Source organism: Erwinia artemisiae, assembly GCF_051400835.1.
In the GTDB taxonomy this organism is placed as follows: domain Bacteria; phylum Pseudomonadota; class Gammaproteobacteria; order Enterobacterales; family Enterobacteriaceae; genus Erwinia; species Erwinia aeris.
The window spans coordinates 602,627-717,969 of record NZ_JBLFFM010000001.1; the positions used below are offsets into that span (position 1 = coordinate 602,627).

The 115,343-nt window shown below is 56.4% G+C and carries 99 protein-coding genes and 2 pseudogenes (1 of these 101 cut by a window edge); 51 read left to right on the plus strand and 50 right to left on the minus strand.

Translation table 11 applies throughout. From position 1 onward, the window contains the following. Positions 1-397: 397 nt before the first annotated feature. On the minus strand, positions 398-1,468 hold the full coding sequence (locus ACMGEE_RS02880; RefSeq protein WP_436829641.1) for a LacI family DNA-binding transcriptional regulator: 1,071 nt from the start codon (positions 1,466-1,468) through the stop codon (positions 398-400). A 204-nt stretch (positions 1,469-1,672) separates the two neighbouring features. On the opposite strand from ACMGEE_RS02880, the gene ACMGEE_RS02885 reads away from it, so the two are divergent. The 3 genes from ACMGEE_RS02885 (at position 1,673) to ACMGEE_RS02895 (ending at position 7,299) form a co-directional block, all read left to right on the plus strand. After that, positions 1,673-4,780 carry a beta-galactosidase gene (locus ACMGEE_RS02885; RefSeq protein ID WP_436829642.1) on the plus strand — a complete coding sequence of 1,036 codons (3,108 nt, stop codon included), beginning with the start codon at positions 1,673-1,675 and terminating at the stop codon, positions 4,778-4,780. A 54-nt stretch (positions 4,781-4,834) separates the two neighbouring features. Continuing rightward, complete coding sequence (locus tag ACMGEE_RS02890) at positions 4,835-6,100, plus strand: MFS transporter (protein WP_436829643.1); 1,266 nt, start codon at positions 4,835-4,837, stop codon at positions 6,098-6,100. Between the two features lie 200 nt (positions 6,101-6,300). Then, positions 6,301-7,299: an aldo/keto reductase gene (locus ACMGEE_RS02895; RefSeq protein WP_436829644.1), complete on the plus strand. Its 999-nt coding sequence runs from the start codon at positions 6,301-6,303 to the stop codon at positions 7,297-7,299. 209 nt (positions 7,300-7,508) lie between these two features. Here ACMGEE_RS02895 and ACMGEE_RS02900 read toward each other — a convergent pair. The 3 genes and pseudogenes from ACMGEE_RS02900 to ACMGEE_RS02910 form a co-directional block, all read right to left on the minus strand. After that, positions 7,509-7,766, minus strand: a pseudogene (locus ACMGEE_RS02900) (thiolase family protein); the annotation flags it as partial. Continuing rightward, positions 7,763-8,176 (minus strand): carboxymuconolactone decarboxylase family protein, encoded by a 414-nt coding sequence (locus ACMGEE_RS02905; RefSeq protein WP_253454298.1) that lies wholly within the window; start codon positions 8,174-8,176, stop codon positions 7,763-7,765. The gene ACMGEE_RS02905 and the pseudogene ACMGEE_RS02900, both read right to left, overlap by 4 nt. Beyond that, positions 8,173-8,712 carry a hypothetical protein gene (locus ACMGEE_RS02910; protein WP_436829645.1) on the minus strand — a complete coding sequence of 180 codons (540 nt, stop codon included), beginning with the start codon at positions 8,710-8,712 and terminating at the stop codon, positions 8,173-8,175. Before ACMGEE_RS02910 ends, ACMGEE_RS02905 begins: the two co-directional genes overlap by 4 nt. Positions 8,713-8,953: 241 nt before the next feature. Here ACMGEE_RS02910 and ACMGEE_RS02915 point away from each other — a divergent pair, with 241 nt between their 5' ends. From ACMGEE_RS02915 to ACMGEE_RS02930, 4 genes are all read left to right on the plus strand, one after another. After that, entirely contained in the window at positions 8,954-9,880 is a 927-nt protein-coding gene (locus ACMGEE_RS02915) for a LysR family transcriptional regulator (RefSeq protein ID WP_369894774.1), read from the plus strand. Between the two features lie 358 nt (positions 9,881-10,238). Beyond that, positions 10,239-11,129, plus strand: a complete 891-nt coding sequence (locus tag ACMGEE_RS02920) for an oxidoreductase (protein WP_301729591.1) — start codon at positions 10,239-10,241, stop codon at positions 11,127-11,129. 457 nt (positions 11,130-11,586) lie between these two features. Next, entirely contained in the window at positions 11,587-12,519 is a 933-nt protein-coding gene (locus tag ACMGEE_RS02925; RefSeq protein ID WP_394148624.1) for a nucleoside recognition domain-containing protein, read from the plus strand. Positions 12,520-12,713: 194 nt separating this feature from the next. Continuing rightward, on the plus strand, positions 12,714-13,250 hold the full coding sequence (locus ACMGEE_RS02930) for a helix-turn-helix domain-containing protein (protein WP_301250915.1): 537 nt from the start codon (positions 12,714-12,716) through the stop codon (positions 13,248-13,250). Positions 13,251-13,645: 395 nt separating this feature from the next. Here ACMGEE_RS02930 and ACMGEE_RS02935 read toward each other — a convergent pair whose 3' ends face one another. The 3 genes from ACMGEE_RS02935 to ACMGEE_RS02945 all read right to left on the minus strand — a co-directional run bounded on the left by ACMGEE_RS02935 (position 13,646) and on the right by ACMGEE_RS02945 (position 16,233). Then, on the minus strand, positions 13,646-13,885 hold the full coding sequence (locus tag ACMGEE_RS02935) for a YdgH/BhsA/McbA-like domain containing protein (RefSeq protein WP_301729592.1): 240 nt from the start codon (positions 13,883-13,885) through the stop codon (positions 13,646-13,648). A 306-nt stretch (positions 13,886-14,191) separates the two neighbouring features. Then, positions 14,192-15,184 carry a zinc-dependent alcohol dehydrogenase family protein gene (locus ACMGEE_RS02940; RefSeq protein WP_301250919.1) on the minus strand — a complete coding sequence of 331 codons (993 nt, stop codon included), beginning with the start codon at positions 15,182-15,184 and terminating at the stop codon, positions 14,192-14,194. A gap of 128 nt (positions 15,185-15,312) precedes the next feature. Next, positions 15,313-16,233: a LysR family transcriptional regulator gene (locus ACMGEE_RS02945; RefSeq protein WP_301250972.1), complete on the minus strand. Its 921-nt coding sequence runs from the start codon at positions 16,231-16,233 to the stop codon at positions 15,313-15,315. A 326-nt stretch (positions 16,234-16,559) separates the two neighbouring features. On the opposite strand from ACMGEE_RS02945, the gene ACMGEE_RS02950 reads away from it, so the two are divergent. Continuing rightward, positions 16,560-17,537 (plus strand): LLM class oxidoreductase, encoded by a 978-nt coding sequence (locus ACMGEE_RS02950; RefSeq protein ID WP_394148621.1) that lies wholly within the window; start codon positions 16,560-16,562, stop codon positions 17,535-17,537. A 570-nt stretch (positions 17,538-18,107) separates the two neighbouring features. After that, on the plus strand, positions 18,108-19,034 hold the full coding sequence (locus tag ACMGEE_RS02955; protein WP_301250923.1) for an MBL fold metallo-hydrolase: 927 nt from the start codon (positions 18,108-18,110) through the stop codon (positions 19,032-19,034). Positions 19,035-19,455: 421 nt separating this feature from the next. Here the strand turns inward: ACMGEE_RS02955 and eco are convergent, their stop codons facing one another. Next, positions 19,456-19,968, minus strand: a complete 513-nt coding sequence (gene eco / locus ACMGEE_RS02960) for a serine protease inhibitor ecotin (protein WP_436829646.1) — start codon at positions 19,966-19,968, stop codon at positions 19,456-19,458. 324 nt (positions 19,969-20,292) lie between these two features. On the opposite strand from eco, the gene ACMGEE_RS02965 reads away from it, so the two are divergent. Then, entirely contained in the window at positions 20,293-21,189 is an 897-nt protein-coding gene (locus tag ACMGEE_RS02965) for a polysaccharide lyase family 7 protein (protein WP_436829647.1), read from the plus strand. A gap of 260 nt (positions 21,190-21,449) precedes the next feature. Here ACMGEE_RS02965 and ACMGEE_RS02970 read toward each other — a convergent pair whose 3' ends face one another. Then, on the minus strand, positions 21,450-21,845 hold the full coding sequence (locus tag ACMGEE_RS02970) for a YgiW/YdeI family stress tolerance OB fold protein (RefSeq protein WP_301250928.1): 396 nt from the start codon (positions 21,843-21,845) through the stop codon (positions 21,450-21,452). Between the two features lie 453 nt (positions 21,846-22,298). On the opposite strand from ACMGEE_RS02970, the gene ACMGEE_RS02975 reads away from it, so the two are divergent. After that, positions 22,299-22,793 carry a GlcG/HbpS family heme-binding protein gene (locus ACMGEE_RS02975; RefSeq protein ID WP_253454310.1) on the plus strand — a complete coding sequence of 165 codons (495 nt, stop codon included), beginning with the start codon at positions 22,299-22,301 and terminating at the stop codon, positions 22,791-22,793. 191 nt (positions 22,794-22,984) lie between these two features. On the opposite strand, the gene yajD is transcribed toward ACMGEE_RS02975, so the two are convergent. The 3 genes from yajD to ACMGEE_RS02990 form a co-directional block, all read right to left on the minus strand. Continuing rightward, entirely contained in the window at positions 22,985-23,332 is a 348-nt protein-coding gene (gene yajD, locus ACMGEE_RS02980) for an HNH nuclease YajD (RefSeq protein WP_253454311.1), read from the minus strand. A 135-nt stretch (positions 23,333-23,467) separates the two neighbouring features. Next, on the minus strand, positions 23,468-24,028 hold the full coding sequence (locus ACMGEE_RS02985; protein ID WP_369894780.1) for a YtfJ family protein: 561 nt from the start codon (positions 24,026-24,028) through the stop codon (positions 23,468-23,470). Between the two features lie 96 nt (positions 24,029-24,124). Further along, a complete protein-coding gene (locus ACMGEE_RS02990; RefSeq protein WP_369894781.1) occupies positions 24,125-24,997 on the minus strand; it encodes a LysR family transcriptional regulator in 873 nt (290 codons plus the stop codon). Positions 24,998-25,099: 102 nt separating this feature from the next. Here ACMGEE_RS02990 and ACMGEE_RS02995 point away from each other — a divergent pair, with 102 nt between their 5' ends. Both ACMGEE_RS02995 and dsdA read left to right on the plus strand, forming a co-directional pair. Then, positions 25,100-26,188 (plus strand): oxidoreductase, encoded by a 1,089-nt coding sequence (locus tag ACMGEE_RS02995; RefSeq protein ID WP_436829648.1) that lies wholly within the window; start codon positions 25,100-25,102, stop codon positions 26,186-26,188. A 109-nt stretch (positions 26,189-26,297) separates the two neighbouring features. Further along, positions 26,298-27,620 (plus strand): D-serine ammonia-lyase, encoded by a 1,323-nt coding sequence (gene dsdA, locus ACMGEE_RS03000; RefSeq protein ID WP_369894783.1) that lies wholly within the window; start codon positions 26,298-26,300, stop codon positions 27,618-27,620. On the opposite strand, the gene ACMGEE_RS03005 is transcribed toward dsdA, so the two are convergent. After that, the gene (locus ACMGEE_RS03005) at positions 27,607-29,673 is read right to left on the minus strand and encodes an FUSC family protein (RefSeq protein WP_253454316.1); all 2,067 of its coding nucleotides are present in this window, start codon (positions 29,671-29,673) and stop codon (positions 27,607-27,609) included. The genes dsdA and ACMGEE_RS03005 overlap by 14 nt on opposite strands. A gap of 392 nt (positions 29,674-30,065) precedes the next feature. Here ACMGEE_RS03005 and ACMGEE_RS03010 point away from each other — a divergent pair, with 392 nt between their 5' ends. The 3 genes from ACMGEE_RS03010 to ACMGEE_RS03020 all read left to right on the plus strand — a co-directional run bounded on the left by ACMGEE_RS03010 (position 30,066) and on the right by ACMGEE_RS03020 (position 32,396). Continuing rightward, on the plus strand, positions 30,066-30,920 hold the full coding sequence (locus ACMGEE_RS03010; RefSeq protein WP_125290060.1) for an AraC family transcriptional regulator: 855 nt from the start codon (positions 30,066-30,068) through the stop codon (positions 30,918-30,920). Between the two features lie 33 nt (positions 30,921-30,953). Beyond that, complete coding sequence (locus tag ACMGEE_RS03015) at positions 30,954-31,361, plus strand: DUF2000 family protein (RefSeq protein ID WP_125290061.1); 408 nt, start codon at positions 30,954-30,956, stop codon at positions 31,359-31,361. Positions 31,362-31,991: 630 nt separating this feature from the next. Further along, entirely contained in the window at positions 31,992-32,396 is a 405-nt protein-coding gene (locus tag ACMGEE_RS03020; protein ID WP_436829649.1) for a (R)-mandelonitrile lyase, read from the plus strand. Positions 32,397-32,423: 27 nt separating this feature from the next. Here ACMGEE_RS03020 and ACMGEE_RS03025 read toward each other — a convergent pair whose 3' ends face one another. Both ACMGEE_RS03025 and ACMGEE_RS03030 read right to left on the minus strand, forming a co-directional pair. After that, a complete protein-coding gene (locus ACMGEE_RS03025) occupies positions 32,424-33,311 on the minus strand; it encodes a glycosyltransferase family 17 protein (protein WP_301250933.1) in 888 nt (295 codons plus the stop codon). 147 nt (positions 33,312-33,458) lie between these two features. Then, positions 33,459-33,923: a VapA/VapB family virulence-associated protein gene (locus ACMGEE_RS03030; protein WP_301729601.1), complete on the minus strand. Its 465-nt coding sequence runs from the start codon at positions 33,921-33,923 to the stop codon at positions 33,459-33,461. Positions 33,924-34,512: 589 nt separating this feature from the next. On the opposite strand from ACMGEE_RS03030, the gene ACMGEE_RS03035 reads away from it, so the two are divergent. Continuing rightward, the gene (locus ACMGEE_RS03035; protein ID WP_436829650.1) at positions 34,513-35,904 is read left to right on the plus strand and encodes a diaminobutyrate--2-oxoglutarate transaminase; all 1,392 of its coding nucleotides are present in this window, start codon (positions 34,513-34,515) and stop codon (positions 35,902-35,904) included. Between the two features lie 5 nt (positions 35,905-35,909). Continuing rightward, entirely contained in the window at positions 35,910-37,367 is a 1,458-nt protein-coding gene (locus ACMGEE_RS03040; protein ID WP_370734003.1) for a pyridoxal phosphate-dependent decarboxylase family protein, read from the plus strand. Between the two features lie 129 nt (positions 37,368-37,496). Here the strand turns inward: ACMGEE_RS03040 and ACMGEE_RS03045 are convergent, their stop codons facing one another. After that, on the minus strand, positions 37,497-37,748 hold the full coding sequence (locus ACMGEE_RS03045) for a helix-turn-helix domain-containing protein (RefSeq protein ID WP_301250934.1): 252 nt from the start codon (positions 37,746-37,748) through the stop codon (positions 37,497-37,499). Between the two features lie 229 nt (positions 37,749-37,977). Between ACMGEE_RS03045 and ACMGEE_RS03050 the strand changes: the two genes are divergently transcribed. Continuing rightward, positions 37,978-38,661: a helix-turn-helix transcriptional regulator gene (locus tag ACMGEE_RS03050; RefSeq protein WP_436829651.1), complete on the plus strand. Its 684-nt coding sequence runs from the start codon at positions 37,978-37,980 to the stop codon at positions 38,659-38,661. Between the two features lie 5 nt (positions 38,662-38,666). Next, on the plus strand, positions 38,667-39,323 hold the full coding sequence (locus tag ACMGEE_RS03055; RefSeq protein WP_436829652.1) for a helix-turn-helix transcriptional regulator: 657 nt from the start codon (positions 38,667-38,669) through the stop codon (positions 39,321-39,323). Positions 39,324-39,371: 48 nt separating this feature from the next. On the opposite strand, the gene fabV is transcribed toward ACMGEE_RS03055, so the two are convergent. Together fabV and eptB are read right to left on the minus strand one after the other, a co-directional pair. Beyond that, positions 39,372-40,568, minus strand: a complete 1,197-nt coding sequence (gene fabV / locus ACMGEE_RS03060; RefSeq protein ID WP_253454325.1) for an enoyl-ACP reductase FabV — start codon at positions 40,566-40,568, stop codon at positions 39,372-39,374. A 363-nt stretch (positions 40,569-40,931) separates the two neighbouring features. Then, positions 40,932-42,587, minus strand: coding sequence for a kdo(2)-lipid A phosphoethanolamine 7''-transferase (gene eptB / locus ACMGEE_RS03065; RefSeq protein WP_253454326.1), 1,656 nt, complete (start codon positions 42,585-42,587; stop codon positions 40,932-40,934). 489 nt (positions 42,588-43,076) lie between these two features. Here eptB and ACMGEE_RS03070 point away from each other — a divergent pair, with 489 nt between their 5' ends. Continuing rightward, the gene (locus ACMGEE_RS03070; protein WP_253454327.1) at positions 43,077-44,351 is read left to right on the plus strand and encodes a Glu/Leu/Phe/Val family dehydrogenase; all 1,275 of its coding nucleotides are present in this window, start codon (positions 43,077-43,079) and stop codon (positions 44,349-44,351) included. 48 nt (positions 44,352-44,399) lie between these two features. Here the strand turns inward: ACMGEE_RS03070 and ACMGEE_RS03075 are convergent, their stop codons facing one another. The 4 genes from ACMGEE_RS03075 to ACMGEE_RS03090 form a co-directional block, all read right to left on the minus strand. Further along, on the minus strand, positions 44,400-45,692 hold the full coding sequence (locus ACMGEE_RS03075; RefSeq protein ID WP_436829653.1) for a glycoside hydrolase family 10-like protein: 1,293 nt from the start codon (positions 45,690-45,692) through the stop codon (positions 44,400-44,402). Between the two features lie 161 nt (positions 45,693-45,853). Then, the gene (locus ACMGEE_RS03080; RefSeq protein ID WP_301729604.1) at positions 45,854-46,267 is read right to left on the minus strand and encodes a hypothetical protein; all 414 of its coding nucleotides are present in this window, start codon (positions 46,265-46,267) and stop codon (positions 45,854-45,856) included. Positions 46,268-46,327: 60 nt separating this feature from the next. Next, the gene (locus ACMGEE_RS03085) at positions 46,328-46,774 is read right to left on the minus strand and encodes a DUF441 domain-containing protein (RefSeq protein WP_125290076.1); all 447 of its coding nucleotides are present in this window, start codon (positions 46,772-46,774) and stop codon (positions 46,328-46,330) included. 80 nt (positions 46,775-46,854) lie between these two features. Beyond that, on the minus strand, positions 46,855-47,490 hold the full coding sequence (locus ACMGEE_RS03090) for an aspartate/glutamate racemase family protein (RefSeq protein WP_436829654.1): 636 nt from the start codon (positions 47,488-47,490) through the stop codon (positions 46,855-46,857). Between the two features lie 291 nt (positions 47,491-47,781). On the opposite strand from ACMGEE_RS03090, the gene hpxO reads away from it, so the two are divergent. Further along, positions 47,782-48,939 carry an FAD-dependent urate hydroxylase HpxO gene (hpxO, locus tag ACMGEE_RS03095; protein WP_369894789.1) on the plus strand — a complete coding sequence of 386 codons (1,158 nt, stop codon included), beginning with the start codon at positions 47,782-47,784 and terminating at the stop codon, positions 48,937-48,939. 44 nt (positions 48,940-48,983) lie between these two features. On the opposite strand, the gene dcp is transcribed toward hpxO, so the two are convergent. Both dcp and ACMGEE_RS03105 read right to left on the minus strand, forming a co-directional pair. Then, positions 48,984-51,032 (minus strand): peptidyl-dipeptidase Dcp, encoded by a 2,049-nt coding sequence (gene dcp / locus ACMGEE_RS03100; protein WP_436829655.1) that lies wholly within the window; start codon positions 51,030-51,032, stop codon positions 48,984-48,986. A 45-nt stretch (positions 51,033-51,077) separates the two neighbouring features. Beyond that, the gene (locus tag ACMGEE_RS03105) at positions 51,078-51,941 is read right to left on the minus strand and encodes a LysR family transcriptional regulator (protein WP_370734001.1); all 864 of its coding nucleotides are present in this window, start codon (positions 51,939-51,941) and stop codon (positions 51,078-51,080) included. 95 nt (positions 51,942-52,036) lie between these two features. Between ACMGEE_RS03105 and ACMGEE_RS03110 the strand changes: the two genes are divergently transcribed. Continuing rightward, entirely contained in the window at positions 52,037-52,540 is a 504-nt protein-coding gene (locus ACMGEE_RS03110) for a phenolic acid decarboxylase (protein WP_125290081.1), read from the plus strand. Between the two features lie 70 nt (positions 52,541-52,610). Here the strand turns inward: ACMGEE_RS03110 and xdhC are convergent, their stop codons facing one another. Genes xdhC through guaD form a run of 4 tightly spaced genes read right to left on the minus strand, consistent with a single transcriptional unit; the run spans position 52,611 to position 58,485 of the window. Continuing rightward, a complete protein-coding gene (gene xdhC, locus ACMGEE_RS03115; RefSeq protein WP_436829656.1) occupies positions 52,611-53,378 on the minus strand; it encodes a xanthine dehydrogenase accessory protein XdhC in 768 nt (255 codons plus the stop codon). Next, positions 53,368-55,728 carry a xanthine dehydrogenase molybdopterin binding subunit gene (xdhB, locus tag ACMGEE_RS03120; RefSeq protein WP_436829657.1) on the minus strand — a complete coding sequence of 787 codons (2,361 nt, stop codon included), beginning with the start codon at positions 55,726-55,728 and terminating at the stop codon, positions 53,368-53,370. Before xdhB ends, xdhC begins: the two co-directional genes overlap by 11 nt. Continuing rightward, complete coding sequence (xdhA, locus tag ACMGEE_RS03125) at positions 55,718-57,163, minus strand: xanthine dehydrogenase small subunit (protein WP_436829658.1); 1,446 nt, start codon at positions 57,161-57,163, stop codon at positions 55,718-55,720. The genes xdhB and xdhA overlap by 11 nt, the downstream gene beginning before the upstream one ends. Further along, complete coding sequence (gene guaD, locus ACMGEE_RS03130) at positions 57,160-58,485, minus strand: guanine deaminase (protein WP_253454335.1); 1,326 nt, start codon at positions 58,483-58,485, stop codon at positions 57,160-57,162. Before guaD ends, xdhA begins: the two co-directional genes overlap by 4 nt. Positions 58,486-58,861: 376 nt before the next feature. Here guaD and ydfG point away from each other — a divergent pair, with 376 nt between their 5' ends. Further along, a complete protein-coding gene (gene ydfG, locus ACMGEE_RS03135; protein ID WP_253454336.1) occupies positions 58,862-59,608 on the plus strand; it encodes a bifunctional NADP-dependent 3-hydroxy acid dehydrogenase/3-hydroxypropionate dehydrogenase YdfG in 747 nt (248 codons plus the stop codon). 49 nt (positions 59,609-59,657) lie between these two features. Here ydfG and ACMGEE_RS03140 read toward each other — a convergent pair whose 3' ends face one another. Further along, entirely contained in the window at positions 59,658-59,987 is a 330-nt protein-coding gene (locus tag ACMGEE_RS03140; protein WP_301250949.1) for a YnfA family protein, read from the minus strand. A 132-nt stretch (positions 59,988-60,119) separates the two neighbouring features. Between ACMGEE_RS03140 and ACMGEE_RS03145 the strand changes: the two genes are divergently transcribed. Together ACMGEE_RS03145 and ACMGEE_RS03150 are read left to right on the plus strand one after the other, a co-directional pair. After that, positions 60,120-60,467: a DUF1283 family protein gene (locus tag ACMGEE_RS03145; RefSeq protein WP_253460987.1), complete on the plus strand. Its 348-nt coding sequence runs from the start codon at positions 60,120-60,122 to the stop codon at positions 60,465-60,467. A gap of 51 nt (positions 60,468-60,518) precedes the next feature. Continuing rightward, positions 60,519-60,818, plus strand: coding sequence for a DUF1161 domain-containing protein (locus ACMGEE_RS03150; RefSeq protein ID WP_253454338.1), 300 nt, complete (start codon positions 60,519-60,521; stop codon positions 60,816-60,818). 30 nt (positions 60,819-60,848) lie between these two features. Here ACMGEE_RS03150 and ACMGEE_RS03155 read toward each other — a convergent pair whose 3' ends face one another. The 4 genes from ACMGEE_RS03155 to ACMGEE_RS03170 all read right to left on the minus strand — a co-directional run bounded on the left by ACMGEE_RS03155 (position 60,849) and on the right by ACMGEE_RS03170 (position 65,485). Beyond that, complete coding sequence (locus ACMGEE_RS03155; RefSeq protein WP_436829659.1) at positions 60,849-62,303, minus strand: MDR family MFS transporter; 1,455 nt, start codon at positions 62,301-62,303, stop codon at positions 60,849-60,851. A gap of 147 nt (positions 62,304-62,450) precedes the next feature. Beyond that, positions 62,451-63,122, minus strand: coding sequence for a dethiobiotin synthase (bioD, locus tag ACMGEE_RS03160; protein ID WP_253454340.1), 672 nt, complete (start codon positions 63,120-63,122; stop codon positions 62,451-62,453). 131 nt (positions 63,123-63,253) lie between these two features. Beyond that, a complete protein-coding gene (mlc, locus tag ACMGEE_RS03165; RefSeq protein WP_125290144.1) occupies positions 63,254-64,471 on the minus strand; it encodes a sugar metabolism global transcriptional regulator Mlc in 1,218 nt (405 codons plus the stop codon). A gap of 117 nt (positions 64,472-64,588) precedes the next feature. Continuing rightward, positions 64,589-65,485 (minus strand): LysR family transcriptional regulator, encoded by an 897-nt coding sequence (locus tag ACMGEE_RS03170; protein WP_253454341.1) that lies wholly within the window; start codon positions 65,483-65,485, stop codon positions 64,589-64,591. A 96-nt stretch (positions 65,486-65,581) separates the two neighbouring features. Between ACMGEE_RS03170 and ACMGEE_RS03175 the strand changes: the two genes are divergently transcribed. After that, positions 65,582-66,817 (plus strand): MFS transporter, encoded by a 1,236-nt coding sequence (locus tag ACMGEE_RS03175; RefSeq protein ID WP_436829660.1) that lies wholly within the window; start codon positions 65,582-65,584, stop codon positions 66,815-66,817. Positions 66,818-66,855: 38 nt separating this feature from the next. Here the strand turns inward: ACMGEE_RS03175 and msrA are convergent, their stop codons facing one another. Beyond that, positions 66,856-67,386, minus strand: a complete 531-nt coding sequence (msrA, locus tag ACMGEE_RS03180) for a peptide-methionine (S)-S-oxide reductase MsrA (RefSeq protein WP_253454343.1) — start codon at positions 67,384-67,386, stop codon at positions 66,856-66,858. A 393-nt stretch (positions 67,387-67,779) separates the two neighbouring features. On the opposite strand from msrA, the gene ACMGEE_RS03185 reads away from it, so the two are divergent. Next, entirely contained in the window at positions 67,780-69,819 is a 2,040-nt protein-coding gene (locus tag ACMGEE_RS03185) for a choline transporter (RefSeq protein WP_253454344.1), read from the plus strand. Positions 69,820-69,841: 22 nt separating this feature from the next. Here the strand turns inward: ACMGEE_RS03185 and ACMGEE_RS03190 are convergent, their stop codons facing one another. Next, positions 69,842-70,918, minus strand: a complete 1,077-nt coding sequence (locus tag ACMGEE_RS03190; RefSeq protein ID WP_436829661.1) for an AbrB family transcriptional regulator — start codon at positions 70,916-70,918, stop codon at positions 69,842-69,844. 702 nt (positions 70,919-71,620) lie between these two features. On the opposite strand from ACMGEE_RS03190, the gene ACMGEE_RS03195 reads away from it, so the two are divergent. Together ACMGEE_RS03195 and tus are read left to right on the plus strand one after the other, a co-directional pair. Next, positions 71,621-72,022, plus strand: a complete 402-nt coding sequence (locus tag ACMGEE_RS03195) for an H-NS family histone-like protein (protein WP_125290095.1) — start codon at positions 71,621-71,623, stop codon at positions 72,020-72,022. A 132-nt stretch (positions 72,023-72,154) separates the two neighbouring features. Next, positions 72,155-73,084: a DNA replication terminus site-binding protein gene (tus, locus tag ACMGEE_RS03200; protein WP_253454346.1), complete on the plus strand. Its 930-nt coding sequence runs from the start codon at positions 72,155-72,157 to the stop codon at positions 73,082-73,084. A gap of 36 nt (positions 73,085-73,120) precedes the next feature. Here tus and fumC read toward each other — a convergent pair whose 3' ends face one another. After that, on the minus strand, positions 73,121-74,518 hold the full coding sequence (fumC, locus tag ACMGEE_RS03205) for a class II fumarate hydratase (protein ID WP_253454347.1): 1,398 nt from the start codon (positions 74,516-74,518) through the stop codon (positions 73,121-73,123). A gap of 365 nt (positions 74,519-74,883) precedes the next feature. Here fumC and ACMGEE_RS03210 point away from each other — a divergent pair, with 365 nt between their 5' ends. Both ACMGEE_RS03210 and add read left to right on the plus strand, forming a co-directional pair. Beyond that, complete coding sequence (locus ACMGEE_RS03210) at positions 74,884-76,383, plus strand: YdgA family protein (protein ID WP_253454348.1); 1,500 nt, start codon at positions 74,884-74,886, stop codon at positions 76,381-76,383. Positions 76,384-76,552: 169 nt separating this feature from the next. Beyond that, on the plus strand, positions 76,553-77,551 hold the full coding sequence (add, locus tag ACMGEE_RS03215; RefSeq protein WP_301250959.1) for an adenosine deaminase: 999 nt from the start codon (positions 76,553-76,555) through the stop codon (positions 77,549-77,551). A 64-nt stretch (positions 77,552-77,615) separates the two neighbouring features. Here add and ACMGEE_RS03220 read toward each other — a convergent pair whose 3' ends face one another. The 5 genes from ACMGEE_RS03220 to ACMGEE_RS03240 all read right to left on the minus strand — a co-directional run bounded on the left by ACMGEE_RS03220 (position 77,616) and on the right by ACMGEE_RS03240 (position 83,206). Further along, a complete protein-coding gene (locus ACMGEE_RS03220) occupies positions 77,616-78,656 on the minus strand; it encodes an oxidoreductase (protein WP_125290100.1) in 1,041 nt (346 codons plus the stop codon). Positions 78,657-78,743: 87 nt separating this feature from the next. Then, positions 78,744-79,655 carry an arabinose operon transcriptional regulator AraC gene (gene araC, locus ACMGEE_RS03225; protein ID WP_125290101.1) on the minus strand — a complete coding sequence of 304 codons (912 nt, stop codon included), beginning with the start codon at positions 79,653-79,655 and terminating at the stop codon, positions 78,744-78,746. A 9-nt stretch (positions 79,656-79,664) separates the two neighbouring features. Then, a complete protein-coding gene (araH, locus tag ACMGEE_RS03230) occupies positions 79,665-80,645 on the minus strand; it encodes an L-arabinose ABC transporter permease AraH (RefSeq protein WP_253454351.1) in 981 nt (326 codons plus the stop codon). Between the two features lie 15 nt (positions 80,646-80,660). Next, on the minus strand, positions 80,661-82,175 hold the full coding sequence (araG, locus tag ACMGEE_RS03235) for an L-arabinose ABC transporter ATP-binding protein AraG (RefSeq protein WP_125290103.1): 1,515 nt from the start codon (positions 82,173-82,175) through the stop codon (positions 80,661-80,663). 47 nt (positions 82,176-82,222) lie between these two features. Beyond that, a complete protein-coding gene (locus ACMGEE_RS03240; RefSeq protein ID WP_436829662.1) occupies positions 82,223-83,206 on the minus strand; it encodes an arabinose ABC transporter substrate-binding protein in 984 nt (327 codons plus the stop codon). A gap of 345 nt (positions 83,207-83,551) precedes the next feature. Between ACMGEE_RS03240 and ACMGEE_RS03245 the strand changes: the two genes are divergently transcribed. Both ACMGEE_RS03245 and araA read left to right on the plus strand, forming a co-directional pair. Next, a complete protein-coding gene (locus tag ACMGEE_RS03245; protein WP_436829663.1) occupies positions 83,552-85,234 on the plus strand; it encodes a ribulokinase in 1,683 nt (560 codons plus the stop codon). 9 nt (positions 85,235-85,243) lie between these two features. Next, complete coding sequence (gene araA, locus ACMGEE_RS03250) at positions 85,244-86,749, plus strand: L-arabinose isomerase (RefSeq protein ID WP_301250963.1); 1,506 nt, start codon at positions 85,244-85,246, stop codon at positions 86,747-86,749. Between the two features lie 84 nt (positions 86,750-86,833). On the opposite strand, the gene ACMGEE_RS03255 is transcribed toward araA, so the two are convergent. From ACMGEE_RS03255 to ytfQ, 6 genes are all read right to left on the minus strand, one after another. Next, on the minus strand, positions 86,834-88,504 hold the full coding sequence (locus tag ACMGEE_RS03255; RefSeq protein ID WP_436829664.1) for a sulfatase family protein: 1,671 nt from the start codon (positions 88,502-88,504) through the stop codon (positions 86,834-86,836). Between the two features lie 59 nt (positions 88,505-88,563). Next, positions 88,564-89,793: an anaerobic sulfatase maturase gene (locus ACMGEE_RS03260; RefSeq protein ID WP_369894804.1), complete on the minus strand. Its 1,230-nt coding sequence runs from the start codon at positions 89,791-89,793 to the stop codon at positions 88,564-88,566. Between the two features lie 248 nt (positions 89,794-90,041). Next, the gene (yjfF, locus tag ACMGEE_RS03265; RefSeq protein WP_253454356.1) at positions 90,042-91,025 is read right to left on the minus strand and encodes a galactofuranose ABC transporter, permease protein YjfF; all 984 of its coding nucleotides are present in this window, start codon (positions 91,023-91,025) and stop codon (positions 90,042-90,044) included. Next, positions 91,018-92,028, minus strand: coding sequence for a galactofuranose ABC transporter, ATP-binding protein YtfT (ytfT, locus tag ACMGEE_RS03270; protein WP_436829665.1), 1,011 nt, complete (start codon positions 92,026-92,028; stop codon positions 91,018-91,020). The genes yjfF and ytfT overlap by 8 nt, the downstream gene beginning before the upstream one ends. After that, positions 92,021-93,541, minus strand: coding sequence for a galactofuranose ABC transporter, ATP-binding protein YtfR (ytfR, locus tag ACMGEE_RS03275; RefSeq protein WP_253454358.1), 1,521 nt, complete (start codon positions 93,539-93,541; stop codon positions 92,021-92,023). Before ytfR ends, ytfT begins: the two co-directional genes overlap by 8 nt. A gap of 47 nt (positions 93,542-93,588) precedes the next feature. Continuing rightward, complete coding sequence (gene ytfQ, locus ACMGEE_RS03280; RefSeq protein ID WP_253454359.1) at positions 93,589-94,545, minus strand: galactofuranose ABC transporter, galactofuranose-binding protein YtfQ; 957 nt, start codon at positions 94,543-94,545, stop codon at positions 93,589-93,591. Between the two features lie 525 nt (positions 94,546-95,070). On the opposite strand from ytfQ, the gene ydgT reads away from it, so the two are divergent. From ydgT to ACMGEE_RS03355, 15 genes and pseudogenes are all read left to right on the plus strand, one after another. Next, a complete protein-coding gene (gene ydgT / locus ACMGEE_RS03285) occupies positions 95,071-95,286 on the plus strand; it encodes a transcription modulator YdgT (RefSeq protein ID WP_125290112.1) in 216 nt (71 codons plus the stop codon). A gap of 354 nt (positions 95,287-95,640) precedes the next feature. Next, positions 95,641-96,222 (plus strand): electron transport complex subunit RsxA, encoded by a 582-nt coding sequence (gene rsxA / locus ACMGEE_RS03290; protein WP_034914646.1) that lies wholly within the window; start codon positions 95,641-95,643, stop codon positions 96,220-96,222. After that, positions 96,222-96,797 (plus strand): electron transport complex subunit RsxB, encoded by a 576-nt coding sequence (rsxB, locus tag ACMGEE_RS03295; RefSeq protein WP_125290113.1) that lies wholly within the window; start codon positions 96,222-96,224, stop codon positions 96,795-96,797. Before rsxA ends, rsxB begins: the two co-directional genes overlap by 1 nt. Then, on the plus strand, positions 96,790-99,321 hold the full coding sequence (gene rsxC, locus ACMGEE_RS03300) for an electron transport complex subunit RsxC (RefSeq protein WP_436829666.1): 2,532 nt from the start codon (positions 96,790-96,792) through the stop codon (positions 99,319-99,321). The genes rsxB and rsxC overlap by 8 nt, the downstream gene beginning before the upstream one ends. Further along, entirely contained in the window at positions 99,322-100,383 is a 1,062-nt protein-coding gene (gene rsxD / locus ACMGEE_RS03305; protein WP_253454361.1) for an electron transport complex subunit RsxD, read from the plus strand. Continuing rightward, a complete protein-coding gene (rsxG, locus tag ACMGEE_RS03310) occupies positions 100,383-101,012 on the plus strand; it encodes an electron transport complex subunit RsxG (RefSeq protein ID WP_301253434.1) in 630 nt (209 codons plus the stop codon). Before rsxD ends, rsxG begins: the two co-directional genes overlap by 1 nt. Further along, positions 101,005-101,700 (plus strand): electron transport complex subunit E, encoded by a 696-nt coding sequence (locus tag ACMGEE_RS03315; RefSeq protein WP_436829667.1) that lies wholly within the window; start codon positions 101,005-101,007, stop codon positions 101,698-101,700. The genes rsxG and ACMGEE_RS03315 overlap by 8 nt, the downstream gene beginning before the upstream one ends. Beyond that, on the plus strand, positions 101,697-102,332 hold the full coding sequence (gene nth, locus ACMGEE_RS03320) for an endonuclease III (protein WP_253454364.1): 636 nt from the start codon (positions 101,697-101,699) through the stop codon (positions 102,330-102,332). Before ACMGEE_RS03315 ends, nth begins: the two co-directional genes overlap by 4 nt. 54 nt (positions 102,333-102,386) lie before the next feature. Beyond that, entirely contained in the window at positions 102,387-102,677 is a 291-nt protein-coding gene (catC, locus tag ACMGEE_RS03325) for a muconolactone Delta-isomerase (protein WP_369894808.1), read from the plus strand. Positions 102,678-102,959: 282 nt separating this feature from the next. Next, positions 102,960-103,901, plus strand: a complete 942-nt coding sequence (gene cscK / locus ACMGEE_RS03330) for a fructokinase (RefSeq protein ID WP_301253436.1) — start codon at positions 102,960-102,962, stop codon at positions 103,899-103,901. Between the two features lie 90 nt (positions 103,902-103,991). Then, a complete protein-coding gene (locus tag ACMGEE_RS03335; RefSeq protein ID WP_436829668.1) occupies positions 103,992-105,599 on the plus strand; it encodes a carbohydrate porin in 1,608 nt (535 codons plus the stop codon). Between the two features lie 23 nt (positions 105,600-105,622). Continuing rightward, complete coding sequence (locus ACMGEE_RS03340) at positions 105,623-106,996, plus strand: sucrose-specific PTS transporter subunit IIBC (protein WP_436829669.1); 1,374 nt, start codon at positions 105,623-105,625, stop codon at positions 106,994-106,996. Beyond that, the gene (locus ACMGEE_RS03345) at positions 106,993-108,393 is read left to right on the plus strand and encodes a sucrose-6-phosphate hydrolase (RefSeq protein ID WP_436829670.1); all 1,401 of its coding nucleotides are present in this window, start codon (positions 106,993-106,995) and stop codon (positions 108,391-108,393) included. Before ACMGEE_RS03340 ends, ACMGEE_RS03345 begins: the two co-directional genes overlap by 4 nt. A 28-nt stretch (positions 108,394-108,421) precedes the next feature. Further along, entirely contained in the window at positions 108,422-109,426 is a 1,005-nt protein-coding gene (locus tag ACMGEE_RS03350; protein WP_301253439.1) for a LacI family DNA-binding transcriptional regulator, read from the plus strand. Continuing rightward, positions 109,423-109,470 (plus strand): annotated as a pseudogene (locus ACMGEE_RS03355) (hypothetical protein); the annotation flags it as partial. The gene ACMGEE_RS03350 and the pseudogene ACMGEE_RS03355, both read left to right, overlap by 4 nt. On the opposite strand, the gene ACMGEE_RS03360 reads toward ACMGEE_RS03355, so the two are convergent. Further along, on the minus strand, positions 109,452-110,222 hold the full coding sequence (locus ACMGEE_RS03360) for a DeoR/GlpR family DNA-binding transcription regulator (RefSeq protein ID WP_436829671.1): 771 nt from the start codon (positions 110,220-110,222) through the stop codon (positions 109,452-109,454). The pseudogene ACMGEE_RS03355 and the gene ACMGEE_RS03360 sit on opposite strands and share 19 nt — an antisense overlap. A 98-nt stretch (positions 110,223-110,320) precedes the next feature. Between ACMGEE_RS03360 and ACMGEE_RS03365 the strand changes: the two genes are divergently transcribed. Together ACMGEE_RS03365 and ACMGEE_RS03370 are read left to right on the plus strand one after the other, a co-directional pair. Continuing rightward, entirely contained in the window at positions 110,321-111,106 is a 786-nt protein-coding gene (locus tag ACMGEE_RS03365; protein WP_436829672.1) for an inositol monophosphatase family protein, read from the plus strand. A gap of 30 nt (positions 111,107-111,136) precedes the next feature. Next, positions 111,137-112,300, plus strand: a complete 1,164-nt coding sequence (locus ACMGEE_RS03370) for an MFS transporter (protein WP_436829673.1) — start codon at positions 111,137-111,139, stop codon at positions 112,298-112,300. A gap of 112 nt (positions 112,301-112,412) precedes the next feature. Here the strand turns inward: ACMGEE_RS03370 and ACMGEE_RS03375 are convergent, their stop codons facing one another. After that, positions 112,413-113,792, minus strand: a complete 1,380-nt coding sequence (locus ACMGEE_RS03375) for an FAD/NAD(P)-binding protein (RefSeq protein WP_436829674.1) — start codon at positions 113,790-113,792, stop codon at positions 112,413-112,415. A gap of 430 nt (positions 113,793-114,222) precedes the next feature. Next, a protein-coding gene (gene betA / locus ACMGEE_RS03380) for a choline dehydrogenase (protein ID WP_436829675.1) crosses the window boundary here: on the minus strand, positions 114,223-115,343 show its 3' portion. The gene runs 568 nt beyond the window's last position; 1,121 of the gene's 1,689 nt are visible here — the last part of the coding sequence; the start codon falls outside the window, past its right edge; the stop codon is at positions 114,223-114,225.

The following is a 115,343-nucleotide window of genomic DNA, read 5'->3' on the forward strand; positions in this document are numbered from 1 at the left end:
TCTCCCGAATTTCGAGACGATATGGCTGTCCTGAGGGTTTAATAGCGGGCCTTTAAACGTACAAGCCAGATATGCTGTCAGATCAGACGTGGTCAGACAGACTTTATGACCACATTTTATCAGTGATACTGCGACTGATGCTACAACGATAATCTGCCAGCCCATTGTTGGAACAGTTATTATTTATGAGCAGATATGTACCCTCCTCGCTCATAGTGCACTAAGCGTTATGCAATAATGCCTGGCAGCGGGCATTGTTTACGCCGTGCAACGTTAATCTATAAAATCACGACATTACTCACGACGCTATATGAGGTAGTAACCTGGGCAGGCGCTTGTTACTGCCGCAACCGGCCAATACGCTTTTCTGCTGCATTTCCGGGCAGACGCGGAAAATTCACAACTTTTCCACCAGCGTTTTTAATTGGGCAATCACTGCCCCCTTCTCATCCTCGTTTTCTCCGCCGCAGGGCCAGGTTGACTGCCGGACAATCAAACGCGTCGGCAGCAGCTCCCGAATGCGCATCTGCGGTGCGGCCATCTTCTGAACTAACAGCTCAACGGCTTTTTTCCCTAACTTATCGAAATCCTGCGCAACGGTTGTTAACGGCGGCTGGAAATAGAGGCTGTCCGCCGTATCGTCATAGCCGGTAACGGAAACCGCCCGGCTGCCGGTGCGATTAAGCTGTGCCAGCGCGCTCAGCACCCCGAGCGCCATTTGATCGTTCGCGACAACGATCGCGCTAATGCGCGGCTGCTGATGCAACAGCTCAAAGGCTTTGTGCCAGCCGCTGGCCGCACTCCAGTCGCCAAAAACCGTTACCGCGTTGCTCACCCCAAGCCGGTGCAAGGCTTCGCGCCAGCTGCTCAACCGCATCCGCGCCGAGACGGAACTCTCTGGCCCGGCAAGCAGACCGAACTCCCGATGCCCCAGCGTCCAGAGATGGTTGACGCAGGCGCCGCAGCCGTCCAGATGATTAAACCGCACCGAGCAGACATCGGTTTCCGGCGAGATATCTAAAAAGAGACAGCTAATATCCGGGTTCTCACTGACCAACTTTTCCGCCAGGCTGCTTTCCAGGGGAAGATTGATGATGGCGCCACGGATATTCTGTGCGCGAAACTCATGCAAACGTGCCTGAAGAGAAGCGTAATCGGCCGTTACCGGCATCGCGATAGCAACCTCCAGCTGATGCGCGCCCGCGTGACTCTTTATCGCGGCGGCGATTTGCGAAGGAGCATGCAGCGTTAACGACGCGGTAATCAACCCGATCGACGGCGCCGATTTCCCCGCCAGCAACTGTGCCGAACGGTTAGGCACGTAGTGCAACGCCTGCATGGCGTGGATGACTTTGTCACGGGTTCGTTCAGAAACCACATCAGGCCTGTTCAGCACGCGCGAAACCGTCTGTTGTGATACACCGGCCTCACGAGCCACATCTTCCAGAGTTGCCATACGCCGCTGCATCTTCTTTTCCTCTGTCCTCTGCCCTGAATGTCTTACGCTAACATTTACTGTCTAAAATACGACAAAAAATGGCTGTTTCTATCCTGTTTCGTGATCGCCAATGAGTTTCAATCTCAGCAATATTGCGGCTACTAACAAAATATCTGATAACACACTCCATCTTGTCTGGCGAATGACATTTACTTTTAGCTATCAGGTAGACCTATGCGCAATCACGACGGCCATGCCCCCCACAGCGTTTCGTTTCATGACGTGCTTGCACGTGAAGACTGGCAAAACCAGACCATTACGCACCTGAACCGTTTACCGGCCCATGCGCCTTTCTCCAGCTGGCGCGATCTTCGCGCTGCAAGGGAAAATCAGACCTCATCACACCGCCGTCAGCTGGATGGCCAGTGGCAATTCACTTATGCGCGCAGCCCGTTTGAGGTGGACGCCAGCTGGCTGGAAAGCGATCTGGCGGAGAGCCGTCCTACGCCCGTGCCTTCGAACTGGCAAATGGAGGGTTACGACGCGCCAATCTATACCAACGTGCGCTATCCCATCGACACCACGCCGCCGCGCGTGCCGGAAGAGAACCCGACCGGCTGCTACTCGCTGACGTTTATAGTGGAGGAGAGCTGGCGGGACGAAGGTGAAACGCAGATTATCTTCGACGGTGTAAATTCTGCCTTCCATCTTTGGTGCAATGGCAAATGGATCGGTTACTCGCAGGACAGTCGCCTGCCTGCGGCCTTCGATCTCAGCGCCGCGCTTCAGCCGGGCGAGAACCGCCTTTGCGTTATGGTGATGCGCTGGAGCGCGGGCACCTGGCTTGAAGATCAGGATATGTGGCGGATGAGCGGCATCTTCCGTTCAGTATGGTTGCTGAATAAGCCGTCGCTGCACCTGAGCGATGTTCAGCTTACGCCGCAGCTTGATGCGCTTTATCGCGACGCTGAGCTGGAGGTGAATGTCACCGTTGCTGCTCCGGAACGGCTGCTTGAAAAACTGACGGTCAACGTGGAGCTGTGGCATGACGCGCAGCGGGTCGCCAGCCACCAGCAGCAGCCCGGCTCGCCAGCCATTGACGAGCGAGGCAACTATGCGGAACGCGCCATGATGCGCGTTCCCGTGGAGCGTCCGGCCCTGTGGAGCGCGGAAACGCCGAACTGCTATCGGGCCGTCGTCTCGCTGTGGCACGGCGATAAGCTGATCGAGGCCGAGGCCTGGGATATTGGTTTTCGCCGGGTTGAAATCGACAATGGCCTGCTGAAGCTGAACGGTAAACCGCTGTTGATCCGTGGCGTTAACCGTCACGAGCATCACCCTCAGCGCGGCCAGGTCGTTACAGAAGAGGATATGGTGCAGGACATTCTGCTGATGAAGCAGAACAATTTTAACGCCGTTCGCTGCTCGCACTATCCCAACGCGCCGCACTGGTATGAACTCTGTAATCGCTATGGCCTGTATGTGGTCGACGAGGCCAATATCGAAACCCACGGCATGGTGCCGATGAATCGTCTTTCCGACGATCCGGCCTGGCTGCCGGCCTGGAGCGCCCGCGTCACGCGGATGGTGCAAAGCAATCGCCACCACCCGTCGATCGTTATCTGGTCACTGGGCAACGAATCCGGCGGCGGCGGCAATCACGAAGCCATGTATCACTGGCTCAAGCGTAACGATCCGTCACGCCCGGTGCAGTATGAAGGCGGCGGCGCGGACAGCACGACCACCGATATTATCTGCCCGATGTACGCCCGCGTGGAAAACGATCAGCTCATTCCGGCCGTGCCGAAATGGGGCATTAAAAAGTGGATCGGTCTGCCCGGCGAGCAGCGCCCGCTAATCCTTTGTGAATACGCTCATGCCATGGGCAACAGCCTGGGCAACTATGCCGACTACTGGCAGGCGTTTCGTGATTACCCACGCCTGCAGGGCGGCTTTGTCTGGGACTGGGCCGATCAGGCGATTAGCAAAAGCTTTGACGACGGCAGCATCGGCTTGGCCTACGGCGGTGATTTTGGCGATAAGCCCAACGATCGCCAGTTCTGCATGAACGGGCTGGTGTTCCCTGACCGCCGCCCTCACCCGTCATTAATTGAGGCTAAACACGCGCAGCAATACTTCCAGTTTGCCCTGCTGTCGCAACATCCGCTGCGCATCAGCATTGTCAGCGAGTATCTGTTCCGTCCGACGGATAACGAGGAGCTGCACTGGCAGGTTCAGGCAGCCGGTGAAACCATTAGCAAAGGCAGCACAACGCTTGCACTGCGGCCTGAAGGCCAGAGCGAGCTGACGCTGCTGGAGGAACTGACGTTGCCCGCCGGGGCCGAAGAGGTCTGGCTGACGCTGGAGGTTATCCAGCCGCAGGCCACCGCCTGGTCCGCTGCCGGGCATCGCGTTGCCTGGCAGCAGTTTGCGCTCGCCGCCCCGCTGGTGTTGCGTACGCCTCAGCCAGCAGGCGATGCGCCTGAACTTGAGCGCAGTGACAGCGCCTGGACGGTGCGCAGCGGCTTACAGCAGTGGGTGATTGACCGTCAAAGCGGACTGTTGACGCACTGGCAGATGGATGGCGTGGAGCAGCTATTGACCCCGCTGCGTGACCAGTTCGTGCGCGCGCCGTTGGATAACGATATTGGCGTAAGCGAAGTGGAGCGTATCGATCCCAACGCCTGGGTTGAACGCTGGAAGAGCGCTGGCCTGTACGACCTCACCGCTCGCTGCGTACAGTGTGACGCGCAGCGTCTGGCCCATGAGGTGGTGATCGACAGCTGCTGGCACTACCTGAGCGGGGACGAGGTGGTGATTATCAGCCACTGGCGGATGACCTTTGATGCGCAGGGCAAGCTGCATCTGGCTATTGACGGCGAGCGCGCCGCCACCCTGCCGCCGCTACCGCGCGTCGGGCTGACTTTTCAGGTGTCGGATCAGAATAAACCGGTTTCATGGCTGGGATTCGGCCCGCATGAAAACTACCCGGATCGTCGTACCAGCGCCTGCTTCTCTCGCTGGGAACTGCCGCTGGAGGAGATGAGCACGCCATACATTTTCCCGACCGAAAACGGACTGCGCTGCGACACCCAAGCCCTGGACTGGGGGCGCTGGCATGTGGCGGGCGATTTTCACTTCTCCGTACAGCCCTACAGCACCGCGCAATTAATGAAGACCGATCACTGGCACCGGATGCAGTCGGAAAACGGCGTCTGGATAACCCTTGACGGCCAGCATATGGGCGTTGGCGGCGATGACTCCTGGACGCCCAGCGTATTGCAGCAGTGGCTGTTGCTTGAAACGAAATGGCACTACCAGTTAACGATGCATTTCCAATAATAATCGGGGGCGCAGGCCCCCGGCTTATCGGCATAACCAGATGGAAAAGTCGCCATGAAACTCTCTGCACTCGCCCCAAGAGAACGTCATAATTTTATTTACTTTATGCTGTTCTTTTTCTTTTACTATTTCATTATGTCCGCGTATTTCCCGTTTTTTCCGGTCTGGCTGGCGGAAGTTAACCATCTGACCAAAACAGAAACGGGGATTGTTTTTTCCTCTATTTCACTGTTTTCGATTGTCTTCCAACCGGTATTTGGGCTGATTTCCGATAAGCTGGGGTTACGTAAACACCTGTTGTGGACAATCACGGTCTTACTGGTGTTGTTTGCGCCCTTCTTTATTTTTGTTTTGTCGCCTCTGCTGCAAATGAATATTTTCGTTGGCGCGCTGGCTGGCGGTATCTATTTGGGGGCCGTTTTCTCCAGTGGCTCCGGAGCGGTAGAAGCCTATATTGAACGCGTCAGCCGCGCTAACCGTTTCGAGTATGGCAAAGTTCGCGTTTCCGGCTGTATCGGCTGGGCGCTGTGTGCCTCCATCACCGGCATTCTTTTTGGCATAGATCCTAATATTACTTTCTGGATCGCCTCCGGTTTTGCCCTGGTGCTTGGCGTACTGCTCTGGGTGTCACGCCCGGAAGGCAGTAACAGCGAGCGGGTTATCGAGGCACTGGGCGCCAACCGCCAGGCCTTCTCGCTGCGCACCGCCGCCGAGCTGCTGCGGATGCCGCGCTTCTGGGGTTTTATTGTTTACGTGGTTGGCGTCGCCAGCGTCTATGACGTTTTCGACCAGCAGTTCGCCAATTTTTTCAAAGGCTTTTTCTCCAGCCTACAACGCGGCACCGAAGTGTTTGGCTTCGTGACTACCGGTGGAGAATTGCTCAACGCCTTGATTATGTTCTTCGCCCCCGCCATTGTGAACCGCATTGGCGCGAAGAATGCCCTGCTGATCGCAGGCGTTATTATGTCGGCACGTATTCTGGGGTCGTCTTTTGCTTCATCGGCCGTGGAAGTTGTTATCTTAAAAATGCTGCATATGTTTGAACTGCCGTTCCTGCTGGTGGGCACTTTTAAATATATTTCCTCCGCATTTAACCCAAAGCTTTCGGCAACGTTGTTCCTGATAGGCTTTAATTTATCGAAACAGCTCTCGGGCGTGGTGCTGTCGGCATGGGTAGGCCGGATGTATGACACCGTTGGTTTCCATCAGGCTTACCTTGTGCTGGGCTGTCTCACCTTAAGCTTTACCGTCCTTTCCCTGTTTACGCTGAAAGGAAGTAAAACCCTGCTCCCCTCCACCAGCTATAACAGCGCCGCCTGATAATAAACGCCCGTGTTGTTTAACGGGCTTTTAACTTGTCGATCCGAATAAAGACAGAATCAGATTATGAGAATTTAACTGCAGTGGCTAACCCGCCATGTGGTTCTTCTGACCTGATACTTTTTTTGTATAACCAAAATAACAATTCATTAACCGCAATCAAGGTGGAACAATTAAAAAATTCAGAAAAAGGAGAGATTATGTATACCCGAAATTTATCCCAGGATTTTACAGTCAGCGCTGTCGGCTATGGGGCCATGGGCCTGAGCGAATTTTATGGTCAGACAGATGACAAGGCTTCTCTACAGCTGCTCTATAACCTTATTGACCTGAATATTACGTTAATTGATACCGCTAACCTGTACGGGCGAGGCCACAATGAACGACTTATTGGTCACTTTCTTGCCGGGCTCGATAAGGCCACACGCCAGCAGTTTAAAATTGCCACAAAGTGCGGGATCGATCGCTCCCCTGACGAATCTTATGCCCGCACCATTAACAATCAACCCAATTATATTACCCGCTGCTGTAATGAATCCCTTAAAAGACTTGGCATTGAGCGGATCGATCTGTTTTATCTTCACAGGGTCAGTCAGGCTACACCTGTTGAAGAGAGCATGGAATGCCTGAGCCGTCTCGTCAAAGAAGGTAAGATCAACCATATTGGACTCTGCGAGGTTTCCGCTTTAACCCTGCGCCGCGCCCATGCTGTACATCCTCTCACAGCCCTGCAGACGGAATATTCATTGTGGACACGCGATATTGAAGATGAAATTCTCCCGACAGTGAAAGAGCTGGGTATTGGTCTGGTTCCTTATTCTCCGCTGGGCAGAGGCTTTCTGACCGGGAAATACCGTAAAAACAGCGATTTTGCGGAAGGTGATTTCCGTAAAAATAATGCGCGATTTATTCAGTCCAGCCTCGATCATAACGCCCAGCTTCTTGACGTTATGCAGCCGCTTGCTGAAAAATACAGCTGCACCACAGGTCAGATTGCGCTAGCCTGGCTGCTCGCGCAGTACGATAAGCTGGTACCGATTCCCGGCACCAGGCACATCAATTATCTGACCGAAAATGCGCTCGCGGCCGACATCGTTCTGGACAACTCAGATATTGCCTTGCTGAACAATATTCACCAGCGTATTGAGATCAAAGGCGAACGGTATTCAGAGGAAGGCATGAAAGGCGTTAACGCCTGAAATCAGCCCTTATAATCAAAAAACCGGATCATGCCGGTTTTTTGTTCTTAACCAGCGCAGCTGCTGTAGAGCTGATATTTTTAGCGATAAACGCTCAGCGCTATGCCTTCACCACCATAAATGCCGTTTTAATTTCTGAGTTAGCAAACACGCCCTGTGAGGCCAGAACCGGCAGTCCTCTTGCCGTAGCAGTAGATCCACAGACCTTCTTTATTAATGGTCAGGCATTGCGTTGTAACAGGCAGTCCGGCATTCAGTGCGGCCTGACGTGCTGGATTCTGGCCGCAGCCAGCCGTCAGGGCCTGCCCCATAATGACCTGAGAAATTTCACCAATTTTCACGTCCAGGTCTTCAAGAAGCGCACGAATGATGCGGCTTCCAGGTTCGGCGGCGGAATGATCCGACAGGGAGCCCAGGAACGTGCCCGTTGCCGTGCGTTTTGCAGAAACAATGACAACTTCGCTCATGAGTTTTCCTCTTTCAGGCCGGGCAAAGTATGGCCTGTCGCCGCCATAGCAGCGCGGTAGGCCGTCAGACCGTTCATACAGGCCGGTACGCCGGCATAGACGGCCATCTGTATCACAATTTCGAGTAGCTCTTCAGGGCTGACGCCAGTGTTAAGCGCGGCTCTCATGTGTAACTCAAGCTGCGGCATAGCGTTACCCAGCGTCACAAGCGATGCAACGGTCAGCATTTCCCTTGTTCTAAGTTCCAGACCGGGGCGGCCAACCACAGCGCCAAAAGCGTAATCGGTGATCAAAGCCGGTAAGGTGGCGTCAAGTTCATTCAGTCGTCCGGTGACTTTATCGGCAAGACCGGGCTCAAGGCGGTTCATAATATCTCTGCCATAATGTGTCAGATTACTTATTTGACTCATAAGGTTTCTCCATGATGGTTAGTACTGACGTAGCGCGCGTTGGGATTGCGGCTACGAGCAAAACAGAAAGCCCGATAGCTGCACCTGCTACGATACAAAGTAGCTGGATTGAAAAAGCGGATACCATCCAGGCACTGGCAGACGCTCCGACACCAATGGCGATATTGAAAAATGATACGTAAATTATCTTTATTATCCCTTACGACATTAAAAATGGTTTCATCACGCCACTGCCGATATTTTTGATAATTATGCGCAGGAACTTCAACATGGCGCAGCTGAATATATTTTGTTTCGGGGAGGTCTTTTTTATTATCGAAAGGAGATTCAACAAACTTGAGAAGCTCCCTACAAATATCTGCAGAAAGAACGTCAGCAAAGCGATAAAACATTGACTCCATTTCTTCTTCTGTCCATAAGATTTCTTTAATATCGTTAAACGAACGGAGTTCCAATAGTTCATTCACACCCTGCTCTTCACAAAGAAAATAGCGCGTACTTTTAGTGCTTTTTAATGATGAGAAAAAAATCAGCATAAATATTATTTTTTAACGGGAAGCGCGACACCAGCACATAGTTAGATGACATTCTTATCTCCCTGATGATTTTGATTAATTTAGAGAGGAATCTAACAGCCTTTGACACAAATGGAATTGTTAAATGTGTAATATAGTTTTTGTATTGCTGTAAGGCGCGTTTTTGTGATATGAATTTCGTTTTATATCTGGCTGTATCAAAAGGGTGTAGAATAATTTTTTGACTGACAGGATGGAATCTATGGCCACTGCAGGACACCTAATCAACAACAACCTCCCCAGCGTTAAACAGCTCCAGTGCTTTCTTGCTGTCGCTCATGAGCTGAACTTTCGCAGGGCTGCCGAACGGCTCAGAATGACCCAGCCGCCGTTAACCCGACAGATCAAGCGCCTTGAAGCCGTACTGGACAGGCAGCTATTCAGCCGCAGTACACATGATGTCAGCCTGACGGAAGCTGGCCGTGCATTGGTAATAAAAGCAGAAAGGATCCTTCAGGAACTTAATGAACTGAAAACACATTCACCTTCTTCGAAGGAAAGCCTGCGCATTGGCCTTACCCGAACGCTCAATTTTGAATTAATTGATCCCGTCAGCAAGCAGCTTATTAAACTGCATGCTAAAGACGACGTTGAAACGCCTAATCTGACATCTGCGCAGCTGCTTCAGTGCCTGTCGAAAAATACGCTTGACCTCGTGCTTACGGGCGAAAAAGGTATCGGTCATGAAGATACCGTCCAGTATCTCTGGGTTTGCCGTGAACCCCTGCTGATAGCTATGCCAGCCATGCACCCAGCCAGTATGAAACAAAAAGTATCACTCGAAGACGTCAGTGATTTACCGCTCTTCTGGTTTGCAAGAAGCGCGAACCCATCATTTTACGACAAATGTGAAAGTTATTTTGATCTACTGAAAACTCCATTAAAAAGAGTGAAAGAGCCGGACGATTCACTCGTTATGCTCACTCACATCGCAAGGGGGAAAGGGTTTGCTCTGATGCCGCAGTCCAAATGCACCTTTAATCAGGAAGGGCTTTGCTACCGGGCGCTAACAGACTATGAATCGCAGAAACTGAACATCGATATTTATGCTGCAACCAGGCTAAACGATAAGCGGGAGACCGTACTAAATGCCCAGGATATACTATGTGATAATAATCTTGCCGACTGAAATAATATTCGGCCACCCCGAATTGAAGTCACAGGTAAGTTATTTCAAATAAAGCTTAGTTTATCGCGACTGCTCATATTGCGTACTCAACCATAACGGTTAAGTCATGGGGTAATCACCTTAAGCTTTACCGTCCTTTCCCTGTTTACGCTAAAAGGAAGTAAAACCCTGCTCCCCTCCACCAGCTATAACAGCGCCGCCTGATAATAAACGCCCGTGTTGTTTAACGGGCTTTTATTGGTTTGGCGCTGGCTCGGGCGATCCATTTTCCGACAAAGCGCGTATGCTGAGAAAACCCTGGCGTGCGTAGCGATGGTAATCGGCGCGCCGATCGTTGACGAACAAGGGAGAAGATAAAATGGCTGACCGTCCTGGCATTGCCCTGCTTGGCCCTGGCGCTATCGGTACGACCCTCGCAGCGGTACTACATGAGGCAAACCGCACGCCAGTACTTTGCGGGCGCAGCGCGCATGCGCAATTAATTCTTCGTGATGATGAAAGAGAGACTGTCGTACCGGGGCCGGTATTAACTGATAGCGCCTCCGTCCATCAGCCGTTCGATTTGGTGTTCGTGGCGGTAAAAACTACCCAGGTAGCCGACTGTGCGGACTGGCTGGCCGCACTCTGTGATGAAAACACGGTGGTGTGCGCATTGCAAAACGGCGTGGAACAGAAAACCCTTCTGGAGCCCTGGGTCAACGGTGCCACTGTAGTGCCTGCGGTAGTATGGTTCCCGGCCCAGCGAGAGCCGGATTTCTCCGTCTGGCTGCGAGCCAAACCGCGCCTGACGCTGCCGGATAGCCCACAGGCAAAAAGAGTAGCGGCCAGCCTGAGCGCAACCCGCTGCGTCGTTGATCTGTCGAGCGATTTTATTTCCATCGCCTGGCGTAAGCTGCTACAGAACGCGGTAGCCGGTCTGATGGTGCTTGCTAATCGTCGTGCCGGGATGTTCTCGCGCAAAGATATCACCGAACTGGCGCTGGCTTATCTGCGTGAATGTCTGAAGGTAGCTCGCGCGGAAGGAGCTATTCTGAACGACAGCGTTCCCCAGGAAATTGTGGACGGTTTTCATCATGCTCCTGCAGATTTAGGCACCTCAATCCTTGCGGACCGACAGGCTAACCGCCCGCTGGAATGGGAAATCCGCAACGGCGTGATAATGCGCTATGGCCGCACCCATGGTATTCCTACGCCCATCAGCGACGTGCTGGTGCCGCTATTGGCAGCGGGAAGTGAGGGGCCGGGTTGATTCAGGAACAAGCGCAAGTTTCACGCCTGTTGATATCAGGTAGTCTTTGACGTGAGCTAAAGTGCTTCCTGCACGAGGTGGAGCCCGGAACCAGTATTATGACAAGCTGAAATTATGCTTTCGAAAAGCAGGCTATCGTTGGTTTCCATACGGGGAGGCCTGGAGCATGCCTGAGGGCATTCACTTCACGCAGAACAACCTCCTTTTGAACCATCCGCGTTTAACAGAGTTATTAGCCGGATAAAGGCTCTGAATGCTCATCTCTTTACTCATTGATCGGTTCAGGGGATTATTAACAAATGAATAAAAGACAAGTCCCCTGCCTTTAATAATAAAAATCACCAGATAATTATTTTACGTAAAAATATCGAGGTGTTTTTAAAAGCGCAGCACACTATGAAATATGCATCACTGTAAGTTGAGGTAAGGTTCCTTTATTATTTTATCGGAGCCAGTTATGGACATCATCGGAATCATCATGTCAGCGGGAAGAACTTCCGTTGACGTCGCTTTATATACGTTAATACCTGTCATGGTGGTGATGCTTATCATCATGAAGTATCTGGAGCAGAAGGGAGTACTGGACGCAATTGTTCGCCTGATGACTCCCATACTTAAGCCATTTGGTGTAACAGGGCTGGCAATCTTTGCGCTTATTCAGCTTAACTTTGTGAGTTTCGCTGCCCCTCTGGCCGCCCTGGCTATCATGGAAAAACGCGGTACTTCCGACAGGCATCTTGCTGCCACGCTGGCTATGCTTTTTGCTATGGGACAGGGCAACGTATTTTATCCTCTTATCCCGGCAGGATTACACTGGGGTCAAGCACTGATTATTTCGGTAGTCGGGGGCCTTGCTGCTGCTGCCTTTACCTGGCATCTGACTGCCCGCAGGCTATCAGATAAGGAGGTGAAAGGTGAAGATGCTGAAACTCAGCATAGAAAATCATCTCAGGGTTTGATTGGCGTGATTAACAGCGCAGGATCAGATGCTATCAGATTGGCACTGGGCTCTGTACCTATGCTTATTCTTTCTTTGACTGTCGTCGGCATACTGAAAGCAAGTGGTGCTATTGAAGGGTTAACTACGCTGGTAGCGCCGGTACTGGCACTTTTCAACATATCTGACATTTATGTTATGCCTGTGCTAACGAAATTCCTTGCTGGCGGAACGGCGTATTACGGTGTAATGACTGACATTATCCATAAGGGGCTGATGACCACACAGCAAATTAATGCTTCTGCCGGATTTCTTATCCAGACATTTGATTTACCGGGTATCGGTATTTTCCTGGGGATTGCCAGCCGGTTTGTGCGGTTATTCCGCTACGCCTTGCCAGGCGCACTGATTGGCATCATGATCCGTGGTGTGATCCATGTAAGCATCAGTTAAACTCTGTTGCCGGGGCGGAAAACCTGTACGCCTGCCCTGGCGTTTATTGGTACCAGAATGATAATAAAGTGGTTCCTTTAAAGGCATATTTCTGTCCCGCCTGAATCAATAGAATAAAAATCAAACTGCCCGTTGCTCAGAAAGGCACAGTGGCAGGTAAACCTGATTTACTGCTAATTTCAGACGGTGATTAAATGTCCTTACATACTGCAGCTCATTCTGTTAACTACTCATCCTGCATAGGTTCTGACCTTCTGTATTGTGACCCTGACGCATTTTGTACCACGGGTGGCAGAGAGGGCTTAAAGCCCACCGCCAATCCTCACTCCCTTCGTTCCTCTGCCATAATGCGCGGTGTTGTCTGCGATACGCTGAACTGGATTGAAGCCAATCTTGATAATGACCTTCATATAGTTCAGCTGGCCGATCGCTCGGGCTACACCCGCTGGCATTTTCAGCGTCAGTTTAAAGAGATAACAGGACGCTCTATATCAGAGCATGTCAGGATCCGTCGTTTGGTCCGGGCCGCTGAGGCTATTATGTATACCGCTGGGCGCTTAATGGATATTGCCTGTGACTATGGATATACCAGTCAGCAGGCTATGTCTCGTGTTATACGTTCGGCATTTGGTATGACGCCAACAGAGCTGAGGAACCGCGCTAATGCACATCACTGTACTGAAGAAATCAAAAGCGACCTGGATGCACTGAAGCTCCGGGGCTTACAATAAATTTTAACAGGGAGTCGCAAAGACTCCCTCTGTACTACTCAGTCCTGATCCCTCTGCGCGCGACTTTATATCCATTACTCGTCCCTTTGCCTGTTAATTTTACCTGGCAATGTCAGTTGCTTTTGATTGACAACTGAGGGTATTCCCTTACCAGCCTTTTATCCTGCGGATAAATCATCAGATATTCAGAAAGTCCGTGCCAGGGGAAACCAGCCCTGCCAAAAAGTCATTGCGGTGGTTTACTGAGGGATTAATAAAATAAAACTTTAATAAAATACCCGTACTCTGCCAAGAGCAGGTTAAGGAGCATTAACTTTCGCCCAGCTAAATATAGCGGAATTATGTAAAGCGCTTACATTATTAAAAAGCCCGGCAGTTGTGCCGGGCCGGAGATGCTATTTGTAAATTATCGCCGTTCCATAATAACGATTTCCGCCGTATGCAGAAGTGACTTTAAGACCCTTAGCGCCTGCTTTCGTCGCTGCCGTTTCAAGGGCGCCAGTCATTTCATCAAGGGTGGTACCCCACGCAGATACATGACCAGCAGGTGAAGTTTTAATGTTTTCTGCTGCATTAGCAGTAGCAAATGCAGATGAGACCAGCAGTGATACAAGTACTGAATTACGGAGTTTCATGGTATTACCTCAATTATTTTTGTTGTTATAATTTTATGAGGTAATGCATATGAGATAAACAAGTAAAAAAGAAATTCATAGTTATGGGTTTCAGAAACAATGAATGAGGATAACGGCATTTATAGGATTTTAAAATTCTTACGGATTGTGTTATTTATATCCTGGTGTTGATTTGAATGATTTCTGGCGCGAATTTTGATCGATTTTAATATTAAAAAAAAGCCCGTGAGACCTTCTGTCTCCGGGCAATTTATCGCTTGCTTTACTTGTTATAATACGCTTCTTTTTTATGCAGGATGGAGGAAGTTAATTAACAGTTACTACAATTTTGCCTACCTGACCATTTGCTTCCATATAACGCTGTGCATCGGCAATATCTTCAAGAGTAAAAGTTTTATCGATGACAGGTTTAAGTTTGCCTGAGCGCAAACCTTCAGTGACAAATGCTTTAGCACGAGCCATTTTTTCAGGGTTTGTGGTGATCTCAAAGAGTTCGTAACCACGGAGGGTGAGATGTTTGCCCAGAATATCGAAAACAGGTACAAGCATGTCACGGCTATCAAGTGCGCCATACTGGAAGAACATCCCCAATGGTGCCATCACCTGGGTCAGCTTAGCGACGTCCGGGCCACCAACGGGGTCGAAGACGATGTGAGCACCAACGTTATTTGTCTCACGATTAATCTCAGCGACCATATCCTGTTCAGCCGTCGCAATGACGGCTGCAGCGCCCGCCTTAAGAAGCAGATCGCGTTTTTCGCTGGTGCGGGTCAGTGCAATGGGTTTAGCGCCCAACATATTGGCAATCTGAATGGCTGCAAGGCCAACGCTGCTGGAAGCAGCACGAATGATCACGTTTTGACCAGCCTGAAGGTTGCCATATTCTACCAGCGCGCCAAACGCTGTGACATACATCATCCAGCTTGCAGCAGCTTGTTCAAATGACAAATTTTCTGGGTGCTTAACAACCGCATGAACAGGCGCATTTACGATCTCGCCATACATACCGTATTCGTTAAACATAAAGGATGGGATCACGCTGACAGGATCGCCTTTGGCAAAGTCTTTCACATTTTCACCTACGGCCTCAACGGTACCAGCTGCTTCATAACCGAGTCGTGCTGGAAACACGGGTTCGATAACATACTGACCATTGCGATACATGATCTCAGCCCGGTTCAGGCCAATAGCCTTAACGCGGATCTGGACTTCATTGGCTGAAGGAGCCGGAACCTGAACATCGACAACTTCCAGAACTTCCGGTCCACCTGTACGGTTAAACGTTACTACTTTTGACATAATCAGGCCTCGTGAGTGGGGGGCGGCTTCAGAAATGTGTGGTAAAGCACGCCCGTTTCATCTGCCGATAATTTACGCGCTTATAAAACGTATAAAAATAGGTATTCAGGAACTTCAGTATTATCCAATCAGTAACAATCAACCATTGACCTGGCCTGTTGAGAAAACAGTTCGCTGAACCAATCGATGAAGACCCTGACCTTCGGAGAGAGATATTCCCTGTCCGGATACATGACTGAGACAGGCTTGGAGACGGGTGGATACTGAGTCAGTATTTCGACCAACTCACCCGCATCGATATGAGGTTTAAGCGCAGGATAAGTCGCCTGAATGATACCCAGGCCGGACAGGCCACAGCTCAGTAATATGTCTGAGTTGTCTACAAGCATACTGCTGGCAGAACGTTGCGAAACGACGATATTTTTATCGATGAATTTCCACTCCATAACCTCACGGCTATGGTCACTGAAGAAATTTACTGCCTTATGGTTTTGCAGATCGTCTAATGACTCAGGGTTGCCATGGGCCTCAAGGTAAGCCGGAGAAGCACAGGTCACCATGCGGATCTCTCCGAGTCGTTTCGAGATAAAGCTCGAATCCTGTAACTCGCCCAGCCGTACCACACAATCCACCCCTTCGGTAATGAGGTCCGTTTTCTTGTCGGAGGAAAGCAAAACGACTTCAATATCCGGGTATTTTTCTTTGAACTTTATCAGATGCGGAATCAGGATGGCATGCGCTAATGAAAGAGGCACGTCCAGCCTCAGACGCCCACGAGGAGGCAGCGTCGTTGAAAAACTGGCCATCATGTCATTCACTTCAGAAAGGATAGTTTTTGAACGATGGTAGAATTCTTCGCCTTCTGCGGTAACGCTGAGTTTTCGAGTGGTGCGGTGGATTAACTTAACACCAAGATCGTCTTCAAGATGTTGAATGGCTTTGCTCACCGCAGGGCGATGTAATTGTAGAAATTCAGCCGCTTTGGTGAAGCTCCCTTGCTCAACGACTTGCATAAAAATATTAATATATTCAATCATCTTTGAACGCATATTACCGCCTGAAATTGTTGTTCTTGCGTCAGTCATATTCACTGATCCACGGAATTTTAAACCTGATTATTCCATGAGCGTAGTGTAAGGCATGCGTCAGAGACGGCATGATCTCCTGTGCTTTAATACGACAAGCTGTCAGGCCTTAACATAGTCAGCATTGTTATTTTTAAGGAAAAAGTGAAGTACTCTTTGAGTAATTTTTCCTCTTCATTTGCTGAATTAAAATGCCATTCCTGCCGCCATGCTGCGGTACTCAAAAACCTGAAACAGGTGCTGGCCTCCGGAAACCTTCCGTTTAAAGCCTGTCAGATAAGGAAATGAAAATGCATTACGTCTCCGGTCTTAAATTGAAACCTGAGCTCCAGACACATCCCGGGTTTAGCCGGGTCTTTCAGCCAGACAAGCTCACGTTTGGTTTTATCATGCCTCTTGTGGGATATCCTGACTCACCCTTTCCGCTGCTGGAAGATCATCAGAAAATGGCTCAACTGGCAGATAAACTGGGATTTTCAGCGCTATGGATGCGAGATATTCCTTTCTATGATCCGTCTTTCGGCGATACCGGGCAGGTTTTTGACCCAATGGTATACCTTGGATTTCTTGCCGCTGTCACACGTAATATTGCGTTAGGAACTGCTGGCATAGTCCTTCCGTTGCGCGAGCCTCTGATTGTAGCGAAGCAGGCAGTGTCATTAGACCAATTGAGCCATGGCAGGCTAATCCTGGGGCTATCCAGCGGCGATCGTCCCGCTGAATATCCGGCGTTCGGCGCTGATTTTGACAACAGAGCTGAAAGGTTCAGAGAGGCTGTTAATCTCATACATCGGGTCACGACTGAAAGCTTCCCTCATATCGATACGAAGCATTACGGCAAATTAAAGGGCATGCTTAATCTTGTTCCCTCCCCACGGGCAGGAAGAATTCCTACACTGATTGTTGGTCGTGCACAGCAGGATATAGACTGGCTGGCGGCGAATAGCGATGGATGGATAAGGCATCGCGGAAGCTTTAACCAGTTACCTGAAATCGTAAATACATGGCATCAGAACCGTCCGGATGAATATTTCCGGCCCTATGGATATGGTACTTTTTTTGATCTGTCCGAAGATGCAAATGAGCCGGTTCGCCAGAACTGGGGTGGGATCCGTGCGGGCAGAAATGCGTTAATTGCCATGTGGAAAAAGCATGAGTCAGCGGGTGTTAACCACGTTGCACTTAACCTAAAAACATTACAGCGGCCAGCAGAAGAAGTGCTTCAGGAACTGGCTGAATATGTGCTGCCTCACTTTAAAAATGACTAATAACAGCATGCTGATTAACTCTCTTTTCGGGCTGACGCCGCATACTCTCAGATGACAGAGATCCTGCAAATTCCTGACTGTAAAATTATGACTGATTGCAGCCCCAAAGCAACGCTTGAAAAGCCATTATTTAACAGGGAACCTCAGAGTATGAAAACATAACGATTCTACAGGTTTTTAACTTCTTTCAGCACTTGTGGGAAAAATCGTTTCAAAAATCATACAAGAGGAAAATAAAAAATTCACGCCAGTTAATAAACGACATGACATGTGGTAAGGGATATGAAAGTAATATCACCACTTAAACATTATTATTTATCGGCCCTTCCCTTTATTTGACAAATATTCGTAGAGCACTAATGCTTTTTAAGCTTTACCTCAGGCAGGAACCAACCAACCTCGCCTGAAAAAACCAATTAAATCAAAAAGATATGCACAACCCCATTCAGAGGTTGATTGGTATTAAATTTAATAACTTAGTATAATCAAAATCCTGTCTTCTGACATTCAGGACAAGCGGATATATTTCTCACCACGGAAATCATTCCGACCCTAAATAAGAGAGACATTATGAGTATCATTAAAAAACCTGCGCGTGATTTTTCTTCCCTTGAGCAGTCGGCTGGATTTCAGCGTCGTATTCTGGGTGATTACACTATTACCGCAGTTTATGACGGCATTGTAGCAATTAATCCTGAAGCATTCGCAGGCGTTACTGATGATAAACGCCAGGCCGCCCTGCAGCGTCAGTTGCACCCTGTAACCGGTGAAATTGATACTTCGGTTAATGCATTTATCGTTGATACCGGTTCAAAAATCGTTCTGATTGACGCGGGCTCAGGTAATAAATTCGGGCCGACCATGGGCCGTCTTGAAAGTAGCATCAGAGCCTCTGGTTATTCTCCTGAAGACATTGATGCGGTTCTGATTACCCATCTGCATCCGGATCACGTTGGCGGCATTTCTGATGATAATGGTAATGCAACCTATCCAAACGCAACTGTCTGGGTGCCTGAAGCTGATGCTGAATTTTGGCTGGATTCAGCAACGACTGCAAAAATTCCGGAAATGCAGCACTGGTTCATCGATGTTGCACAAAACGCTACCGCGCCCTATATCAAAGCTGGCCGTTTCCAGACTTTTGAAAATGGGGACGACCTGCTAAATGGTCTGGTGAAAGTGATTGGCCTGCCGGGTCACACGCCAGGGCATTCCGGCTTCCGTATTGAATCTGCTGGTGAAACTATTTTGTTCTGGGGTGACATCACTCACTTACCAGCAGTGCAGTTGTCTCATGCTGAAGCGACTATTAATCTGGACATTATTCCGGAAAAAGCAGTGAGTTCACGAGAGTGGGCTCTGAAAGAAACGTCGTCAACGGGTATCTGGATCGGCGCGGCGCACCAGGCATTTCCGGGAATTGGTCGTCTGCGCCAGGACGCAGAGGGTTACACCTGGATTGGCAGTGAATATGCCTGGCTGACCGCACGCGGCTAAGTAATTATCAGCCCCAACGATGATTAAGCAAAGGGCCCGTCTGTGTGGAGATGAGGCCCTTTTTGCATAGGGTAATTTTCATTGTTAATACAGTAGCAGCAGTAAAATTCCTGCTGTAAATGGCGATTTACATTCTCTCTGTTTCCTTCAGCTATCCGGCTGGTGCAACACTGTTTTACTCTTCCTGAAGATCAAAGACGCCAACATCCTGAAGGCGCCCTCCGGTTCCCTTGCGCGGCCGGGTTGCCAGTCCTCACCTGATGTGCTGGCGTGGAAGGTGAAGCGGAGGGTCATGTGCTGCAAATCAAGGTTCAGTGTTGTAATGAACTGAAGGACGAGGACGGGCTCACTCTGCTTCGGTGGTGGTAGCTAATCACCACATAATGTCAGATACAAGCAAGAGAGTTTACCCGTAAGTTAATTATCTCACTTCGGCAGCGTTGATTTTATCATCGGCTTTCCAGATACGATATTTAACCTCAATATTCTCTGGCGTATAAACCACGACGGGGAGTTTACTGTTATACCTCAACATGCCATCCGCCCCGAGGTTGGCGGGCACAAATTTCTTTTCCTTTTTACCTGCCGGGCAGGCCATTCTGGTCGAGATGTGCATTGCGCCGGAGTCTGGCGATTTCGCTGCCTCATAGACATAATAATCATAGCCCCAACCATCAACTGTCTTGCTCTGCAGCTGACCGAGCAGAAGATGCTGGTTACAGTCAACTTCCAGTGTCTGACCAATCATCAGTTCCACTTTATATAACTCTTCATGTTTACGTTCTGGCAGCTGTATTATTTGTCGGCTGATGCCTTTTTCCGCTTTGGGATAAGGGGCAAGATTATCTGAAGACTGTTGCTGAGCAAAAGTGCTGGCTGAAAGGCAACCGGCGGTTATCAGCAAACATACAGCCAGCGTAGGGGTTCTGATCATTCTATAAGTCCTTAGTAGTATTTAATCCAGATTAATTCATTACCATAAATTAATTTAATAGCATTAACTACTGCCATTCTATTAAAGACCAGTCTTTACTGTCACCTCCTGACGAATGATAGACGCTTAACCCCCGTAAAAAATAATTTACACGGCGTGATCCCAGGCGCGAGCGATGGGTGATTGCGCTCAAAACATCCCTGCCCTCAGAGCAAAAGAAGAAAGGGTGCTATATTCCGATAAGCGCTTAATTAACCTATTTCATTTATCCAAATAAGAAACAGCGTTTTTATCCCTCACGCATTTTGTTAACACGGAGTAAGCATGACTGAACCACTGGATACCCTGCTCAAACTGGATCTGACTACCCCTTTGAAAAAGCCCGGCGCCAGTACTGCCCGGACTTTCAAGTCCGCTGAGCTTGTCGAATCGGTGCTGGCCGATCTGGAAGCCAAAGGTCTGATCCGACGCGGTGCGGATTACTTCGACGTGATCGCGCCCACGACTGGCGCCACTACCGGTTCCGTGAAGCGCACTCGCACCGAGTTCAAATTCCCGGAGCCGATCTTCCTGAAGGACTACACCGAACTGCTCATCCGCCTGAAGGGCGAGCTGCTGGCCGTAAACTACGACGGTGACGTGGTAGTGCTGCAACTGCACTGTGACGACGGCAATGACCCTACCATTAAGGGCTTCTACGACAATGGCGAGATCAAGGTAGGCGTGCGGGACTATGACGAAACCAAAGACCCCGACAAAGTCAAACTCGTCAACGTCGGCGCAACCCCGGCGCTTCTGGAGCTGGAATACCGCATCAGAGGGAACAAGCTCACCGTGGTTTGTGGACATGGCGAATCTGCCAGCCGTAAAGAGTTTACGCTCACTGCCGGACGATTAGCTCGCCCGCACGTTCCGCATGTTGGCGTGTACAATCAGATCGACCAGGGCGCTGACACAGAACCTGCCGGCGACCGCTCCGCACTGCGCATCTATGAGTTCTATGTAGGCGAAGCGCCTGATGCGGCGCAGCCTGACCTGGCTCAACAGCTTGACGTCGAGCTGGACAAGCTGTTGCAGGACTACCGGAGCGGCGCGATCGCTCTGAGTGCTGCCAGGATCGTGCTGAACGATATCTCTACCCGCATCAAAGCGGTAGAAGACGCCGACGCCCGCTATGCCTTAAACGTCAAGACGGCTGCCGTTAAAGCCCAACTTAAGTAGAAAGCCGCCTGCGGCCGCGCGCTGCTTCTGTTTTGCGCCAGAAGCAGACGCCCGCGTCAGGGCGTAGCAGGCTTGCGTAGCGATCAGCCCTGAAAAGCGCGTTATGCCCTGTGCCTGCCGGTTATGCAGCTCCTCATACGTTATGACTGCGCCCTGCTCAAAAAGCAGGCGTCATAACTGGCTTGATACATTCCCGCTTTTATAAAGGAAAATGATGCCGACGCTATAAAGAAACGGGGGCGCCGGCTCTGTTGCGCCGTTCAGGGTTTTTCGATCCGGGTCACTTTCATAAAGGCGTTATCCGCTCTGCCATAAACGCGACCGCTGACGCGAACCTTGTCATCAGCCTGATAGGTTTTGCCGAGAAAAGCATCGGCAGAAGCCTGTAGCCGAACCTCGTCGCTGGCATCACGAAACAGATAGCTGCCCGGTCTTTGCTCCTTGACAATATATCCCTCAAGCGTTGTGTAGCCGCCCTGTCTGAAATCACGGATCAGGTTTGCTTTCGTGGCGCGCGTGTCCTCTGTGCCTTTCTGTGCCGCATCTTCCTTTTCAGGCGGCGGAGCCTTTTCTCCCGCCTTAAATCCGCCTTCAGCGGCCGCGACGCCGCTGCTTAGTGCGGCAAGCAAAGCCGTGAGCATCAATTTTTTCTTCATCTGTTCTCTCCATTCAGGTGGATGGTTTCATCTTAAACGTGAGTTCATCTGGCTTATCAGCACCGCTCAGCGTGCGATAAGGGCAAAACCGGGAAAGATCAACTGTAGCGCGGATATTTTATTCTGCAACTGATTGACTTATATACGCATTATGCGCAAACCCATTTTTAATGGTTAAAACGGCGTCTTCAGTTAACGGCAAACTGCGGGCGTTGCCGGTGTCCGCGTACCCTGCGCTCTCTTCTGCCGGGGCTTACGCCTGCGCCAGCACCAGGCGGCCGCGGTGCGCCAGATGACAATATGGTCATCTTTCTGACAGGTAATGACGACAGCCACGCGGGTATAACAGCAGGGTGATTAATACAGGAGAATTAACATGAAAAGGTTTGTCACTGCCCTGCCTCTCGCTGCCAGTAAAAAACCGTTAAGCGGTATCGGGGGAGCTGAGCACAAATGAAACATTTTATGATTGCCCTTGCGCTCGCTACGACGCCAGGCATGGCTCTGGCTACCGGGCCAGCAGCCGTCTATGACATGACGCAGGAACTCAGCAGTAAGCTGGCCACGGAAGCGCTGTCCGTATGTCACGGTATGAATCGCCAGGGCGTGGTGGCCGTCGTGGATCGTGGCGGAAACCTGGTTTCGCTGATGAGAGATGATAACGTGGGGCCGCATAATACGCAGGCCGCCTGGCGCAAAGCCTTCACGGCGCTGTCTACCAAAACGCCAACGAAAGAGTTTACCCGTAAAGCTCAATCCTCGCCGGATACCGTTAACCTGAATACTGTTAACGAGCTATTGCTGCTGGGCGGCGGCGTACCGATTAAATATCGCGGTCAGTGGATTGGCGCTATCGGCATGGCGGGAACCGGCGGCGCCGAGTCCGACGATCGGTGTGGAACCGAAGCCATTAACAAAGTCATTGGCGAAAGCGAACAGCAAAAATAAAGTAAAGCGCGAGCAGCCAGCAACGGCGGGGGAAAAGTGCTGTCTTCCGTGGTTGCTGGCTATGATGACTTGCGGGTGGCCGCGCGCCGGGCCTGCCCTGCTTAACTGCACTGCAACATCCGTTTATTGCGCAAAGCAGACCGGCGTCTCGCATAGCGGCTGCCCTGAGCAGGAAGCGGCTATTTCTGGCGCTATTTCTTCTTGTTAAGCAGCGATTTTAAATCGGCGAAAGGGCTATAGGTGGCGGCGCCCACATCGTCTTGCGCGTCTTCCCCCGCCACAACGCTGGTACCGTACTGGTCAGCCTCTGTGTATTTTGAGTGTTCGTGATCGTGACAATACAGGCACAATAATTCCCAGTTGCTGCCGTCTGCTGGATTATTGGTATGGTCATGATCGATATGATGGACGGTGAGTTCACGCAGGTTTGAGTAAACAAACTCTCGCGAGCAGCGTCCACATACCCACGGGTAGATTTTTAATGCTTTCTCGCGGTAGCCGCTTTCCAGCCGCGCGTAGTTTTTGGGGATCAAAGCCATTGCCGATGTTACCTGTCATAAAAAGAGATTTATATTCGATGCAGGCAGGCTACCGCGCTTAACAGGCTACTTCAAGCTGTCTGTTGCGGCCGTTTTTCACTCTGCGCGAACGCTCTCAAAAGCGGGCAAGAAGGCTCAGGAAGTCTGCGGCTCCAGCAAACTTTTCAGCAGCGCTAACACCTGCTGATTTTCGGCGGGCGTCAGTGCGCCCTCGCGGGCAAAACGCACCCGCCCTTCGCTGTCCAGCACCATGACTGCCGAGCCGCCCGCTTTTAGCTGCCAGGCTCGCCTGACCGCGCCGTTAGCATCAATAATAAACTGCGACCAGGGCGACGCCTCCTTTGCGGATTTCAGGCTGGCACGGACAAATACCGCGCTGCCCGGAATGGCGTCGTCGGTGTTAACAATGGTGGTGGTCTGGTAGCGATCGTGCGGCAGGTTCGCCTTGCTCAACGCGTCAATCAATGCGGCGTTCTGATCTTTAGCCGAAATTCTTCCGGCCATATGCAGCAGCACCCGTACTTTGCCACCAAGCTGGGCGCTGTTCCAGGGCCGTGCAGAAATTTGCTGCTGCTGCCAGATTAGCTCACCCTGTACGGCCACGCCGGCAGCGGGAACGCGCTGATTGATCACTATGTTGCTGGCCGATGCGCTGGCGGAGACGATCGTCAAAAGAGCAAACAGAACTGGCTTCATTTTTTCTCCGCAAAAAAGCGTATAAAGGGACAGATCGGCACGGCCTGCATCTGCGTTCTGTGACCTGCGATCCGGAACCTTAACCATAGTCCGTTCTCAGCCAAGCGATTGTTTTAACACCGCCAGAAAGGCGGTCACTCTGCGCGGCGTATAGCGCCGCGTCGGCAGCAGCGCCCAGACGGCCAGCGCGGGCATCGCCATATCCTCAAGCATCAGCGGCACCAGCTCGCCTCGCGCCGCTTCTTCCCGGATGTCCAGCGCGGTCAGCTGCGCAATGCCCGCCCCGGCCACGCACATTTCCCTCACGCCTTCCACGCTGCTACAGCTGAAACGGGCATCCGGCGTGTAGCTGACCGCGCCGCCCTGATTTTCAAACAGCCACCACGGCAGCGCGGACAGCCGCAGGCAGGCGTGGTTTTTCAGATCCGCCAGCAGCTTTGGTGCACCGTTACGCTGCAAATAGGCCGGAGAGGCGCAAAGGACTCTGGGGTTATCCGCCAGCCTGTGCGCCACCAGCCGGGAATCCCGCAGCGGCGCGATGCGGATGGCGATGTCATAGCCCTGCGCCACGATATCGACGGCATCTTCGCTTAAATTCAGCTCGACCTTCATTTGCGGATTAGCGGCCATCAGTTCAGGCAGCAGTGGCAAGACGTTGCGCCTGCCAAAGCCGGACGGCGCGGTCACGCGCAGCAGCCCGAAGGCGCCCGTCGCCCCGGCGCTGAACATATTTTTCGCCGTCTGCTCTGCTTCAACCATTGCCCGCGCATAGGGCAAAAACTCTTCGCCCTCGCTGGTCAACGAGACGGCGCGCGTGGTGCGTTGCAGCAGCCTGACGCCCAGCTCGCTTTCCAGCAGCGCCAGACGGCGGGAAACGGTCATGGCGGTCGATCCCAGCGTTCGGGCGGCCCTGGTCAGGTTGCCCACGGCTACGATCGCGCAGAAAACCTCAACGTCTTTCAGGTTCATTATAACGGTTTCCGTTATTCATCTAGTCAGTTTGCGGCGGTTCTGCCGTTGCATCGCGTTCATTATACTGGATCCTGTATTCATTTATCTTCAGGAACTATTATGCATCCTTTACTGTTTAAAGCGGGTCAGATCGGCCGCATCGCTTTTAAAAACCGGGCGCTCGTCGCGCCGATGACGCGTATCTCCGCTTCTGAAACGGGCGTGCCCGGCGAGATTGTACAACGCTACTACGCCAGCTTCGCGCAGGGCGGCTTCGGCGGCGTCATCACCGAAGGCCTCTATATCGATAGCGCCTGGTCGCAGACCTATGCTTACCAGCCCGGCATCGTCAGCGACGAGCAGGTAGCCGGATGGCGCAAGGTTACGGATGCGGTAAAAGCAGCGGGTTCGGTGGTTATCGCTCAGCTGATCCACGGCGGTGCGCTTTCCCAGGCGAATATTCACCGCACCACCACCATCGGCCCGTCCGCTATCAAACCGCGCGGCCAGCAGCTGGCTTTTTATCACGGCAAAGGCGATTACGCCGTACCGGAAGCGATGACCGCACAGCAAATTGAGGAGGTCATCGCCAGCTTTGCCAACAGCGCGGAACGTGCCATCACGCGGGCCGGCTTCGACGGCGTGGAAATTCATGCCGCTAACGGCTACCTGCTCGATCAGTTTTTTACCGACTATCAGAATCAGCGTGAAGATGCCTGGGGCGGTTCGCTCGAAAATCGCCTGCGCCTGACGCTGGAAGTTATCCGCGCGGTACGCAACAAAATTGGCCGCGAGGCGATGCTGGGCGTGCGTATTTCTCAGGGTAAGGTCAACGACTTCCAGCACAAATGGCAGGAAGGCGAAGCGGGCGCGCTAAAAGTATTTGCCCTGTTGCAGGAAGCGGGCGTCGATTATATCCATATCACCGAATACAAAGCCTGGCTGCCGGCATTTGAAAATAACGATCGCTCGCTGGTTGAGCTGGCACGCGTCGGCGCGCCGGATACGGTCATTATCGCCAACGGCGGGCTGGACGACGGCGAACGGGCTGAAGAGCAGCTGCTCGCTAATGCGGATTTTGTCGCCATTGGCAAGGCCGCGCTGGCTAACCACGACTGGCCGCAGCGCGTCCAGCAGGGCCAGGCGCTGCGCCCGCTGGCGGAAACGGTTCTGGCGCCCGTCGCCAATATCAAGGAAGACGAATACTAACGGCCGCCCTTTCCCATCAGGAAAGAGAAAGCTACACTCACCGACACCCTGCGCGTCGGTGAGTCCGGCCTGTCGCGCGCCCTCTTTTTTTGCCGAGCGACAAGCCGCCATGTCAGATAGCCTTCTGCAACACCCCGTTGTCCGCCAGCTGCAGACGCTGGAAGCCACCACCTGGTTTAATCCCCATCTTGCCCGCGTGGAAGAAGGCCTGAAGCAGGTCGGCCTGAGCAGGCAGGATGCGCAAGAGGCCGAAGCCAGGCTCCAGCGCTTTGCGCCGCTTTTAGCGCAGGCCTTTCCGGAAACCGCTACGGCGGGCGGCATTATCGAATCGCCGGTCATCGCTATCCCCGCCATGCAGCAATGGCTGGCGGCCGAAAACGGCGCTATCCCTGGCGCACTGTGGCTGAAAAAAGACAGCCACCTGCCCGTTTCCGGCTCTATTAAGGCACGCGGCGGTATTTATGAAGTGCTTGCCCACGCGGAACGGCTGGCGATAACCGCAGGCCTGCTGACGACCGAGGCGGATTACCGCATCCTGCTGTCGCCGCGCCTGCGGGCATTCTTCAGCCAGCAGCGTATTGCCGTAGGCTCAACCGGCAACCTCGGCCTTTCTATCGGCATTATCAGCGCCGCGCTGGGTTTTGACGTCACGGTGCATATGTCTGCCGACGCCCGCGCGTGGAAAAAAGAGAAGTTGCGCTCGCACGGCGTAAAAGTGGTGGAATACGCGGAAGACTACGGCGTGGCCGTGGCGCAGGGACGTCGCGAGGCGGAACAGGATCCGCACTGTTTTTTTATCGATGATGAAAATTCCCGCACGCTGTTTCTGGGCTACGCCGTGGCGGGGTTGCGCCTGCGCGCGCAGCTTGAGGCAGCAGGCAGAACGGTGGATGCCGCGCACCCGCTGTTTGTTTATCTGCCCTGCGGCGTGGGTGGCGGGCCGGGCGGCGTGGCCTTTGGCCTGAAGCTTGCCTTTGGCGATGACGTGCACTGCTTCTTTGCCGAACCGACGCATTCGCCCTGCATGCTGCTGGGGATGAGCACCGGGCTGCACGAGGCCGTCGCCGTCGCGGATATCGGGCTTGATAATAAAACGGCGGCGGATGGCCTGGCGGTCGGCCGTCCTTCTGGTTTTGTCGGCCGGGCGATGGCGCAGCTGATCGACGGCTGCTATACGCTCAGCGATAAGAGGATGTACCAGCTGCTGGCCGCGCTGGCCGCCACGGAAAATCTTCGCCTTGAACCTTCCGCGCTGGCCGGAATGGCCGGGCCGCAACGCCTGAGCGCCCACTATCTGGCACAGCATCGCCTTAATGCAGAGACGATGGCCCGCGCCACGCATCTGGTCTGGGCCACGGGCGGCGGCATGGTGCCGGAAGAAGAGATGCAGGCTTATCTGGCGGCGGGCCAACGCGCGCTCAGCGCCGGATAGTTTTCAATAAGGCGATATCGGGCCAGCGCTGACCCGGAAAAAGCGACAGGCGAACGTTAAACAGATAAAACAGCGGCGCAAACACGGCCTCGTCTTTGCCCGCCAACGCTTCCAGCTTCAGCAACAGCAGATCCAGCTCCTCCAGCAAATGCTGATGCGGCTGCGTCTGTAACGATTTCATGCGCCGCTTTAAAAACAGCGCCAGCTCGTGAAACATCTGGCCGCTGTCAATGCGATAGCTTTCCAGCAGCTCGCGATGGCGGGCATAGTAGTCATAGCAGTTAGCGCCCAGCCAGGCTTCCGTCAGCAGATTGCCGCCAGAAACCAGATCGGGATGCGGATCCAGACGCATACGCGGCAGGATAATATTGACCCGATCCAGCATCCGCACCACAAAGTGCTGCCGCGCCAGCAGCGAAGATCCGTTGCGCTCAATCTCTTTCACCAGCCGCAGCAAATCGCTCAGCCCTTTGCGCAGCGTGCGTTTGGCGGTCCATGAAGGGCGCTTGTTGCGGATCAGCGCCGTAATGGTCACCGCCACGATAATGCCGACCATCGATGAGATGGCCGTATTGATCAGGCCGGTGAGATTTGGCGTGAAGTGGTGAGTCATGCCCAAAAACGCCGGGATCTGCGTCGCCACGCTGATGCCGATCAGATTGGTCGAGGGACGGGCAATAACCAGCCCCAGCAGCAGCAGCCCTGGCGTCAGGATCAGCAGCAGCGCCTCGAAGGTGGTTGCCTGCGGGATCAAAAAGGCCACGTAGAACAGGCTGATCGCCAGCGCGATAAACACGCCTTTGATAAACCTTTTCATCGGCACCAGCGGCGTATCCATGCTGGCGAAGAACGACGCCACAATCGCCGCCATCATCGGTGCCGTCGCGCCGTCGGCCCAGCCGCTGCCGATCCAGAACAGGCTGGAAATAAAGGTCGCCAGAAAAGCCGTGGCGGCCGAAAGCAGCAGCAGGCCGTTATCAATATGGCGCTCCGCTCGCGTCTCCTTCGCCAGGCTGGTGTCGCCGGAGAGATCGCTGACCAGCACGCTGACGCTCTGATAGGCGCCTGCGATGCGTACAAAATCCGCCAGCCGTTCCAGCAGGCCCATCAGCAAAATGCTCTCCTCCGTGGCGAGCGCCCCGCTCCGCCACTGCTGTTTCAGCGCCGTCTGGGTCGCGGCAAGCTGCTGCTGCATTTGCGCCGTCTCTGCAATCTCGCCACGATTAAGCCAGCCGACAAAATCGGCAAAGACGTCCGTGACCTCCTGCGGAAAGCGGATTTGCTGTTCGGCCAGAATGCTCAGCCGCGCTTCGATAGCGGTCAGCGTAGGGATCAGGTACGACAGGTGCTGGTACTGCACGCTGACCAGCCGGATTAGTTTGCGTGCCGCATCGCCTTCATAGACGCAATGTACAATCAGCGTTTCCACATTGGTCGGATAGTTTGCCATCTGGATCAGAATATCCTCCCGCTCCAGCGACTTATCTTTTGGCCTGACCGTAATCAGCTCGTGGCACAGCTTCTGCGCGTTCAGATACCAGACGCTGACGCTCTGCTCCAGCAGGCTGCGCATGGAAACCGGCAGGATCAGCTGGTGCACCAGGCTGCTACAGATAATCGCCAGCGTGATCTCCTCAATGCGCGAAATAACGATATCGCTGATGGAGAGCGGCGACACCACGCCGGGAAATCCCATAATGGCGGCGCTGTAGCCTGCCAGCATAAAGATATAGCTTTTTGGCGTGCGGTCGTGCAGCGAGAGATAGAGGCAGACGGCGACCCACAGCGAGACGCACAGGCTGAACAGCAGCGGATACTGCACGGTTTCCGGGTATATCAGGAAAATAAACAGCCCGCCCAGCAGCGTGCCCAACAGGCGAAAGATCGACTTGGAGATGGTGGCAGCGGAATAGAGCTGTGAAGCCACAAAGACCGTCGTTAACGACCAGGCTGGTTTTTCAAAATTAAGTTCAAGCGAAATATAAAGTGCCAGAAAGGCGGCCAGACAGGTTTTAGCGGAGAAGAGTACCGCGTTTTGGGTAAACCACTTCATGGAAATTATTGAACCGGATGCACATTGCGTGGATGCGTATCCTGCCAGAAGGCGGATGCCGCTGCCCGTCAATTAGTACTACAAATTATTAATGACTTAACTAAATGATTTAGCAGGTAAACCTGTTCAAAAACGGCTTAAATTACCTGAAAAAAACGGGAAAATGGCGAAATTTACGCCAGATCAATTATCGCCTTTTGTGCGGTTTTACTTTTTCTGCGGCCACCCGGCAACGGCTTCGATAAGGATTGCGTCTTATTGAGGCCACCCGGCAACGGCTTCGATAAGGATTGCGTCTTATTGAGGCCACCTTGCGCCGCGGCTGGCGTGGATGCTAGTTTACTCGCCTGAATTATTTAGCCGCTGAGCGGTGTACAGGCGAAAAAGCATCCATGTCAAACTCTCTTACCGGCGACTGGCTGACTTTGCGCCGGGATAATGAAACCGGCATCGAAAGCGTTCACGCCCATTTTTGCGGGCACGCCTACGATCCGCACGATCATGACGAGATGCTGGTCGGCGTAACGCATATGGGCGTACAGCGTTTTAACTGTCACCGCAGGCTGCATACCAGCACGCCGGGACAGATTATGCTGATTGAGCCGGGCGCGGTACATGACGGCCACGCCCCAAATCCGGAAGGCTTTACCTACAGCATGCTTTATCTGCCGCAAAGCTGGCTGAATACTCAGCTCCAGCGGCGCGGCCTGGGCGAGATTTCCGCGCTGGAAGCGGCTTTTCGCTCAACCCTGATGCAGGACGATCGGCTCAACCTGACGATCCAGCAGGCTTTCAGCACTATTCATGGCGCCGAAGGCAGGCTCGCCCGCGATCAAAATCTCGATCGGCTGGTGGATCTTCTGTCGCGTCATCTGCACGGCCGCCCTTCTGCGGCGCAGGATCTGTGCGGCATGCTGCGCGTCAGGGATTTTCTGCATGAGTCAATGACCAGCGATATTGGACTGGACGATGTAGCGCTTGCCGTTGGCCTGGATCGTTTTCGCCTGACGCGCCAGTTTAAGCAGGCGTTCGGCCAGTCGCCGCACGCTTATCTGGTCAGGCTACGGCTGAAAACCGCACGCGCGCTGCTGGCGCAGGGATGCCACCCGGCGCAGGCGGCCGCGCAGGTGGGCTTCGCCGATCAAAGTCATCTTGGCCGCTGGTTCCGTCGCGCTTACCGCATTACGCCTGCGGCTTACCAGCAGCAGTGCACAAATGTTCTATACCGCCAGTCCTCTCTCCGCTGAAGATAAAAGCTGACTTACTCAGCGGAGAGCAGCATGTTTGACAGTAAAATCGCACTGATTGTGCGCGAGGATCTTGCCATCTGGCAGCGACTGAACGTAACGGCCTTTTTAGCCAGCGGTATCGCTTACGCCGCGCCGGAAATTAGGGGCGAACCTTATATAGACGCCAAAGGCCAGCGCTACGGTTGTATGGCCGGGCAGCCGATGCTGGTGTTTGCCGCCGATCTCGCCGGTTTACAGGCTGCGCATTGCAAAGGACTGGCGCGCGAGCTGACGCTGATCCCTTATGTTCAGGCGATGTTTTCGACCGGTCACGACGAGGCCAACCGACAGGCTTTTCAGGCAGAAGACCCGGACAATCTTAATTTAGTGGGGCTGGCGATTCGCGGCCCTAAGAAAGCGGTCGATAAAGCGATTAAAGGCCTTGCGATGCATAGCTAAACGGCGTTTCTTGTTGGGCGGCACGGGCAGGCTGTTCCGCCCTTGATGCTGCCCTGTTTTAAGAAGAGCCTTTCTGCTTTGGCTTATTTTAAGCGAGGTATTGTTACCTTATAAGCCTCTCATAATAAAGCATTATACGGCATCTCAATTTACGCTTTACCCTACAGACTATAGTAATGACAAAACGCTATAGGCCAGATCGCTGTAACGTACTAAAAAAGCCTCTTAATGGTTCAGCTGATGGAACATTTCTTGCGCTGTAGCAGGTTATTTGCTGCGTAGCGCTGAACACTTTACCCACCGATTTTGATTATTCAGAGCATTTATTTATCCCACCCGTCAGCGTTTTTAAAAAATAATATTCAGGTTGTAAACCATAGTTACCTTTAACTTCTCGTGGCAAATAACTGCAAAAATCAGCATCTGGCTTTACGATAAAGATCAGGACAAGAATAAAGCCTTAATAATTAATTGATTATTTCTATTCATGAGCGCCACTCATTAGCTTATTCGGTTCAGTCAGCTTATTCTCGCCTTCGTTTTGCGCTACGCTTATCGTTAATCTCATTTCGTCCGCCCTCTTCGCTTGTTCTGCGGCGCAGTCGGCCTTTCATCTGCAAGGAAAAAATAATGACTGATATCTATCAATGCGGTTCTCAGGCTTCTTATGCAGGCCCTGAAGATTGGTTTACCGGCACCGTGCGCGTCGATCCGCTTTTTCCTGCCAACGAACCCGCACGCGCCAGCGGCGGCAGCGTCACCTTTGAACCAGGCGCCCGTACCGCCTGGCATACGCACCCGCTGGGCCAGACGCTGATCGTAACCGCAGGCTTTGGCTATGTGCAGACCTGGGGCGAACCGGCGCGTGAAATCCGTCCCGGCGACGTGGTATGGATCCCACCGTTTGAGAAGCACTGGCATGGCGCCAGCGCCAAAACCGCGCTGACCCATATCGCGATCCAGGAAGCGCAGGATGGCAAAGTTGTGGAATGGCTCGAAAAAGTCATCGATGAGCAATATGGCGGCGAAGCATAGGCAGAGCGCCGGTGGTCACGGAGCGCGCTACTCTTTCAAAAACGCCTGAAAGCGCGCTTTGTTAGCCACCAGCCAGCCCGGCAAATGCTCGTTATCGACCGGCACTATCTTCATTTTGCGCGGGCGGTTCCAGATGTCGATATTGTTCTCGACGCAGCGGCGAATATGGTCGGGATTATTAAATTCCGGCCGATCGTGCTCAATATGAGAAATAGTCGACATCTTTTCGCTGATGCGTTCATCCGTCATCACCCAGGAGAAATGCCAGCCACCCCGCTGAACGATTTTGGTGCGAAATTTCAGCAGGTTCCAGCGTAGCCAGCTGTCCCTAATCGGCGTACCTTTACGCTTCACGTTGCGCAGCAGCTCGGGCTGGCCGTGAAAAAAGCCTTTCAGGTTTTTATAGGTCACCATTTTAGGCAGCTTGCACAGGCGCGGCGTCCCGTCTTCGTTCATGACCTGCAAATTAAATTTAAAATTATAGAAATGCTGATAGAGCGTGGTGCAAAGGTGCCTGTGGCTGAACTGCGCCAGCGCCTGAGGATGGGGGATCTCATCCACATCGGATATGATAATGATATCTTCATCCCGCGCGTCCGTCAGGCCTTGCATAATTGCGTTACGCGCATGGCTTTCGTTTTGCCAGGGATCGGTCTCCCCTGCGTTGACCAGAGAACTGTTGGAATAAAAAGCCTGCTGATAAATAACCGGCACGCGATCGTTAACAACATAAATAATTTGATCCCTGAAGGCCGCAAATTTTTCGATATCAAAATGCAGACGTTCACGTTTCTTGCCCGTAAACGTATAAAGCGACTCAACGACGACAAACTTATCTACGTGTTTATGGAGCGTATTAAGCCGGATTTCCAGCAGCATATCTTCGTCATAGTATAAAAAGCAGTCGTAAATCACGGTGATAATGCCTGTATCGTAAAAAGCAGTGCCACAAATTAACAGAAATTGACACGGCGCTACAGCATTTTGTCAGATTTGCGTAATTACCTGTAAGCAGATGTACGACAGTCTTCTTCCACAATCCGGCCGTCACGGCCCCGTTCGTCAGTCCATCGTTTTCGAGTGCCAGCCGCCTGCCAGCAGAAACGATACGCTGTCGTCAGAAGCGATGGCCGATCCCGTATAAAGTCCCAGCAGCTGCTGTTTTTCGGCGTCATAAAACAAAATTCCGGTCAGCGCCAGGCTGGCGGCCAGGTAAAAATGGGCCGTATCCCGGAACAGCAAGGCATAGTCCGCGCTGCTGAGCGTGCCGGTGCTGGCAAGCTGCAAGGGGAAAATAGCCGGAGCGGCCTTGCCGGTGCAGGTGTTGCTATAGCCTTCAATGATCTGACAGTGAATAAGATGCTCTTCACCCTGCCCTGAAAGCGTGACTTCGGCATTGACCTCCTGAGGCGGATCGGTAACTAAAATTGCGTTAACGCTGCTCTCCATATCCTCCGGCAGATGCGGAAAATGTTTGCGGAAAAGGGTAAGGATCTCCTCAGCGTTGATATTTAACAGATTGCTCATTTCCGCACTCCCGTTTCAAATTGTAAGCCCGCGTTATTTAATTTGAGTACAGCCTATGATTTAGCTCAGAGCGAGAAAATTGTTTCATTATCGCGCAGGCTTTGCTTGCTCTATAATTAAAAACAGCAGGTTAAGTCGTCTGCTTCTATTTTGTTTAAGACTTTCCTCAGGGCATTTATAAACGAAGCGGCGCGTTACGGCCGCTGCGCTTAATAAGCCCAGGGGTAAGCGGGTTTTATTGCCGCTGCGCTTATTAAGCACGCGGGTAAATGTCAGCTCGTTGGCCGTTAAAGCGGTTTTTGCCCCGGTAGAGCAACGCCTTGCTCGCCTTTTGCACGCCACAAAGCGTTCAAAAAGGCCTTTTTTGTGCTTTGTTGTAGAGATGTTAATAAAGCATCGGGCTGATAATGGGTCAGAAAACCAACAACATATTGATTACTATAGGAAAAACTTAAAGTAATCTTAACAAAATTAATGATTGAGTCGGGGGCTGAAAAGTCCTATATTGGCCGCGCTTTTTTACAGCGCTCACACTTTTAATTTATTTTTCAACTACGGCGTTATTTATAACCCTGGTTGTAGGAGAGATATGATGACGGATAAAGTCCGTATTGATAATTTTGGTGCGAATTCATCAGGAAACAATGAAGCGTTTTTAGCCCGTCAGGCTGAATATGAATCGAACGTGCGGAGCTACCCGCGCAAGCTGCCGTTCGCCATTGCTAAAGCACAGGGAGTCTGGATTACAGATGTTGAGAATAATCAATATCTTGATTGTCTTGCCGGTGCAGGTACGCTGGCGCTTGGCCACAACCATCCTGATATGCTGCAGAGCATCCAAAATGTCATTACCAGTGGCTTGCCGTTACATACGCTCGATTTGACGACGCCGTTGAAAGATGAATTTTCTGCCTACCTGCTCTCTTTACTGCCGGGCCAGGGCAAAGAATACTGCCTGCAGTTTACCGGCCCTTCCGGCGCTGACGCCGTTGAAGCCGCGCTGAAGCTGGCGAAAAAATACACCGGCCGTACCGGCGTGATTAGCTTCTCCGGCGGCTACCACGGAATGACCCACGGCGCGCTGGCGGTAACGGGCAACCTGTCGCCGAAAGAAGCCGTTAACGGCATGATGCCGGAAGTGCAGTTTATGCCTTATCCGCATCTGTACCGCTGCCCGCTGGGTATCGGCGGCAAGGCGGGCGAGCAGGCGCTGGCTTACTACTTTGAAAACCTGATCAACGACGTGGAAAGCGGCGTGCGCAAACCTGCGGCGGTGATCCTGGAAGCGGTTCAGGGCGAAGGCGGCGTGAACCCGGCTCCGGTCGAGTGGCTGCAGCGCATCCGTAAAGTGACCCAGGAACACGGCATTCTGCTGATCCTGGACGAAGTGCAGGCTGGCTTCGCGCGTACCGGTAAGTTCTTCGCCTTCGAGCACGCGGGCATCGAGCCGGACATCATTGTGATGTCCAAAGCTGTAGGCGGCGGTCTGCCGCTGGCCGTGCTGGGCATCAAAAAGCAGTTCGACGCCTGGGCACCTGGCCACCACACCGGCACCTTCCGCGGCAACCAGCTGGCGATGGCAACCGGCCTGACCACCCTGCGTCACCTGAAAGACAACAATATCGCCGATAAAGTTGCCGAACAGGGCGAATGGCTGAAAGCGAAACTGGCAGAGATGCAGAAGCGCTATCCGGTTATCGGCCACGTGCGCGGCCTGGGCCTGATGCTGGGCATTGAGATCGTCAAGCCGAACGAGCCGCAGGATCATATGGGTTGCTACCCAGCCGATGGCGAGCTTTCCGCGCTGTTGCAGAAGAAATGCTTTGAAGCTGGCCTGATCCTGGAGCGCGGCGGCCGTCACGGCTGCGTGCTGCGCCTGCTGCCTTCGCTGCTGATCAGCAACGAAGAGCTGGCTATTTTCCTGGATAAATTTGAAGTCGCCCTGGTTGCTGCCGGCGTTAAACCTGTTTCTGCGGAGTGAAGTTGATGTCCCGGTCCAACCCTATTCTGGCAGCTTCGGCGCAGAGCACCGAAGCCTACCAGCAGGCTATTGCCCAGACCAGCCAGGCCGTTGTGCAGTGGCTGCAACAGCCTGAGATGTATCAGGGCAAAAGCGTAGCCGAGCTGCGTGAGCGTATCGCGCTGGATTTCACCACGGAGGGCTTGGGCAACCAGGCCGCCATTGAGCGTGCGATCGAGTACTTCCTGAAAGACAGTCTGTCTGTGCATCATCCGCAGTGCGTGGCGCACCTGCACTGCCCTAGCCTGGTGATTAGCCAGGCGGCGGAAGTGCTGATCAACGCCACCAACCAGAGCATGGACTCCTGGGATCAAAGCCCTTCAGCCACCATCATTGAGATGAAGCTGATTGAATGGCTGCGCGCTCAGGTCGGCTATCAGGCCGGCGACGCGGGCGTCTTTACCAGCGGCGGCACCCAGAGCAATCTGATGGGGCTGATGCTGGCGCGCGATGCGTTCTTTGCGCGTCAGGGCCACTCTGTCCAGCAGGATGGTCTGCCGGGCGATCTCAGCAAGATTAAAGTGTTCTGCTCTGAAAACGCCCACTTCTCCGTGCAGAAGAATATGGCGCTGATGGGTCTGGGCTACCGCTCCGTGACGCTGGTGAAAACCGATCGCTTTGCGCGTATGGATACGGCGGATCTGGCTGACAAACTGGCGCTGGCAAAAGCCAACGGCGAGAAGGTGCTGGCTATCGTCGCAACGGCGGGCACTACCGACGCGGGCGCTATCGATCCTTTGCGTGAAATCGCGCAGATCGCAGCAGAAAACGAGACCTGGCTGCACGTTGATGCGGCATGGGGCGGCGCGCTGCTGCTTTCTGAAAAGTATCGTCATTATCTGGACGGCATCGAGCTGGTGGATTCCATCACCCTGGACTTCCATAAGCAGTTCTTCCAGACCATCAGCTGCGGCGCGTTTCTGCTGAAAGAAGCGCGTCACTACGAGCTGATGCGTTACCAGGCGGCCTACCTGAACTCTGAGTTCGATGAAGCTCAGGGCGTGCCGAACCTGGTTTCCAAATCCCTGCAAACCACGCGCCGTTTCGACGCGCTGAAAATGTGGATGGGTCTGGAAGCGCTGGGCCAGAAGCAGTATGCCGAAATCATCGATCACGGCGTAACGCTGGCGCAGCAGGTTGCGGCCTGGGTTGCCGAACAGCCTGCGCTGGAGCTGGTGATGGAGCCACAGCTGGCAAGCGTGCTGTTCCGCTTCCGTCCGCAACAGGGCGACGATGCGGCAATCGCCCTGCTTAACCAGAAGATCGGCGATGCGCTGCTGGATTCCGGGCGCGCCAACGTAGGCGTGACCGAACACAACGGCGTAACCTGCCTGAAGATGACGCTGCTGAACCCAACCGTGACGCTGGAAGACATCAAGCTTCTGCTGGCGCTGGTAGAGCGCACGGCGGCTTCTCTCGCATAGTTATCCGTTCTGTACGGATCAAAGCCGGTAACGCCCGTTACCGGTTTTTTTATTAGCCTTTATTCATCCCATCAGACTGTTTTCAACAACAGGACAATGCGCTTCGCGCCATCGGCTCTTTTCAGGCTGTCAGCGTTTCCTGGTTAGCTGTTGCCGCTGGTCGCACCCGTTTCTGCTTTTATATCTTGAGGGCCATATGTCTTCCGGCGGCATTTCCAGAGCCTTTGCTATCAGGCGCTCTCCTTTGGGCCAGGGTCTTCGTAAGGCATTAGCCAAAGTAGAGGCGGCCAGCCCCGCTTCTCGTGATACAGCGGATAGGTTTGTGCCCTTCTTTTTCAATAAGGCAATAATATCTGCCGGGTGGATATCATTTTTGTTCATCGGATCCCCTTATAATGGGCAGGCCGCATTACTTTCCGTAGAGCTAAGTGGACAGCATAATCCGGATGATATACGGCTCAGGCTTTTAATTTTTATCAATTGATATTGTTAATCGTGTCTCTGGTATTGGCACACCAGCCTGTTTTACGTTATTTATAGCAGGTGAAAAAAGGTCTGTTTGATGTAAGGTTTATCTCATATAGGGTTCTTTTTATGTAGGGTTACCGCTATGAAAATTCAGTCGCTTCCGAAAAATCTTATTAATATGTTTGAAAACGATCCGATTACTGGATGGGCCGTCAAAGACATTAATTCCAACTTTGTTTACGTAAACAATGCCTTTAAGATATGGCAAACTATTTCAACCCGCTTCGATTATGAAGGGTTAAATATACGTGATGTCCCTGTTCCCGTAGCCGAGTTTGCTGATATATTTGCACAGCAGGAAAGAGAGATTGAGCAAACCGGCAAAGCGGTACGTGCTATTACCACGCATATTCAGGGCAAAGAGAAAATTTTACAGCCCGCTTATAATATCCAGGAGCCGTTATTTAACGAACAGCGCCAGTGCGTCGGCACGGTGATAAGCGTCAGGCATGTTAATATTATCACGCCGGGAGCTCTGCTTAACGGCAAACTCTGTCAGCATGTCACTCTTCAGCCGCCTTCGACTCTCTTTACGGAAAAAGAGTGGGAAGTGGTTTATCTGTTACAGTGTAATTTAAGCCTGAAAGAAGTAGCGCATGTGCTGGGTATTTCTATCCATGCCGTCAGTGGACGCCTGAGAAGCTGCTACCGCAAAGCGGAAGTGAGCTCATCCTCCATGCTGATTGAATTTTGTAGGGAGAAAAATATAGATAACTACGTTCCTGCCTTCTTTTTGAAAAAAGGACACATTATTATTTCTGGATAATAAAAATGGACTATTACTTTAGCTACTCCCTGTTCGGGTGGGTGATAAAAGACGCCTCTTCGCGTTACGTATATGCCAATCAGAAAGCCTGCCGTTATTTCAGCCTGCCTTTCGAAAAAATAAAAGGCTGTACGGATAAAGACCTGTTCCCCGACCTCTGTGATTTTCACGAAAGAATCACAAAGGATGATAAAAAAATTATAACCACAGGCGCTATGAGCGTAGTTTTAAGGATATTTAATCAAGAAGGAAATAACAGAAAACAGGCTTATTTGGTTGAAAAGCGTCTCTGGCGATTGCCTGACGGCTCACCTGGCATAATTTGTAATTATATTGAAATCACAAACGTCTACTTTTCAACATTTCTGTGTCAGCACTCTCGTAAACCTCTTACTTTTACTGCACCTTCCCCGCTTTTTACCAATCGGGAGTGGGAAGTTATTCTGCTGCTTTTATGTGGAATGAAAAGAGATCGCATGTCAGCTATGCTCAACGTTAGCAAACTTACGTTAAGAAACAGAATAGCCCGCTGCTGTGAAAAAGCTAACGTAATGCACGGAATCGCGCTTACTCAATATTGCCAGCGTAAAGGATGGGATAATTATATTCCGCCGTTTTTTCTTAAAAAAGGCTATATCACTTTTTCTGGCAAATTCGGCTAAAAATTTAGCAGGCGTGAAAGAAAGGCGTCCCGCAGGACGCCTTTACGCTTACATCTGCACCAGATTTTTGATTTTCACATCCGGGTTGACGTCTGCGTCGTAATCCACGCCGTCCAGGCCAAAGCCGAACAGGTGCATAAACTCTGTTTTGTAGCCAACGAAGTCGGTCAGCTCGTTCAGGTTTTCGTTAGTGACGGTCGGCCACAGCTTCACCACTTCATCCTGCACTTCTGGCTGCAGCTCTTTGTAGTCGGCACGCAGGCGGCCAACATCGTCAAGAATTGGTGAGGCGTTGTACAGGCTGTCTTTGAACAGGCCGTAAACCTGCTCGATGCAGCCTTCGTGAGTGCCCTTTTCCTTCATCACTTTAAACAGCAGCGACAGGTAAAGCGGCATCACCGGAATAGCAGAGCTGGCCTGGGTAACCACGGCTTTCAGTACGGAAACACGCGCGTCGCCGCCCTTTTCCGCCAGCGTGTCGCGAATAGTCAGGACGCGCTTGTCCAGGTCTTTCTTGGCTTCGCCGATAGAACCGTTCCAGTAGATATCGTGGGTGATCTGCTCGCCAAGATAGGTAAAGGCGGTGGTTTTCGCGCCTTCAGCCAGCACGCCGGCCGCGTTCAGATCGTCAATCCACATCTGCCAGTCTTCGCCGCCCATCACCGCTACGGTGCCGTCGATCTCTTCCTGAGAAGCCGGTTCCAGCGTGATATCGGTAATGGTTTCTTTATCGGTGTTCAAGCCGCGCGTGTGCAGCGTTTTGCCAACCGGTTTCAGCGTAGAGTTAAAGACTTCGCCGGTTTTTGGATGGGTACGACGCGGCGCAGCCAGGCTGTATACCACCAGATCGACCTGACCCAGATCCTGTTTAATCAGCTCAATGGTCTTTTGCTTTACTTCGTCTGAGTAAGCGTCGCCGTTGATGCTTTTTGCATACAGGCCCTTCGCTTCCGCCAGCTCTTCAAAAGCCGCAGAGTTATACCAGCCAGCGGTAGCCGGTTTGTTTTCTTCGCCCGGACGCTCGAAGAACACGCCCAGCGTATCGGCTTCGCAGCCAAAGGCGGCAGAGATGCGGGCAGCAAGGCCGTAACCCGTAGAAGCGCCAATCACCAGCACCTTTTTAGGGCCGTTGGCAATTTTGCCCTGGCGGGTCACGTAATCAATTTGTTTTTCAACGTTAGCTTTGCAACCCGCCGGATGGGCGGTAACACAGATGAAGCCACGAATGCGTGGTTTAATAATCATGTCGACCTCAATAACCGTCTCAGTAAATATGGCCCGTAGAATACCTGCTTGTGGCGTTTCAGGCAAAGTTGACAGTAGCTTATCGTCTACAGACGCTTTTAACACGAGCGCTTTGCATATTATTTATTCAGTCTTTATACAACCGCTCGCGCCTGAGCGGGTGAAAAGCGGCAGCGGAATACGAAAACGCCGTGAACCCATCCGTGGCGGCTCGTTGCGCGCGTCCATGCGCGTTTGCTTTCCGCTCAGCCTTTGCCGTAATGAAGCGGTGGTATTGCTGCCAAAAACGGCAGTGCACCGCCAGGCCATTGCGTTTGTCATCAATCTTACGGCAGTCCTGAGTCTGCCTGTTAACAGTCTGACTCAGGGCACGTGACACCAGTTACGCAACTGATTAATACCGCCGTCCGGCGAGGTAAAGCCCGCGCAGCCTAACAGGCTGTCGTACAGCTTTTCGTGGAATACCGGCGTTTTATCCTGCGCCATTTTTTTCAGCTGATTAAAGGCCGCCGCGTGATCGGGGTGCTGTAAAAATTTGTCGGATGCCCAGACCATGATCGGCACGCTGCGCTGCGCCATCGGTGCCTGATTGCGCGGCGTGCCGTGGAAATGCATATTTTGCGAAATCGACTCGCCGTGATCGGAAGCATAAAACACAATAGCGTTACGATCGCGCAGCTGATTAAAGACCTGTTCCAGCACGTAATCGGTATAAAGCAGGCTGTTATCGTAAGAGTTAACCATCTGCTGCGTGGTGCAGTCGTCGTCAATGCCCAGGCATTCCGGCTGATAGCGCGCAAAGCTACGCGGATAACGCTCGGTATAAAGATAGTGCGACCCTTTGGTATGCAGAATAACCAGGTGTTTGCCCTGCGGATGACGCTCGACAGAATCCTTCAGCTCGCTGACCAGCGCCATATCGTCGATAGGCTTGCCGACGTTGCGCTTTTCGGACTGAATGGTTTCCCGCAGCGCATAGTCGTCCGCCAGCGCTTTGTTGTAAAACCAGGCCTCGCTCTGCATGGCGAACAGCTCGGAGGAGAAGCCCTGCTTTTTCAGCACGGAAAACACGTTCATCTCTTTCAATGTGCGCTCTGGCGCTTCCGACGCGCCGCCCTCGCGCACAAACATGCAGCGCAGCGAGAGTTTGGTTGAGGTGTCGCAGGAGTAACCCTGGAGCGCAGCCAGATTAGGCTCTTTATCCAGGTAAGGCGTATTGTCGCGCTGGTAACCGTAAACCCCCATATGATCGCGCCGCGCGCTTTCGCCAATCACAAACACGATATAGAGGCTGTCCGCATCTTTTGGCGGCTTATAGGTAAAGTGCGCGGCGGGATCGAACAGTTTACGACTGTCTTCTGCCTGGCTCCAGCTGCTGTAGGCCAGCAGCCCCATGCCCGACAGCCAGTTTGATGGCGAATAGGTGCCGGCGACCACGCCGCCGTAGCTGGCCATCATGCGGTTATGCTGGCGATCCAGATTATCCTGGTGCTCGCCCATCACCTTCAGCGGCAGCCAGCAGCAGAGGCCTGCGGCCAGCATGACGCCGATGCGCCGGGCGATAGCGCCACCGTTACGCCGCCGCAGGGCCGCTTCCGGCAGCGGCGCGAGCCACAGGATCAGCAGCGGCAGCAGGCTCACCAGGCCCAGCCAGACGCCAAAATCCCAGCCGACCGACTCCCTGGACAGATCGAAACTGTCGGTGGTCATCACCGCCGCGATAATGCCGTAGCCGATATCGACGTTGAAAAAGATCATGTAATAGCTGGCGGCCACGGAAAACACCACCAGCAGCGAAGTCAGAACACGGAACAGTAGTCGGCCGGCCAGCGAGGCCAGCAGCGTGGTAAACAGCACCAGCGCAAAAGCCGCGACCACCTCAATGGCGATCGACAGCAGGGCGTCGTAGTGAAGCTGATGAAAGCGGCGGAGAAAAATCGGCAGGTTTAATAAAATGCCCGTGTAAAAGGCGATAAAGCAGCAGACCCGATACTGCGTCAAAAAAAGCAATCTTTTCATCTGTCCCGTCATTGTTATGGCAGTGAATGGCATGACCAAAGCGGCTTTGGTATTGAAAACGTTATTATTCTAACGATACGGCGTAAGACAAGGTAAACGCAGGTGAGTTTACCGTTGGTACTGAAAAAGTGAGTGTTATAATGTAACAAAAGATGTGGCAGACGTTAATCTTTTCGTGCAGCGCGCGCGCCTGGCAGGCTTTCGGCAAAGTTTGAACCGGCTCAAAGTTCTGATAAATAAAGGCGTACCGAACTACATGCAGTGGATATGCATAATTATTCCCAAAGCCTGATACAAAGGCTGGCTACGGGTCAATGCGGTAATTAATTATTCGCCTGCCCTCAGCCGATCCACCTTTCCGTGCTCTTATTAACATTAATTTAATGAATTAAAAACAACTCATTAATGTTAGATTATGCCGCGTTCAGGTCAGAAGCACTGGCTCCCTCATCATTTCGTAGCATTTATAACTGTCAGGAAAGCATTGTTATGGATAAGCTATCTTACGCGTCAGAAAGCCCCAACACCGCCTGGTCCACCTACCTGCAGCAGATCGATCGCGTCGCGCCCTACCTGGGCGAGCTGAGTCGCTGGGTCGATACGCTACGCCATCCTAAACGCGCGCTGATCGTGGATATTCCTCTTCAGATGGACGATGGCTCCATTCGTCACTTTGAAGGCTTTCGCGTGCAGCACAATCTGTCGCGCGGGCCGGGCAAGGGCGGCGTTCGCTATCATCCCAACGTCGACTTAAATGAGGTCATGGCGCTTTCCGCCTGGATGACCATCAAGTGCGCCGCGGTGAACCTGCCTTACGGCGGTGCCAAAGGCGGCATCCGCGTCGATCCCTTTAAGCTTTCCGAAGGCGAACTGGAGCGACTGACCCGTCGCTACACCAGCGAAATCGGCCTGGTGATCGGCCCGCAAAAGGATATTCCGGCGCCGGACGTGGGCACCAATGCCAAAGTAATGGCCTGGATGATGGATACCTATTCCATGAATCAGGGCACCACCATTACCGGCGTGGTGACCGGCAAGCCGGTGCATCTCGGCGGATCGCTGGGCCGTGAAAAAGCCACCGGTCGGGGCGTATTTGTTACCGGTCGTGAAGTCGCCCGTCGCCTGAATATCGAAACGGACGGCGCGCGCCTTGCCGTTCAGGGCTTCGGCAACGTCGGCAGCGAAGCGGCTCGACTGTTTGTCGCCGCTGGCGCGCGGGTGGTGGCCGTTCAGGATCACTCCGCCACGCTTTACAATGCCGAAGGCATCGATCTGACCGCGCTGACCGACTGGCAGGCGACGCATAAAAATATCGCCGGGTTCAGCGGCGCGCAGACGATTGACGCGGAAGCGTTCTGGCAGCTGCCGATGGATATTCTGATCCCGGCGGCGCTGGAAGGACAAATCACCCGTGAGCGCGCGGAAAAACTGAGCTGCAAGCTGATCCTGGAAGGCGCTAACGGCCCAACCTACCCGGACGCAGACGATATGCTGGCGTCGCGCGGCATTACCGTAGTGCCGGACGTTATCTGTAACGCGGGCGGCGTAACGGTCAGCTACTTCGAGTGGGTGCAGGATATGGCCAGCTTCTTCTGGAGCGAGAGCGAGATCAATGAGCGAATGGACAAAATTATGTCCGAAGCGATGATCCATATCTGGGACAAAGCGCGGGAAAAAGAGTGCAGCCTGCGTACCGCTGCCTATATCGTTGCCTGTGAGCGTATTTTGATGGCAAGGAAAGATCGCGGCATTTATCCGGGCTAGGCAGCCTGCAAAAACAGAACGCCGCCTCTTACGGGCGGCGTTCCTTTTTTACTGCTTACCCCAGCGGCTGCGCAGGTAGTTCACCGCCTGCTGCGTTTGCGGCTCGTCAAGAAAAGCGTCGCGAAACAGAATGGTTCCGGCCACGCCGGGCTGCGTCTCGTTGAGCTCAATCTGCCTTTTCAGCTCGGCCACGCCCTGCTCTTCGCCCCACTGCGGCTCGGTAGCCGTAGGCTTGCCCACTTTATACAGCGCCACGCCGATATAAAGTTTGACGGGGCCGCTGCCGACCACGTCAGCCCACCATTTCGCCAGCGTGGGATAACGCACGATTTTCCGCTCGAACGGCCAGTAAAGCTGGGGCGCAATATAATCCAGCAGCCCTTCTTTAACCCACAGTCGGGTATCAGCAAAGGCCTGATCGTAAGCCTCGCCGCCGCGCGTATCGGAACCGCGCTCGTCTTTGTCCGCATTGCGCCAGACGCCTGCCGGACTGATGCCGAACGCCACCTCCGGCTTCAGGGACTTGATCGTCGCCGCCACCTCTTTAACCAGCAGCAGCGTATTGTTGCGCCGCCAGCTGGCCTTATCAGCAAAGCCTGCGCCGTATTGCTGCCAGCTGCGGCTGTCATCCAGCGGCGACGAGGGCGTTTCATAATAGAAATAGTCATCGAACTGCACGCCATCGATCGCATAGTTTTTTACCAGCTCGGCGACCACGCTGTTGATCCACTGGCGAACCTGCGGCAGTCCCGGATCCAGCACGTAGCGATCGCTGGCGACGCGCACCCAGTCGCGATGCAGCACGAAAACGCTGGCCGGTGACTGACGCAGCGTTTTTTGCAGCGCACTGACCGTGGCTGGCGAAGTGTTCATCGTGATCCGGTAAGGATTAAGCCACGCGTGTACCTTGAGGCCTCTTTTATGCGCCTCGGTGAGCAAAAACTGCAGCGGATCGTAACCGGGATGCTGGCCGATTGCCCCGGTCAGCTCGACAGACCAGGGCAAAATCGCGGAGCGATAAAGCGCGGTGCCGTCAGGCTTCACCTGGAAAAAGACCGTATTGATGCCCAACGCCACATACTTATCCAGCCGCTGAACGAGCGCCTGCTGCTGTCGCGCGATGCGCAGTTCGGGATCGGCAAGCGTTAGAGAAGCAGGCGGCGGCCAGTCGAGGTGGTTCACCGTTGCCAGCCAGACGCCGCGCACAGGCTGAGGCTTTATTACGGGCGTGGGCGGCACATAAGGCGTGACCAGCGATTTGACCTCAGACTTATGGCTACAGCCTGCCATAAGCAGCACCAGCATCGCCCCAAGCCAGCCTGAACCCCTTTTTATTAACATCTTGCCTGCTCCCTGGTTATGGCGTCAGATATTTCTCCACCAGCGCTAAAGCAATGGTTTCCGTCTTTGCGTCGGCGTTGCCGCTGATATCGACCGGGCGGAAATGCATTGGAAAGCGCGGACAGTTATGCGGGTTTCCTCATCCGGAACGCCCGTTAGCGCTATTTTACTATAAGCGTGCGCGCCGCCTGATAATGCGTTTTAAAGGCTTCGTTTTCTTCGCTCAGGCGGATAGCCGCTTCAATCATCTCGTTCTGGTTCAGCGAGGTCGCGCCTTCGCTGGTGCGCCAGTGGATATAGAGCACGCAAAGCGCGGCAACCTGCAACATCTCGTTTTCCGCACTATCGCCGTCAAAGCCATATTCCTCGTCACACCAGCGGTAAACGTCGCCGACAAAAGGCATATCGCCCTGCTCGTCCAGCGGCGGCAGGCTGGCGAACAGCTCGATCATTTCGGGTGTGGCGACGTAGCTGCTGCGGCCGACCGCATCCAGCTGTTTGCCACGCGCGCGGGCGTTGTTGGCCTGTTTGGCTTTGAGTTTGGCGCGCTTGCTGCGCTTGTCCTGCTTGCTCACCGGTTTCTCCTGGCGAAAAAAAAGAGCGTCATCATAGCAGAGAACGCTTTCTGCGGACGGCTACATTTTACCGATAAACAGCGACACCAGCCCGGCGGCGATCAGCGGCCCGACCGGCACGCCGCGAAACAGCGACACGCCGATAATCGTGCCGATCAGCAGGCCGCCGACGATAGTAGGCTGCGATCCCATCAGGCTGACGCCGCGCCCGCCTACCCAGGAGACGAAAATGCCTACCGCGATCGCCAGCAGGGATTTCCAGTTCAGAAAGGAGTGCATCAGCGTGCTGGTCGGCAGCGCGCCGCTGGCAATGGGCGCCATGACGCCAATGGTCAGGATCACAATCCCGACGGTGACGCCCTGCTTTTCAATCCACGGGAACAGCGCGTTCAGCGGCGTCATGCGCACCACGATCAGCACCAGCAAAGCGATAGCGACGGTCAGGTTGTGGCTGAAGTAGCTGAGCCCCGCCAGAAACAGCAGAATAAACAGCGTTAAATCGAACATAGTGGTTTCCTGTCAAAGCGTGGGGCTACACCTTAAAACGCTTTGCCGCTGCGCTCTAGCTCTTTTTAACGCCTTAAAAATTAAAGAATAGCTTCGAGCGCGGCCTGCAGGCTGGTTTCCGGGCCGGTCAGCACCGCCAGCGTGGTATTGATCTGCTTTGCCGCGCCCGCCATCGAACTTTGCGCCAGCACGATACAGCCCAGCGCACACTCGTGGCGATCGCGAATATAGTGCGCGATCTCACGATGGTAGCCATCCATATCCCCCTGGTTGAAAAAGGCCCAGGCGCGCGGGATCAGTTCTACGGCCAGACGGCTGCCGGGAATAAACGCCTCGAACAGCCGCGTGGTGGCCGCAAGCGTAGAATGGGCGGTGCAGAGCACCAGCACCGCGCCGTGATAGTGCGAGGCCGCCTTCGCCAGCGCCGCGTCCACGCGAATAACAGGCTTGCTGAAACGTTTAGGATCCAGTGCCACCACGCCCAGCGTGGTACAGGTGACGATCACCGCATCGGCCTGCTGGCACAGCTCGTCGAGGATATGGCTGACGGCCGCCTCAATGTCGGCGGTCACTTCGCCCGCTTCTGCCGCCTGAGTTAACAGCTCGCTTTGCACGCAGTGCAGCAGCTGAACCTCATCATAATCCAGCGCTTGCAGCGCCTCTTCAAACAGCGCGATGTTGCTTCTTGCCGCATGCAGACAGGCTATGGTTGCCATCTTGCTTTCTCCTGAAAAAGGTCTTTTGCCACTGTGGCAAATTCTTTAGCGCTTTGCCAACACTTCGGCCCTTTCCGTCACTTTTGTTTCACTGATGGATCACCATGCTGGTGCAATGCGCCAGCCTGAAGCAGGAATTTAACGAAACGATCGTTTCACCAGGCGCGCGGACTGGACGCACTCCGTCGCCATAACGCCTGTATAGTTCAGATTGTTTCACCCCGCGCGAACCGGACGGCGCAACTGGTACAAAAGTTGCAAAGCCTCCAGGGAAGCCTGAAGGAGAAACAGATGAAAGCATTGATTATGGGCGCGGGGATCGGCGGCATGTGCACCGCGATTGCGCTGCAGCGTTTTGGTATCGAAACCGCAGTATTTGAAGCGGTAAAAGAAATTAAGCCCGTCGGCGCGGCCATCTCCATCTGGCCCAACGGCGTGAAGTGCCTGAATTATCTGGGCATGAAAGAGCAGCTGCGGGCGCTGGGCGGCATGATGCAGACCATGGCCTATCATGATGCGCGGACGGGCAATCCTCTGACGCAGTTCAGCCTGGCGCCGCTGATTGCCGAGTCCGGCGAGCGCCCTTACCCGGTCGCGCGCGCGGAATTACAGTCCATGCTGCTGGGACACTATGGCCTTGACAGGGTACGGTTCGGCAAACGCGTGGCGAGCGTGGAACAGCACGATCGGGGCGTGACGGCGTATTTTACCGACGGCAGCGAGGCGCAGGGCGATTTGCTGATTGCCTGCGACGGCGCGCACTCCGCCGTCCGTCCTTACGTGCTGGGACAAACCGTGCCGCGGCGCTACGCGGGCTATGTTAACTGGAACGGGCTGGTGGCGCTGGACGAAAGCATCGCGCCAGCCCGGCAGTGGACGACCTTTGTCGGCGAAGGCAAGCGCGTTTCGCTGATGCCGGTGGCGAACAACCGCTTTTACTTTTTCTTTGACGTGCCGCTGCCGCCGGGGCTGGCGGAAGATCGCAGCACGCTGCGCGCCGATTTGCAACGCTATTTTCAAGGCTGGGCCGCGCCGGTGCAGAAGCTGATTGCGCAGATCGATCCGGCCACCACCAACCGTGTGGAAATCCATGATATCGAACCGTTTCCTCAGCTGGTAAAAGGCCGCGTGGCATTGCTGGGCGATGCGGCGCACAGCACCACGCCCGATATTGGTCAGGGCGGCTGCGCGGCAATGGAAGATGCGGTAGTGCTGGCAAACTGCCTGCAAACGCATTCGATGGGTATTGAAGACGCGCTGCTGCGCTATCAGGCCCGGCGCGCCGGACGCGTGAAGGATCTGGTATTGAAAGCCCGCAAACGCTGCGACGTTACGCACGGCAAGGATATGGCCGTCACGGAGCAGTGGTATCGGGAACTGCAAAGCGAAACCGGCGAGCGCATTCTTCAGGGCATGTGCGACACCATTCAGGGCGGGCCTTTCGCCTGACTCACGCCAGCGCGACGGTGGCTGCCGTCGCGCTGAAGACGCCGTCAGCCTTCTTCTTTTAATCCCCGGTTAATCAGCATGGCTTCGATTTCCGGCTCTCTGCCGCGCCACTGTGCATACAGCGCTTTCAGATCCCCGCTGTTGCCGCGCGACAGAACGGCGTCGCGGAACCGCTGGCCGTTTTCCCGCGTCAGGCCGCCGTGCTCGCTGAACCAGACAAAACCGTCGTCGGCCAGCATCTGCGTCCACAGATAGGCGTAGTAGCCTGCCGCATAGCCGCCGCCCCAGATATGCTGAAAATAGCTGGAGCGATAGCGTGGCGGCACGGCGGCGAGCGCGATTTGCTCGGCTTCCAGCGCCTGCTGTTCAAAAGTGGCGACGTCCTGCTCCTGCTGGTCAGCGGCCAGGCTGTGCCAGTGCATATCCAGCAGCGCCGCGGCCAGCAGCTCGGTCATGTCGTAGCCTTTATTGAACTTGCTGGCGTTGATGATTTTCTTATGCAGCGCCGTGGGCATCGGCTCGCCGGTTTGATAGTGGCGGGCGAAATGGCTGAATACCTGCGGATCGCTGGCCCAGTGTTCGTTAAGCTGAGAGGGGAACTCAACGAAATCCCTGGGCGTGGCGGTGCCGGAAAGCGAGGGATAACGCTGTTCGGCGAACAGACCGTGCAGCGTGTGGCCGAACTCGTGGAACAGCGTAATCACGTCGTCCCAGGCGAGCAGCGCGGGCTGCCCTTCAGGCGGTTTGGGATAGTTGCAGACGTTATAAATAACGGGCTTAGTGCCGAGCAGCGTGGACTGTTCAACAAAATTACCCATCCACGCGCCGCCGCCCTTGTTGTCGCGCTTGAAATAGTCGGTATAGAACAGCGCCATCGGTTCGCCATCGACGTCCAGAATTTCATAGACGCGCACGTCGGGATGGTAAACCGGGATATCGCTGCGCGCCTTAAAGGTAATGCCATAAAGTTGGGTGGCTGCCCAAAATACGCCGTTTTCCAGTACGTTATTCAGCTCAAGGTAAGGTTTGATCTGGTTTTCATCCAGATCGTAATTCGCCTTGCGCACCTGTTCGGCGTAGAACAGCCAGTCCCAGGGCTGAAGGCGGAAACCGCCCTGCTGCTGGTCAATCACCGCCTGAATATCCGCCGCCTCGCGGTTAGCACGCGCGGTGGCGGCAGGCACGATGGCACGCATAAAATCGAGTGCGGCCTGGGGAGTTGAGGCCGTCTGATCCTGAAGCTTCCAGTCGGCATAGCTGGCAAACCCCAACAGCTGCGCCTGACGCGCGCGGATGCTGGCCAGATTAGCGATCGGCGCGCGGGTATCGTTGCCGTCGCCCTTTTCAGCCCGTTGCCAGGCAGCCGAAAACAGCGCCTCCCGCGTGTCGCGGTTGCTGAGGCTTTGCAGAGCCGGCTGCTGCGTGGTGTTTTGCAGCACCAGCAGCCACTGCGGCTGCAGGCCTTTCTCCTGCGCCGCTGCGGCGGCCGCGCTCAGTTCGGCCTCGCTTAACCCTGCCAGCGCCGCCGCATCGTTGACGGCAAGCCCGCCCGCTTTGGTCGCCGCCAGCAGCTTATTGGTGAACTGCGTGGTCAGCGTGGCCGCCTGCTGATTCAGCACCTTCAGCTGCGCTTTTGTGTCGTCACTGAGGCTGGCCCCGGCGAGCTGAAACGCCTGCCAGGTTACTTCCACCAGGCGCAGCGATTCGTCGTCCAGCCCCAGGCTCTGGCGCTGCTGGTAAACGCTGTCGAGACGTGCAAACAGCTGGCTGTTTAGGCGGATATCATCCTCCAGCGCCGTCAGCCGTGGCGACATCTCCTCGTCAAGCTGCTGGAGCAGATCGCTGGTGTTGGCTGACGTCATGGCGTTAAACACGCTCTCCACGCGCCGGAGCATCAGTCCGCACTGCTCCAGCGCCTGATAAGTATTGGCGAAGGTCGGCGGCTCGGCGCTGTTGGCGATGCGCTCTACCTCTTCCCGTTTTTGCCGCATTCCCTCTTCCAGCGCCGGACGATAGTCGGCTTCGGTAATGCGATCTAAAGGCGGCGCCTGAAACGGCAGCGGGCTGGGCTGGCTGAACGGATTAGTGGGCATGGCATGACTCCTTATCGACTCTCCGAATAGGCGAAACGGGCGGCATCAGGCAGGCATGCTGAACAGCCTGGTCAGCGTCTGGATTTGCCGATCGTCCGATGATAAATCTTTAACAATCAGATGTAAGGGTGTAGCACGTCTGCCGCCGTGCGTCATGGGAAGAATTTTCAGCGTGCCGGCAGCCAGCTGCGAGGCGATACGCTCTTCCGGCAGCCAGCCGTAGCCGACCTGCGCGATCACGGCCTCCGCCGCGGCATCAATGGTGGAGAAAGTCCAGCATTCGGCCGCATCGAGGCTGTCGTCCTGGCCGTCGGATTCCCGCTCCGCGATGCGGATAAGCGGGTAAACCGCCAGATCCTCGCCGCTCAGCGGTGCCGCCTGCTGGTGCAACGGATGATCGCGATGCGCCACCGCGACAAAATCAATATTCATCAGCCATTCTCCCCGACCGGTCAGATCCTGACGACGCGTCAGCACCATCACGTCCGCTTCCGGCCTTTCTGCCGCATTGCTTTCCAGCACTTCGGTAAGGTTTACCTGCGTATGCGGATGCTGCTGCTGAAACTGCCGCAGAATGGTAAACAGGCGCCCGCGCGGGAAAATGGCATCCACCACTAAATCCAGGCGCGTCCGCACGCCCGTGGTCAACAGAGCGGCATGGGCTTCCACATACCAGAACGCTTTCAGCAAGGGTCTGACCCGCGCCAGCAGCTGCTCGCCCGCCGCCGTCAGTACGGTCCGCCGCCCTTCAGGCCGCAGCAGCGCCACGCCCAGCCTTTCCTGCAGCAGCGCGAGGTTGTAGCTGACCGAAGACTGGCTGCGGCAGGTCGCCTCCGCTGCTTTCGCAAAGCTGCCCGACTCCACCACTTTCTCCAGCAGCGCCCACTGTTCCAGCGTCGTTTTATGCATGATTGATTTAATTATCAGATGAATTTGACTTAAAATTAGCGTTATTAATTCAGAAAATAAACCGATAAAGTGTCAAAAAAACACAGGAGGATAAGATGAAATTCGATCGAAATGACCTGAGCGGCTTTATCGGTAAACACCTGGTTTATACCTACGACAACGGCTGGAATTACGAAATTTACGTCAAGAACGAGCAGACGCTGGATTATCGTATTCACAGCGGCATGGTCGGCAACCGCTGGGTGAAAGATCAGCGGGCTTATATCGTGCGTGTCGGCGAGGAGAGCTATAAAATTTCCTGGACGGAGCCGACCGGCACCGACGTCAGCCTGATAGCTAACCTGGGCGACCGCCTGTTTCACGGCACCATCTTCTTCCCGCGCTGGGTCATGAATGACCCGCAAAAAACCGTTTGTTTCCAGAACGAGCATATTGCGGAAATGGAACGCTATCGCGAAGCCGGCCCGGCTTATCCAACGGAAATTATCGATGAGTTCGCGACGATCACGTTTATCCGCGACTGCGGACCCGATAACGACAGCGTGATTGACTGTGCGGCCAGCGAGCTGCCTGCGAATTTTCCTGATAACCTCAAATAATCAGTCAATCAGATTTTATCGCGTGACCTGACGCGCCTCTCCTTTATCCCGGCCAGCCATGCTGGCCGTTTTATTGCCCATAGCAGGCAATAATCTCACCCGCTACCGCTACCGCAATCTCAGCGGGCAGCTTGCCTTGCACGTCCGGCAGGCCAATCGGGCAGCGCAGGGTATCCAGCTGCTGGCGACTGAAGCCCTTGCCCTCCAGCCGGTAATCGAACCGCTGACGTTTGGTCGCCGAGCCAATCACCCCGAAGTAACGATAGTCGCCGCGCGTCAGGATCGCCTCGCAGAGTGCCAGATCGGTGGGATGATGGTGGGTCATCACCACGTAATAGCTTTCCGGCGGCATCTGTTTCACCGCGTCACGCGGATCTTCCGGGCAGCAGATCGTCACCCCTTCCGGCACCTGAACGAACTGCTCTTTACGCTCGTCTACCCAACAGACATGACAGGGCAGCGTCGCCAGAATGGTGACCAGCGCCCGGCCTACGTGGCCTGCGCCAAACACCGCTATCTGCGGCTGCGGCTGGATCAACGGCTCAAACAGCACGGAGGTCATGCCGCCGCAGCACTGCCCAAGCCGGGCGCCCAGGTTGAAATGCTCGCTGCGCGGTTCGCTGCTGCGCGTCGTCAGCATCTCTCTGGCAAGGGCGATGCACTGATATTCCAGATGGCCGCCGCCGATGGTCAGAAAAGATTGCCCGGCGGTGACAATCATTTTGCTGCCGCTGTCGCGCGGCACCGAGCCTTTTTCCTCCAGCACCGTCAGCAGTACGCAGGGCTCACGCTTTTCGTGTAGCGAGGCCAGTATTTTAATCCAGTCGTCAGGTCGCATTATGTTCCCTCATTTTTTCTGCCCCCCAGAAGACCCTTTCCGGCGTGGCGGGCGCATCCAGCAGCGGGTGCTGACGGTAGTCGCCAACGCTGGCTACGGCATCCTGGAGCGCGCACCAGGCGGCAATCCCCAGCATAAACGGCGGCTCGCCCACCGCTTTGGAATGAAACACCGTGTCTTTGGGGTTTTTACGGTTTTCCACCAGCGTAACCCGCAGATCCGCAGGCACGTCGCCAATCGCCGGAATTTTGTAGCTGGCGGGGCCGTCGGTCATCAGGCGGCCCTGCTCGTTCCACACCAGCTCCTCGCTGGTCAGCCAGCCCACGCCCTGCACGAAGCCGCCCTCAACCTGGCCAATATCGATCGCCGGGTTCAGCGAGGCGCCGACGTCATGCAGAATATCCGCCCGCAGCAGCCGATATTCGCCGGTCAGCGTATCGACAATGACCTCCACGCAGGCCGCGCCAAAGGCGTAGTAGTAAAAAGGCGTGCCGCGCCCTGCTTCACGATCGTAATGAATGCCGGGCACTTTGTAGTAGCCGGTCGCGGCAAGCGGCACCTGGTTCAGCCAGGCCAGCTGCGCCACGTCCGCAAAGGTGAAATGTTTTTCGCCTGCCTTGACGATGCCGTTGCTGAAGCTGACCTGCTCAGCGCTACAGTTATGCAGGCTGCACAGCATAGCCGTTAATCGGTCGCGCAGGATCTGCGCCGCGTTCTGGGCGGCCTTACCGTTAAGATCGGTGCCGCTTGAGGCGGCCGTCGGCGAGGTATTAGGCACTTTGCCGGTATCCGTTGCGGTGATCTGGATGCGATCGACGTCGATTTGCAGCACTTCCGCCACGATCTGCGCAACTTTGGTATTAAGGCCCTGGCCCATTTCCGTGCCGCCGTGGTTAAGCTGTACGGTGCCGTCGGTGTAGATCAGGATCAGCGCGCCCGCCTGATTAAGGAAGCTGGAGGTAAAAGAGATGCCGAACTTCACCGGCGTCAGCGCCAGGCCACGTTTCAGATAAGCGCTGCCGTGATTAAAGGCGGTGATTTCGCGGCGGCGGGCCGCATAGTCCGCGCTGGCCTCCAGCTGCGCGGTCATCTCCTCCAGCAAATTGCCTTCCACCTGCTGGTGGTAGTGCGTGACGTTACGCGTTTCTTTGCCGTAATAATTGCGTTTGCGTACCTCAAGCGGATCGAGGTTCAGCTCGCGGGCGATATGATCCATGATCTGCTCAATCGCCACCATGCCCTGCGGGCCGCCAAAGCCGCGATAGGCCGTGTTGGACGCCGTATTGGTACGGCAGCGATAGCCGGTGATCAGCGCGTCGCCAAGATAGTAGGCGTTGTCGGCATGAAACATGGCGCGATCGACGATCGAACCAGAGAGATCCAGCGAATAGCCGCAGTTGCCGGCCAGATCGATTTTTACGCCGCAGAAGCGCCCATCGTTATCCACCCCTACGTCATAGCGCACGTAGAAGGGATGCCGCTTGCCGGTTATGTGCATATCGTCACGTCGCGCCAGCCGCATTTTCACCGGTCTGCCCGTCTGCCGCGCCGCTACCGCGCACAGGCAGGCGACGCCGGCGGCCTGCGTCTCTTTACCGCCAAAGCCGCCGCCCATCCGCCGCATATCTATCGTCACCTTGTTCATGGTGATCCCCATCACCGACGCTACCAGCTTCTGCACTTCCGTCGGATTTTGCGTGGAGGAAAAAACCTGGAGCGACTGGTCTTCGCCCGGCACCACCAGCGCAATCTGCGTTTCCAGGTAAAAATGCTCCTGGCCGCCGATGTGGAACTCGCCCTGAAGCCGATGGCTGGCGCGAGCGAGCGCGGCTTCCGCGTCGCCCCGCTGGTGCACATGCGGCTGCTGCACAAAATGCGCTTTCGCCAGCGCCTCTTTGACGTCCAGCACCGGCGTCAGCGGCTCGTACTCAATAATGGCCGCTTCCGCCGCCCGGCGGGCCGCCTGCTGGCTTGACGCCGCCACCGCCAGCACGATCTGTCCGGCATACTCTACGACGTCTTTTGCCAGCAGCGGATCGCCCGGCTCCAGCGGCCCGATATCCCCTTCGCCCGGCACGCTTTGCCAGGTCAGCACGCTGACCACGCCGGGAATGGCGTAGCAGGGATCGGTATCTATGCTGAGGATGCGGGCGTGCGCATGCTCGCTAAGGCGGGGACAGAGATGCAGCATGCCCGGCAGCTCCAGCCTGTCGTCGATGTAGATCGCCTCGCCGGAGACGTGCTTATCCGCGCTCTCGTGCTTATTGCTTTTACCGACGCCGCTCTGAATGCCTGCCTGATACTGCCGGGCGATAACGTCAGCCGCCACTAAGGGACGATTATTGGACATAGTCTGTTACCTCCAGCAGGGTTAGCTCTTCCGTAAGCGAAGCGTGATAGCGACGCAGCAGGTTCTTCGCTACCTGTAACCGGTAGGCCGCGCTGGCGCGGAAGTCGCTCAGCGGCGTAAAGTCCTGCTCCAGCGCGCGGCAGGCCAGCGCCAGCGACTGCTGCGTCAGCGGTTTGCCCACCAGCGCGCTTTCGCAATGGACGGCACGTTTTGGCGTTGCCGCCATGCCGCCGAAGGCGATACGCGCGGCGGTTACCCGGCCGTCGGCGTCGCGCTCCAGCATAAATGCACCGAAAACGGCGGAAATATCATCTTCCAGCCGCTTGGACACCTTCCACGCGCGGAAATGTTGTGACGCGGTCACTTTTGGCACGCTGATTGACAGGATAAATTCGCCGGGCTGTAGCGCAGTTTTGCGATAGTCCACGAAAAATTCATCCAGCGGCAGCGTGCGGATTTGCGAGCCGCGCTGAAGCGTCAGCGTTGCGTTGAGCGCCAGCAGCATCGGCGGGGTATCGCCGATGGGCGAGCCGTTGGCGATATTGCCACCCAGCGTGCCGCGATTGCGGATCTGCAACGAAGCGAAGCGCTCCAGCACCTGCGCGAAGGCAGGAATATGGGGCCGCAACAGCGTGGCGCAGGATTGAAGGGAAGCGCCCGCCCCCAGCACAATCGCCTGCTCCTCTTCCCGACAGGCTTTCAGTGCTGCTATCTGATCCAGGGCGATAACCAAAGGCAGCGGTTTATAGCTTTGCGTCACCTGGAGCGCTAAATCCGTGCCGCCCGCCAGCAGCTTCGCCTCCGGATGCGCCAGCAGCAGTTCCGCCAGGCGATCGAGGCTTTTCGGCAGCAGGCAGCGGTTGCCGTTGAACGCCAGCTCCTGCTCTTCGCCGTTGTGGATCGCCATCAGTTTTGCCACCGTCTGCGCCTCGCGCTGCGCAAAGCTGTCCGGCTGCGGCCGTTCGCAGACCTGACGCGCCGCATCAATAATCGGCCGATAGCCGGTGCAGCGGCACAGGTTGCCCGCCAGCGCCTGCTCCGCCTCTTGCCGCCGCCAGCCTTCACTGTTTTTTTGCAGCGTAAACAGCGACATCGCAAAACCCGGCGTGCAAAAGCCGCACTGCGAGGCGTGGCACGTCGCCAGCGCTTTTTGCACCTCGTGCAGCTCGTCGCCCTGGCGGAGATGCTCAACGGCGATCAGCTGTTTGCCCTGAAGGCTGCTGACAAAGGTGATGCAGCTGTTGACGGTTTCATACACCATTTTGCCCGCCTCGACGCGCCCCAACGTGACCGTACAGGCACCGCAGTCGCCCGAAGCGCAGCCCTCTTTGGTGCCGCAGCGGCGCTGGTTCTGGCGTAAATAGTTCAGTACGGTGGTTTCAGGATCGAGACTTTGCTCGGTGACCAGCGTCTGGTTCAGTAAAAACTGGATCATGCGGCTTTCTCCTCGCTCTGCGGCTGCCAGACCAGTTTGCCGTTGACCCAGGTACAGGCGATATTGCGATCGTCGCCCAGCGTCATCAGCACAAAAAGTTTCTCCCAGATATCGCGGCTGTTGGCGCAGCGCAGCTTTTGCAGCGCCGAGACGGCCGGATCGAGCACCACGAAGTCCGCCTCTTTGCCGGGCTGGAAGTTACCGATCTTATGATGCAGATCCAGCGCCTGCGCGCCGCCGAGCGTGGCGTGGTAGAACGCCTCACAGGCGGCCATTTTATACTGCTGTAGCTGCCCGACCTTGTAGGCTTCGCCCAGCGTTTGCAGCATATTAAAAGTGGTGCCCGCGCCGACATCCGTACCGATGCCCAGCCTGACGTTTTTTTGCCAGCAGGTTTGTAGCTTAAACAGGCCGCTGCCGAGAAACAGGTTAGAAGTAGGACAGAAGGCGACTGCCGAATCAGTCTGATGCAGGCAGTCCCACTCGCTATCCTCCAGATGGATGCAGTGCGCGAAGACGCTGCGGCGGCCCGTCAGCTGATAATGGTGATACACGTCCAGATAGCCGTCGCGCTCGGGGAAAAGCGCGTTGACCCAGGCAACTTCCTGCGGGTTTTCGCTCAGGTGGGTGTGCAGCCAGATATCCGGATAGGCTTCCTTCAGCTGCCTGACCTTTTCCAGCAGCGCTGGCGAAGAGGTTGGCGCAAAGCGCGGCGTCAGCGCATAGCTCAGGCGCCCGCGATTATGCCAGCGCTCAATCAGCTCGCGGGTTTGCCGGTAGCTCTGTTCGGGCGTCTCGGTCAGGTAGTCCGGCGCATGGCGATCCATCATGACTTTCCCGGCGATCAGACGCATTCCCAACCCTTCGGCCGCGCTGAACAGCGCATCCACCGATTCCGGATGCACGGTGCCGAAAACCAGCGCCGTGGTGGTGCCGTTACTCAGCAGCTGGTGCAGAAAAAAGGCCGACATCTTTGCCGCGTGCTGCGGACAGTGATACTGGCTCTCTACCGGGAAAGTGTACTGTTGCAGCCACTCCAGCAGCTGCTCGCCGAAAGCGCCGATCATCTCCGTTTGCGGATAGTGAATATGGCTGTCGACAAAACCCGGCACAATAAGCTTGCCTCGGTAGTCGGTTATCGGCTGCCCGGCGGCGAGCTGATGCTGCCCCGCTTCCCACGTCTGAAGCGAAAGAATTTCGCCTTCGCACAGCAGCAGCAGGCCGTCTTCAATGTAGCGGGCGTGGGCCGGCAGTTCTTCAGGCTGGCTGACCGGTGCGGTGATATCAAAAAAACTGCCGCGAATGGCGGTGATGGATGGCATAGCGCTTCCTTCTGAACAAGTCTTCGGCAATCAGTGAACGGCCTGCGTTCAGAGTTGCAATTGCTGTGCCACATTAATAATCGGAATTTATATGCTATTTATCAGTTACTTAAATATGGATGCATTAAGAAACCCTGAATGAATCGAGGCAATCGTATGCGCAACCGATTGCAGCAATCAGCAAACGATTGCCTGCCTTTTTTTCTTGCGCAGCGAGCAGTTTTTCCCTGTGCCATTGCACCGTTTTCTGGCGTTTTTACGCAGAACGCACCTCGATCGTGCAGCCTGTATTATCAACCATAACCAATCCTTCTTATCAGAATCGATCTGAAGTGTTATCGTGTTGAGAATCCAAAATGCGTTGAGGAACAGTGAGATGATCGTATTTGTTACGGGTGCCACTGCCGGATTCGGCGAAAGCATTACCCGACGCTTTATCCGTGAAGGACACAAGGTAATCGCCACCGGCCGTCGTCAGGAGCGTCTGCAAACGTTGAAACAGGAGCTGGGCGACAACCTTTATACGCTACAGCTTGACGTCCGCAACCGTGCGGCCATTGAAGAGGCGCTGGAGCAGCTTCCCGCCGAATGGCGCAATATCGACGTGCTGGTCAATAATGCCGGGCTGGCGTTAGGCATCGAACCCGCGCATAAAGCGAGCCTGGACGATTGGGAAGCGATGATCGACACCAATAATAAAGGGCTGGTCTATATGACCCGCGCCGTGCTGCCGGCGATGGTTGAGCGCAACGTGGGCCATATTATCAATCTGGGATCGATTGCCGGCAGTTGGCCTTACGCGGGCGGCAACGTTTATGGCGCGACTAAAGCCTTCGTGCGGCAGTTCAGCCTGAATCTGCGCACCGATCTGCACGGCACCGCTCTGCGCGTGACCGATATTGAGCCGGGACTGGTGGGCGGCACGGAGTTTTCCAACGTGCGCTTTAAAGGCGATAACGCTAAGGCCGATAGCGTCTACGACGGCACCGAGCCGCTGACTGCCGAAGACGTGACAGAAGCAGTCTGGTGGGTTGCCACGCTGCCGAAGCATGTCAATATCAACACGCTGGAAATGATGCCGGTCGCGCAAACCCTGGCCGGGCTGAAAGTCCATAAGGCGTAATGCGCTATCTGGCCCGGCGGCTACCTTCTGCCGGGCCTGTTCTGATTTGCTACCCTCTTCCCCAACCGGCCACGATAATCAGCATCCCGCCCAGGGCGATTGCCGCGCCCGCCCAGTCGTAATGACTTAGCTTTACGCCATCCACAAAACGCAGCCACAGCAGCGCCGTCGCCACATATACGCCGCCGTAGGCCGCATAGACGCGCCCGCTCGCCGCCGGATGCAGCGTCAGCAGCCAGACAAACAGCCCCAGGCTGGCCGCCGCGGGCAGCAACAGCCAGGCGGAGCCACCCTTGCGTAGCCACAGCCAGGGCAGAAAACAGCCGACGATCTCGGCCAGCGCGGTCAGAAAAAAAAGCAGGACGGTTTTCAGCAGCATGTTTCCTCACTACAGGCTAAACGGATGCGCAAGTCGGCTGGTTAGCCCGCGCGCGCAGATGATATACTATTCGCGGCGTTCGATGCAGCCGCGCGGCTGTAAAACAGGAATAAGGAATTGATGATGAAAAAGATGACTTTCTGGCAATCTACGCTGGTCAGGGCTGCGCTGCCGCTGGTTCTGTTTGGCGCGCTGGCCTCTTTTCAGCAGACCGCCGAAGCAAGAACGGACAGGCTGATCATTCAGGACGGCGACAGCTCGCTGACTAAAGAGCAAGCCCGCCAGGAGAAAGAGCAGTGGGATGAAACCCATCGTCTGCGCAGCAAAGTGAATCAGCGCGTGGAAAAGAATTTTGATAAGGCTGACCGCGCCATTGATACTCGCGACGCCTGTGAGCAGAGCCTGAACGTTAATGCCTACTGGGAGCCGAGCACATTGCGCTGCCTGGATCGCCGCAGCGGACGTCCCGTCGCGCCCTGATAGCGGATAGCTGCTATAGTTAGCGTAATTTTCAGGCAAAAGGAAAGGACGATGAAAGCGATAAAATGGCTGTTACCGGCGTTGATGGTCGCCGCTCCGCTGGCTGTACAGGCTTCCTGCGAGACGGTTAAAGCGGACATTAATCAGAAAATTATCAATAACGGCGTGCCTGCTTCCGGCTTTACGCTGGACGTGGTGCCCAGCGACCAGGCCGATCAGGCTGGCGGTCAGGTGGTAGGCCATTGTGAAAACGATTCGCAAAAAATAGTCTACAAGCGTGAACGCAACGGCGATAGCGACGCAGCCGTACCGGCCAGCGCCGGGACCTCTCAGGATGCCCCCTCTTCCTGATGGATAAGGGCCGCCTGCGCGGCCCTTTCTTTATTCCGGTTTCTTCGCCGGGATAAATCGCGCCACCGCCAGGCTGGCGAAGGCGATGACCAATGAAACGGCAAACACCCAGTGCAGCGAGCTGGCCACTTCGCCAATCACATGCTGCAAACTCCCTTGCGATAAAGCTTCTCTCTGCGCCTGCGCCATAATCTGCTGCACCGGATCGTCGTGCTGCGGCAGCCGCTGCGCCAGGTTATAGTTGAGCACCGCGCCCATGACCGCCGTGCCTGCCGCCGATCCCAGCAGGCGACTGAACATCACCGAGGCGGTACAAATGCCGCGTACTGAAAACTCCGCGCTGTTTTGCACGGCGATCAGGAACGTGGTGCTGGTCATGCCCATACCGGTGCCAATAACGAACGCGGCGAACCCCGCGTAGCTAATGCCGCTGTCCACGTGCAGCGTCAGCAGCAGCGCCGTACCGGCAATCAGCAGCAGCGAGCCAAGCTGGGCGGTGAAACGGTAAGAGGTGCGCAGCATCAGCCTGCCGCTGAGCGTACTGGCCAGCGGCCAGCCGATCGACATCATCGCCAGCGCGCTGCCTGCCTGGAGCGGCGTGCCGCCGTTAACGCCCTGGATCCACGTGGGCAAAAATGCGCTGATGCCCATCATTGCCGCGCCGATAATCAGGTTGCCGAGGTTGCCCGCCACGATTGTCCGGCTACGCCATATCACCAACGGGAACAGCGGCGCGGGCGCCCTTTTTTCATGCCGTACCAGCATAAAAGCCGACAGTATGGCGACGCCAGACAGCACAAATGCCCAGTTACCGAGCAGCTGTGCCTGCAGCAGCGCCGTCAGCAGCGCGCTGACCGTCAGCATCAGCCAGCCGCTGCCCGCCAGGTTAAGCCTCTGTCGCGTTTCACCTCGCGATTCCGGAAACCAGCGCGCCAGCATCAGCATCGAAACGATCCCTACCGGCACGTTAACCCAGAACACCAGCGACCAGCTGAAATGCGCCACTATCCAGGCGCCGGTCAGCGGCCCGACCACCGCCGCCACGCCCCAGACGCTGGAGAGCCAGCCCTGGATACCCGCCCGCTCTTTTGGCGAGTAGACGTCGGCGATAATAGTCGCGGTCAGCGGCATAATTGCGCCCGCGCCCAGCCCCTGGACGGCGCGAAACAGGATCAGCCAGCTCATGGCGGGCGCGAAACCGCACAGTACCGAGCCAAGAAGGAACAACGACGTGCCGATAAAGAAGACGCGTTTCCTTCCCCACAGATCGGCAAGCCTGCCGTAAAGGGGCACGCTGACCGCCTGAGTCAGCAGATAAACGGAAAAAACCCAGCCAAATTGTGAAAATCCGCCCAGCTCCGCCACGATGGTGGGCATGGCCGTGGCGACGATGGTCACCTCAATGGCCGCCATAAACATCGCCAGCATCGCGGCGATCAGTATCCAGTGGCGATGGCTCACCCCGGTGTGTGCTGTTTCAGTCATACCGCTCCTTAGTGTTGTCCGTTCTTATTCTGGCCTGGATTGGCGCCGGATGTTTCCTGTTTGTGCGCTGGCGCGATAAAAAAACCGCTACAGCAGGTGCTGCAGCGGCAGGCAGAAAAGAAAACGTAAGGGGAACGGCGGCAGTTGCTATGGCTGACGCAGCACGCTCAAATCCAGATAGCGGGCCAGCTCACGCTGTTCCGGTTTCGGCAGGTAAGGCAGCTCGCCCAGCAGCGGTGCCTGAATTTTTTGGCTCAGCACGTCGATAATTTCCGCATAATGCGCCAGACCGGGATTAATGCGGTTGGCGACCCAGCCCAACAGCGGCAGGCCGTCGTTGGCTATCGCCTGCGCCGTCAGCAGCGCATGACTGATGCAGCCCAGCTTGATGCCGACCACCATCACTACCGGCAGCCGCTCATCAACCGCCCAGGCGGAAAGCGGACGCAGATCGTTCATCAGGCTGTGCCAGCCGCCGGTGCCTTCCACGACTACGGAATCAACCTGGGCTGACAGCGCGTGCAGGCTCTCGCTCAGCTTCTGGTAGTTGATAACGGCATCGCGGCTGGTGCTGATCTCATCATCCAGCAGGGTCAGCGGATTAATGGCGGAATAAGGAAGCGTAACGGAAGAAGAAGCCTGTAGCACGAGCGCGTCCTTGTTGCGCGGCCCCTCATCGGTTTGCTGGCTGCTTTTGGCGACGGGCTTATAGCCAGCCACCCGCCGCCCCCCTTCGGACAGCGTCTGCAAGAGTGCGCGGCTGACCACTGTTTTACCCACTTCTGTATCGGTGCCAGTGACAAATAAACGCTTTAACATACTCTCTCTACGCTCCGATTCTGTCGATAATTTATAAACAATAATTAACAATTAAGACGCAACATCTTAGGGTAGCGAACAGGAGTGAGGCTTGCGTTAGCGCAATCTTTTGCGTAATAAAGGGCGTGGCGTCAGCCCTGGAGAAGTTTCACCAGCAGCGTGCCGTTATAGAGCGCATCCTTGACCAGCGCGGCCCCTGGCATGGTGCCCTGATTATAAAACTGGGTAGGTTCGATGGCGATATGCTGGCCGTAAACCGGCAGGGACTGACGGCGCACGCAATCGGCGATGGCGGGATAGAGGATTTCGCTGGCGCGATTAAGCGGCGATCCTATAACTATTTTTTCAGGGTTAAAGAGGTTAACCATAATTGCCAGGATACGACCCACGTGATGCCCGACGCCGGTGACAATCCCTTTCGCCAGCGGATCGCCCGCCAGCGCGGCATCGCAAAGCGACGCGGCGGTAAGCGGCTGCTGATGCAGCAGGCAGTCCGGCGCGGCCTGCATTTTTTGCGCGGCCAGCTCCAGCACGCTTTCCAGGCTTGCGACCGTCTCCAGGCAGCCATGATTGCCGCAGTAACACTGTTTGCCCCATGGCTCGACCTGCGTATGGCCTATCTCTACCAGCGTGCTGCTGCCGCTGTGCAGCAGGCGGCCACCGGTAATCACGCCCGCGCCGACGTTGTGATCGATAACGACCTGGATAACGTTATTAAGATCGCGCGAGGCGCCAAACAGCGCTTCCGCCATAGTCCAGGCGCAGATATCGTGCTGGATATAAACCGGCAGGCCGGTACGCGCCGACAGCGCCTCGCCCAGCGGCATATCGCTGACGCGGTAAAAAGGCATGCGATGCACGATGCCTTTTTGCGCATTGAGAATGCCCGGCAGCGTGATGGCAATAGCGGTTAGCCTTTCCAGTTTCTGCTGGTGGCGAATAAAGAAAGCGTCGATTTCATTAATAATGCGCGACAGCAGCGGCTGCGGATCGTCAACGGGCAGCGGCCGCACCTCTTCCACCACCAGCAGGCTGCTTAAATCCCGCAGCGCCAGCGTGAACTCGCCGTTGCCGATGCGGGCGGAAAGATAGTGCCAGGCCGGCGTATCCACCACCAGGCCGACAGCCGGGCGGCCGCGGCTGCCCGCTTCCTGAAACTCCGTTTCCTGCACCAGATGCGCTTCCAGCATCTCGCGCACGATTTTTGTGATGCTTGCCGGGGCCAGCTGTGCTTTTTTCGACAGGGCAATGCGCGATATCGGGCCGTAGCGGTCGATCAGGCGATACACCACGCCCGCATTGGTCTGTTTGATCTGATCGATATGGCCAGGCTGACTATCGGCTATCACTTTATTTTCGCGCCTCAAAATAAATCTCTACTCATGGTGAAACAGTTCCGCTGGCTCGTCAACGCTTTGATTTTTATTGTGATTAACAGCACAGAATAACGCTTAGCTACTTGATCATTACAAATCATCGTTTCTTAACATCAGGCTCAGCATATGCTGGGTAGCGGCGCTGATTTCGCCCTGCTTTTGCCATACCAGCCAGACTTCCGACAGCGCATCTTCTTCCTGCAGCGTCAGCCAGCTGAGCTGCTCCAGCCGCGCCCGACGAAACGACGCGGGCAGGATCGAAACGCCCAGCCCGGTGGCGACCAGCCCGAGGATGGTCATCGCCTCGCCCACTTCCTGAGCAATATTGGGCCGGACGGCATAGCGCTCCAGCAGCGTCAGGGTTTCGCTGTAGAGCGCCGTGCCTACCTGGGGATCGAAAAAAACAAAGGGTTCAGCCGCCAGCTCGCGCAGCGAGACAGAGCCGCGCCCGGCCAGACGATGCGCGCGATGAACCACGGCGCAAAGCGGTTCCCGCAGCAGCAGCCGGTGCTCCAGCGTGTCCGGCAGCGGCGTATTGCGCATCACGCCCAGATCCAGCCGTCCTTCATGCAGCGGAGCCAGCTGCTGGCGTGTATTAATCTCCTGCATCTGTAAATGCACGTCCGGGTAGCGCTGGCGAAAGCTGAACAGCGCGTCGGAAACCGCAGAAATAAACGGCGCGGAGGAGGTAAAGCCGATCCGCAGCGTGCCCTCTTCCCCGCGATGCAGCCTGGCGGCCTTATCGGCCGCTACGGCCACGTTTTGCAGGATTTGCCGGGCGCTGACCAGAAACTGGGCGCCAGCAGGCGTGAGCCGTACGCTACGGTTGGTGCGGGCCAGCAGCCTGGCGCCAATTTGCTGCTCCAGCTGCTGGATCTGCTGGCTGAGCGGCGGCTGGGAAAGGGCAAGACGCTGAGCGGCGCGACCAAAGTGCAGCTCCTCCGCGACGGCAATAAAATAGCGCAGATGACGAAGCTCAATATTCATATCTTAAAAATCTCAATCGAGAGGATTAATAGATTATACAACCTGCTCAATGTTACATAAAATTAACATCAACTTTTCTACGTTTAAGGACAGGCAGTGAACGTTACGACCCGACTCGTTACCGCAGAAGAAAGCCTTACCCCACCCGCCGAAATCTACATTAAGCGCGGCACGCCGCAGTTTATGCGCGTGACGCTGGCACTGTTTTCTGCGGGTTTAGCCACCTTTGCGCTGCTGTATTGCGTACAGCCCATTTTGCCCATTCTGTCGCAGGCATTCGGCGTTTCGCCTGCCGCCAGCAGCCTTTCTTTGTCTATCTCTACCGGTCTGCTGGCGCTGGGCCTGCTGGTAACCGGCCCGCTTTCCGATGCGGTCGGCCGTAAAAACGTTATGGTGACGGCGCTGATGCTGGCCGCGCTGTTTACGCTGCTGTCGGCAGGCATGTCCAGCTGGCACGGCATTCTGCTGATGCGGGCGCTGACCGGCCTGGCGCTGAGCGGCGTGGCGGCGGTGGGAATGACTTATCTGAGCGAAGAGATCCACCCCAGCGCCATCGCCTTTTCGATGGGCCTGTATATTAGCGGCAACTCCATCGGCGGCATGAGCGGCCGTCTGTTAAGCGGCGTGATCGCCGATTTTACCAGCTGGCGAGTCGCGGTCGCGGTTATTGGCTGCTTTGCGCTGGCGGGGGCGCTGATGTTCTGGAAAATTCTGCCGCCCTCGCGCCATTTTCGCCCCGCCTCGCTAAGGCCGCGCAGCCTGCTGATCAATTTTCGGCTGCACTGGCGCGACAGCGGCCTGCCGCTGCTGTTTGCAGAAGGTTTTTTGCTGATGGGCGCGTTCGTCACGCTGTTTAACTATATTGGCTACCGGCTGCTGTCACCGCCGTGGTCGCTGAGCCAGGCGGTGGTAGGATTGCTTTCCGTGGTCTATCTCACCGGCTCCTGGAGCTCGCCGAAAGCGGGCGCGATGACCGCTAAATACGGCCGGGCGGCGGTGCTGCTGGCGTCGGTGACCCTGATGCTGGCTGGCGTGCTGATCACGCTGGCGAATACGTTATGGCTGATTTTTCCGGGCATGATGCTGTTTACGGCCGGCTTTTTTGCGGCGCATTCCGTTGCCAGCGGCTGGATAGGCCCGCGCGCCAGACGTGCCAAAGGCCAGGCCTCTTCGCTTTATCTTTTTAGCTACTATCTGGGATCGAGCCTGGCGGGTACGCTTGGCGGCGTGTTCTGGCATCATTTCGGCTGGCCGGGCATTGCCGGTTTTATTACGCTGCTGCTGCTGCTGGCGCTGATGACCGGCTTCCGCCTGCGCAGTAAAAAGCTGTAAAAAAAGCGGGCTGGCTGCCCGCTTTCAGAAGTAACGCCTTATTTATTCTGGCTGGCGTAGTGCTTGCGCAGCTTCTGCAGTTTTGGCGGGATCACGGCCAGGCAATAACGGTTTTCCTGCCCTTCGCCTTCCCAATAGTTCTGATGATAATCTTCCGCCGGATACCATTCGCTGGCGCTTTCGATGGTCGTTACCACCGGCTCCGCCAGCTCCGCCTGCGCGCGCGCGATAGCCGCTTTGGCTTCCACCGCCTGCGTTTCATTCAGCGGGAAAATCGCCGAGCGGTATTGGGTACCGATATCGTTACCCTGACGGTTTAGCTGGGTTGGATCATGGGTAGCGAAGCTGATATCCAGCAGCTCGCCGTAGCTGATTTTTTCCGGATCGAAGCCCAGGCGGATAGCTTCCGCATGGCCGGTTTCGCCCGTGCAGACCTGCTTGTAAGTCGGGTTGGCAACGTGGCCGCCAATGTAGCCGCTCTCTACCGATTCCACGCCGTTAATCTGTTTAAACACGGCTTCGGTACACCAGAAACAGCCACCCGCGATAATTGCATATTCAGTCATCATAATTCCTTATTTGCTTTTGCAAGCCTCGTTAATCATTGCAGCATAAGTTTTTAATTATTGCTACGCCCTTCCATGCGGTGCTGGTTATTAGAGTAAAAGCCAAAACCAATAACGCACAGAAACTATAAGGTCTGATGCGATGAATTTACCGCTTTGTTATTTTTAATTGAATGCTCAATCAATAAAAACTATCATGTGGAGCTTATTTTTTAACAATTGAAGGAAGGAGACAGAGCAAACAGCTAAATAATCGACAAAGATCAACCTCATAAACTACCTGCCCGAGCGGTTCCCCAGTGTAGTTAGCGGATATGCGGCGGATGTTTCCCAGTATGCGCTAAGGCACGCTTTGTGAAAACCGGGTTTATTCTTGAGCATTTTTTCGGAGAATCTATGCCGACGACTGAAATACCCAGGAAAGATCAGCAAGACCGCATTAATCCCGTGGTCTTTTATACCTCAGCAGCGTTAATTCTGCTGTTCTCGCTTGCCACTATCTTTTTTACCGATTTATCCGATCGCTGGATAAATAATACCCTGCAATGGGTCTCCAATACGTTCGGCTGGTATTACCTGCTGGCGGCCACCGTTTATATCGTCTTTGTGGTGCTGATTGCCGCTTCCCGTTTTGGTTCTATCAAGCTCGGCCCGGAGCAGTCCAAGCCGGAGTTCAGCCTGATGAGCTGGGCGGCGATGCTGTTTGCCGCCGGCATCGGCATCGATCTGATGTTTTTCTCCGTAGCGGAACCCGTCACGCAATATATGATGCCGCCGGAAGGCCAGGGGCAGACGCTGGAGGCAGCGCGACAGGCTATGGTCTGGACGCTGTTCCACTACGGTTTAACCGGCTGGGCGATGTACGCACTGATGGGCATCGCGCTGGGCTACTTCAGCTATCGTTACGGCCTGCCGCTGACTATCCGCTCTGCGCTCTACCCTATCTTCGGCAAGCGGATCAACGGCCCTATCGGCCATTCAGTGGATATCGCGGCGGTTATCGGGACTATTTTCGGTATCGCCACCACGCTGGGGATTGGCGTGGTGCAGCTGAACTACGGTCTGAAGGTGCTGTTTGACGTGCCGGAAGGGCTGACGGCCCAGGCAGCGCTGATTGCGCTGTCGGTAATTATGGCGACTATTTCGGTGACTTCCGGCGTGAATAAAGGGATCCGTCTGCTGTCGGAACTTAACGTGCTGCTGGCGCTGGGCCTGATCCTGTTCGTGCTGTGCATGGGTAACACCAGCTTCCTGCTTAATGCGCTGGTGCTGAACGTTGGCGACTATATCAACCGCTTTATGGGCATGACGCTGAACAGTTTTGCCTTCGACCGCCCTACCGAATGGATGAACAACTGGACGCTGTTCTTCTGGGCGTGGTGGGTTGCCTGGTCGCCGTTTGTCGGCCTGTTCCTGGCGCGAATTTCACGCGGCCGCACCATCCGCCAGTTTGTGGTGGGCACGCTGACCATTCCGTTTATCTTTACCCTGCTGTGGCTGTCGATTTTCGGCAACAGCGCGCTGTATGAAATTATTCACGGCAACACCGCGCTGGCGCAGGAAACGCTGGCTCACCCGGAACGCGGCTTCTACAGCCTGCTGGCGCAGTATCCTGCCTTTACCTTCAGTGCCTCTGTAGCCACTATCACCGGCCTGCTCTTTTACGTCACCTCGGCGGACTCCGGCTCGCTGGTGCTGGGCAACTTTACCTCGAAGCTGAGCGACATCAATAACGATGCGCCTAACTGGCTGCGTATTTTCTGGTCGCTGGCGATTGGCCTGTTGACGCTGGGTATGCTGATGGTTAACGGCGTGACTGCACTACAGAAAACCACGGTGATTATGGGTCTGCCCTTCAGCTTTGTGATTTTCTTTGTGATGGCCGGTCTCTATAAGTCGCTGCGCGTGGAAGATCACCGCCGCGCCAGTACCATCGTCAGCACGCCGCCAGCGCCGGTTTCCCGCGAGGATCGCCTGAACTGGAAACAGCGTATCTCCCGCGTGATGAACTATCCCGGCAGCACGCATACGAAAAAGATGCTGGATAATGTTTGTCGACCAGCGATGGAAGAAGTCGCGCTGGAGCTGGAGCGACGCGGTGCTAAGGTGCAGGTCAGCGAGCTGCCGCCGCTGGAGGATGAACGCCTCAACCATCTGGAAATGGTGGTCAACCTGGGCGACGAGCAGAGCTTCCTGTATCAGATCTGGCCGCAGCGCTACTCCGTACCGGCGTTTACCTATCGCGCCCGCAGCGGCAAGTCGGACTATTTCCGTCTGGAAACCTTCCTGCTTGAGGGTACGCAGGGCAACGATCTGATGGACTATACCAAAGAGCAGATCATCAATGACATTCTCGATCAGTACGAGCGTCATCTGACCTTCCTGCATATTCATCGGGAAGCGCCGGGCAGCACCATGCCTTTCCCGGAAGCCTGATAAAAAAACAAGGGCCGGACTTTTAGTCCGGCTTTTTATTGCCTGTCAGCTGCCGCGCGCCTGCCCGCTTCGCTAACCATTTAGCTAAAAGCGGCCCGGTAAGCAGCACCACCATAAAACGCCCGGTTTGCATGGCCATAACAAAGGAAAGATCGACATGGCTGGACGCGGCAATAATGGCTACGGAGTCGGCGCCGCCGGGGCTGGTTGCCAGGTAAGCGGTTAAAGGATCGATACCGGCGAAACGTACCAGTAAAAAAGCCAGCCCGCAGCAAACGGCCACCAGGCTAAATATCGCCAGCAGCAAACGCGGCAGCGCCTTTGCCGCATAGATAAGGATAGCGCGATTGAAGCGCAGCCCGATGCTCCAGCCAATCAAAGCATAGGCCGTCATCAGTAAAACAGGCGGTAATTCCAGTTTTACCCAGTGGGTATTTTGCACCAGTAGTCCGCCAGCCAGCGAAATTAATAAAGCGCCCGCAGGCAGCCTTAACAGGCGGCTAATTCCCACGCAGGCCACAATCACTAATAAAGTGGCGCCGAACGCGGGCCATGCCACCGGCTGAATAATGGCAAACGCCGAAGCTGACGAGGCTGTTGGCGAAGGCGCCCAGATACGTGCGATGAAGGTAGCCAGCACCGCGACAATAACCACACGCAGATATTGCATAAAGGCGACCAGCCGCACGTCGGCATCATAATTTTCCGCCATCAGCGTCATTGCTGCAGCGGCACCGGGCGACGATCCCCATATTGCCGTTGAGCCTGGCAACACCTGCAAGCGGGTTAACAACCATCCCGACAGCGCGCTGGCGATAATAACGGAGAAAATAGCCGCGCCGAACAGCGGCCAGTTTGCGGCTATTTCTGTAAATATTGAGGGCGGCATGGCGCGGGCGATCATGCACCCCACCACGCCCTGCGCTAAATAAAAGAGCGGTCTGGCAATGATCACCGGCTTATCGCGAGCGGCAAAGACAATCGCCACCAGCATGGGGCCAAGCAGCAGCGCGGCGGGCAGCCGTAGCTGTTCAAGAAGGCTTACTACAAGCGCAGACAACAGAATGAGAACGGGCCAGCGTAAAAAAGAGGCGTGCATTAATTTATCCTGCTGAAACAGATAAGTTTATCCTGGCACATCAAAACAAACCGTACCAGTATCGCTGGTTATTACCTGCCCGAGCTATAAAGCTTTAGTTCTCTGTTTTAAAGCTACAGAGGAGCTGCATGTAATAGCGGACTTAACGCCACCTTTAAAAACCTGACTAAAAGTATGTTGTAACTACAAAGATAAGCCGAACGGATGAATTTGACGATAATTAGTGAAACGGGCAAGGCGAAGCAGGGCAACTTTGTATCCTGATATTTTTATCTTTGCCGCTTTCATTATAAGCGGCGGCTTTACTGATTTTACCTGGCGGCAGAGTTTAAAGCCGTGCAGCATAACAGGCCGATAAACAATCCTGCTGGCAGCTTGCAAAAATTTCTTACGATGCCGTTACAGCAGATTAAATCAGCTCTCTTTACCCGTGCGCTTCGGCGCTGTAATTGTAGAGGTGTTTGATAAGCCTGACGTGCCTTTTTATTGTCACACTTCAGTATGGCGTTAAGAATTTTCCCATTCATAAAAAAATATAGCGTCATTCTGCCGGCGCTATTTTGCAAAAAATATGAAAAAGTCGCGTAATTAAGGATTTTTTTTGAGATTTAGTGTTTTTAACTGCGGCAATTCTATGTACACTGTCCTACGATACATACACTGATTATGTTTTTTAACTAACTTAACGCTACGGATTCCTTTATGAGCGAAACTCTGAAAGTACTAAATAACATTCGAACTCTTCGTGCACAGGCTCGTGAAGTTTCTTTATCTGAACTGGAAGAGATGCTGGAAAAACTCGAAGCAGTCGTTAACGAACGTCGTGATGCAGAAGCGGCTATCGCTTCTGAAATCAAAGAAAAAGAAGAGAAGCTGGCGAAATATCGTCAGATGCTTCTGGACGACGGTATCGATTTAAGCGAGCTGACCGCAGCTGAAACTAATTCAGGTAAATCTCGTGCCAAGCGCGCGCCACGTCCTGCTAAATATCAATATACCGATGAAAATGGCGAAACCAAATCATGGACCGGCCAGGGCCGTACGCCAGCGGTGATTAAGCAGGCGCTGGATCAGGGTAAAAAGCTGGAAGATTTCCTGATTTAAATCTTCAGCCACGCTGGTCATTCAGCGTGGCAGCTTTTATTCCCTTTCTGACCGGTTCCTTTATTCCCTCGCTTGCGTAGTTAATCTTTACTCTCTACCCTCTTATAAGTATGTTGTAACTAAGGACATATGATGAGTCGATACGACGCCGTTGAAAATCTGCACCGCTGCGCCACGGATTTGCAGGCCGCTTTAGGCGAGCTTACGCAGCGGCTTTCCGGGCAGCGCCTGCTGGCCGCCCGCGTGTTTGAACTGCCGCCTGTTCAAAAAGGTCAGGAACACGATCCCGTCACGGAAATCGCCGTCGTGCAGCATCTGGCGCAGCCCGCCTTCGCCATGGCCCTCGCCCACTACGGCCGCCTTTATATGCAGCACCAGTCGGAAACGGTCAGCACCAAGGCCGCTGTTCGCCTGCCCGGCGCCATTTGCCTTGAGGCTTCACCGGAACAGGCCGATGCTTTACGGCAGCAGGTAGAGACCGTTAATAAACTAAAAAAACGGCTGGAGGAAATTATTACGGTAGAGTCGGGCGTGCCCAGCGAAGAGCGTTTTGAATTTGTGCACAGCCATTTGCGGGGGCTAATAACGCTTAACGCTTATCGCTCTATCTCTTTACTCGACGCGCCCGATTCCGTGCGTTTCGGCTGGGCAAATAAACATATAATTAAAAACGTTAGCCGCGAAGAGATAGTAGAAAAACTGAAAAAAAGCCTGCGCTCCGGTCGCGCTATGGCGCCCTGGACGCGCGAACAGTGGGGGGAAAAATTACAGGATGAGATCGCCATGCTTAATTCGCTGCCCGCTACGGCAAAGCTGAAGATAAAAAGGCCGGTCAAGGTGCAGCCGATTGCCCGCGTATGGAATAAGGAACAGCAAAAACAAACGCAGCTCGCCTGCCCTTCTCCCTTGCTGGTGCTCTGCCCCGATGCCTTATCTGTCCCTAAGCTGGGCGAATTATTAAATTACGATGCCGGTAAGATCGTGCATCGATTTAAACCGGAAGCAAAAAAGCTCTTTTCGCTGATCCCTCGTTTACACCTTTACAGTGACCGCCTTGCATAAAAAAAGAGCGGAAACATTTCCGCTCTTATTCAGCTATTACGCTTTCATGCTGCCGACCATCTCTTCCGGCCTGACCCAAAGGTCAAACTCTTCTTCCGTTAGGTAGCCCAGCTTCAGCGCGGACGCTTTCAGCGTCAGGCCTTCTTTGTGCGCTTTTTTGGCAATTTCCGCCGCTTTGTCGTAACCGATATGGGTATTCAACGCCGTTACCAGCATCAGCGATTCATTCAGCAGTTGTGAAATACGATCGCGGTTCGGCTCAATGCCTACGGCGCAATGGTGATTAAAGCTGTCCATACCGTCCGCCAGCATCCGCACCGATTGCAGGAAATTATGAATAATCATTGGACGATAAACGTTAAGCTCAAAATTACCGGACGCGCCGCCCATATTGACCGCAACGTCGTTGCCCATCACCTGACAGCAAAGCATGGTCATCGCTTCACACTGCGTCGGATTCACTTTACCTGGCATGATAGAGCTGCCCGGTTCGTTTTCCGGGATGGCGATCTCGCCGATACCGCAGCGAGGGCCGGAAGAGAGCCAGCGCACGTCGTTAGCGATCTTCATTAACGAGGCCGCCAGTCCTTTCAGCGAACCGTGCGCGTGCACCAGCGCGTCGCAGGTTGCCAGCGCTTCAAATTTGTTTGGCGCGGTGACGAAAGGCTGCTTAGTCAGCTCCGCCAGCTCTTTGGCTACGCGTACCGCATATTCCGGGTGCGTGTTCAGCCCGGTACCAACCGCCGTGCCGCCCAGCGCCAGCTCCGCCACATGCGGAATGCTCTGCTCAATATGCGTCAGATTGTGCTTCAGCATGGCCACCCAGCCGGAAATCTCCTGGCCCAGCGTCAGCGGCGTGGCGTCCTGAAGATGGGTACGGCCGATCTTTACGATGTCCTTATAGGCCTGTGCTTTTTCATCCAGCGTTTTTTGCAGCACTTTCAGCTGAGGGATCAGGTGCTCTTTCAGCGCGATAACGGCAGCAACATGCATGGCGGTAGGAAAAACGTCGTTAGAGCTTTGGCTCTTGTTGACGTCGTCGTTTGGGTGCACCAGACGCGACATGCCGCGCTCGCCGCCCAGGATCTCGCTGGCGCGGTTGGCCAGGACTTCGTTCATATTCATATTGGTCTGGGTACCGGAACCGGTCTGCCAGATAGCCAGCGGAAACTCGGTTGCGTGCTGGTTGGCCAGAACCTCGTCGGCAGCCTGCACTATCGCCTGCGAGCGTTCTGCGGGCAGCAGGCCCAGATCGCTGTTCACCTTCGCCGCTGCGCGTTTGGTTAACGCCAGCGCGTGCACCAGTTCAACAGGCATCTTTTCGCTGGAGATGCGAAAATGCTCCAGAGAACGCTGCGTTTGCGCGCCCCAAAGTTTATCTGCCGGCACTTCGATGGAACCCATTGAATCTTTTTCAATGCGGTTGGCGGCCATGTCTCTCTCCTTTACTGGTTATGATGAAACCCAACTTGCCCGTCCGGGCGTTTTGCGCGGGCCATAGTATGACATACAATAATTTAACATTTTGCGAGCCGGTCGTCCTTATCGCATTTCGCCGCCGCCGAAAATTTCTTTCATATAACACAGAGTTAATACTTTTTTTTCTTTCTGTCTGGCCCGCATTTATTCTGGCAACCTGCCGCATTCTTTTTACATTACGCACGGAAGCCAGATTGCGGCTGACGCCGCGAGCCACAGTTGCTATCATAATTAACCTGTTATACAGAAACGTTTTTCTTGCCGGATTGCGCCGGATGCGATTGTCGGCATCGGTGACTTAAAAAAGGACGATTTTACAGATGAAAAAAACAAAAGTAGCGGTGGGCGTGATTGTCGCTCTTGGCGTGATTTGGACCGGTACGGCGTGGTTTACCGGTAAACAGCTGGAAAAGAACAGGGATGAACTGGTGCAGGAGGCCAACGCTCGCCTGAATGTGCTGGCACCGAACAGCCGCCTGAAGGTAAGCTATCAGGACTGGCAGCGCGGCGTTTTCAGCAGTTCGCTGCGCCTGGTGGTCCAGTCTGACTCACAGACCGAAGATACTTCGCCGCTGAAGCCGGGCCAGAGCGTGGTGTTTGACGAAAAAATCGATCATGGCCCTTTCCCTTTCGCCCAGCTGAAAAAATTCAATCTGATCCCCAGCATGGCTTCGGTACATACCCAGCTCGAAAATACCGACGCGGTGAAAAAGCTGTTTGAGATGGCTAAAGGCAAGTCGGCGTTGCAGGCGGAAACCCGCGTAGGCTACGGCGGCGCGACCGCTTCCGTTATTAAGCTGCTGCCGCTGGACTATACCAATGCCCAGACCGGTGAGCGCTTTGCCTCTAACGGCGGCACCATCAACCTCAGCGCCGATAAAAAAGGCGATAAGGTCGATTACGACGGCAAGCTGGAAAGCCTGGTGCTGACCATGCGCAATCAGCTTAATATGCCGGTTATGTTTACCCTGAACGGCCTGACCCTGGACGGCAAAACGCACCTTAACGCCCAGGGCCTGCGCATTGGCGATCAGAAAAGCAGCCTGGATAAGCTCAGCTCGACCGTAAACGGCCAGCCCTCTTTCGAACTGCACGGCATTAAGCTGAACTCCGCTTACGATAGCGTGAACAATCAGGTTTCCGGCACCACCGACCTTGCGCTGGACGCGATGAAAATCCGCGATCGGGACTTCGGTCAGGTCAAACTGTCGCTCAAGCTTTCCCAGTTTGACGCCGACGGTCTTAAGGCCTTCAGCGATAACTATCAAAGCCAGGTGCAGGCGCTAATGAACGAACCGGGCGTGAGCGATAACTTTGCGCTTTATCAGCAGCGTATCGGCGAAATCCTCAACGCCAACCTGCCGCTGCTGCTGAAAGGTAACCCGGTCATCACTATTGCGCCGCTGAGCTGGAAAAACGACAAAGGCGAAAGCAACTTTAACCTTTCCGTGCACTTTAAAGATCGCGTTGCCGGTGCGCCGCAGCCGCAAACCCTGAGCCAGGCGCTGGATAACGTGCTGAAAACGCTGGACGGCAAGCTGACTATCTCTATGGATATGGCCACGGAGATGATGACGCAGGTTGCTATGGCGGAAGGCTATAAGCAGGAAGAAGCCGCTAAGCTGGCCGATCAGCAGGTGAAAGGCGTGGCCGCAATGGGCCAGATGTTCCGTCTGACCAAACAGCAGGACAACAATATCGTCACCAGCCTGCAGTATGCGAGCGGCCAGGTTACGATGAACGGCGAGAAAATGACGCTCGACCAGTTCTTTGCCCGCTATATGCTGGGCGGCGAACCGGCGGCAATGCCGCAGCAGTAACCCCATCATTAAGCTACCAACCGTACCGTGCGCAAGGCCGGTACGGTTTTTTATTGCGCCAGCGGGCAATTAATCGGCAGTTGGCCCGACAATCGCGCAATTCGCTGGTACAGCAGCGCGGAATGTTTTTATACTGTTATGCACTTTTATCACTACAGAGTGCACCGCCATGATTGATTCCCGTATTCCCCTTACCGATATCCATCGCCATCTTGACGGCAATATCCGTGCACAAACCATTCTTGATTTAGGCCGTGAATTTAACCTTACGCTGCCCGCCACCACGCTGGAAACGCTGCGCCCGCACGTGCAGGTAATGAAAAACGAGCCGGATCTGGTCAGCTTTCTGCAAAAGCTGGACTGGGGCGTCAAGGTGCTTGGCTCGCTGGAAGCCTGCCGCCGTATCGCGATGGAGAACGTTGAAGACGCCGCCCGCGCCGGTATCCACTATGCGGAACTGCGTTTTTCTCCCGGCTATATGGCGATGACCCACAACCTGCCGATCGCGGGCGTGGTGGAAGCCGTTATTGACGGCGTACGCGCGGGCTGCGAAAAGCACAACATTACCGTACGCCTGATCGGCATTATGAGCCGCACCTTTGGCGAAGAAGCCTGTCTGCTGGAGCTGGAGGCGCTGCTGGCGCACCGTGACGCCATCACCGCGCTGGATCTGGCTGGCGACGAGCTGGGCTTCCCCGGCAGCCAGTTTTTAAGCCACTTTACCCGCGCGCGCGACGCTGGCCTGCGTATTACCGTTCATGCCGGTGAAGCAGCAGGGCCGGAAAGCATCTGGCAGGCGATCCACGAGCTGGGCGCCGAGCGTATTGGTCACGGCGTGAAAGCGGTAGAAGATGCAAAACTGATGGATTACCTGGCGGAAAAAGGGATCGGCATTGAGTCCTGTCTGACCTCCAATATCCAGACCAGCACCGTCTCTTCGCTGCTGCACCATCCGCTGGCGACGTTCCTGGATCACGGCATTCTGGCGACCATCAATACTGACGATCCTGCCGTGCAGGGTATTGAGATTGGGCACGAATACAAAATCGCCGCGCCGCAGGCAGGCCTGAGCCAGCAGCAGATCCGTACCGCCCAAGAAAACGGCCTGAAAATCGCTTTCTTAAGCGAAGCGGAAAAAGAGGCGATCCGCGCCAGCGTAGCGGCCTGATCGCTAAAACTGCCCGGCAGCGCGCCGGGGCAGTTTTCGCTAAGCCTGCTGCAGTGCCATAAGACTACTTCAGCGACAGGGTCTGACGCTTCTCGGCGGATTGCAGGCCCAGTTCGATCAGCTCCATCACCTGAATCGCTTCCTGCGCCGTCACCGGATTCGCGCCGTCGCCGTTGATGGCGTCGCGAATGCCGGCGTAATAGGCCGGATAGTTGCCCGGCGTGGTCAGCAGCGTCTCTTCCGCCATCATTTCGCCGTTAGCCAGCGTGACCACGCCGTCGCGCATATCGTAGCCCCACTCTTCCTGCGGCGGACGCGCGCCCGCTCTCAGGCTGTCTTCCTGCGGATCCAGACCATATTTTACATAGCTGCCGCGCGTGCCGTGTACCTGATAGCGTGGCGATTCCGCCGCCGCCAGCATGCTGGCATGCAGCACCACCCGACGCTTTGGATAGGTCAGTACGGCGTGGAAATAGTCGGTAGTCTGCGCGCCCGTGCGTAGCTCCGCCAGATCCACATTAATCGCCACCGGCGAACCGAACAGCTGGAGCGCCTGGTCGATCAGGTGCGGCCCTAAATCGTACCAGATGCCGCTGCCCGCGCCCTTCTGCTCGCGCCAGCGGTTGCGCACTTCCGGCCGGAAACGGTCAAAATGGGATTCAAAGTAGCGCACTTCGCCCAGCGTGCCTTCTGCCAGCAGCGTTTTCAGGGTCAGGAAATCGCTGTCCCAGCGGCGGTTATGAAAGACCGACAGCAGCAGGCCTTTGGCGGCCGCCAGCGCTTCCAGTTCGCGCGCCTGTGACAGTGTCACGGTAAAGGGCTTGTCCACCACCACGTGCTTGCCTGCGTTAAGCGCGGCTTTGGCCAGCGGGAAATGGGTGTCGTTAGGGGTGGGAATAACAATCAGCTTAATGGATGGGTCATCGAACAGCGCCTGTGGTTCGGCCACGACGGTGGCGGTGGGCCAGTCGGCATGTACTTTAGCAGCGTCGCTGCTGGATACGGCGGCCAGTTCCATGCCGGAAGTGCCGCTGATTAGGGGCGCGTGAAACGTCTTGCTGGCAAAGCCGTAGCCCACCAGGCCAACGCGAATAGTGTCGTTCATGTCAATTCCTCTTGTCGCTTACCCGAATGATTTAAGACTATCGTTCGGGCAAGGACAAGACGGATTAGGCTGAATGTTATAAGAAAGTTACTGACTGGCGCTCAGCAGATCCCAGCTTTCGCGCGTCACCAGCGTGTCGGCGTCCAGCGAGCGACGACGGAAATCGCTGGGGCTGACGCCTACGCGCTTGCGAAACACGCGGGAAAAATAGAGCTGATCGTCATAGCCCACAATGCGCCCCACGGTGGCGATAGGCTCCTGAGTGGTCTGCAACAGCAGCCTGGCGCGAATGATGCGCTGATCCTCTCGCCAGCGCAGCAGATTGATGCCCATCTGCTCGCGGAACAGGTGCGCCAGCCGCGACGGCGACAGGCACACGTGATTGGCGACCTCGTCAATCTTCAGCTCGCCCGCCAGGTTGTTGGTCACGTACTGGCAGGCTTCGATGATACGCGGGTCGCGGATCTGCTGATGGCTGCGCGGATCTTCCTCCACCGCGCGCAGCAGCAGCCTTTCCAGCAGGTTCATCGCCAGCTCTTCCGCAAAGCGCTTGCCGGAGGTGTGCGTCTGCTCAATGGTGGTAAACAGCCGTTCGAACTCGCCCCACAGCCGTTCGGGCAGCCGCAGCCTGCCGACGCCGCGCTTCTCATCCTGCCACACCAGCCAGCTGCTCCAGTAGGCGCGCGGGCGGAAGTAGATCCAGCGATGGTGCCAGCAGTCGCTCTCCGGCGAGCGGCCGTAGTAGTGCGAGGTTTTAGGCTGAAACAGCAGCAGATCGCCCGGCTCGCACTCAAACGCCTCTTCGCCGCTGAAGACCTGGCCACGGCCCTTGATGGTCAGGTTGATGATATAGCCTTTCATCCCGGAGGGCCGATCGATAAAGAAGTCGAGCGGATCGCCCGCGCCGATTGGCGTCAGGCCCGCCACCAGCCAGGCGTTAAAGGGATAGCCGGGCAGCAGCGGATTGGATTGCGCCACCGGCGCCAGACGATGATACATAACGCCTCCTCAGGCCGTTTTGGCTTTTTGTTTGTAGCGGTCGAAAATCACCGCCGCCAGCAGGATCAGGCCGCGCACCACATACTGCGAGAACGGCGAGATATTCAGCAGGTTCATCGCGTTTTCCACCGTGCCCAGGATCAGCACGCCCGCCACCACGTAGGAGATTTTGCCGATGCCGCCCTTCAGCGAGACGCCGCCCAGTACGCAGGCGGAGATAACGATCAGCTCATAGCCCAGCGAGGTCATCGGCTGGCCGCTGGTCATGCGCGAAGCGAGGATAATGCCCGCCGCGGCGGAAACCAGCCCGGAAAGAATGAAAATGATGATACGCGTGCGCACTACCGGTACGCCAGCCAGGCGAGCCGCTTCTTCGTTGCCGCCGATAGCAAGCGTGTTGCGGCCAAAGGTGGTTTTGTTCAGCAGAAAGCCAAAGACAATCAGCGTGCCGATGGTCAGCCAGACCGGTGCCGGAACGCCCAGCCAGCTGGCGTAGCCCAGCGCGAAGAAACGTTCGTCTTCAATGCCCACGGCCTTGCCGTCAGAGAAAATATAGGCCAGGCCGCGCACGATTTGCATCGTCGCCAGCGTGGTGATCAGCGCGTTGATTTTGAGTTTGGCGATCACGAAGCCGTTAACGAACCCGCAGAGCACGCCCAACAGCAGGCCCGCCGCAATGCCGATCCACAGGCTTTCCGTCATATTGATCACTACGGCGGCGGTGACGCCGGCGCAGGCAATCACCGAGGCGACCGAGAGATCGAAGTCGCCGGAGGCAAGGCAGAATAACATGCCGCAGGCCACCATGCCGGACATCGACATCGCCAGGCCCAGCCCTTTCATATTGATCAACGTGCCGAAGTTGGGCACAAAGATCGTGCAGCCGATAAACAGCACGGCAAACACCACCAGCATCCCGAAATTATCCCAGATGCGGCTCAGGTTGACGCGCTGCGTTGGCGGCGTGGCGGAAGAGGTAGTTAAAGACATGGTTGACTCCTTAAGTCAGGCTACGCGCTGCGTGGTTTTCGGCATGGCAAGCGCCAGCGTCAGGGCTTCGGTGGCTTCCTGATGGCTCAGCTCGCCCGCGATGGCGCCCTCGCGCATCACGAGAATGCGATCGGCCAGCCCCATCACTTCCGGTAAATCGCTGGAGGCGAAGAGCACGGCGATGCCCTCTTCCGCCAGCGCGTAAATCAAACGGTAGATTTCATTTTTCGCGCCGACGTCAATGCCTCGCGTTGGCTCGTCCAGCAGGATCACCTTCATCTCTTCCGACAGCCAGCGCCCCAGGATTGCCTTCTGCTGGTTGCCGCCGGAAAGATTCATGATCAGCTGGTCGGCGCCGGGGGTTTTGATGTTCAGCGAGCGAATATGGCTGGCGGCGTTTTTGCTTTCCCACTGGTTGTCGATCAGGCAGCCTGCGGTGAGGTTATTGCGCCGCGCGCTGATATTGATGTTGTCGCGCACGGAATGCACCGCGATGATGCCGTCCGCCTTGCGATCCTCCGGACAGAGCAGGATCCCGGCGCGGATAGCGTCGGACGGCTCGCGAATGGTTAACGCTTTGCCGTCAAGCTGCACTTCGCCGCCGCTGATGCGCGTGCCGCCGAACAGCCCTTTCAGCAATTCGCTGCGGCCCGCGCCCACCAGGCCAAACAGACCGACGATTTCTCCCGCGCGCACCTCCAGCGAGATCGGCGTCCGCACGCCTTTGGCCTGCACGTTATCCAGCTTCAGGCGCACCTCGCCGGTTTTACGCGGCGCGTAGCCGTAAATATCGCCAATTTCGCGGCCAACCATTGCCTGCACCAGTTCATCATGGCTGGTGGCGCCGACATCCTGAAAGGTCCGCACGTAGCGGCCGTCTTTAAAGACGGTAATGGCATCGCTGAGCGCGAAGATTTCTTCCATGCGGTGCGAAACATACAGCACCACTTTGCCCTCGTCGCGCAGCTGGCGGATCACGCGGAACAGCTGCTCGATTTCACGGGCGGAGAGCGAGCTGGTCGGCTCGTCAAAAGCGATGACTTTGGCATTCCTCGCCAGCGCTTTGGCGATTTCCACCATCTGCCACTGGCCAAGCGACAGCGACTTCAGCGGCGTATCGGGATCGATATCCATCCCTAAGTTTTTTAGCTGTAATCCCGCCTCGTAGCGCAGCAGCGAGCGGTTAACAAAGCCCGCGCGCTGCGGCAGCTGGCCCAGATAGATGTTCTCCGCTACCGACATTTCCGGCACCAGATGCAGTTCCTGATAGATAATCGCCACGCCCGCGTTCAGCGCGTCGAGCGTGTTGGCAAAATTAACCGGCTGGCCTTTCAGGCGGATTTCGCCGCTGGATGGCTGATAACTGCCGCTCAGGATCTTCAGCAGCGTCGATTTGCCCGCGCCGTTTTCGCCCATCAGGGCGTGCACCTGGCCCGCCGCACAGTCGAAGCTGATATCCGTCAGCGCCTTAACGCCGGGAAAGGTTTTGCCGATATTGTGAAAGCTCAGATACGGGGATGCCATGGTCATTCCTCGCTATAAGGTGCGCCGGGAGCCGCAGTGCGGCCCCCGTCCGATTACATCAGGCCTTTTTTAGCCAGCTCGGTTTTAAAGTTGTCGCGGGTGATCAGCACCACGTCGGTGACTTCGGTAAACTTCGGCGGCTCGGCGTCTTTGGTCACCCAGTCGTGGAGCATCTGAATGCTTTTATAACCGTGTACGTCCGGGCTTGGCAGCAGCGAACCGAAGAAACCGGTCGCCTTGCCTTTGGAGAGTTCGCTGATGGCGTCCACGCCGTTAATGCCGATGCCGATCACGTCCGGCGCCTTAAAGCCCTGGCCTTCGGTTGCGCGCACGCCGCCGAGGACGGTGTTGTCGTTCATGCCGACAATCAGCCAGTGTTTCACTTCCGGATGCTGCACCAGCAGCGAGTTGCCCGCGTCGAAAGCGCCGGGGATATCGTTGGATTTGGTCGGTACTTTATAAATCTGTGCTTCCGGGAAGCCTTCCGCCTTCAGCGCGTCCACTGACCCACTGGTGCGGCGACGTGCCGTATCCAGCTCGTCCGCCGTAATCGCCATGACGCCCGTTTCTTTCGCGTCCCAGCCGCGCTTTTTCATCTCCTTATAGAGTTCCTGCCCCTGACGCTCGCCAATTTTGGTTGCCGCCATCATCACCAGCGGCACCGTATCCATCGGTTTGCCTTTGGCTGTAACAAACTGATCGTCCACGGCAATCACTTTCAGATCGTAACTGCGGGCCTTCGCCACGATGGCGGAACCGAGTTTTGGATCGGGCGTGCAGATCACAAAGCCCTTCGCGCCGCTTGCGGCCAGGCTGTCGATAGCGTTCAGCGTTTTTTCACCATCGGGCACGGCGATTTTAATTACCTCAAAGCCTAAATCTTTGCCCGCCTTATCGGCGAACTTCCATTCGGTCTGAAACCAGGGTTCTTCCGGCTGCTTGACTAAAAAACCCAGCTTCATGGTGTCAGCGATAGCTGAATTTGACATAACGGCGGCGAAGCCAGCGATGGCTAACGCCTGAGTAAATTTGTGCATGAGGCTCTCCGGCTCAGTGCCCGCTTTTGGCGGTTTAATGTAAACGGTATCATTCGGTCCTGGCACGCTGTAACGCCAGCATATTCGGCATTAGCGCAGACGCCGATAAGCGCTAGTTGTAATGGTAAAGATGCGTAGAAAGGGAGAGCGCTATCACACCCTGAGCTTTTAGCTGTTTAATCCATATATTTAGCAAAATTAACACAAATCAAACATTTGAAGTCGGTCACAAAACGCTGCGCGACGACAGAAAAGTGCATATTTGCAGCGCCCTTTAGACTAACCGCCTGGCGCGCGATTTCTTAGGGTAGTCATATCGTATTCATTGACCGCCCGGAGAGAAAAATGCAGTTGGACGCCATCACAATCGGTCTGGACTTTGGCAGTGATTCCGTACGCGCGCTGGCAGTAGAGTGCGCAAGCGGTAAAGAGCTGCAAACCGGAGTCGTCGCCTATCCGCGCTGGCAGGCGGGTCTGTACAGCCAGAGCCGCATCAATCAGTTCCGTCATCATCCGCAGGACTATATCGACGCCTTTGAGCAAGCCATACGTGACGTTGTCACTAAATTAACGCCCGCTCAGCGCCAAAACATCGTGGGGATCGGCGTCGATTCCACAGGATCCACGCCAGCGCCCATCGATCGCGACGGCAACGTTCTGGCGCTGCGTCCGGAATTCGCCGAAAACCCCAACGCCATGTTTGTGCTGTGGAAAGATCACACGGCCATTAAAGAAGCGGAAGAAATTACCGCGCTGTGCCACAGCGGGCGTTTCGAGGACTACGCTCGCTTTATTGGCGGCACCTACTCCTCAGAGTGGTTCTGGGCAAAAATCCTGCACGTCAGCCGTGAGGATAAAGCGGTGCGCGAGGCGGCGGTCGCCTGGGTGGAGCTGTGCGACTGGGTGCCCGCCCTGCTCAGCGGCACTACCGCTCCGGAAGCGATCCGCCGTGGACGCTGCGCCGCCGGGCATAAATCGCTGTGGCATCCTGCCTGGGGCGGCCTGCCGGGCGCGGATTTCTTTAACGCGCTGGATCCGCTGCTGACGGAGCATCTGGATACGCCGATGTTCAGCGAAACCTGGACGGCCGAACAGCCCGTTGGGCAGATTACGGCGGAATGGGCGGCGCGGCTTGGCGTGCCGTCTGGCGTGATGATTTCCGGCGGCGAGTTCGACTGCCATATGGGCGCCGTCGGCGCGGGCGCCACGCCTTACACGCTGGTAAAAGTGATTGGCACCTCAACCTGCGACATCCTGATCGCCGATGTGGACCGCGTCGGTGAGCGCGCCATTGACGGCATCTGCGGCCAGGTTAACGGCAGCGTGGTGCCGAATATGATCGGCCTGGAAGCGGGCCAGTCGGCGTTTGGCGATATGTACGCCTGGTTCAGCCGCCTGCTCAGCTGGCCGTTAATTCAGGCCGCCGAAAAACACCCGCATCTTCAGGCGGAGCTGGCGGAGATACAGAAAAATCTGCTTAACGAATTAACTCAGGCCTGGGCTGCCGATCCACAGCTGGATCATCTGCCGGTGGTGCTGGACTGGTTTAACGGCCGCCGCACGCCTTTTGCCAATCAGCGCCTGAAAGGCGTCATTACCGATCTTAACCTGGGTACCGACGCGGCCACGCTGTTCGGCGGTTTTATCGCCGCCACCGCCTTTGGCGCACGCGCCATTATGGAATGTTTCGAGCGTCAGGATATTCCGGTAGAAAACATCCTGACCCTGGGCGGTATCGCCCGTAAATCCCCGGCCATTATGCAGGTCTGCTGCGATGTGATGAACCGACCGCTGGATATCGTCGCGTCGGACGAATGCTGTGCGCTGGGCGCGGCGATTTTTGCCGCCGTGGCCGCCGGCGTCTATCCCGACGTGCCTGCCGCCCAGCAGAAAATGGCCAGCCCAATTGCTACCACGCTGCAGCCCGACGCCAGCCGCGTCGATCGCTATCAGCAGCTTTATCAGCGTTACCTTCAATGGTGCGACGTGGCCGAACCCCTGTTCGCCCCGCGCCAGCTCAACAGTTAAGGAGAAAGTATGGCTCAGCTCAATGCGCTCAGCGTCTGGTTTGTTATCGGTACACAGCACCTTTACGGCAGTGAGACGCTGCGTCAGGTGGAGCATCATGCTCAGCAGGTGGTGGACGGGCTTAACCGCGACGGCAATCTGCCGTTTCGTCTTCAGCTCAAGCCGCTGGTGAAAAGCCCTGACGAGGCGCTGGCGCTCTGCCGCGAGGCGAACTATGCCGACGAGTGTTTAGGCATCATCACCTGGCTGCATACCTTTTCGCCCGCCAAAATGTGGATTGGCGGCCTGTCGGTGCTGAACAAGCCGCTGTTGCAGTTCCATACCCAGTTCAACGCGGAGATCCCGTGGGACAGCATGGATATGGACTTTATGAACCTGAACCAGACCGCGCACGGCGGCCGCGAGTTCGGCTTTATCGGCGCGCGGATGCGGCTACCGCACAGCGTGATCACCGGCCACTGGCAGGATAAAACTGCCCAGGAGCGCATCGGCAAGTGGATGCGCGCCGCTGCCGCTAAGCAGGCCAGCTCGCAGCTTAAGGTCGCTCGCTTTGGCGACAATATGCGCGAAGTAGCGGTAACGGAAGGCGATAAGGTGGCGGCGCAGATCCAGTTCGGCTACTCGGTTAACGGCTGGGGCGTGGGCGACCTGGTGGAGGTGATTAACGGCGTCAGCGATGGCGACGTCAACGCGCTGATCGATGAATACGAGAGCCTGTATGACTTTACGCCAGCGGCGGCAGCCAACGGCGAGAAGCGACAGAACGTGCTGGATGCGGCCCGCATCGAGCTGGGGATCAAAAGCTTTTTGCAGGCCGAAGGCTGCATGGCGTTCACCACCAACTTCCAGACCCTGCACGGCATGACCCAGCTGCCGGGCCTGGCGGTACAGCGACTGATGGGCCAGGGCTACGGTTTTGCCGGCGAAGGCGACTGGAAAACCGCCGCGCTGCTGCACATCTTTAAAGTGATGGCGACCGGTCTGCCGGGCGGCACCTCCTTTATGGAGGATTACACCTATCACTTCTCGCCGGGCAACGAGCTGGTGCTGGGTTCGCATATGCTGGAAGTCTGCCCTTCCATCGCCAAAGAAAGCCGTCCGCTGATTGACGTGCAGTATCTGGGCATTGGCGGCAAGGCCGATCCGGCGCGCATGATTTTCTCCACGCCAGCCGGACGCGCGGTGAACGCCAGCGTGATCGATATGGGCGACCGCTTCCGCCTGCTGGTGAACGTCGTCGACGCCGTGGAACAGCCCAAGCCGCTGCCGAAACTGCCGGTAGCCCGCGCCCTGTGGCGCGCACAGCCTTCGCTGGCAACGGCCTCGGAAACCTGGATCCTCGGCGGCGGCGCGCACCATACCGTGTTCAGCCAGGCGCTGACGGTGGAGGATATGCGTCAGTACGGCGAAATGCACGGTATCGAGGTGCTGGTGATTGACGAAGAAACCACGCTGCACGGCTTTAAGGACGCGCTGCGCTGGAACGAGGCGTACTATCGGCTGAATCAGCGTTAAGCCTGCCGATCTGGCAAGCCTATAAAGCCCCAACGGAGACGTCGGGGCTTTTATTTTATCTGTCGCCGGACGGGCTCCCCGCCGCTATCGGGCTGGCTGCTGGAGCATTTGGTGGATCAGCGCCTCCGTTTTTTCAAAAGAGGCGAACACCTGCTCGTCTGCTTTCTCTTTCTGATACTGGTCCGGCAGCACGCCGTCGTATTTGTCCCGGGGATTGTCACCACGCAGCCACTCCGCCGGAAAATCGGCCATTTTCTTTCCGCCTTCCCGATAACGGAACACCACGCCCTGACTGGTGCGCTCGTTGTAGGGAATAATACTGTTGCCCTGATGATCTTTCAGACCGTCAAACAGCTTTTTGCGCAGCGCGATTTTGGTTTCGATCATCGCTTTGGATTTATCGTCGATCAGATTGTGCTTCTCATGCGGATCTTTGGCGATATCGTACAGCTCCTCTTTATCCCAGATACCGTAGTACTGAATGTATTTATACTGCGGCGTGCGAATAGCAAAGGTAGTCGGCGTATAGGGAAAGTTGTATTCCCAGAAATATTCATAGACGAAGTAATCCTTACGCGGCGGCAAATCTTTACGGCCGGTACCCAGCCCGAGAAAGCTGCTGCCGTCGTAGTTCGCCGGTTTCGCAATGCCCGCCGCATCCAGCAGGGTCGGCGCGATATCAATGTTCGCCACCACATCCTCGACCACTTTGCCCTTAGCGAAACCGGGACCGGACGCTATCAGCGGCACGCGCATCGACTCCTCGTAGGCGGCGCGTTTATCGATCAGACCATGCTCGCCGAACATAAAGCCGTTATCGCCCATCACCATCACGATGGTGTTATCGGCCAGGCCGTTTTTCTTCAGCCACGCCTGCACGCGCCCCACGCTGTCGTCCACCGCCATCAGCGTTTCATAGTAGTCGCGCTGGAACTGCTGGAGATCCATTTTCCTGTCATAGGGATAGTCCACGCCGTGCCAGCTGTTACGCTGGTTTTTTACCCACATTGGCTTGCCGACGTAGTTTTCTTGCGTATCGGCCCACGTCTCCGGCAGCGGGAAAGTCACACTGGAAAGTTTGCCCTTATCGCGCACGGCGGGATAAAAATCGGCATGAACGCCCTTGTGCGATAGATAAACCATAAAGGGTCTGGACTTGTCGGTATGGTCAAGCCAGTCCAGCGTATAGTCGGTCAGCTCGTCGGTAATGTAGCCTTTTTGCGGCGTGAGCTTACCGTCGATATTCAGCATCGCCGGTTCGCCGAACATATTGATGGGATAATAGTCGCCCTGGCCCAGCAGCCCTACCCAACGGTCAAATCCGGCAAAACCCGCTTTCGCCGTGCTGTCCGCGCCGCCGAAGTGCCATTTGCCAAAAAAGGCGGTCTGATAGCCGCTCTTTTGCAGCAGCTCCGGAAAATAGCGTAGCCGCGAAAGATCGGTCGGATTATTGTCCGCTACGCCATGGTTATGCGCGTACATCCCGGTAAGAATAGAAGCCCGGCTGGGCGAAGAGAGCGATGTGGTAACAAAAGCGTTTTTAAACCAGGTGCCGTTGTGGGCGATCTCATCCATATGCGGCGTCTTGATCAGCGGGTTAATAAAACCGAAGGCGTCGTAGCGCTGATCGTCCAGCAGGATATAAACGATATTGGGTTTTGCCGACGCGCCTGCCGCAGGCGGCGGGGCCGCCGTAGCGGGTTGATATAATACCGGGCAGCAGAGCGCCAGCGCGGTTAAGGTTGTTTTCTTCATAACTTTATCCTCCGTGACGGTAACCGGACGGCGACGACCTGCGCGCTCGTCCGTTTGGTTCAGGGGCGCAGCCCCTGGTAATATCGCCGGATGCTTTTTTGCAGCTGCGGCGCGCTTTTTCCCTGCTGCGCCAGCGAGAGTATCTGCTGCATCACCGGCAGCACGTGCCGGTAGTGCAACGCCAGCCCCGCGCAGAAATAGTTTTGCGGCCAGTCTCCTTCGGCATACAGAAAACGATGTTTGGGGCAGCCGCCATGGCAAAGCGATCTGGCGTCGCAGCGCAGGCAGGCCTGATTCAGCTGGGTCAGCTTGCGCTGGCCGAACGCGCGCTGCTTCTCGCCGTTCACCAGCGTGCGTAAATCATCATGGTTGATATTGCCCAGCCGGTGCTGCGGATAAACAAAATGGTCGCAGGAATAGATATCGCCCTGCGCCTCTACCACCAGATTACCGCCGCAGGTTTCGCTCTGTACGCAGATGCCGGGCTGGCCGACCAGCTTCGCCAGCGTCTGTTCAAAGTTCATCACAAAAATTGCGCCGATATCGTGCTGCGCCCAGTGGTCGAAAATCGCGTTAAGAAAGCGGCCGTAAGCCAGCGCGGGTACGGACCAGGGCGCGACCCGGCAGTCACCTTTGAAATCCGGCGTGACCAGCGTCAGGCCGCTGGCGTCTGGCTCGGACGCTCGTCGCTCCACCAGCGGAATAAACTGCATATAGCGGCTGCCTGCGCGGCGCAAAAAATGGTAAATCTCCTTTGGTCTGGCGACGTTATCGGCGTTGACTACCGTTAGCGTGTTAAAGTCGACATGGTGACGTTTCAGGCAGGCCAGCCCGGCCATCACCTCGTTAAAGGTGCCTTTGCCCGCACGCGAACGCCGGTAGCGGTCGTGCGTGATGCTGTCGCCATCCAGCGAAAGCCCCACCAGAAAGCGGTGCCGTTTGAAAAAGCGCGCCCAGTCGTCGTTAAGATTGACGCCGTTGGTCTGGAAAAAATTATTGATTTGCCGGCCCTGAGCGTAACGCTGCTGAAGTTCGAGCGCTCGACGGTAGAAATCGATGCCCGCCAGCGTTGGTTCGCCGCCCTGCCAGATAAAGTCGACGACGGGCGCGTGCTGGGCTGCAATGGTCTGACGAATATAGTTTTCCAGCGTCGCGTCATCCATTTTTCTGTGCGCGGTATGCTGCGGATAAAGCTGGATTTTTTCCAGATAAAAGCAGTAATCACAGCGAAGATTGCAGGCCGCGCCGGGAGGCTTGGCCATGAGCTGAAAATTGATGCCGTTCTGCATACCCCCTCCTGGTGCGTTATCACGCGTGCTGCTGCGATGCCTTCCCTGACTAACAGGCGAAAAAAAACCTGAAAAAAAAGCGGAATATTTCACGCTCTTTTTTCAGGTTTCGCCCGCCCTGCGGTTACGCCCTGCCGTGGATGACACTAAGCCCGCGACGGCCGTTCCCACAACTGCCGACGGGGCATACTGTGATTACAATCACGATAAATCAGTGCGGTTTACCTCTTCGGCAAAAAATAGTCGAGTCAGCTCAGACGCTTCACCGGCGCATTCTGCTGGCGATCCCAGACTGCCGTCAGCAGCCTTTGCAGCGCGATAAAAGCAAACAGCAGGATGCCAATGGCGATTTTGGTCCACCATGAGCTGAGCGTACCGTCAAAGTTAATCCAGGTCTGGATTAACCCCTGGATCAGCACGCCAAAGAGCGTGCCGAGCACCGTGCCGACGCCGCCGGAGAGCAGCGTGCCGCCGATCACCACCGACGCGATGGCGTCCAGTTCTACGCCCATGCCCGCCAGCGCGTAACCGGCCGAGGTATAGATCGAAAACACGATGCCCGCCAGCGTCGCCAGCGCAGAAGAGAGCATATAGATACGTACGGTAGCGCTGCGCGTGCCGATGCCCATCAGGCGCGCGGAGGTGATATTCCCGCCAATAGCATAGACTTCGTTACCAAAGCGCGTACGGTGCGCCAGCAGGATCCCCGCCGCGACCACCACCAGCATAATCAGCGCCAGCAGGCTGAGCCGCCCGCCGCCGGGAATTTTCCAGGCCAGCGAAGAGAGCGTGCCGTACAGCGGATGATCGATGGGGATAGAGCTTTCCGACACCAGATAGCTGCTGCCGCGCAGAAAAAACATGCCAGCCAGCGTGATAATAAAAGCAGGCATTTTCAGCGCGTCGATCAGCCAGCCCATCAGCGCGCCGAATGCCGAGCCAAGCACCATCACCAGCGCAAACGCCAGCCAGGGATCGAGATGAAAATCGCCAATGGCCCGCGCCAGAAAAACGCCGGTAAAAGCGATCACCGCGCCCGGCGACAGATCGATGCCGCCGGAGAGGATCACAAAGGTCATGCCAACGGCAATAATCCCTAAAAAGGCGTTATCGGTCAGGATATTGGCGATCACGCGGGTGGAGGCGAAGCCGGGATACTGCGCCAGGCAGAACAGGTAGCCCGCCACAAACACCAGCAGCGTAATCATTAACGGCAAATAGCGTTTAATCACGGCGACCTCGCTTAAACAGTTGCAGAAAGGCGGGCGATTGCAGCAGCAGCACCGCCATCACCACCACGGCCTTGACCACCTGGTTCAGCTCCGGCGGAAAGCCGGAAAGCAGAATGCCGGTATTCATGGCCTGAATAGTCAGCGCGCCCAGCAGCGACAGCAGCAGGTTAAACCGGCCGCCCAGCAGCGAAGCGCCGCCGATAACCACGGCGAGGATAGCGTCCAGCTCCAGCCACAGCCCGGCATTGTTGGCGTCCGCGCCGCGAATATCCGCCGCGACAATCAGCCCCGCCACGGCGGCACACAGTCCGCTGATGATATAGGTTGTCATCACCACCGCCCAGCCGTTGACCCCGGCGTTGCGCGCGGCGCGCAGGTTAATCCCCACCGCTTCGATAAACATGCCCAGCGCGGTTTTTCTTGCCAGCAGCCAGACCAGCAGGGCCACGACCAGGGTTATCCATACCGGCACCGGCAGCAGCAACAGCGTGCCGCTGCCCAGCTGCGCCAGCGAGTCGCTGTTAAAGGTGACGATTTGCCCCTGGGTAATCAGCTGGGCAACGCCGCGCCCGGCCACCATTAAAATCAGCGTCGCCACAAAAGGCTGGATTTTTAACAGCGCCACCAGCACGCCGTTCCACAAGCCGCACAGCAGCCCGCTGCCCAGCGAGGCGAGCACGATGACCGGCAGGCTGTGTCCGGAAACGGTCAGCGTGGCCGCCGTGGCACCGGCAATCGCCATCACCGCGCCTACCGACAGGTCGATGCCGCCGGTGGCAATCACCAGCGTCATGCCGATTGAAAGCAGCGCTACCGGCGCGGCCCGATTAAGAATATCAATCGGGCTGCCGAACAGCCGCCCATCCTGAAGATGCACGGCAAAGAAGTTGTTTGCCACCAGGCTGTCCGCCAGCAGCACCAGGATCAGCGCGGCGAGCTGCGGCATCCCCGGCGGAAGTTTCCGTCCCGAAGCGATTTTTTTCATCAGCCTTGTCTCAAGCATGGGTTCCTCCGGCGGCTATCGCCTTAACCACAGCGGTGACGGAGAGATCCTCCAGCGGGATCTCCGCAACCTGTCGGCGATCCCGCAGGATAATCACCCTGTCCGCATAGCCGACCAGTTCCTCCAGTTCAGAAGAGATAACCAGCAGCGCCAGGCCATCCGCGCAAAGCGTTTCGATTAGCCGGATAATCTCCGCGTGCGCGCCAACGTCAATGCCGCGCGTCGGCTCGTCCAGGATCAGAAACTGCGGTTTGGTCACCAGCCAGCGGGAGAGCAGCACCTTTTGCTGATTGCCGCCGGACAGCAGCTCCACCGGCTGTTCGGCATGCGGCGTTCGAATGCCTAAGCTTTTGATATAGCGTTCGGCTATCTGCTGCTGCTCGCGCCTGGCGATAGGTCTGAGCCAGCCGCGTTGGGCCTGTAGCGCCAGAATGATATTTTCCCGCACGGAGGCCGCGCCGATAATGCCGTCGGTTTTGCGATCTTCGGGACAGAAGCCGATCCCCGCGCGCGAGGCCTGCGCGGGCGTGCGGATAGAGCGAGGTTTTCCCCTGATGAAGGCGCTGCCGCTGTCGGCGCTTTTAATGCCGAACAGCAGCTCTGCGGTTTCCGTGCGTCCGGAGCCCAGCAGACCGGCAAGGCCAACGGCCTCGCCGGGACGAACGCTAAGGCTGAAGGGCTCTATCGTCCCTTTCCTGCCGTAATCTTTGAACTCCACCACCGGCTGATGGCTTTTTAAGGTGCTGCCCGCGCGTTGAAGGGCGGTTTCCAGCAGTTCGCGCCCCAGCATCAGCTTAATCAGCTCGATTTGCGGCAGCGCGTGCGTTTCTCGCGTAGCAACAAACTGGCCGTTGCGCAGCACGGTGATGCGATCGCAAATTTTGTATACCTGGTCCAGAAAATGGGTAACGAAAATCAACCCCATGCCGCGCGCGCGCAGCTGGTTCATCAGCGTAAACAGCATCGTCACTTCGCTGGCGTCCAGGCTGGCCGTTGGCTCATCCAGGATCAGCACCTGTGCGGAGAGATCGACCGCGCGGCAGATAGCGATAATCTGCTGCATCGCAACCGAATAGTGTCCAAGCGGGCGCGTCACGTCCAGCTCAAAGCCGTAATTGTGCAGCAGCGTTCGCGCCTCTTTATTCATGCGGCGACGATCGATCATCCCCAGCCGACGCGGTTCGCGCCCGATAAACAGGTTGTCCGCGACCGACATGTTGGGCAACAGATTGACCTCCTGATAGACGGTACCTATCCCCGCCTGCTGGGCCTCCGCCGTGCTGCGCGGATCGATAGCCTGGCCCGCCAGCGTAACGGTGCCCGCATCGCGCCGGTAAACGCCGGTCAACACTTTAATCAGGGTGGATTTACCCGCGCCGTTCTCGCCCAGCAGCGCCATGATTTCACCGCCCTGTAGATCGAAAGAAACGCCTGCCAGCGCTTTGACGCCGGGAAAACTTTTACTCAGTCCGCTGATGCTGAGCAGCGGCAATGTTTGCGATGAGCTGGTCATGGCTTGCCTCGAAAGCAGCGCCGTCCGACGAGCGGACGGCAAAGGTGTCAGTAACCCATTCCTTTTTTCTTATCCAGCTGGGCCTGGGCGTCGGCTGGCAAAAAGAGCCTCGATTCGGTTTTGATAATTTTTGGCGGCTGGGCGCCGTTCTTGCGGAATTTCTCCAGCGCGTCGAATGCCGGGCCGGCCATATCAGGCGTCAGCTCGACGTTAGCGTTAGCCTCGCCTGCCAGCATCGCCTTGTAAATATCCGGCACGCCATCAATCGAGCCGGTCAGAATATCTTTGCCCGGCTTAAGGCCGGCTTCTTTAATGGCCTGAATGGCACCAATCGCCATATCGTCATTGTGGGCGTAAACCATGCAGATGTTCTTGCCGTTGTTTTCCGCTTTAATAAAGCTCTCCATGACTTCTTTACCTTTGCTGCGGGTAAAGTCTCCGGACTGCGAGCGCACAATTTTAATGCCGGGCGCGTTAGCAATGGCTTCGGCAAAGCCTTTTTTGCGATCTATCGCCACGCTGGCACCGACGGTGCCCTGTAGCTCCACAACATTACAGGGTTTACCGGCCAGCTCTTTGACCAGCCAGTCGCCAATCAGCTTGCCTTCCAGCACGTTATCCGCCGTGACAACGGACATATAGAGCGATTTATCTTTTACCACGATGGCGCGATCCAGCAGGAACACGGGGATTTTGGCGTCTTTAGCTTCCTCAAGCACCGGTTCCCACCCTGTTTGTACCACGGGCGCGATAAAGATGGCGTCCACGCCCTGCGCGATAAACGAGCGCACCGCCTTGATTTGGTTTTCCTGCTTTTGCTGTCCGTCGGCAATTTTCAGCGTGATGCCGCGTTTTTGCGCTTCGCTTTTGGCCATGCTGGTTTCCGCCGCTCGCCAGCCCGATTCGGAGCCAACCTGAGAAAAGCCAACCGTTAGGTTTTCTGCCAGCGCGTTACCGCTCAGCGCCGCGCCAATCAGCGTGGTTAAAAGTAAACGTTTCCACATAGGTCTGTTCCTCTGACGGGGGTCATTATCCGGGTGTGATTGCCGCTTAAGGGTGGCTCAGCCAGAAAAAAACATTTACGACAATGCTCACAAAATTCAGCAATTAAGGCGGGGCAAAACGGCAGGGATTTTCAGTGAAGAAAGGAATATGGATAAAATATACGTCAAGGCGGAAAAGTCATTGTTAAATAAGTGTAATAAAGATAAGCGCTTATCCGTCTGCTTCATGAAAGCGATTACAAAGAGAAGCACCGTATCTGCCGACTTACGTTAATAGCCTGTAGCAAGAGCAAAACGTTATTTTGTGAGCAATACCACATCCCGTTGGATCCAGTTATTAACACTGATAACATTTATTAACAAGAGTCGGGCAAATGCTAATTAAAGTCGACAATCACGGCGGCAGGATGCGGAAATGCCTTACTCTTTATTCTGAATTTACTGTGAATATGCATTTTCTACTATAGACAGCGCCTTGCCTGGTCATATACTTAAAACTCCTCATTTCTTATCATAACGGCAACCATGACAGTTCAAGACTATCTGTTAAAATTTCGTAAAGTAAGCTCTCCGGATACCCTGGAGAAGCTGTTTGATCATCTCAACTATTCTCTGACCGATAATAAAGAGATTATGGATATGTATCGCGCCGCCGATCATCGTCGTGCTGAACTGGCTTCGGGCGGACGTCTGTTCGATCTCGGCTGCGTACCCAAATCCGTCTGGCATTATGTCGTTTAGGTTTTCCGTTCTGATCCTGTTACCTGCTCCAGTCTGCAGCTCTTCCCCCCGCGGGCGCGCTGTACCATCCTCAGCGTTTTTATAACCTGAACCTGTATCAAGGCGGGCTGCCGTTGCCGCTCGCCTGAGCAACGCCCGGTTTTTTTTATCTCTGACAGGCTACGTTGACGGTCGGCCTGCCACCTTCCGCTATACTGCACGCTTTAATCACGCTTTCTGGCGCATTCGGTGTCGAAAAAACAGGCGATAATTTAATCCTCCGTGCGGTCATTTCCGCTGTACGGCGCGCTGATGTTGTTGTCCGGCCGCGAATGACCGATAATAAGCCGCTTTTATTTTTTCTCAGGCGTAAAAATGACCGACTACCTGCTTCTTTTTATTGGCACAGTGCTGGTGAATAACTTCGTCCTGGTGAAGTTTCTCGGCCTCTGTCCCTTTATGGGCGTTTCCAAAAAACTGGAAACGGCGATTGGCATGGGACTCGCCACGACTTTTGTGATCACCCTGGCCTCGATCTGCGCATGGCTGGTGAATCATCTGATCCTGCTGCCGCTGGATCTGGTTTATCTGCGCACCATGGCCTATATCCTGGTGATCGCGGTAGTGGTGCAGTTCACCGAAATGGTGGTGCGTAAAACCAGCCCGGATCTCTACAGGCTGCTGGGCATTTTTCTGCCGCTGATTACCACTAACTGCGCGGTGCTTGGCGTGCCGCTGCTGAGCGTCAACCTGAACCATACCTTTTTACAGGCCGCGCTGTACGGCTTCAGCGCCTCGATCGGCTTTTCGCTGGTGATGGTGCTGTTTGCCGGTATCCGCGAGCGGCTGGTGCTGGCCGACGTGCCTGCGCCTTTTAAAGGCTCCTCTATCGCGCTGGTGACCGCAGGTCTGATGGCGCTGGCATTTATGGGCTTTAGCGGTCTGGTGAAATTCTGATGAGTGCAGTATGGATTGCGGTGGCGGTATTAAGCGTGCTGGGCCTGATTTTCGGCGGCCTGCTGGGCTATGCCTCGCGCCGATTTAAAGTTGAAGAAGATCCTATCGTCGAGCAGATCGACGCTATTTTGCCGCAAAGCCAGTGCGGACAGTGCGGCTATCCCGGCTGTCGCCCCTATGCGGATGCGGTGGGCAACAACGGCGAGCAGATCAACAAGTGCGCGCCCGGCGGCGAACAGACCATGCTCAAGCTGGCCGCGCTGCTGAACGTCGAGCCACAGCCGCTGGGCGACGAAGCGGCGCGGGAACCCGAGCGCAAAGTCGCGTGGATTGACGAAGCAAACTGTATCGGCTGCACCAAATGCATCCAGGCCTGCCCTGTCGATGCCATCGTCGGCGCCACGCGCGCCATGCATACCGTGCTGAGCGATGTCTGCACGGGCTGCGATCTCTGCGTCGCGCCCTGCCCGACTGACTGCATCGAGATGCGTCCGGTCGCCACCACAACGGCAAACTGGAAGTGGGATCTGCAAACTATCCCGGTCAAAGTCATTTCTGTGGAAAGCCATGCGTAACCTGTTCAAGCTGTTTAAAAAAGAGAAGCTGTGGGATTTTCAGGGCGGTATTCATCCGCCGGAAATGAAAACCCAGTCCAGCCGCACGCCGCTGCGCCAGCTGCCGCTGCCTTCCCACTTTATTATTCCTCTTAAGCAGCATATCGGCCACGAGGGCGAAATGCTGGTGAAGCCGGGTGATAAAGTGCTGCGCGGTCAGCCGTTGACGTTTGGCCGTGGTCGGATGCTGCCGGTACACGCGCCGACTTCGGGCACCGTGGACGATATTGCGCCTCATATGACGGCGCACCCTTCCGCGCTGGCGGAAATGTGCATTTTTATCACGCCGGACGGCGAAGATCGCTGGATTGAAAAAAATCCGCTGGCCGACTATCGCCAGCATGAGCGCGCGGCGATAGTCGAGCGTATTCATCAGGCCGGCGTGGCCGGGCTTGGCGGCGCGGGCTTTCCTACCGCTACCAAGCTGAGAGGCGGGCTGCGCGGCGTAAAAACGTTGATTATCAATGCGGCCGAGTGCGAACCCTATATCACCGCCGATGACCGTCTGATGCAGGACTGCGCGGACGAGGTCATCGAAGGCAGCCGCATCCTGGGCTGGGTCTTGCAGGCCGAGCGCGTGCTGATCGGCATCGAAGACAACAAGCCGGAAGCGATCGCCGCGCTGAAAAAAGCGCTGGGCGGCGCGACGGATATGCAGATCCGGGTTATCCCGACCAAATATCCTTCCGGTGGCGCTAAGCAGCTCACTAAAATTCTGACCGGGCTGGAGGTGCCGCACGGCGGCCGCTCCACCGATATCGGCGTGCTGATGCAGAACGTCGGCACCGCCTGGGCGGTTAAACGCGCCATTATCGACGGCGAACCGCTAACCGAGCGCGTGGTGACCCTGACCGGTGAAGCCGTTAAGCGCCCAGGCAACGTCTGGGGACGCATCGGCACGCCCATCAGCCATCTGTTACAGCAGGCCGACTTTACGCCAGGCCCCGGCCAGATGGTGGTGATGGGCGGCCCGCTGATGGGCTTTACGCTGCCGACGCTGGACGTGCCGGTGGTGAAAATCACCAACTGCATCCTGGCCCCTTCCGCCAGCGAGATGGGCGATAGCGAAGAGGAAAAATCCTGCATTCGCTGTAGCGCCTGTGCGGACGCCTGCCCGGCGGCCCTGCTGCCGCAGCAGCTTTACTGGTACAGCCGGGGCGGCGACCACGATAAGGCGCGCGAGCACAATATTGACGACTGCATTGAGTGCGGCGCCTGCGCCTATGTCTGCCCCAGCAATATTCCGCTGGTGCAGTATTACCGCCAGGAAAAAGCGGAGATCCGCGCTATCGATCTGGAAGCGGAGCGCACCGCGCAGGCAAAAGCGCGCTTTGAAGCACGCCAGGCCCGTCTGGAACGTGAAAAGCTGGCGCGTGAAAACCGTCATCAGCAGGCAAAACGCACCGTCAGCCAGCGGGATCGCGGCGAGGTCGAAGCGGCGCTGGAGCGGGTGAAAGCGAAGCAGACGACAACCAGCGAAGACGCATTGGCTGCGGAAACTGCGGCGGCCGTAGCGCAGCGTGAAGCGCGGAAAGCGCAGGCGCGCGCGCAGCAGGCTGAAAAGCAGTCCGAGACCGAGCCGGCAACGCGTCAGGCAGGCGATCCGCGTAAGGCAGCGGTCGAAGCGGCTATCGCGCGTGCCAAAGCGAAAAAAGCGACGACGGAAGGCGAAGCGGCAGCCCAGGCGCAACCCGTGCAGGCAGCCGCCGCACCGGTCGATCCGCGCAAGGCAGCGGTTGAGGCGGCAGTTGCTCGCGCCAAAGCGAAGAAAGCGGCAGCCGCGAAAGCCTCTGCTGACGACGCCGTGCAGATAACCGAAAGCCAGCCCGTGCAGGCAGCTGAACAGCAATCCGTGCAGGTAAACGAACAGCCGGAAGCCGCACAGGTCGATCCGCGCAAGGCAGCCGTTGAGGTCGCAGTTGCCCGCGCCAAAGCGAAAAAAGCGGCGGCCGCGAAAGCCTCTGCTGACGACGCCGTGCAGACGACCGAAAGGCAGCCCGTGCAGGCAGCTGAACAGCAATCCGTGCAGGTAAACGAACAGCCGGAAGCCGCGTCGGTCGATCCGCGCAAGGCAGCCGTTGAGGCCGCAATTGCCCGCGCCAAAGCGAAGAAAGCAGCGGCCGCGAAAGCGTCTGCTGTGGACGCCGTGCAGACGACCGAAAGCCAGCCCGTGCAGGCAGCTGAACAGCAATCCGTACAGGTAAGCGAACAGCCGGAAGCCGCACAGGTCGATCCGCGCAAGGCAGCCGTTGAGGCCGCAATTGCCCGCGCCAAAGCGAAGAAAGCGGCGGCCGCGAAAGCAGCCGCTGCGGACGATATCGAGCAGAGAGTCGAAGAGCAGCAGGCGGCCACAACGGCGGAACAGGTCGCGCAGGCGACGACTATCCCTTCGTCAGAACATGACGATCCCCGCAAAGCGGCAGTGGCGGCGGCCATCGCTCGCGTTAAAGCGCGTAAGGCGCAGCATTCTACGCAAGAGGATTAAATGGCTTTTCGCATCGCTAGTTCGCCTTACACCCATAATCGCCGCAGCACCAGCACCATTATGCTGCTGGTGCTGGTGGCTACCCTGCCCGGCATCGCGGCTCAGTGCTGGTTTTTCGGCTGGGGCACCCTCATTCAAATCGCGATTGCCGCGGCGGCGGGCATCGGTGCCGAAGCCGCCATCCTTAAGCTGCGCAAGCAGCCGTTAGGCAAAACGCTGGGCGATAATTCCGCACTGCTGACCGCGCTGCTGCTGGCGATCAGTATTCCGCCGCTGGCGCCGTGGTGGGTGATAATTATCGGCACCCTCTTCGCCGTGGTGATCTCCAAACAGCTGTATGGCGGCCTGGGACAGAATCCTTTCAACCCCGCCATGGTGGGCTATGTGGTGCTGCTGATCTCCTTTCCGGTGCAGATGACCAGCTGGCTACCGCCGGACGCTTTGCAGTCGGTCACGCCCACCTTTTGGGACACGCTGCAGATGATTTTTCACGGGTCGACGCTTGATGGCCACACTATGCAGCAGCTGCAAATCGGCGTAGACGGCGTCAGCCAGGCGACGCCGCTGGATACCTTTAAAACCGGCCTGCGCGCCGGACACAGCGCGGAGCAGCTGCATGCCCTGCCCATTTACAGCGGCGTTATTGCCGGCCTGGGCTGGCAGTGGGTAAATATCGGCTATCTGGTCGGCGGTCTGTTTCTGCTGCTCACCAACAGCATTCGCTGGCATATCCCGGCCAGTATGCTGCTGTCGCTTGCGCTCTTCTCCACGCTCGGCTGGTTCTTTTCGCCTGAAAGCCTGGTGTCGCCTGCGATCCACCTTTTCTCAGGTGCAACCATGCTCGGCGCCTTTTTTATCGCCACCGACCCGGTCACGGCCTCGACCACCAATAAAGGCCGCCTGCTTTACGGCGTGCTGATTGGCCTGCTGGTGTGGCTTATCCGCAGCTTTGGCGGCTATCCTGACGGCGTGGCGTTTGCCGTGCTGCTGGCGAATATCACCGTGCCGCTGATCGACTATTACACGCAGCCGCGCGTTTACGGCCATCGTAAGGAAAAGTAATGCTGGATGCGATTCGTAAAAATGGCGTGACGCTGGCGCTGTTCGCCGCTGTCACTACCGGTCTGACCGCAGTGATCAACAGCGTGACCAAACCGACTATTGACCACCAGACCACGCTACAGCAAAAAAGCCTGCTGGATCAGGTGGTGCCGCCGGAGCTGTATAATAATCCGATTCAGCAGGAGTGTTACAGCGTCACTAATCCGGCGCTGGGCAGCGGTGTACACCGCCTGTACCTGGCGCGCAAAGATGACCGGCCGGTGGCGGCAGCGGTTGAGACTACCGCGCCCGACGGTTATTCTGGTGCCATTCAGATGCTGGTCGGCGCGGACTTCAACGGAAAAGTACTGGGCGTGCGCGTGGTGGAACACCATGAAACGCCGGGCCTGGGGGATAAAATAGAGCTGCGCATCTCTAACTGGATTGAAAGCTTCAGCGGCGTCAGGCTGAGTGGTAAAGATGATAAGCATTTTGCGGTGAAAAAAGACGGCGGCGATTTCGATCAGTTTACCGGCGCCACCATCACACCGCGCGCGGTAGTGAATGCGACAAAACGCACTACGCTATTTGTTGAAACGTTGCCGGGGCAGCTTGCCTCGCTGCCAACCTGTGGAGACTCCAATGAGTGAAGCCAAAACCCTGCTGATCGGCGGGCTGTGGAAAAATAACTCGGCGCTGGTTCAGCTGCTGGGCCTGTGTCCGCTGCTGGCGGTCACCTCTACCGCCACCAATGCGCTGGGCCTCGGCCTGGCCACCACGCTGGTGCTGACCTGCACCAACAGCGCGATTTCCGCCTCGCGCCGCTGGGTGCCGTCCGATATCCGTATTCCGATTTACGTGATGATTATCGCTGCCGTGGTGAGCTGCGTGCAGATGCTGATCAACGCCTATGCCTACGGGCTTTATCAGTCGTTAGGCATCTTTATCCCGCTGATCGTCACCAACTGTATCGTGGTGGGCCGCGCCGAAGCGGTTGCCTCGCGCAGCAGCGTGCCGCTGGCCGCGCTGGACGGCATGGCCATTGGCCTGGGCGCCACCAGCGTGATGTTCGTGCTGGGCTCGCTGCGTGAAATCATCGGTAACGGCACCATTTTCAACGGCGCCGATCAGCTGCTTGGCCCGTGGGCGAAAGTGCTGCGCGTGCAGGTTGTGCATTTTGATTCGCCAATGCTGCTGGCGATGCTGCCGCCGGGCGCGTTTATCGGCCTGGGAATGCTGCTGGCCGCGAAATACCTGATTGATAACAAGATGAAGGCCCGTGCGACCCGCAGGGCGGCAGAAGCCAGCCTGCCGAAAGGAGCACCGAGCACGCTGTGAACAAGGATAAACGTCAGCAAATTTTAGTGCGGCTGCGTGATAACAATCCGCATCCCACTACGGAACTGGTTTTCACTACGCCTTTTGAACTGCTGATTGCCGTGCTGCTCTCGGCGCAGGCCACCGACGTCAGCGTTAACAAGGCGACCGCAAAGCTCTATCCGGTTGCCAATACGCCCGCCGCCATGCTGGAGCTGGGCGTCGACGGCGTCAAAGCCTATATCAAGACCATCGGCCTGTTTAACAGCAAGGCGGAGAACGTCATTAAAACCTGCCGTATTTTGCTGGAGCAGCACGGCGGCGAAGTGCCGGAAAGCCGCGAGGCGCTGGAAGCGCTGCCGGGCGTGGGCCGCAAAACGGCGAACGTGGTGCTGAATACCGCTTTCGGCTGGCCGACCATTGCCGTGGATACCCATATCTTTCGCGTCTGCAACCGCACGAAATTCGCGCCGGGGAAGAACGTTGAGCAGGTAGAAGAAAAGCTGCTAAAAGTGGTGCCAAAAGAGTTCAAAGTAGACTGTCACCACTGGCTGATCCTGCACGGCCGCTACACCTGCATTGCCCGCAAACCGCGCTGCGGCTCCTGCCTGATTGAGGATCTTTGCGAGTACGGCGAGAAAACCGATATCTGATCCTTTTGCCGGATAAAATACCCGGCAATTTACTGAGATTAAGGAGAAAAAGGTATGCTGTTTAAAGTGGAAATGACCATTGCTATCCCCGACTCGCTGCCGGCCGAGCGCGTTACGGAAATCAAAGCGCAGGAAAAAGCCTATGCGCAACAGCTGCAGCGCTCCGGTAAATGGCGTCACGTCTGGCGCGTGGCCGGCCAGTTCAAAAACGTCAGCATTTTCGATGTGGAAAGCCATGACGAGCTGCACGAGCTGCTTACCGGCCTGCCGCTCTACCCTTATATGACCCTGGCTATTGAGCCGCTGTGCCGCCATCCGTCCTCCATTCGGGATGACGACAGCTAATCATCTCGCGTCGTCAGGGAAGACGACCGCCAACGCCCCGCTCATAATCCCCTGGCGCCTGTCAGCCAGCACGACCGCAAACGTCCTACATAACCAGGCATCAGCATTCTGCTGCCAGACGAATAAGACGACCGCCAACAACGTGATTTCGTCTCCGGCCATCTTCTTGCCGCCTGCTTTAGCGCTTCTCCTCGTTTGCCCAATTTCCGCTCTCTGACGGTTGGGCAGTTGTTATTATCGCTAAAGCGGTTTAGCTTTAAGCTTACATTCACAGGAGGCGTAATGAACAGAGTCTGGGTTTTAGGCGATGCGGTAGTCGATCTGCTGCCGGAGGAAAATAATCATTTGCAACAGTGCCCTGGCGGCGCGCCCGCCAACGTGGCGGTAGGCGTGGCTCGTCTGGGCGGCGACAGCGGCTTTATCGGCCGCGTAGGCGACGATCCTTTTGGCGCATTTTTGCAGGACGTCCTGCGTCAGGAAAAGGTTAACACGGATTTTATGCGCCAGCTGCCGCAACAGCGTACCTCTACCGTGGTGGTGGGTCTGGATAATCAGGGCGAACGAACCTTCACTTTTATGGTGCGCCCGGCGGCCGATCTTTTCTTAACGCCGGACGACCTGCCCGATTTTGCGGCAGGCCAGGCGCTACACTTCTGCTCAATAGCCCTCAGCGCCGAACCGTCACGCAGCGCGGTGTTCGCCGCCGTTGAGCGTATTCACGCCGCCGGAGGCTGGGTCAGCTTCGATCCCAATCTGCGGGAAGATTTCTGGCACGACCATCAGGAAATGTGTCAGGTAGTCGATCGGGCTTTCGCGCTGGCGGATGTGGTTAAACTGTCGCTGGATGAGCTACAGCTGCTGACGGGCGAGCAGGAAACCGAGGCCGCGCTGGCCTTGTTCACCGCCCGCTTCCGTCCCGCCCTGCTGCTGATTACCCTTGGCGAAGAAGGCGTTATCGTCTGGCATGAAGGCGAACAGCGTCGGTTTAGCGCCTCGAAGGTGCAGCCTGTTGATACCACGGGCGCAGGCGACGCTTTTGTTGCAGGTTTGCTGGCAGGACTGATGCGCGAAGCGGATCCTTTACGCCCTCGCGATCTTGAGGCGGCCGTCGGGCTGGCTCAGCAGTGCGGCGCGCTGGCCACCACCGCTAAAGGGGCAATGACCGCGCTGCCCTATGCGAGCCAGCTGCAAAATGCCAGGCCCGTCACAATAACGAAATCGTAACAACAAAATCCTTTGTCACGCTCGTCGCTGTTCTCTACTCTCCTTATCGAACCGGTTTAGCTAAACGGTAAATTCTCTGGAGAATGGCGGATGTTAAAAATAAACCCTGTTGCGCTGGCGGTCACGGCAGCGCTGTTTCTTCCTCAAACAAGCCAGGCCGACAGCGATCTCAGCGCCGTTGAACGACGCCTTAACCAACTGGAGGCGAGGCTGCAAAAAGCGGAGCGGCGTGCCGATGAGGCTGAACGCCGCGCCCGCCTGGCCGAACAGCGTCTGGCGCAGACCGCTCCGGCAGCCGCCATTCCCGCGACGGCATCCGATGCGCACACGCCTCAGACCCCACCCGCTATTCGTCAAGGCTCGGCGCAGGCGCCTGCCGTCGTAGCTGGCCCGCAGCCGCCGGTTGCGCCGTCGCCTGCCGACCAGCCCCAGGCGGTCAGACCGGCGGAGAAAACGCTGGCGGACGGCTTCGAGTTTCATGCCTATGCCCGCTCCGGCCTGATTATGAACGATTCAGCTTCTTCGACCAAAAGCGGCCCTTACCTGACGCCAGCAGGCGAAACCGGCGGCGCGGTCGGCCGTCTGGGCAACGAAAACAATACCTATGTTGAAATTAACATGGAGCACAAAACGCAGCTGGCTAACGGCGCGACCACCCGCTTTAAGGTCATGCTGGCGGACGGCCAGAGCGACTATAACGACTGGACGGCGGACAGCAGCGATCTCAATATCCGCCAGGCCTTTGTTGAACTGGGCAGCCTGCCGACCTTTAAAGGCATGTTTGCTGACAGCACGCTGTGGGCCGGGAAACGCTTCGATCGCGACAATTTCGATATTCACTGGCTGGATTCTGACGTGGTGTTTCTGGCCGGAACGGGCGGCGGGATTTATGACGTGCGCTGGGCGGACGGCGTGAAAAGCAACCTTTCCGTCTACGGCCGCAACTTTGGCGATATCGAAACTATCGATAACACCATTCAGAACTACATTGTGACCGCCAACACTTTCAGCGGGCCGCTGCAGTTTATGCTCAGCGGCCTGCGCGCCAAAGATAACGATGAGCGCGTCAACGCCGCCGTGCGTAGCGATAACGCAGGCGACAGCGGCGTTCACGCCATGCTCGCCTGGCACGGCGACAGCTTTTACGGCCTGCGCGACGGCCAGTCGAAAACGGCGCTGCTTTACGGGCACGGCTTAGGCGCCGAGGTAAAAGGCATCGGCTCCGACGGCAACCTGACCGACAGCGCCAGCACCTGGCGTCTGGCCTCTTACGGCATGACCCCGTTAAACCAAACCTGGAGCCTGGCCCCGGCCCTGCTCGCGCAGCAGAGCAAAGATCGCTACGTTGCCGGCGACAGCTACCGCTGGGTGACCGCTAACGCCCGCCTGCTTCAGAGCATCAACGAAAACTTTATGCTGGCTTACGAGGGCAGCTATCAGTACATGGATCTCGATCCTCAGGGGTTCAAAAGCCGTCAGAACGTCAGCGGCGGCTTCTACAAGCTGACTTTTGCGCCCACCTTTAAGCCTGGCGATATCGGCAACTTCCTCAGCCGTCCGGAAATTCGCTTCTTTGCCAGCTGGATGGACTGGGATAACGCGTTAGATCGCTACGCCAGCGACGACGCTTTTGGTACCAGCGGCTTTACCGCCGGCGGTGAATGGAACTTCGGCGTCCAGATGGAAACCTGGTTCTGATCGACCACTTTCAGGGGAAACACATGAATTTTGAACAGATTGCCCGCCAGCTGCTGCCGCTGCTCGGCGGCCGGGAAAACATCGCTTCTGCCGCCCACTGCGCCACCCGCTTAAGGCTGGTGCTGGTAGACGACAGCCTGGCGGATAAAAAAGCGATCGGCGAGCTGGAAGGCGTAAAAGGCTGCTTCCAGAACGCCGGACAGATGCAGGTGATTTTCGGCAGCGGCATTGTGAATAAGGTGCACGCCGCCTTTATCCAGACCGCCGGGATTGGCGAATCAAGCAAAAGCGAGGCGGCTTCCGTCGCGGCCCGCAAGCTCAATCCCGCCCAGCGCATCGCGCGGCTGCTTTCCAATATTTTTGTACCGATTATCCCGGCCATTGTCGCCTCCGGCGTGCTGATGGGCCTGCTCGGCATGATGAAAACCTACGGCTGGGTCGATGCAGGCAGCGCGCTGTTCATTATGCTGGATATGTTCAGCTCCGCCGCGTTTATTATTTTGCCGATCCTGATTGGCTTTACCGCCGCCCGCGAATTCGGCGGCAACCCTTACCTGGGCGCGACGCTCGGCGGCATCCTCACCCATCCGGCGCTGACCAACGCCTGGGGCGTGGCGGGCGGCGTACAGACCATGAACTTCTTTGGCCTGGATATCGCGATGGTCGGTTATCAGGGCACGGTGTTCCCGGTGCTGCTGGCGGTATGGTTTATGAGCCTGGTTGAGAAGCGGCTGCGGAAAATCATTCCCAACGCGCTGGATATTATCCTGACGCCGTTTTTAACGGTGATTATCGCCGGTTTCGTCGCCATGCTGGTGATTGGCCCGGCAGGCCGCGCGCTGGGCGACGGCATTTCGCTGGTGCTGAGCACGCTGATCGCCCACGCGGGCTGGCTGGCCGGGCTGCTGTTCGGCGGGCTTTACTCAGTGATTGTTATTTCCGGCGTGCATCACAGCTTCCACGCTATCGAAGCGGGCCTGTTGGGCAATCCCGCCATCGGCGTCAACTTTTTGCTGCCGATCTGGTCGATGGCTAACATCGCGCAGGCGGGCGCCTGTCTGGCCGTTTGGTTTAAAACCCGCGACGTGAAGATCCGCAGCATCGTGCTTCCCTCCGCGCTCTCCGGGCTGTTAGGCATTACGGAAGCGGCTATTTTTGGCGTGAACCTGCACTTTATGAAGCCCTTTATCGCCGGGATCGTCGGCGGCGCGGTCGGCGGCGCTTTTGTGGTGCTGATGCACGTGGGCATGACCGCCGTCGGCCTGACCGCGCTGCCTGGCATGGCTATCGTGCAGGCCAGCTCGCTGGTTTCTTATATCATCGGCATGGCGCTGGCCTTCGGCACCGCTTTTATTCTTTCCCTGCTGCTGAAATACAACGTTGAGGACAAAGCATGAGCGAAGCACAGCTGATCAATCGCGCGCTTAAGGCGGTGATGAACAGGAACGCCAGCGAAGATCCGCATCGTCCCGCCTGGCACCTTTCGCCGCAGACCGGCCTGATGAACGATCCCAACGGCTTTATTCAGTTTCAGGGTGAATGGCATCTTTTTTATCAGTGGAATCCGCTGGCCTGCGCGCACGGCGCCAAATATTGGGGCCACTGGCGCTCGGCTAACCTGCTGGACTGGCAGCATGAGCCGCTGGCGCTGGTCCCGGCCGAAACGTATGAAAGCCACGGCTGCTATTCCGGTTCGGCTGTCGATCACGACGGCACGCTGACCCTGTTTTATACCGGCAACGTGAAATTTTCCGGGGGCCGCACCGCCTGGCAGTGCATGGCAACGGTGAACGATGCGGGCGATGTGACCAAAACCGGCCCGGTTATCGGGCTGCCGCCGGGCTACACCGGCCACGTGCGCGACCCGAAAGTCTGGCACCATCAGGATAGCTGGTATATGGTGCTCGGCGCGCAGGATTTGAAAGAACAAGGGAAAGTGCTGCTTTATCGCAGCGAATCGCTGCATGAATGGACGCTGCTGGGTGAAATTGCCGGATCGCAGCTTAATGGCCTGGGCGACTTTGGCTATATGTGGGAATGCCCTGACCTGTTCGCGCTGGGCGATCGCGATGTGCTGCTGGTTTGCCCGCAGGGCCTGCCCGCGCAGCAGAGAAAATGGCTCAACGCCCACCAGAGCGGCTATTTTATCGGCAGGCTGGATTACGCGGCGGCCCGCTTCCCGCACGGCGAGTTCTGCGAGCTGGACCACGGCTTTGAATTTTATGCGCCGCAAACCACGCTCAGCGATGACGGGCGCAGAGTGCTTATCGGCTGGATGGGCGTGCCGGACGCCGAAGAACTGTTGCAGCCGACCGTAGGCCGCGGCTGGATACATATTATGACCTGCCCGCGCGAGCTGACGCTGGAGCAGGATCGGCTGATGCAGCGTCCGGCGCGCGAGCTACAGCAGCTGCGCCAGCAGCGGTCGCGCTATCAGCAGCGGGCCGCCTCTTTGCCGACGCTGCCGGTTGAACGCGCCGAGCTGGTTATTGGTTCGAGGGGTAGCTGGTCGGCCTGCTTCGGCGAGGCGCTGACGCTGGTCTGCAACGAGGACGGCCTGACGCTGAGCCGCCGCAATCTGCGCAGCGGCGAGACAGAACATCGCTACTGGACGGGTGCGGTTTCTCACCTGCAAATTCTCTGCGATCGCTCCAGCATTGAGATTTTTATCAACGACGGCGAAGGTGTGATGTCGGCGCGCTATTTCCCGAATGCCGTGCCGGAAGTAGTGTGGCAAGGCGAAGCCAGCCTGACCGTCGATTACTGGCAACTCCGTTCAGGCATGGTAGTATAATGCGCTGACTCCCCTGATACGAATGCCTGTGAACAAGCCGAAACGCGTGACCATCAACGATATCGCCAGCCTGGCTGGCGTGTCCAAATCCACCGCCAGCCTGGTGCTGAATGGCCGTGGCAAAGAGCTGCGCGTGGCCGAAGCGACCCGCCAGCGGGTGATGGAGATCGCGCAGATGACGCACTATCAGCCCAGTATTCACGCGCGGGCGCTGAACAACTCGCGCAGCCATACCATCGGGCTGGTGGTGCCGGAAATGACCAACCACGGCTTCGCCACCTTTTCTCACGCGCTGGAAACGCTGTGCCGCGACGCCGGTTTACAGCTCTTAATCGCCTGCACCGACGAAAACAGCAGCCAGGAAACGCTGGCGGTCAACAATCTGATCCAGCGTCAGGTCGACGGGCTGATCGTCGCCTCCAGCCAGCTGAACGACAGCGAGTATCAGCAGCTCAGCCGCCAGCTGCCGGTACTGCTGTTTGACCGTCATCTGGGCGACTCCACGCTGCCGCTGGTGATCTCTGAGTCGATTATCTCCACGGCGACGCTGGTCGAGCCGATCGCCAGGGAAGTTGAGGAATTTTACTTTTTTGGCGGCCAGCCGCGCATTTCGCCGACGCGCGATCGCCTGGCCGGTTTTCGTCAGGGGCTGGAACAGGCCGGTCTGGCGGTGCAACCGGAATGGATCCTGCACGGCCATTACAACGCCAGCTCGGGCTACGAGATGTTTGCCGAGCTGGTTATGCGGCTGGGCCGCGTGCCGCAGGCGCTGTTCTGCGCCGCGTGCGGGCTGCAGGAAGGGGTGCTGCGCTACCTGAGCCAGCATCATTTACTGTCGGCGCCCGTCAGGCTGTGCAGCTTTGACGATCACTACCTTTACGACGCGCTGTCGGTAAAAATCGATACCGTGATGCAGGATAACCGCCAGCTGGCCTGGCGCTGTTTTGAAACGCTGACCGGCCTGATTGACGGCAAGCTGACGGAAACGCCGCACATTTATCTGCCCGCCCGGGTAAGAAGGCGAACGCCATAGGGGCTGCTTCGGATGCTCAGGCAAGCTACGGATGCACCAGTGCGATATTTTTTTCCCTGAAGACCGCCAGCGTATCCGCCGGCAGATCCGCCTCGACCACCAGCTGCGTAAGCGCCTCGCAGGCCACCACGGTATAACGCGCTACGCCGGGAATTTTTTCTCTGGTCATGGCGACGATAATCTCATCGCTGCGGCCCGTTAGCGCTTTTTTAAACTCCACGTCTTCATAATCAAATCCCGTTAAGCCCTCTTCGCTGTCCAGCGCGCAGCCGCCCAGAAAAAGCTGGTCGAAACGAATGTCGCGGATCTGGGAGAAGGCGGTGATGCCCAGGCTACCGCCCGTTGCCGTGTGCAGCCGACCGCCGATAACGATCGTCTCGCAGCGCGGCAGCTTCATCAGCTCCACCGCGATAATGGGCGAATGGGTGACCACCGTCAGCGCCATTTCCGGCGGCAGCGCGCGGGCAAAAGCCAGGTTGGTAGAGCCTGCGTCGATAAATATCACGCTTTGCGGCTTAACCAGACGGCTACACGCCAGCCCCAGACGCGCTTTTTCCGCACCGTTTTTTTCCGTCCTCGCCAGCAGATCGCCCTGCGAGGCAAGCACGCTGACCGCGCCGCCATACACCTTTTTGCAAATCCCTTCGCGCGCCAGCTCCTGCAGATCCCGGCGTACGGTATGTTCGGAAACGCCCAGCTGTTCGGCCAGCGTCGCGCAGACTACCCGTCCCTTCTCTTGCAACTCCTGGCGGATCAGGGACTGCCGCTGTTGCGGGAAAGCTGCATAATCGAGCATAAAACCTCTTAAACGAGCTTTAAAAAAAGCACAATACGGCATACACTATCATCCGTTCAGAGGTTGTCAACTTTCCCTCGTCCCGAAGGAGTCGCCGCATGAAGCTTCCTGATATCGCTTTTCTGCATGAACTGGCCGACGCAGCCGACCGGCAAACGCTGCCGCGCTTTCGCAGCAGTGAAAATCTTGCCATCAGCACCAAGCCCAAAGATGGTTTTCGTTTCGATCCGGTCACCCTTGCCGACCGCGAGGCGGAAAAAGCCATGCGGGATCTTATCGCGCAGCGCTATCCCACGCATGCCGTGATGGGTGAAGAATTTGGCCTCAAAGCGGGCGACGAGCGCGCGCCTTGTTGGGTGCTGGATCCCATAGACGGCACGCGGCCTTTTCTTTGTGGTCTGCCGGTATGGGGCACGTTAATTGGCCTGCTGCATCACGACCGCGCGGTGATGGGAATGATGAGCCAGCCCTTTACCGGCGAACGCTTTTATGCCGACGGCTCACAGTCATGGGCTGAAGGCCCTTATGGCAAAGTTCGCCTGCAAACCCGCCGGGATATCCCGCTGGATCAGGCTATTTTACATACCACCTCGCCGGAATCGCTGGGGCAGACGTCGCTGAAGTTTGACGCGCTGGATAAGGCCGTGCTGATGACCCGTTACGGCGGCGAATGTTATGCCATGGCGATGCTGGCCGCCGGTAAAATCGATGTTTGCGTTGAGTTCGCCCTTCAGCCTTATGACATTGTGGCGCTGATCCCGCTGATTGAGCTGGCAGGCGGCGTAGTGACTACCCCGGATGGCGGTCGGCCTGAACAGGGCGGCCAGGTTATCGCCAGCGGCTGCCCTCGCCTGCACTCGCAAATTTTGTCTATCTTAAACTGACGCTTAATTTAACCCGGAGTATCACCGCTCATGCCTGACCATGTCGACACGCTGCGCCAGTCCGCCGCAGAAACGCCCGCAAGACGCGAGCAGAACGCCACGCGAGCCATGTTTTTTGTGGCGGGTTTCGCCACCGCTGGCTGGTCCGCGCTGGTGCCCTTCGCCAAAATGAATACCGGCGTCAACGACGGCACGCTGGGAATGCTGCTGCTCTGCCTGGGCGTGGGGGCGCTGGTGGCGATGCCGCTGACAGGCCATCTCACTACGCGTTTTGGCTGCCGGGCGGTGATGACCGTTGCCACGCTGGCCTTCTGCCTGATGCTGCCCTTGCTCTCGGTGATCCCCAGCCCTGTACTGCTGGCGCTGGCGCTGCTGGTGTTCGGCATGGGCGTGGGCACCACCGACTGCGCGATGAACGTCCAGGCGATCCTGGTGGAAAAAGCGGCGCCTAAGCCGATGATGTCCGGCTTCCACGGCTTTTACAGCCTGGGCGGCATTGCGGGCGCGGGTGCGGTCAGCGGCCTGATGGCGAGTGGACTGTCGCCCTTTGCCGCCAGCCTGGCGGCCGCCGTGGTTTCGCTGCTGCTGCTGGGTTACAGCTTTCGCGGCCTGCTGACCTACGCTAACCCGCCGGAAGGCCCGGCCTTCGCCCTGCCGCACGGCGCCGTGCTGACCATTGGCGCGATCTGTTTTGCCGTGTTCCTGGCAGAAGGCACGGTGCTGGACTGGAGTGCGGTATTCCTGACCGAACACCGCGATATGCCGGACACGCTGGGCGGCTTAGGCTTTGCCTGCTTCGCTACCGCGATGACCGTGGGCAGGCTGACCGGCGACCGCATCGTGGCGCGTTTCGGCCGCGAAAAAGTGGTGATCCTGGGCGCGCTGACCGCCGCCATCGGGCTGGCGCTGCCGGTGATCGTCCCCTCCTGGCACGTTGCGCTGGTGGGCTATATGCTGATCGGCATCGGCTGCGCCAATATCGTGCCGGTGATGTTCACCGCTATCGGCAGGCAAAAAAGCATGCCGCAGGCCGCCGCCGTCCCGGCCGTCACCACGCTGGGCTATATCGGCGTGCTGGCCGGGCCTGCCACCATTGGCTTTGTCGCTCACCTTAGCTCGCTGCCGGTAGCCTTTATCATGGTTACGGTGCTGATGCTGCTGGTGGTGGCGCTTTCCCGCCGCGTGCGCATGTAGCAGCCATGCTGTCGGTGCCTCTCGCTAAGCCCGCGACGGTAAAGCGCAGCCGCGAGTGGAACAGCGTTAACGGTGCCTTCCGTTCAGCCCGCGACGACGAAACGCAGCCCCGTCACGGCGTTAACGGCGCGGCACCAACCAGCTGACGGGCCACCGCTTCGGCATGTTCCGCCACCTGCGGCAGGCCCATCAGTTCGCCAAAGCGTCCGCGCGCCGCTGGCCCGACCACGTGCAGGTGCGCATTGGCCGTGCCCTGACGATTCAGGGTGCGCGACTGCGCGTCGACCAGGATGCCCAGCGCCAGCGGATCGGCCTGGATTATGCCCTCTTCCGCCAGCTGGCTAAGCAGCCTGTCGCTGGTCAGCAGCGCATTATGTGCCGGGCCGGTGGTGACGATCAGTTTGTCTGCGATAAGACAGACTTCCGCGCCTTTGCGCGGCCCCAGCCTCAGCGCGATTTGTTCTCCCTGCGCCCCAACCCCGGCCAGCCTTGCTGCCAACACGCGCAGCTGGCCGCTGCGTTGCCAGGTTTGCAAGGCCTGGCTGACCTGCGGCGCAATGCGGTAGCGATGCACATCCCACCAGGATCGTAAATGACGCAGAAAGCGGCGCTGCTCCCTTAGCGGCAATTGCTGCCAGATCTGCTGCGCGTGCGCGCGAATGTCGTCCAGCACCAGCTGCCAGGGCTGGCCTTCTGCCGCAGCCTGAGCCACTTCCTGACGCACCCGCCGCAGCCAGCCGCGCGCGGTGGCGGGCGCCTGCCGATAATCAAGCAATCGGGGCGCATAGTCGCCGCTGACGTTGTCGCGCGGCAGCTGGCCCCGCCTTGAAAAGGCCGTGACCGGGCCACGGTGCCCCCGCGCGGCAAGCGAAGCGACCATATCGGCCATGGTCAGGCCCGTGCCCATAATGACCACCCGCTCGTTTACGCCGACCGCTGCCAGCGCCTGCGGATGCCAAGGATTGGCGATCAGCCCCGGATGCCCGCCCAGCGCCTGCTGTACGCTTTGCGGCACGGCGGGCGGCGGATGGCTGATGGCCAGCACCACCTCATCCGCCCGAAATGTTTTGCCGGAAGCCGTAGTAACCAGCCCGTCACGCAGCGCCACGGCCCGGTCCTGACAGTGCGTCAGCCTGACGCAGGATTGGGCCGCCAGGCGAAACTGTTCCGCCACGTAAGCGCCGAACCAGCCACGCTGCGGATAGACTTTGCCGTCATGCCAGTGAGCGGCAGGATCCTGTCGGTCAGCGCTGCACTGCTGATACCAGCGCGCAAAATCCCCTTCTTCCGCTGCGGAGAGCTGCATTCGGGCGGCGGGGACATTAATACGGTGCGCCGGATCCGGGGTGCTGTAGGCGACGCCCTGTCCCGGCTGCGCGCGCGGTTCAATCACCGTTACCGCTAAGCCTGCCTCGCCCAGGCGGGCAAGATGGATAGCCAGCGTTGTGCCGGTAAAGCCGCCGCCAATAATTACAATATGTCGCTCAGCCATGCGCTGTCCCGGTCAAAGAAGTTTCAGGGGCTGCCTTCGCTAACGTTACGGCTCTGTCCGCCAGTACAGGAGAACGTTGCCGATATAAGAAGAAAAGGCCTGCATGGAGCACACTATAGACAGGATAACCAACCACGACCAGAAAGCACGCAGCGCGGCGGTCGTCTGGTTCTATGATGGAAAGCGGAGAGTAAGGCCGTGCAAACAGCTACGTGTTCAGGGCCGTCAGGCGTTCAGGCAGGCAGTCAGGCAATCAGGCAATCAGGCAATCAGGCAATCAGGCAATCAGGCAATCAGGCAATTTTGCGGAAGCCTGGCTGATACAAAAATGCACGCAACGGGCTGCATAGCCGTTACGTGCATTTTTTATTAAGGTACGGCAGACAGCGCCCCGCAGGCTGGTTTGCCAGCTTTCGGGACGCGGCAGCTATCAGGCCACGCCTTCTTCCTGCGCCTGCTCCGCCTCGGCTTTTTCGCGCGCCAGGCGATAGTAATCCGCTTTGGAAGCGGCCAGCGGGGTACGGCCCCGGATCAGATCGGCCATTTTCTCGGCGATCATCACGGTGGGCGCATTAAGGTTGCCGGTGGTGATCTGCGGCATAATCGAAGCATCCACCACGCGCAGCTTCTGCATCCCGTGCACGCGGCCTTCCGCATCCACTACCGCCATCTCGTCATTGCCCATCGCGCAGCTGCCGCAAGGGTGATAGGCCGTTTCGGCATGATCGCGGATAAAGGCGTCAATCTGCTCGTCGGTCTGCACTGACGCGCCCGGCTGGATCTCTTCGCCGCAGTATTCAGCCAGCGCGGGCTGACGCATGATTTCACGCGTGTGGCGCACCGCGCTGCGGAACTCTTCCCAGTCGCGATCTTCCGACATGTAGTTAAAGAAGATCGACGGCGCGGCGTAAGGGTGTTTTGAGGTCAGCCTGACGCGACCACGGCTCATCGAGCGCATCGGGCCAACGTGCGCCTGGAAGCCGTGCTCTTTCACCGGGCTGCTGCCGTTGTAGTTAATGGCGACCGGCAGGAAGTGATACTGCAGATCCGGCCAGTCCGGCTTGTCGTCGCTGCGGATAAAGCCGCCCGCTTCAAACTGGTTGCTGGCGCCGATACCCGTGCCGCTGAACAGCCATTCCGCGCCAATTGCCGGCTGGTTCCACCAGTGCAGCGACGGATAGAGGCTGACCGGCTTTTTGCAGCGGAACTGCATATAAACTTCCAGATGATCCTGCAGGTTGCGGCCTACGCCCGGCAGCGCGTGAACAACCGGGATATCCAGCTCGCGCAGCCACTCTTCCGGGCCGACGCCGGAACGCTGCAGGATCTGCGGCGAGGCGATAGCGCCCGCGCACAGCAGCACTTCACGCATGGCGGTAGCCTGCTCTTGTTTGCCGTTGCGCAGCCAGCAAACGCCGACGGCGGTTTTGCCCTCAAACAGAATACGGTCGGTCTGCGCATGGGTAACAATCGTCAGGTTTGAACGCTGCTTCGCCACGTCCAGATAGCCGCGCGCGGTGCTGGAGCGACGGCCCTGCGGCGTAACGGTGC

Excerpts from the sequence above, each read along its gene's own strand:
- ACMGEE_RS02880 (WP_436829641.1), bottom strand. The coding sequence starts at position 1,468 with ATGCAGCGGCGTATGGCAACTCTGGAAGATGTGGCTCGTGAGGCCGGT.
- ACMGEE_RS02885 (WP_436829642.1), top strand. The coding sequence starts at position 1,673 with ATGCGCAATCACGACGGCCATGCCCCCCACAGCGTTTCGTTTCATGAC.
- ACMGEE_RS02890 (WP_436829643.1), top strand. The coding sequence starts at position 4,835 with ATGAAACTCTCTGCACTCGCCCCAAGAGAACGTCATAATTTTATTTAC.
- ACMGEE_RS02895 (WP_436829644.1), top strand. The coding sequence starts at position 6,301 with ATGTATACCCGAAATTTATCCCAGGATTTTACAGTCAGCGCTGTCGGC.
- ACMGEE_RS02905 (WP_253454298.1), bottom strand. The coding sequence starts at position 8,176 with ATGAGTCAAATAAGTAATCTGACACATTATGGCAGAGATATTATGAAC.
- ACMGEE_RS02910 (WP_436829645.1), bottom strand. The coding sequence starts at position 8,712 with ATGCTGATTTTTTTCTCATCATTAAAAAGCACTAAAAGTACGCGCTAT.
- ACMGEE_RS02915 (WP_369894774.1), top strand. The coding sequence starts at position 8,954 with ATGGCCACTGCAGGACACCTAATCAACAACAACCTCCCCAGCGTTAAA.
- ACMGEE_RS02920 (WP_301729591.1), top strand. The coding sequence starts at position 10,239 with ATGGCTGACCGTCCTGGCATTGCCCTGCTTGGCCCTGGCGCTATCGGT.
- ACMGEE_RS02925 (WP_394148624.1), top strand. The coding sequence starts at position 11,587 with ATGGACATCATCGGAATCATCATGTCAGCGGGAAGAACTTCCGTTGAC.
- ACMGEE_RS02930 (WP_301250915.1), top strand. The coding sequence starts at position 12,714 with ATGTCCTTACATACTGCAGCTCATTCTGTTAACTACTCATCCTGCATA.
- ACMGEE_RS02935 (WP_301729592.1), bottom strand. The coding sequence starts at position 13,885 with ATGAAACTCCGTAATTCAGTACTTGTATCACTGCTGGTCTCATCTGCA.
- ACMGEE_RS02940 (WP_301250919.1), bottom strand. The coding sequence starts at position 15,184 with ATGTCAAAAGTAGTAACGTTTAACCGTACAGGTGGACCGGAAGTTCTG.
- ACMGEE_RS02945 (WP_301250972.1), bottom strand. The coding sequence starts at position 16,233 with ATGCGTTCAAAGATGATTGAATATATTAATATTTTTATGCAAGTCGTT.
- ACMGEE_RS02950 (WP_394148621.1), top strand. The coding sequence starts at position 16,560 with ATGCATTACGTCTCCGGTCTTAAATTGAAACCTGAGCTCCAGACACAT.
- ACMGEE_RS02955 (WP_301250923.1), top strand. The coding sequence starts at position 18,108 with ATGAGTATCATTAAAAAACCTGCGCGTGATTTTTCTTCCCTTGAGCAG.
- eco (WP_436829646.1), bottom strand. The coding sequence starts at position 19,968 with ATGATCAGAACCCCTACGCTGGCTGTATGTTTGCTGATAACCGCCGGT.
- ACMGEE_RS02965 (WP_436829647.1), top strand. The coding sequence starts at position 20,293 with ATGACTGAACCACTGGATACCCTGCTCAAACTGGATCTGACTACCCCT.
- ACMGEE_RS02970 (WP_301250928.1), bottom strand. The coding sequence starts at position 21,845 with ATGAAGAAAAAATTGATGCTCACGGCTTTGCTTGCCGCACTAAGCAGC.
- ACMGEE_RS02975 (WP_253454310.1), top strand. The coding sequence starts at position 22,299 with ATGAAACATTTTATGATTGCCCTTGCGCTCGCTACGACGCCAGGCATG.
- yajD (WP_253454311.1), bottom strand. The coding sequence starts at position 23,332 with ATGGCTTTGATCCCCAAAAACTACGCGCGGCTGGAAAGCGGCTACCGC.
- ACMGEE_RS02985 (WP_369894780.1), bottom strand. The coding sequence starts at position 24,028 with ATGAAGCCAGTTCTGTTTGCTCTTTTGACGATCGTCTCCGCCAGCGCA.
- ACMGEE_RS02990 (WP_369894781.1), bottom strand. The coding sequence starts at position 24,997 with ATGAACCTGAAAGACGTTGAGGTTTTCTGCGCGATCGTAGCCGTGGGC.
- ACMGEE_RS02995 (WP_436829648.1), top strand. The coding sequence starts at position 25,100 with ATGCATCCTTTACTGTTTAAAGCGGGTCAGATCGGCCGCATCGCTTTT.
- dsdA (WP_369894783.1), top strand. The coding sequence starts at position 26,298 with ATGTCAGATAGCCTTCTGCAACACCCCGTTGTCCGCCAGCTGCAGACG.
- ACMGEE_RS03005 (WP_253454316.1), bottom strand. The coding sequence starts at position 29,673 with ATGAAGTGGTTTACCCAAAACGCGGTACTCTTCTCCGCTAAAACCTGT.
- ACMGEE_RS03010 (WP_125290060.1), top strand. The coding sequence starts at position 30,066 with ATGTCAAACTCTCTTACCGGCGACTGGCTGACTTTGCGCCGGGATAAT.
- ACMGEE_RS03015 (WP_125290061.1), top strand. The coding sequence starts at position 30,954 with ATGTTTGACAGTAAAATCGCACTGATTGTGCGCGAGGATCTTGCCATC.
- ACMGEE_RS03020 (WP_436829649.1), top strand. The coding sequence starts at position 31,992 with ATGACTGATATCTATCAATGCGGTTCTCAGGCTTCTTATGCAGGCCCT.
- ACMGEE_RS03030 (WP_301729601.1), bottom strand. The coding sequence starts at position 33,923 with ATGAGCAATCTGTTAAATATCAACGCTGAGGAGATCCTTACCCTTTTC.
- ACMGEE_RS03035 (WP_436829650.1), top strand. The coding sequence starts at position 34,513 with ATGATGACGGATAAAGTCCGTATTGATAATTTTGGTGCGAATTCATCA.
- ACMGEE_RS03040 (WP_370734003.1), top strand. The coding sequence starts at position 35,910 with ATGTCCCGGTCCAACCCTATTCTGGCAGCTTCGGCGCAGAGCACCGAA.
- ACMGEE_RS03045 (WP_301250934.1), bottom strand. The coding sequence starts at position 37,748 with ATGAACAAAAATGATATCCACCCGGCAGATATTATTGCCTTATTGAAA.
- ACMGEE_RS03050 (WP_436829651.1), top strand. The coding sequence starts at position 37,978 with ATGAAAATTCAGTCGCTTCCGAAAAATCTTATTAATATGTTTGAAAAC.
- ACMGEE_RS03055 (WP_436829652.1), top strand. The coding sequence starts at position 38,667 with ATGGACTATTACTTTAGCTACTCCCTGTTCGGGTGGGTGATAAAAGAC.
- fabV (WP_253454325.1), bottom strand. The coding sequence starts at position 40,568 with ATGATTATTAAACCACGCATTCGTGGCTTCATCTGTGTTACCGCCCAT.
- eptB (WP_253454326.1), bottom strand. The coding sequence starts at position 42,587 with ATGAAAAGATTGCTTTTTTTGACGCAGTATCGGGTCTGCTGCTTTATC.
- ACMGEE_RS03070 (WP_253454327.1), top strand. The coding sequence starts at position 43,077 with ATGGATAAGCTATCTTACGCGTCAGAAAGCCCCAACACCGCCTGGTCC.
- ACMGEE_RS03075 (WP_436829653.1), bottom strand. The coding sequence starts at position 45,692 with ATGTTAATAAAAAGGGGTTCAGGCTGGCTTGGGGCGATGCTGGTGCTG.
- ACMGEE_RS03085 (WP_125290076.1), bottom strand. The coding sequence starts at position 46,774 with ATGTTCGATTTAACGCTGTTTATTCTGCTGTTTCTGGCGGGGCTCAGC.
- ACMGEE_RS03090 (WP_436829654.1), bottom strand. The coding sequence starts at position 47,490 with ATGGCAACCATAGCCTGTCTGCATGCGGCAAGAAGCAACATCGCGCTG.
- hpxO (WP_369894789.1), top strand. The coding sequence starts at position 47,782 with ATGAAAGCATTGATTATGGGCGCGGGGATCGGCGGCATGTGCACCGCG.
- dcp (WP_436829655.1), bottom strand. The coding sequence starts at position 51,032 with ATGCCCACTAATCCGTTCAGCCAGCCCAGCCCGCTGCCGTTTCAGGCG.
- ACMGEE_RS03105 (WP_370734001.1), bottom strand. The coding sequence starts at position 51,941 with ATGCATAAAACGACGCTGGAACAGTGGGCGCTGCTGGAGAAAGTGGTG.
- ACMGEE_RS03110 (WP_125290081.1), top strand. The coding sequence starts at position 52,037 with ATGAAATTCGATCGAAATGACCTGAGCGGCTTTATCGGTAAACACCTG.
- xdhC (WP_436829656.1), bottom strand. The coding sequence starts at position 53,378 with ATGCGACCTGACGACTGGATTAAAATACTGGCCTCGCTACACGAAAAG.
- xdhB (WP_436829657.1), bottom strand. The coding sequence starts at position 55,728 with ATGTCCAATAATCGTCCCTTAGTGGCGGCTGACGTTATCGCCCGGCAG.
- xdhA (WP_436829658.1), bottom strand. The coding sequence starts at position 57,163 with ATGATCCAGTTTTTACTGAACCAGACGCTGGTCACCGAGCAAAGTCTC.
- guaD (WP_253454335.1), bottom strand. The coding sequence starts at position 58,485 with ATGCCATCCATCACCGCCATTCGCGGCAGTTTTTTTGATATCACCGCA.
- ydfG (WP_253454336.1), top strand. The coding sequence starts at position 58,862 with ATGATCGTATTTGTTACGGGTGCCACTGCCGGATTCGGCGAAAGCATT.
- ACMGEE_RS03140 (WP_301250949.1), bottom strand. The coding sequence starts at position 59,987 with ATGCTGCTGAAAACCGTCCTGCTTTTTTTTCTGACCGCGCTGGCCGAG.
- ACMGEE_RS03145 (WP_253460987.1), top strand. The coding sequence starts at position 60,120 with ATGACTTTCTGGCAATCTACGCTGGTCAGGGCTGCGCTGCCGCTGGTT.
- ACMGEE_RS03150 (WP_253454338.1), top strand. The coding sequence starts at position 60,519 with ATGAAAGCGATAAAATGGCTGTTACCGGCGTTGATGGTCGCCGCTCCG.
- ACMGEE_RS03155 (WP_436829659.1), bottom strand. The coding sequence starts at position 62,303 with ATGACTGAAACAGCACACACCGGGGTGAGCCATCGCCACTGGATACTG.
- bioD (WP_253454340.1), bottom strand. The coding sequence starts at position 63,122 with ATGTTAAAGCGTTTATTTGTCACTGGCACCGATACAGAAGTGGGTAAA.
- ACMGEE_RS03170 (WP_253454341.1), bottom strand. The coding sequence starts at position 65,485 with ATGAATATTGAGCTTCGTCATCTGCGCTATTTTATTGCCGTCGCGGAG.
- msrA (WP_253454343.1), bottom strand. The coding sequence starts at position 67,386 with ATGATGACTGAATATGCAATTATCGCGGGTGGCTGTTTCTGGTGTACC.
- ACMGEE_RS03185 (WP_253454344.1), top strand. The coding sequence starts at position 67,780 with ATGCCGACGACTGAAATACCCAGGAAAGATCAGCAAGACCGCATTAAT.
- ACMGEE_RS03190 (WP_436829661.1), bottom strand. The coding sequence starts at position 70,918 with ATGCACGCCTCTTTTTTACGCTGGCCCGTTCTCATTCTGTTGTCTGCG.
- ACMGEE_RS03195 (WP_125290095.1), top strand. The coding sequence starts at position 71,621 with ATGAGCGAAACTCTGAAAGTACTAAATAACATTCGAACTCTTCGTGCA.
- tus (WP_253454346.1), top strand. The coding sequence starts at position 72,155 with ATGAGTCGATACGACGCCGTTGAAAATCTGCACCGCTGCGCCACGGAT.
- fumC (WP_253454347.1), bottom strand. The coding sequence starts at position 74,518 with ATGGCCGCCAACCGCATTGAAAAAGATTCAATGGGTTCCATCGAAGTG.
- ACMGEE_RS03210 (WP_253454348.1), top strand. The coding sequence starts at position 74,884 with ATGAAAAAAACAAAAGTAGCGGTGGGCGTGATTGTCGCTCTTGGCGTG.
- add (WP_301250959.1), top strand. The coding sequence starts at position 76,553 with ATGATTGATTCCCGTATTCCCCTTACCGATATCCATCGCCATCTTGAC.
- ACMGEE_RS03220 (WP_125290100.1), bottom strand. The coding sequence starts at position 78,656 with ATGAACGACACTATTCGCGTTGGCCTGGTGGGCTACGGCTTTGCCAGC.
- araC (WP_125290101.1), bottom strand. The coding sequence starts at position 79,655 with ATGTATCATCGTCTGGCGCCGGTGGCGCAATCCAATCCGCTGCTGCCC.
- araH (WP_253454351.1), bottom strand. The coding sequence starts at position 80,645 with ATGTCTTTAACTACCTCTTCCGCCACGCCGCCAACGCAGCGCGTCAAC.
- araG (WP_125290103.1), bottom strand. The coding sequence starts at position 82,175 with ATGACCATGGCATCCCCGTATCTGAGCTTTCACAATATCGGCAAAACC.
- ACMGEE_RS03240 (WP_436829662.1), bottom strand. The coding sequence starts at position 83,206 with ATGCACAAATTTACTCAGGCGTTAGCCATCGCTGGCTTCGCCGCCGTT.
- ACMGEE_RS03245 (WP_436829663.1), top strand. The coding sequence starts at position 83,552 with ATGCAGTTGGACGCCATCACAATCGGTCTGGACTTTGGCAGTGATTCC.
- araA (WP_301250963.1), top strand. The coding sequence starts at position 85,244 with ATGGCTCAGCTCAATGCGCTCAGCGTCTGGTTTGTTATCGGTACACAG.
- ACMGEE_RS03255 (WP_436829664.1), bottom strand. The coding sequence starts at position 88,504 with ATGAAGAAAACAACCTTAACCGCGCTGGCGCTCTGCTGCCCGGTATTA.
- ACMGEE_RS03260 (WP_369894804.1), bottom strand. The coding sequence starts at position 89,793 with ATGCAGAACGGCATCAATTTTCAGCTCATGGCCAAGCCTCCCGGCGCG.
- ytfT (WP_436829665.1), bottom strand. The coding sequence starts at position 92,028 with ATGCTTGAGACAAGGCTGATGAAAAAAATCGCTTCGGGACGGAAACTT.
- ytfR (WP_253454358.1), bottom strand. The coding sequence starts at position 93,541 with ATGACCAGCTCATCGCAAACATTGCCGCTGCTCAGCATCAGCGGACTG.
- ytfQ (WP_253454359.1), bottom strand. The coding sequence starts at position 94,545 with ATGTGGAAACGTTTACTTTTAACCACGCTGATTGGCGCGGCGCTGAGC.
- ydgT (WP_125290112.1), top strand. The coding sequence starts at position 95,071 with ATGACAGTTCAAGACTATCTGTTAAAATTTCGTAAAGTAAGCTCTCCG.
- rsxA (WP_034914646.1), top strand. The coding sequence starts at position 95,641 with ATGACCGACTACCTGCTTCTTTTTATTGGCACAGTGCTGGTGAATAAC.
- rsxB (WP_125290113.1), top strand. The coding sequence starts at position 96,222 with ATGAGTGCAGTATGGATTGCGGTGGCGGTATTAAGCGTGCTGGGCCTG.
- rsxC (WP_436829666.1), top strand. The coding sequence starts at position 96,790 with ATGCGTAACCTGTTCAAGCTGTTTAAAAAAGAGAAGCTGTGGGATTTT.
- rsxD (WP_253454361.1), top strand. The coding sequence starts at position 99,322 with ATGGCTTTTCGCATCGCTAGTTCGCCTTACACCCATAATCGCCGCAGC.
- rsxG (WP_301253434.1), top strand. The coding sequence starts at position 100,383 with ATGCTGGATGCGATTCGTAAAAATGGCGTGACGCTGGCGCTGTTCGCC.
- ACMGEE_RS03315 (WP_436829667.1), top strand. The coding sequence starts at position 101,005 with ATGAGTGAAGCCAAAACCCTGCTGATCGGCGGGCTGTGGAAAAATAAC.
- catC (WP_369894808.1), top strand. The coding sequence starts at position 102,387 with ATGCTGTTTAAAGTGGAAATGACCATTGCTATCCCCGACTCGCTGCCG.
- cscK (WP_301253436.1), top strand. The coding sequence starts at position 102,960 with ATGAACAGAGTCTGGGTTTTAGGCGATGCGGTAGTCGATCTGCTGCCG.
- ACMGEE_RS03335 (WP_436829668.1), top strand. The coding sequence starts at position 103,992 with ATGTTAAAAATAAACCCTGTTGCGCTGGCGGTCACGGCAGCGCTGTTT.
- ACMGEE_RS03340 (WP_436829669.1), top strand. The coding sequence starts at position 105,623 with ATGAATTTTGAACAGATTGCCCGCCAGCTGCTGCCGCTGCTCGGCGGC.
- ACMGEE_RS03345 (WP_436829670.1), top strand. The coding sequence starts at position 106,993 with ATGAGCGAAGCACAGCTGATCAATCGCGCGCTTAAGGCGGTGATGAAC.
- ACMGEE_RS03360 (WP_436829671.1), bottom strand. The coding sequence starts at position 110,222 with ATGCTCGATTATGCAGCTTTCCCGCAACAGCGGCAGTCCCTGATCCGC.
- ACMGEE_RS03365 (WP_436829672.1), top strand. The coding sequence starts at position 110,321 with ATGAAGCTTCCTGATATCGCTTTTCTGCATGAACTGGCCGACGCAGCC.
- ACMGEE_RS03370 (WP_436829673.1), top strand. The coding sequence starts at position 111,137 with ATGCCTGACCATGTCGACACGCTGCGCCAGTCCGCCGCAGAAACGCCC.
- ACMGEE_RS03375 (WP_436829674.1), bottom strand. The coding sequence starts at position 113,792 with ATGGCTGAGCGACATATTGTAATTATTGGCGGCGGCTTTACCGGCACA.